The following is a 113,832-nucleotide window of genomic DNA, read 5'->3' as shown; positions in this document are numbered from 1 at the left end:
GAGAACTTCGGCGACACCCCCCTGCGGATCACGCTCGAGCTGGACTTCCACGGCCACGGCCGGTTCGGCGCGGTGGAGCAGTTCACGGTCGAGCCGGGCCGGATCGTCACGCACGTCTTCCCGCCCGGGTTCAGCGCGCACTGGGTCCGGCTGGTCAGCGACACCGACGGTGTGGCGAGCGCCCAGTTCGTCTATACGTGATGATCGCCGGATGGGAGACGAGATGGACAGTACCGAGTCGAGGGCCGGCAGCCCGAGCCCGTTGCAGCTGGTCAAGCGGGCCCTGCCCGACCTGAACGGCGCGATGCAACGGGTCGCCGAACACGTCCTCGCCCACCCGGACGAGGTCGCCCGCGGCTCGATCACCAAGCTGGCCGAGGCCGCGGGCACGTCCGCGGCCACGGTCACCCGGTTGTCCGCGCACCTCGGCTTCGCCGGGTACCCGGCGTTGCGGGCCGCGGTGGCGATGGAGATCGGCCGCGGCCTGGAGGCCGGCTGGGCCGGCGACATCGGTCTGGCGATCGGGCCCGCGGATCCGCCCGACCAGGTGCTGAACGTCCTCGCCAGCACCCAGGCGAACGCGCTCCGGAACGCGCTCGCGTCGATCGACCTGGCCGCCGCCACCCGGGTCGCGGACGCGATCGCGGGAGCCCGGCGGACCCACATCTACGGCGAGTGGGGCGACGCGATCCCGGCCCGGGAGCTGTACATCCGGTTGCTCCGGATCGGCATCCCGGTCTGGTTCTTCGACGGCCCGCAGTCGTCGCAGATCGCGGGCGGCCTGCTCGGACCGGGCGACGTCGCCCTGCTGGTCACCCGGTCCGGGATCGACCAGACCGGGCTGGAGTTCGTCCGCCGGTCGCACGACGAGGGCGCGCTGACGGTCGCGATCACCGGCGTCCCGAGCTCGCCGATCGGGGAACTCGCCGACATCTCGCTGGACACCGGGACCCAGGTCGGCGGCACCTGGACCGAGTTCTTCGCCGGCCGGGCCAGCGACACGCTCACGGCCGGCCTGCTGTTCGTCCTGGTCGCGCAGCGCGTCCCGGACCACCTGACCGCGAACCACCCGAACGGACCCGGCCAACCGGTCGTCCGGCACCCCGACACCTGACCACACCTCTGAAAGGTGCCTGCATGCAGCAGCTCGACGTCCACTCCGATCTGACCGTCGTCGGCGGCGGCCTGGCCGGGATCTGCGCCGCGATCGGCGCCGCCCGGCAAGGCAGTACGGTCGCCCTGGTGCAGAACCGCCCGGTGCTCGGCGGCAACTCCTCCAGCGAGGTCCGGGTCTGGGTGTGCGGCGCCACCGCGCACGGGGTCCAGCACTTCGCCCGGGAGACCGGCATCATGGGCGAGCTGTTCGTCGAGAACCAGTACCGCAACCCGGAGGGCAACCCGTACTACTGGGACCTGGTACTGCTCGAAGCGGTCCGCGCCGAGCCGAACATCACCCTGTTCCTCAACACCGACGTCCGCACCCTCGCCACCGCCGACGGCGAGATCACCTCGGTCACCGGCTGGCAGATGGGGTCGGAGAAGGAGATCACCTTCCACAGCCCGGTCTTCGCCGACTGCAGCGGCGACGGCCTGGTCGGCCACCTCGCCGGCGCGGAGTACCGGACCGGGCGGGAACCGCGCTCGGAGTACGACGAGTCGTGGGCGCCGGAGATCCCGGACCAGAACACCCTCGGCAGCACGATCCTCTTCTACACCAAGGACGCCGGCGAGCCGGTCCGGTTCGTGCCGCCGTCGTTCGCCAAGGACATCACCGAGACCGCGATCCCGGACCGCCGGGTGATCCGGACCGAGGCGAACGGGTGCTCGTACTGGTGGATCGAGTGGGGCGGCGAGCTCGACGTCGTCGGCGACAACGAGCGGATCCGGGACGAGCTGCAGGCCGTCGTCTACGGGATCTGGGACTACCTGAAGAACTCCGGCCGCTTCGACGCCGACAACCTGACGCTGGAGTGGATCGGCGCGGTCCCGGGCAAGCGCGAGTACCGGCGGTTCGTCGGGGACCACGTGCTCACCCAGCACGACGTGCTCGGGCAGGCCGAGTTCGAGGACCGGGTCGCGTTCGGCGGCTGGTCGATCGACCTGCACCCGCCCGGCGGGGTGTACGCGAGCGAGCGCGGTTCGAAGCACTGGCACCCGGACGGGAACTACCACATCCCGTTGCGCTCGCTGTACTCGCGGAACGTGCCGAACCTGTGGGTGGCCGGCCGGAACATCAGCGCGAGCCACGTGGCGTTCGGGACGACCCGGGTGATGGCGACCTGCGCGGTTCTCGGCGAGGCGGTCGGGATCGCGTCGGCGGTTGCCGCACGCAACGGACTCACGCCGCGCCAGCTGGCCACCGAGCGGTTCGAGCTGATGCGGAACGCGCTGCGCCGGGCCGACGCGTCGGTGCTCGGCGTGGTCGACGACGATCCGGACAACCTGGCCCTGGCGGCGACGGTCACCGCGTCCTCGACGTACCGGCGGCCGGCCGTCGAGGTGTCGGCGGGAACGATGCCGCTGGCAACGGACCTGGCGATGGTGCTGCCGGTGGACCCGGCGCTCGACGGTCTGGAATTCCTGGTGGACGTGAGGGAGGCGACGTCGCTGACGGTGGAGTTGCACGATCCGCTGAAGCCGCAGAACTACCTGCCGGTGGAGCTGGTGGACTCGTGCTCCGTGGACGTGCCGGCCGGGGAGAAGCGCTGGATCCAGGTGCCGCTCAGCTGGCGTCCGGAGGTCCCGGCGAACGCGGTGATCGTGCTGAAGGCAAACCCCTCGGTTTCCGTCCACACGGCGGAGACGGCGCTGCCCGGCATGATCTACCTGGCCCATCGTGACCCGGCCCCGGACGAGCAGTACACCGAACAGTTTCGCGAGTGGAAGCACGTCCTGCGGCGCGCCGGCCTGTGCGTGCGCGTCACCGGTGAATCGTCGGTGTACTCCGCGGAGAAGGCGATCGGCGGCCATGCGCGCCCGTACGGCGGACCGCAGATGTGGATGTCCGAGGACCTGGCCTGGGATCCCGAGCCGACCCTCGACCTGACCTGGCCGGACCCGGTCGAGCTCGGCGAGGTCGTGGTGATCCTCGACGACGACGTGGAGGAGGACCTGATCAACCTGCACCACCACCGGTCGCCGAACGAGATCCTCCCGACCCTGCTTCGCGACTACGACCTGGAGGCGCGTGATGCGTCCGGGAACTGGGCGCCGGTCGGGTCGGTCCGGGCGAATCGGCGGCGGCGGATCAACCACGTCCTCGACGAGCCGCGATCGGTCAGCGCTCTGCGGCTGACCGCTCGCGCCACGAACGGAGCGCCGCGGGCCCACGTGGTCTCCGTCCGCGCCTATCGGCCCTGAGGTCTGGCCGGTCGGCGGCCCGCGACCCACACTGAGGGGAGAGCGGGCATTCCGCGCCAGGGGAGGGCGGCTGGATGGCTGGGCGACGCACGGCGTTGATCGTTGCCAACGACGTCTACGAGCACGAGGGGCTGGGGCAGCTCCGGGCGCCCGCGGCCGACGCGCGGGCGCTGGCCGAGGTCCTCGGCGATCCCGCGATCGGTGGGTTCGACGTGCACGTGGTGCGGAACGAGGCGGCGCACGTGATCGAGGGCCGGATCGAGGATCTGTTCTCCGACAGCCGGCCGGACGACGTGTTGCTGCTGCACTTCTCCTGCCACGGGCTGAAGAGCGAGTCCGGCGAGTTGTTCTTCGCCGCCACCAACACCCGGCCGAACCGGCTCGGCTCCACCGCGGTACCGGCCGAGTTCGTCCAGCGGTGCCTGCGGATGAGCCGGTCGCGGAGCGTCGTGCTGCTGCTCGACTGTTGCTACGGAGGCGCTTTCAGCAAAGGCGTTACCGTCCGCGCTGCTGGAGACGCGCATGTGCTGGACAGCTTCGGCGGTGGGCGGTTGGGCGGTGGTCGCGGCCGGGCGGTCATCACGGCGTCGAGTGCGACGGAATACGCGTTCGAGGGGGACCGGCTCGCGGACGACCACACCTCGCCGTCGGTGTTCACCGCGGCGTTGGTGGACGGCCTGGCGAGTGGAGACGCGGACCTCGACCAGGACGGCTGGGTGTCGCTGAACGAGCTCTACGAGTACGTCTTCGACCGGGTCCGGGAGCAGAATCCGCAACAGACCCCGAGCCGGGACGTGGAGATGCAGGGCGAGCTCTACCTCGCCCGCCGAAGCCACCCGGTCACCGATCCCGCGCCGCTGCCGGCCGAGTTGTTGCAGATGATCGACAGCCCGCTCGCCACTCTCAGGGTCGGCGCGGTCGCCGAACTCACCGGCCTCCTCCAAGGCCGCAACGCCGGCCTCCGCCTGGCAGCAAAAGCAACCCTCCAACGCCTCACCGAAGACGACAGCCGCTCAGTAGCCGCCGCAGCCACCGCCGCCCTCACCACCGTCACGCCCGAGCCGCCCGCCGTCCCGAGCGCTGCTCCTGAGGCACCCGCTGTCGCGATTGCTGAAGCTGAGGCGCCTTCGGGTAGGAGTGCTGCGCCTTCAGGTACCGCGTCCTCAGGTACCGCGTCTGCCGAAGCAGCGCCGTCACGTACGGCGTCCTCAGACCAAGCGCCGTCAGGCACCGCGTCTGCGGACCTGCCTGAGTCTGCAGCGCGCGAACAGGACAGCGCGGAGGCGAGTGCGGACTCGGAGCAGGCTGAACCCCCGGGGGAGCCGCCGGGGAGTGAGGCTTGGCGTCGTGGTTGGTGGGGGTGGTCTCCGCGTCGGCGGATCGCGTCCATCGTCGGCGCCATGGTGGTGGTTGCGGCGGGGGTGATTGCCGTTGTGCTGCTGACGAACGGGGACGGGCGCTCGTCGACAGGCAACTCGGTGGCCGGGGAGTTCAGCGAGTCGGGGCCCTGGCGGGTCCAACTGCGCGGAACCAACGCCGTCGACGGTGGTTGCACGTTCACCGTGACGGACGTGGAGACGGGCGCGAAGACGAAGGAGTACCAGCAGGTCTTCGAGGAGCGGACCTTCCAGATCGCCCAGTCCGGGACCTTCCGCGTGGACACCAGCGCCTCGGTCTGCGCGGCGACGCACACGTCCGGCAGCGGTCAGAAGGCGCTGCCGTTCGCCCAGCATCCCGGCACCGGCGACACCGAGGCGTTCACGCTGCCGAACGACAAGGGCGCCCTCGTCGAGGTCACCGACTTCCACAGCTACGGCCGCTGCGAGTTCGTCCTCCGCGATGCCGCCGACGGCCGCGACCTCGCCTTCGGTACCGCCCAACCGGCGAATCGCGTGGTCCGCCTGGCCGCGCAAGGCAGCAAGCAGGTGTACCTCGGTGAGTTCTACGGCTGCGACGTCACCGTCAAAGCCGGCTGAACCTCAGCGCGGGAGCAGCCGACGAGGCCGGGTGGGCCGGTTGAGGTAATCGCGGAGGGTCGTGTGCAGATCGAGCGCGGCCGGGTCGGTGAGTGAGTGGTGCGTACGCAGCTGGGCCGCCAGCTCGCTGATGCGGTGCAGCAGCGGGCGGACCCTGTACTCCAACGGGACGGCGAGGAGTGGGGCGATGGAAGCACGAGCGCCGTCGAGCTGGCCCAGTTCCAGTCTCGCCTTGGCTTGCTGCAGGTGGACCATGCGCTCGGAGCCGTGGTTGCGCTGGGCCGGGGGATCGGCGGCGTACAAGGCCAGACTGTGGTCCGCGTGGTCCAAGGTGTACCGCGCTTCGCCGAGAGCCAGGTGCGCGTCGGACCACAGCCCCTCGGCGCGTTCCGGCGGGCAGAGGAACGGGCCGCCCACCTCGGCGACACCCGGCGACGTCCTGGTGCGCTTGGCGACGGCGAGCGCCTCGCGGGCCTCGGACTCGCGGCCGGTCCGGGCCAGGTCGACCGCGAGCACTCCGGCGAGGAAGACGGCGGACGTGCCGCCGGCGTACCGCAGGCCGTCGCGGGCGTACTCCGCGGCGCGGGCGAAGTCGTCCTGCCAGAAGGCGGCCGTGTGCTGGGTGGCACGGATCCAGGCGCGGAGTTCGTCGTGGTCGGCCGCTTCGGCGCACGCCCAGGCCGTCCGGGTGTGGCTCTCGGCAACGTCCGGGCGACCGAGGTCCACCGACATCCAGGCGAGCGTGGTCAGCGCCCAGCCGGCCGCGGCGTACAACTCGCGGCTCTGCCGGGGTGGCTGGCGGCCGGCCAGCAGCTTGAACGCCCGGTCACGGATCGCCCGGCTGCGCAGGAACAACGGCTTCGTCGGCACCTTGAGATAGCTCTGCGCGATCCGCTGGATGTCGGCGTGCAACTGCTCGACGGTCAGGCCGCCGACGTTCGACTCCTCGGCGAGGGCGAGCAGCGCGACCGACTCGTCACCGGCGTCGACCAGGTCGTCGGCCAGCCCGTGCGTCAGTACCGGCGTGATGTCCGGCTCGGCCGGGGCGAGCGGCTCGCCGCTCACGCCGAAACCGAGTTCGTTGTCTGTGGCAACGTTCAGGACGTGCCGCAGACCGGACCGGTACGCCGGGCCCGGCCAGCGGACCGCGCCGCGTTCGAGCTTGGCGACGTAGTGGCCGTCCAGGTCGTAGCGGACCTCGGTGGTCTCCCAGAGCCAGGCGCAGACGGCCTCCGCCAGCTCGCTGCGGGACATGTGCTCGCCCGGTGCGCGCAGGGACGGCGTCCGCTCCCGCGCCGCACGCAGCAACTCGTTGGGCACTGGCATGGCGGTAACTGTAGGTGTCCGGACACCCTCCGCGACCACGAAAACCCCGCCTGTGGACGACCTGCCCCACGATGCCCCGAGATGCCCCGGGATGCCCCGGATCCGCGCGCGGTCCGGGCCGGTTTTGGCCGCTCCCGCTAGGGTCCACGGCAACGGCGGCTGGCGAGGAGGGTCCGGGTGGCGGAGGAAGCGATCACGACGTTGCGGGCGGAGCTCGGCCGGTTCGAGCGGGCCGAGGTCGGGTTCGCGCTGCTGGAGACGTTCCTCGACGTCGTCGGGCCGTGGCTGGGTGAGGCGATCATCGACCCGCGCCGGTTGTTGCTGCCGGATCGGATGACCGACGACCGGGCCGTCGTGCAGGGGCTGATCGAGGAGCTCGGCACGGAGCCGGTCCGCAAGCAGGGGCCGTTCACGCTGCACGAGCGCCCGTTCGACCTGGCCGACGACCAGGCCCGCTGGGACTACACCCGGTTGGCCTACTGCTCGACGCACGCGGCCGTCTGGAGCCGGGGGAGGCGGACGACGTACTTCGAGGTGGCCGACCGCGAGCGGGCGACGTACTGGTTGCCGGACAGCCTCAAGGCGCAGTACTTCGACCGGCTCGCGGCACACGGGTGGATGATCCCCGAGGACTGGCTGGCCGCGGTGCCGAAGAAGCCGAAGCCGTGGTGGAAGCGCGGGCGGATGTGAAGCCGCCCGCGGTTCCTCAGTCGACCGCGGGCAGTCGCTCCAGCGCCTGCGCGACGGCGGCCTGGATGTCGGCGTCGTCCCAGGACCGGTCGGTCATCTTGTCGGACAGGTAGGCGTCGTACGCGGCCAGGTCGAGGTGGCCGTGGCCGCAGAGCGCGGTGAGGATGACCTTCTCCTCGCCGGACTCCTTGCAACGTTGGGCTTCCTCGATCGCGGCGGCGAGCGCGTGCGTCGGTTCGGGAGCCGGCACGATGCCCTCGGTCCGGGCGAACAGCACCCCGGCCGCGAAGCACTCGGACTGCGGTTTCGCGATCGCCTCGAGCTCACCGGTCTCGTACAGGTGGCTGATCAGCGGGCTCATCCCGTGGTACCGCAGGCCGCCGGCGTGGATCGGGTCCGGCACGAAGTCGTGGCCGAGGGTGTGCATCTTCATCAGCGGCGTCATCCCGAGGGTGTCGCCGAAGTCGTACGCGTACGTGCCCTGGGTCAGCGACGGACACGCGGCCGGCTCGACCGCGCGGATCACCGGTGCCTGCCGGCCGGCCCACTTCTCCCGCAGGAACGGGAACGCGAGACCGCCGAAGTTCGACCCGCCGCCGGTACAGCCGACGATCAGGTCCGCCTGCTCCCCGGCCATCGCGAGCTGCAGCAGGGCTTCCTCGCCGATGATCGTCTGGTGCAGCAGGACGTGGTTCAGCACGCTGCCGAGCGCGTAGTGCACGTCGGGATCCTGGACCGCCATCTCGACGGCCTCGCTGATCGCGATCCCCAGCGACCCGCTGGAGTCGGGGTCCTGGGCGAGGATCTTGCGGCCCGCCTCGGTCAGCTCCGACGGGCTCGGGTGCACGGTCGCGCCGAAGACCTCCATCATCGTCCGCCGGTACGGCTTCTGGTCGTACGACGCCCGCACCTGCCAGACCTCGCACTCCAGCCCGTACTGCGCACACGCGAACGCCAGCGCGGTACCCCACTGGCCGGCGCCGGTCTCGGTGGTGAGCTTCCGGACGCCCGCCTTCGCGTTGTAGAACGCCTGCGGGACGGCGGTGTTCGGCTTGTGCGACCCGGCCGGCGAGACCCCCTCGTACTTGTAGTAGATCCGCGCCGGCGTATCGAGCGCCCGCTCCAGCCGATGCGCCCGGTACAGCGGACTCGGCCGCCACAACCGGTACACGTCGAGCACTTCGCCGGGGATGTCGACGTACTGCTCCTGCGAGACCTCCTGCAGGATCAGGTCCATCGGGAACAGCGGCGCCAGGTCGTCCGGCCCCACCGGCTGCCCGGTCCCCGGATGCAGCACCGGCGGCGGCGGGGTGGGCAGATCGTGCAACACGTTGTACCACCGCGTGGGCAGCTCATCCTCTGGCAGAAGGATCTTCGTCGGCGTCCTCATGCCCGCAACGTAAGCCCGGAGCCCCGCTCCCGCAACGGTCCCTGATCGGTGAGGAAACGGTCGCCGTCAGTAGGTCGCCGCAGGCGCCGGCGCGGCGGTGGTCTGGTCGGCGCCGAGCCAGTCGTCGATGTCGGTCAGCAGGGTCTTGCGGACCTCGTCCGGGGCGGTGGACGCGAGCACCGAACCGCGGGCCAGGTCGGCCAGTTCCTCGTCGGTGAAGTGGTGCACCGCGCGAGCCGTCTCGTACTGCTCCGCGAGGCGGGATCCGAACAGCAGCGGGTCATCGGCGCCGAGGGCGATGCGCGCACCGGCCTCGTACAACTGGCGGAGCGGCACGTCCTCGGGACGGCGGTAGACACCGAGCGACACGTTGGAGGCGGGGCAGACCTCGAGCGCGACCTGGGCGTCGACGACGCGCTTGAGCAGGTCGGGGTCCTCGATCGTGCGAACCCCGTGACCGACCCGGCCGGCGCCGAGCTCGTCGAGACACGTCCGCACCGTGGCCGGACCGCAGAGCTCGCCGCCGTGCGGAGCCGCGAGCAGACCCGCGTTCCGCGCGATCCGGAACGCGGGCGCGAACTCCGACGTGGTGCCGCGCCGCTCGTCGTTGGACAGCCCGAACCCGACGACGCCACGGCCGACGTACTGCGCGGCCAGCCGGGCCAGGGTCCGGGCGTCGAGGGGATGCCGGGTGCGGTTCGCCGCGATGATCACCTGGACCGCGATCCCGGTACCGGCTGCGGCGTCCCGGGCGGCGTCCAGGACCAGGTCGGTGAACGCGGTGATGCCGTGGAAGCGATTCGCGTACCCGGACGGGTCGACCTGGATCTCCAGCCAGCGGGACCCGTCGGCCTTGTCGTCCTCGGCGGCCTCGCGGACCAGCCGGCGGACGTCGTCCTCGGTCCGCAGCACCGAGCGGGCGATGTCGTACAGCCGCTGGAACCGGAACCAGCCGCGCTCGTCGGCCGCCGACAGCTCCGGCGGCCAGTCGGTCCGCAGCGCGTCCGGCAACCGGACCCCGTGCGTGTCGGCCAACTCGACCAGGGTGAGATGCCGCATCGACCCGGAGAAGTGCAGATGCAGGTGCGTCTTCGGCAACAGCCGCAGGTCGCGAGGCGCCATTACCGAAGGTTACCGACGGCCTGCCCAGAGAAAGAAATCGGGGCCGCACATGTGCATTTCGACAGGACCTGGTCCACGATCACGCCCGCCGGCCCGGTCACGTGCGCCGGAGCGTGAGGCGGAACGAGCACCACCTCCTGTCGAAACGCACGAACCGGGCCGCCCACCGGTGGGTGGACGGCCCGGAAGAGGGGTGCGGGGTCAGCTGAGGAGCTTGGCGATGCGGGAGACGCCCTCGGCCAGGTCGTCGTCGCCGAGCGCGTACGACAGCCGCAGGTACCCCGGGGCGCCGAACGCCTCACCCGGGACCACGGCGACCTCGGCGTCGTCGAGGATGATCTCGGCCAGCTCCGCGGACGTGGTCGGGGTGCGGCCGTTGATCTCCTTGCCGAGCACGCCCTTGACCGACGGGTACGCGTAGAACGCGCCGGTCGGCTCGGGGCACTCGACGCCGGGGATCTCGTTCAGCATCGACACCATCGTGCGGCGGCGCCGGTCGAACGCGGCCTTCATCTCGTCCACGGCGCTCAGGTCACCCTCGAGCGCGGCGATCGCGGCCCGCTGGGCGATGTTGCAGACGTTCGAGGTCTGGTGCGACTGCAGGTTGGTGGCCGCCTTGACGACGTCCTTCGGGCCGATCATCCAGCCGACCCGCCAGCCGGTCATCGCGTACGTCTTGGCGACGCCGTTCAGCACGATGGTGGTGTCGGCGAGCTCCGGCACCGCGACCGGCAGCGACGTCGCCTTGGTGTCGCCGTAGGTGAGGTGCTCGTAGATCTCGTCGGTGATCACCCAGATGCCGTGCTCGAGCGCCCAGCGGCCGATCGCCTCGACGGCCTCGGGGCTGTCCACCGCGCCGGTCGGGTTCGACGGCGAGCAGAACAGCAGTGCCTTCGTCTTCTCGGTCCGGGCCGCCTCCAGCTGCTCGACGGTGACCAGGTAGTTCTGCGTCTCGTCGGCGAGCACCTCGACCGGAACCCCGCCGGCCAGCTGGATCGCCTCCGGGTACGTGGTCCAGAACGGTGCCGGCAGCAGCACCTCGTCGCCCGGGTCGAGCAGGGTGGCGAACGCGTTGTACACCGCGTGCTTGCCGCCGTTGGTGACCAGTACCTGCGCGGCCTCGATCTCGTACCCGGAGTCCCGCTTGGTCTTCGCGACGATCGCCTGCTTCAGCTCCGGCAGACCACCGGCCGGGCTGTAGCGGTGGTTCTTCGGATCGCGGGCGGCCTCGACGGCGGCCTCGACGATGTAGTCCGGGGTCGGGAAGTCCGGTTCGCCGGCGCCGAAGCCGATCACCGGGCGCCCGGCCGCCTTGAGCGCCTTCGCCTTGGCGTCGACCGCGAGCGTGGCCGATTCACTGATAGCACCGATACGTGCGGAGATGCGGGAAGCCATGGCCCCATCCTGGCACCACCCGATACCGGCCCACATCCCGGTATCACCGACTGACCCCCACCCCACCCCCGCCCCCTGCCCCAGCCCCGCCCACCTGTCCCCACCCCCGGCTTTGGCGGGGGTTGGTGGGGCTTGTCGGGTGGTGGGGACGAACACTGGGCCCGGGGTTGGGAACGAAGTGGGGGGTGTGTGGCGTTCTTGGGCTGTGGGGACGGTATGGTTCTGCTCGCGGTACGGCGCCCGGTGGGAGTCGTGGAACGGGTAGGGCCTCAGTTCGACCAGGAAGCTCCGACCCCGTACACTCTTCTAGTCCGGGCGTAGATGGCCCTGATCCGGCATGCCCGAGATCAGGATCAGCGGCGTCCGGGATGTTGCAGAGGGCACTAGCTCAACTGGCAGAGCATCGGTCTCCAAAACCGAAGGTTGGGGGTTCAAGTCCCTCGTGCCCTGCAAATCCTGACCGGCGCAGGGCTGGTCAGGCCGCCGCTAGCGAAAGAGGTAGGTCGTGACGGAGACGCGCACCCCGGCACCCTCCGGCGCCGGCAAGCCTGCGGAAGGCAAGTCGGGCAACCGCCTGCTGCGCTTCTACCGCCAGGTGGTCGCCGAGCTTCGCAAGGTCGTCTGGCCGACCCGGAAGCAGCTCTCCACCTACTTCGTGGTCGTGCTGACCTTCGTGGTGTTCGTCATCGCGATCGTGTCGGTCCTCGACCTGGCCTTCGGCTGGGCGATGTTCAAGATCTTCGGCTGAGCCCCCCGACCGCGCCGGCGTACCGGTCGCGGTCTCCCGGGACGGCCCGGCCCGACCCGCTGTAGACAACACCCGATGCAGAGATGACGGAGTACAACGTGTCCGAGCGTGACGACGAGGTCCTCGAGTTCGAGGACGACTTCGACATGTCCGCTGACTCCGACGACGACCTCGACTACGACGGCAACGACGACGACCTGTTCGACGACGGTGACGACGACGGCGACGACCCGTTCGCGGATCTCGACTCCGAGAACGACGACGAGTACGCCGCCGACGACGAGGCCGAGGACGGCGACGAGGACGACGACGACTCCGACGCCGAGCCGGTCGTCGTGGTCGCCACCGACTCCGGCGACGACGCCGAAGGTGACGAGGACGGCGACGACGCGGGCGACTCCGAGGACGACGCCGCGACCGTGACGGCCGCCGCCGACGCGGACGACGACTCCGACGACGAGCCCGTCGCCGCGACCGCCGAGGCCGCTGACGAGGACGACGCCGACGAGGACGAGGACGACGAGGCGGACGACGACGCCGACGAGGACGCCCTGGCGGTGGCGGCGGCCGCCGTCGGTGCCGCCGGTGCCGCTGCCGCGGTGGCCGCCGCCGCCGACGAGGACGAGGCCGAGCCGGAGGAGCCGGGCGACCCGCTCGAGGAGCTGCGCAGCCGGCTGCGGTCCCAGATCGGCGACTGGTACGTGGTGCACACGTACTCAGGGATGGAGAACCGGGTCAAGGGCAACCTGGAGAACCGGATCAACTCCCTGAACATGGAGGACTACATCTTCGAGATCGTCGTGCCGACCGAAGAGGTCGCCGAGATCAAGAACGGGCAGCGCCGGATGGTGAAGCGCACCGTGCTCCCCGGCTACGTGCTGGTCCGGATGGACCTCACGGACGAGTCCTGGTCGACCGTGCGGCACACGCCGTCGGTGACCGGCTTCGTCGGGAACAGCCAGAAGCCCGTCCCGCTCAGCCTCGAAGAGGTGGAGAAGATGCTCGCACCGGCCGTCGTGGCGGCGGCCGAGGCGGCGGCTGCCGAGACCGGTGGCGCACCCGCGAAGGCCCCGGCCAAGAAGAAGGTCGAGGTCGCCGACTTCGGCGTGGGTGACTCGGTCATGGTGGTCGACGGGCCGTTCGCGACCCTGCACGCCACGATCACGGAGATCAACGCCGACGCCCAGCGGATCAAGGCGCTGGTGGAGATCTTCGGCCGGGAGACCCCGGTCGAACTCAGCTTCAACCAGATCCAGAAAGTCTAAGGACCCGAAAGAATGCCTCCGAAGAAGAAGATCGCTGCCCTGGTCAAGGTGCAGCTGCAGGCCGGCGCCGCGACGCCGGCACCGCCTGTCGGTACCGCGCTCGGTCCGCACGGCGTCAACATCATGGAGTTCTGCAAGGCGTACAACGCCCAGACGGAGTCCATGCGTGGAAACGTCGTCCCGGTCGAGATCACCATCTACGAAGACCGCTCCTTCACCTTCATCACCAAGACGCCGCCGGCGCCGGAGATGATCAAGAAGGCCGCCGGTCTGCAGAAGGGCTCGTCGGTCCCGCACAAGGACAAGGTCGGCAAGATCACCAAGGACCAGGTCCGCGAGATCGCCACCACCAAGATGCCGGACCTGAACGCCCGCGACATCGACGCCGCGATGAAGATCATCGAGGGCACCGCCCGTTCGATGGGTGTCACCGTCGAGGCCTGACCGGCTCTCGCAGTACCCGCAGGACAGCAGTTGTGGCAGGGCGAAGCGCCGCCCGGAGACCACACCCCAGAGAGGAACAGCAATGGCACAGCGCAGCAAGGCCTACCGCACGATCGCGGAGAAGATCGACTTCGACAAGCTGTACAGCCCGCTCGAGGCGATCAAGCTCGCCAAGGAAGCGGCCGGCGGCAAGAAGTTCAACTCCACGGTCGACGTGGCGATGCGGCTCGGGGTCGACCCCCGCAAGGCCGACCAGATGGTGCGCGGCACCGTCAACCTTCCGCACGGTACCGGCAAGACGGCACGGGTCCTCGTCTTCGCCACCGGTGAGAAGGCCGAGGCCGCCAAGGCCGCCGGCGCCGACTTCGTCGGCGACGACGACCTGATCAAGAAGGTCACCGACGGCTGGCTCGACTTCGACGCCGTCGTCGCCACCCCCGACCTGATGGGCAAGGTCGGCCGGCTGGGTCGCGTGCTCGGCCCGCGTGGTCTGATGCCGAACCCGAAGACCGGCACCGTCACCCCCGACGTGACCAAGGCCGTGAACGACATCAAGGGCGGCAAGATCGAGTTCCGGGTCGACCGGCACGCGAACCTGCACTTCATCATCGGCAAGGCCTCGTTCGACGAGCAGCAGCTGGTGGAGAACTACAGCGCCGCGCTCGAGGAGATCCTCCGGCTCAAGCCGGCCAGCTCCAAGGGCCGCTACATCAAGAAGACCGTCTTCTCGACCACGATGGGTCCGGGTGTCCAGGTGGACCCCAACGCGACCCGCAACCTGCTCGAGGAGAACGCCGACGCCTGAGGCTCGGTCACTCTGGTCAACCACAAGGCCCCGGTCGGCAGACCGGGGCCTTGTGCGTTGTCAGGGCGGCGTCGTCAGCGCCGGCCGCGGCCGGATCACGGTACGAGCAGGTCGGGCGTCAGGTCCTCGGCACGGGGGACACCGACGAGGCGGAGGGCGTGGTCGAGCTCGTCGCCGAGGTCGGTGAGCATCCGGGTCACCCCGGCGCTCCCGCCGACGGTGAGCGCCCACAACGCCGGCCGCCCGACGAAGACGGCCCGCGCACCCAGCGCCAACGCGGCCAGCACGTGTTCGCCACGTCGGATGCCGCCGTCGACGTACACCTCGGTGCCGGTCCCGGTGAGGGCCTCGGCGACCTCGGGAAGGGCCCGGGCGGTCGCGATCGAGCCGTCCAGCTGCCGGCCGCCGTGGTTCGACACGATCACGCCGGCCGCCCCCGCGTCCGCGCAGCGCTTCGCGTCGTCGCCGCGGAGTACGCCCTTCACCACGACCGGCAGCCCGGTCCGCTCGGCCAGCCAGCCGATCACGTCCGGCCCGAGGTCGTCGGCCTTGCCGAGGTCGTCGTCGGTGTAGTCGTCCTCGTTCACGTTGGCCAGGCCGTGGGTCGCCTGGACCGTCTCCCAGACCGTCGGCCCGTCGTCCTCCTTGCGGCCGACCACCGGGGTGTCCGCGGTGAGGACGATCGCCCGCGCTCCGGCTTCCACGGCCGCGTCGAGCATCCGTACCGTCACCTCGCGGTTGCGGACGACGTAGATCTGCAGCCACCACGGCGCCCCGGCCGCGGCGATGTCGGCGAACGTACTGCCCGCGTTGCTCGACACCCCGACGACCGACCCGGCCGCCGCGACGCCGGCCGCCATCGCCACCTCGCCGCCCGGATCGGCCTGCAGCTGGAGCGTCGACGGAGCCACCAGGACCGGGACGTCGACCGGTGTACCGAGCACCGTGGTCCGCAGGTCGACGGTGCTCACGTCGGTGAGGATGTGCGGCCGGAAGCGGTACGCGTTCCACGCCGCCACCGCCTCGCTCACGCTGACTCCGCCCGCCGAGCCCTGCCGGAAGTACCGGTGCACCGGCTCGGGCAGCTTCTCGGCCGCGGCCGCTTCCAGGCTGTCGATCCATCGCATGCCGTCGATCCTCGCATCCGAAAAGGGCGGGCGGGAGATTGGCGCGTCCCGGTAGAGTGGAGACCGTGAAGCAGCACGGGCAGCGATTTCCGCGCCCCGGCCGGCACAGTGGTGCCGACGGGGTGAGCCGTAGCTGCGCTCTCTCCTGAGGTGACCGCGGCCGGTCGGGGTGTCTTCGTCCCTCGTACCGCTCACCGCTTGGAGAACACCTCATGGCTGTCCTGTCCTTGGAAGAACTGTACGCCGCCCTGGGTCTGCGCGACCTCGCCGATCCGGCCGGGGGTCCGCACGCGATCCAGCTGATCGTCGACTCGCTCCGGACCGCGCTCGGCCAGGCCTGGCCGTACACGGAGATCTGGACCCGGCGCGATCACCCGGTCGTCCCGCTGGCCGACAACTACGACAACCTCGGGTACGCCGCGGGCGCGGTGACCCGGGAGGCGCGGTACACCCGGTACGCGTCGGACGGCGAGGTGCTGCGGTCGCACACGTCCGCGATGATCCCGCCGGCGCTGCGCGAACTCGCGAGCTCCGACGCGACCGACGTGCTGATGATCTGCGCCGGTATCTGTTACCGGCGGGACTCGGTGGACTGGCAGCACACCGGGACCCCGCACCAGCTTGACCTGTGGCGACTCAGCCGCAACGTCGAGCTGGGGGAGCCCGAGTTGGAAGAGATGATCGCCCGGTTGGTCGAGACCGTCCTGCCCGGCCGGACGTACCGCACGGTCCCCGCGGTGCACCCGTACACGATCCACGGCCGGCAGATCGACGTCCGGCTCGACGGCGAGTGGATCGAGATCGGCGAATGCGGGGTCGCCGCACCCCAGGTCCTGCGCCGCGCCGGCCTGGACGAGTCGTGGACCGGCCTCGCGATGGGACCGGGGCTCGACCGGTTGCTCATGCTGCGCAAGGGGATCCCGGACATCCGGTTGCTCCGGTCGACGGATCCCCGGATCGCCGGGCAGATGCTCGACCTGCTGCCGTACCAGCCGGTGTCCGCGATGCCGCCGGTCCGCCGGGATCTGTCCGTCGTGGTGGGACCGGACGCGGACCTGTCCCTGGAGGTCCTCGGCGACCGGGTCCGCCGGGCCCTGGGACCCGACGCGGACGCCGCCGAGACGGTCGAGCTGATCAGCGAGACGGCGTACGACGAGTTGCCCGAGCCGGCCAGGAAGAGGCTCCAGCTGGTCCCGGGACAGCGGAACGCGCTGATCCGGTTGATCCTCCGCCCGCTGGACCGGACGCTCACCGACACCGAGGCCAACGTGCTCCGCGACCAGGTCTACCGCGAACTGCACGAGGGCCTCGTCCAGGAGCTCATCGGTCAGGCGGTGTAGCTCGCGATCACCACGCCGGACGGTGACGTCGTCGTCCCGGTCAGGGTCAGCGGCAGCGGTGCCGGCAAGTCACCGAACATCTTCTTGCCGGCACCGAGCACCACCGGGAACGTCAGCAGGTGCAGCTCGTCGACCAGGCCGTGCTCGAGCAGGGTCCGCAGGAGGACGCTGCTGCCGAACACGACGAGGTCCTCCGGCAGGGCGCCGATCTCCGTGGGGAGGTCGGCGCCGAGGACGGTGGTGTTCACCCATGAGCCTTCGGTCAGCGTGGTCGAGGCGACGTACTTGGGGATCCGGTTCATCGCGGCGACGGCCGGCTCCGCCTGGTCGGCGTACGGCCAGGTCGCGGCGAACGCCTCGTACGTCCGGCGGCCGAGCAGCAACCCACCGGCGGCGGTCGTGTGCCGCTGCATGAACGCGGCCACGACCTCGTCGGTGTACGGCAGCACCCAGCCGCCGTGCGCGAACCCGCCGTCACGGTCCTCGTCCGCCGACAGCACGGACTGGATCACCCCGTCGAGGGACTGGAAGTTGACCACGCTCACTCTGCCCATGGCCGACAGCTTGTCAGCTCAGGGTGGCGCAGAAGGCCTTGGCCTTGCTGGTGATGGTGGACCAGTTCGCGGCGGCCACGTCGGCGGGGGAGACGACGTCGGTCCCGGCGCTGACGGCCAGGGCGCCGGCGTCCAGGAACTGCTTGGCGTTGCCCGCGTTCACCCCACCGGACGGCACCAGCGGGACCCCGGGGAACGGGCCGTTCAGGTCCTTGAAGTACTTCGGGCCGAACTGGTGGGCCGGGAAGATCTTCACCGCCTCGGCGCCGAGCGCGACCGCGGTCATCACCTCCGACGGGGTGAGCGCGCCGAGCACGATCGGTACCCCGGCGGCGTGCGCGGCGGCGACCACCTCGGCCGCCTCCGGACCCTGGCCGGGCGTGACCAGGAACTGCGCGCCGGCGTCGACCGCGGTCTTGGCCTGCGCCGCGGTCTGGACCGTGCCGGCGCCGACCACGGCCCCGGTGTCACCGGACGCGGCCCGCTCCAGGTGCCGGGGCAGGTCCGGGGTGGTGAAGGTCAGCTCGATCACGCGGATGCCGCCGGCCACGAGGGCGGCGCACAGGTCGCGCGCGTCGTCGATCGCCGGCGCGCGGACGACGCTCAGCACCTTGTCTTCGCGGAGCAGGTCCAGGGTGGTCATCGGGTCGGTCCTTTCCCAGGGGGACGACGGATCGCGCGGCCCGGCAGGGCGTCGGTCCGGCGTCCGTTCTCGATCACGGCGGTCCCGCCGACCAGGACCCAGGGAATGCCCTCGGCCGGCCGGCAGGGATCGTCGAAGGTGGCGGTGTCCCGCACCGTTGCGGGGTCGAACAGCACGAGGTCCGCGTGGTACCCGGTCCGGACCAGGCCGCGGTCGGTCAGTCCCAGCCGGGCCGCGGGCCGCCCGGTCAGGTGGTGCACGCAGTCGGCCAGCTCCAGCACCCCGAGGTCGCGGGTGTAGTGGCCGAGGTACCGCGGGAAGGTGCCCCAGGCACGCGGGTGCGGTTTGCCGCCGACCAGGATCCCGTCCGAGCCGCCGGTGTGGGTCGGGTGCCGCATGATCGCGCGCACGTTCTCCTCGTGGCCGACGTGCTGCAGGATCGTGGTGCCCAGCTCGTCGCGGACCAGCAGGTCGAAGAACACCCAGGCCGGCGGCTTGCCGATCCCGGCCGCGATCTCGGCCACCGTGTTGCCGACGGCCCCTTCCAGCGCGGGATTCCGGACGCCGCCGATCTCGATCGTGGCCCAGTCGGTGACGCAGCCGTGGCACCCGTCGCTGCCGACCTGCTCGAGCTCGTACGTGATCCGCTCCCGGTCGGCCGGGTCCCGGAGCCGGGCCAGTTGCGCGTCCGGGCCACCCTCGGCGGTCCAGCTGGGCAGGATCGCCGCCAAGGTGGTTGCCCCCGGCAAGTACGGGTAGGTGTCGGTGGTCAGGTCCACCCCGGCCGCGAGGGCCGCGTCCATCAGCGCGACCAGGTCCCCGCCGCGGCCGCGGTTCGGCTCGAAGTTCATCGTCGCGTGGGTCAGGTGCAACGCACACCCGGACCGGCGGGCCACCTCGACCATCTCCTCGTACGCGGCCAGCGCGCCCAGCCCGTACGAGCGCTGGTGCGGGCTGTAGTACCCGCCGTACGCGGCCACCACGTCGCACAACGCGACCAGCTCGTCGGTGTCGGCGAACATGCCCGGGGTGTACGTGAGCCCGCTGCTCATCCCGACGGCCCCTTGGTCCAGGCCCTCGGCGAGCAGCCGCTTCATCTCGGCCAGCTCGGCCGGGGTGGCTCGCCGGTTCTCGGTGCCGACCACCAGCATCCGCAGCGTGCCCTGCGGGACCAGGTACGCCGCGTGGCAGGCGATGCCCTGGTCGAGCCGGTCCAGGTACCCCGCGACGGTGGACCAGGTGAACTCGAAGTCGGCGGGCTCGCCGTTCCAGCCCGCGATCTGCCGGCGCAGGACGGACCGGGTGGTGTCGTCGACCGGCGCGAACGACAGCCCGTCCTGGCCGAGGACCTCGAGGGTGACGCCCTGGCTGACCTTGGCGGTGTGGTCCGGGTTCGCCAGGATCTGCAGGTCGGAGTGCGCGTGCATGTCGATGAAGCCGGGACACAGGGTCAGCCCGGTCGCGTCGATCACCTGGCCGGCTTCGACCGGGCGACCCGGTGGATCGACGGCGGTGATGCGGCCGGCGTCGACCGTCACGTCGGCCCGGAACGCGGGCGCGCCGGTCCCGTCCAGCACGGTCGCGCCGGAGATCAGCAGGTCGGTCATCGCGGCCGCCGGGTCAGAAGAAGGTCCGGACGAGGTCGACCACGACCGGGTCCTCGGCGTCGGGATCGTCGACCACCGGGATCAGGCCCCACTTGTCGAACGCCGTACACGGGTGCGAGAGCCCGACCCGCAGTTCGTCGCCGATCACCAGCGGAGCCGGCCCGGCCTCGTCGAACCGGAGGAACCCGTGCTGGTCGTTCACCTTCACCACGGTCATCCCGTCCAGTCGCGCGGGCGCCTCGCCGGGACTGCGGGGCCGGAGCAGCTGGGGTTCGGGCAGGCCCTCGTCGAAGGGCAGGTCCCGCTTGCCGGCGTCGAAGATCGCGAGTCCCGGTTCGGGCTGCGAGGTGATCCGGACCCAGCCGTGCATCGCCGGGACGAGCCGGTCGCCGTCGGTCCGCGGATGCGAGCCGAGCGGGGAGATCTCCCGGTAGTACCCGTCGTCGTGGGCGATGTACGCGCCGGACCGCAGGACCACGCGCGCACCCGTCTCGCCGAGTGGGGCAAGCACCTTCGCGACCTGCTCGAAGTACGCGCTGCCGCCCGCGCTGACGACGGGGACCACGCCCTCGTCGTACAGGCCGTCCTCCTGGGCACGGAGGTGGATCGCGGCCAGGTCCCGCAGGTACGCGCGGACGTGTTCGAGCCCGGCCTCGTCGGCACCCCGGGCGATCGCGCCTTCGTACCCGGCGACCCCGGCGAGCCGAAGCGTCGACGAATCCGCGATCGCCTTCGCCACGGCCACCCCGGTCCCGGTGTCGCGGACCCCGGTCCGGCCGTTCGCGCCGCCGACCTCCACCAGCACGTCCAACGGACGAGCGTCCGGCCCCACGTACGCCGAGCGGGCGGCCTCCATCAGCTCGACGGTGCGGACCGAGTCGGCCCAGACGAACACCTCGAACGCCGGATCCGCGGCCAGCTCGTCGGCGATCCAGCGCAGCTGCAGCGGCGAGATCACTTCGTTCGCGACGATCACCCGGGCCACGCCGTACGCCCGGGCGACGCCGAGCTGGAATCCGTTGGCCAGCGTGATCGCCCAGCAACCAGCGTCGAGCTGAGCGGCCCAGAGCGCGGGCGCCATCGTCGTCTTGCCGTGCGGCGCGAGCTCGACCCCGTGCTCGGCGCACCAGCCGGCCATGGTCGTGAGGTTGTGCCGCATCCCGGTCGCGGAGAGGGTGAGCAGCGGGGTCGGCAGGGCGGACAACCGCGGCTTCTCGGCGAGGATGTCGGTGATCCGGCGACCCCACCAGGCCGGCGGTACCGCCTTGTCCTGCCAGCTCACCGACTGCTCGGCCAACGCGGCGACGGCGGCGGCATCGTAGGTGGTCCGCGCGGCTGCCGACGTGATCCCTGGCTCGGTCGCTGACCCGTTGGCTGACTCGGCTGCTGACATGGCGGCGGTCCTCCCGAGGGGCCGGTGGGCGGCTTGATTGCATGTAACGCAACGTCCGTTGCGCATTCTGGCACACGCTTGTAGCATCGCGCCAGAATTCCCGTCGACGGTCTCCGAGAGGACCCCCTCATGGTCGAGCTGCTGCCCCGTGCGGTCTGTCTGGGGGAGGCCATGGTGGTGCTGTCCGGCGACACCGGGGCTCCGCTCGAGGACGTGGAGTCGTTCCGCCGATCGGTCGGTGGCGCCGAGTGCAACGTGGCCGGTGGCCTGGCCGGGCTGGGCATCCCGACGGGCTGGATCTCGCGGGTGGGCGACGACGGGTTCGGCCGGCACGTCCGGCGCGATCTGCTTGCCCGCGGCGTCGAGGTCGGCGCGGTCGAGGACGACCCGGACCGGCCGACCGGGCTCTACGTGAAGCACACGATGAACGGCCGCAGCCGGATGCACTACTACCGGTCCGGGTCCGCCGCCGCCGCGATGGACCCGTCGTTCCTCGACCGGCCCGCGGTCCGCGATCGGCTGGCCGCGGCGGACGTCGTGCACACCACCGGGATCACGGCGGCCATCTCGGCGACCTCGGCGGCGATGCTGGACCGGCTGGCCGAGCTGCGCGACACGTACGGCTTCGCTCTGAGCGTCGACCTGAACTGGCGGCCGGTGCTCTGGCGGGACCAGGACCCGGCGCCGTTGTGGCGGTTGCTGCGGGCGGCCGACTTCGTGCTGATCGGGGCCGACGAGGCCGAGGTGTTCGCCGGCACCGGCGAGCCGGCCGCGCTGCGTGAACTGTTGGGGCCCAGGGCAACGATTGTGGTGAAGTCCGACGCCCACGTCGCCGTCTCGCTCGAGCCGGACGGCCGCAGTACCGCGGTGCCGGCGTTGACCGTCGACGTGGTGGAGCCGGTCGGTGCCGGGGATGCGTTCGCCGCCGGCTTCCTCGCCGGGACGTTGCAGGGGTTGCCGATGGAGCAGCGGTTGCGGCTCGGGCACCTCAACGCGGCCACGGTGCTCGCCGTACCGAACGACCACGCGACTCCGCTCGAGTCCACGCTGCGCGAGGCGCTGCTGGCCTGCGACGACGGTCAGTGGGCGGCGACCCGAGTCGGTCCCGAGGGGGTCACCTCCCCGGCACTGGTCGGCGGTGCGGTGTGAGCCAGAGCCTCGGCCGGGCGCTGCAGATCCTGGTCAGCCTGGGTGAGGGAGACCGGTCGCTGGACCAGCTCGCGACCGAGCTGGACGTGCACAAGACGACGGTGCTGCGGTTGCTGCGCACGATGGAGGCGGAGCGCTTCGTCCGCCGCGACGAGGCCCACCGGTACCGGCTGGGCTCGCGGTTGTTCGCCCTGGCCGACACGGCCCGCGAGCAACACGTCGTACGGGCGGTGGCCGCGCCCCACTTGCAGCGGTTGAACCAGCGGACCGGACAGACGGTGCACCTGGCGACGTACGAGAACGGGCAGGTCGTCTACATCGACAAGCTCGACAGCGTGCAGTCGGTACGGATGTACTCGCAGGTCGGCGTCCCGGCCGCGTTGCACTGCACCGCGGTCGGCAAGGTCCTGCTGGCCGCGCAGCCCGAGCGGCAGCGGGAAGCGTTGCTCGCGTCGATCGAGTACCGGCGGTTCACGCCGAACACGATCGCCGGGCCGGACGAACTGCGCGCCGAGCTGGACCGGGTCCGCGCTCAGGGCTGGGCGCAGGACCGGGCCGAGCACGAGTCGTTCATCAACTGCATCGGCGCCCCGATCACCGAACGCTCCGGCCGGGTCCTCGGCGCCGTCTCGGTCTCCGTCCCCGACCTCCTGCTCAGCTACGACCAGGTCCTCGACCTGCTCCCCGAGCTCCTCGCCACCACCGCCGCGATCGCCGTCGACTACAACTAGTACGTCAGCACCTTCGATCGAGAGGCTCGTACCGATGTCCGACAAGACCGTCGTCTCCACCCCCGACGCGCCCCCGCCGATGCCCGTCTTCTCGCAGGGCGTCCGCAAGGGCAACATCCTGCAGGTGTCCGGCCAGGGCTCGGTCGATCCGGCCGGCGGCTCGTTCGTCTTCGAGGGCGACGTGAAGGCGCAGACCACCCGGGTCCTGCAGAACATCGAGGCGATCCTCACCGCCGGCGGCGCGACCTTCGACGACGTGGTGATGCTGCGCGTCTACCTGACCACCCGGGACGACTTCGGCCCGATGAACGAGGCGTACGCGGAGTTCGTCGGCGCCCGGACCCCGAGCGGCGTGCTGCCGTCCCGGACGACGGTGTTCACCGGGCTGCCGCTGGAGCAGATGCTGGTCGAGATCGACGCGCTCGCGGTGCTCTCCTGACCCTGACGGCACCTTTCCACGGAGTGGAACCGATTTCCACGATGTAGGACGCGGGGTTAGCCTGCTGCGGCTGATCCCCTTCGTCCTGGAGGTCCTGCCGTCGACGCCGGTGAGCACTCGCTGAGTCTGTGGAAGATCGCTCCCTCGGTCTATCTGCCGGCCCTGCTGTACGGCATCGGCCAGGGGGCGATCGCTCCGGTCGTCGCGTTGTCCGCCCGCGATCTCGGCGCCTCGGTGGCGCTGGCGAGCCTGGTGGTCGCGGCGGCCGGACTCGGCCAGGTGATCGGCGACATCCCGGCCGGCACGCTCACCACCCGGATCGGCGAACGCCGCGCGATGCTGCTCGCCACCGGTCTGGTCGCCGTCGCCCTCGCCGCCTGTCTGGTGGTGCCGAACGTCTGGGGACTCGCCCTCGCGATCGGCGCGACCGGGGTCGCCGGCGCGGTCTGGGGGCTGGCCCGGCAGGCGTACCTGAGTGAGGCCATCCCGCTGCAGCTGCGGGCCCGGGCGCTGTCCACGCTCGGCGGCGTGCAGCGGATCGGCTCGTTCATCGGCCCGTTCATCGGCGCGCTGGCGATGCGCTTCCTCGGCACCGACGGGGCGTACTGGGTGCACCTCGTCGCCGCGGTGCTCGCCTGCTTGGCGCTGCTGAGCCTGCCCGACCTCGAGTCCGTCCGGCGCAAGCGGCTCGGCCGGCCGGTCGAGCTCCAGTCCACCCGGGCCGTCATCCGCGACCACCTCCCGGTCCTGCGGACGCTGGGCGTCGGCGCCCTGCTCGTCGGTGCGGTCCGCGCGTCCCGGCAGGTCGTGGTCCCGCTCTGGGCCGAACACCTCGGCCTGGATGCGCAGACCACCAGCCTGATCTTCGGGTTGTCCGGGGCCGTGGACATGCTGCTGTTCTATCCGGCCGGTTCGGTGATGGACCGCTTCGGCCGGAAGTGGGTCGCCGTCCCGTCGATGCTGGTCCTCGCGGCCGCGCACCTGCTGCTCCCGCTGACCCACTCGGCCCCGGCGCTCACCGCGGTCGCGCTGTTGATGGGACTCGGCAACGGCCTGGGCGCGGGCATCATCATGACGCTCGGCGCGGACGCTTCCCCACCGGTCGGCCGGGCCCAGTTCCTCGGGGCGTTCCGGTTGTTCGCCGACACCGGCAACGCCGGCGGGCCGTTCCTGGTGGCCGCGGTCACCGCGCTGTCCGGACTCGGGCCGGCGATCCTGTTCATGGGCCTCACCGGCTGCCTCGCCGCGACCGCCATGCAGCGCTGGATCCCGCCCCGGCCCGAGCCCGAACCGGCCCCGGGCTGACCCGTCGGCGGAACCGATTTGGTTCCGGGTTGCTCCGGATGCAACAATCGACTCTGCCGAAGACCGCTGGTCGTCGCTCCCTGAGTGACTGAAGGTCCCATTCTCGAATGGGCGGCCCGCGTAGGTGACTTGGAAGTGTGACTGTACTTATGTTCACGCCCTTGCGCCTGCGCAGGGGCGTTTTTTCGTGACTGGGGTCCGGCGAGCGGTGGCAGTCAAGTCCAACCCTGCCGGGAGGCGGGGCGGAAGGAGAACCATGGCGAGGCCGGACAAGGCAGCCGCCGTCGCAGAGCTCTCGGACGAGTTCAAGAGCTCCAACGGCGCCGTGCTGACCGAGTACCGCGGACTCACCGTGGCGCAGCTGCGCCAACTGCGCACTACGCTCGGTGACGACGTGAACTACGCCGTGGTGAAGAACACGCTGACCAAGATCGCGGCCAAGGACGCGGGAGTGGAGTCGTTCGACTCGCTGCTGCAGGGTCCGTCGGCCATCGCCTTCATCAAGGGCGACCCGGTGGTCGCGGCCAAGGGGCTGCGTGACTTCGCCAAGGCCAACCCGATGCTCGTCATCAAGGGTGGTGTGCTGGACGGTAAGGCACTCGACTCTGACGAGATCAACAAGCTCGCTGACCTGGAGTCGCGTGAGGTCCTCCTCGCGAAGCTCGCAGGTGCGATGAAGGCGGCGCCGCAGCAGGCGGTGTCGCTGTTCGCTGCTCCGCTGTCGCAGGCCGCGCGCCTGTTCGCGGCGCTGCAGGAGAAGCTGCCGGCCGACGGGGCTGCCCCCGAGGCCGCGGCGGAGGAGACCGTGCAGGACACGGTCGACGCACCTGCCGAGGCGAGCACCGAGGAGACCGCTTCGGCCGAGAGCTGAAGCGCATCTCACCCGCAACACCCCATCAGTGATCATCAAGCACCACAGTTAGGAAGGACCGCCAAAATGGCGAAGCTCAGCACCGAAGAGCTGCTCGGCCAGTTCAAGGAACTGACCCTGCTGGAGCTCTCCGAGTTCGTGAAGGCGTTCGAGGAGGAGTTCGGCGTGACCGCCGCCGCTCCCGTCGCCGTCGCCGCTGCCCCGGGCGCCCCGGCGGCCGGTGGCGGCGAGGAGGCCGTCGAGCAGGACGAGTTCGACGTCGTCCTCGAGTCGGCCGGCGACAAGAAGATCCAGGTCATCAAGGAGGTGCGCGGTCTCACCTCCCTCGGCCTGAAGGAGGCGAAGGACCTCGTCGAGTCGGCCCCGAAGCCGATCCTGGAGAAGGTCGACAAGGCTGCCGCGGAGAAGGCCAAGGAGGCCCTCGAGGGCGCCGGCGCCACCGTCTCGCTGAAGTGACCTGTGCGGCGTGAGCCGCACACCAGCAGTACGCCGAAGGGCGGTCCCGTCAGGGGCCGCCCTTCGTCACGTCTGCCGACGATCCGGTGCTCAGCTCTCCACGGGAGCGGACCGCCGGTCGACCCGGCGGGCGAGGTCCATCAGCCGGCGCCGGGCCGGTACGCCGAGATAGCGGTGCGCGCCTTCGGCCACCAGGACGGCCAGCGCGATCCAGCCGAGGGCGAGCAACGCGCTCGCGAGCGTGCCGGCGCGAACCGGGCCGAAGCCGTGGACCACCACCGCGTGCACGAGAAACAGGGCGTACCCGATCACACCGAGCCGGACGAGCAGCGGCGACGCCAACCACCGTGGTGCGGACGTCGCGGCAGCCAGGACGACCAACGCGAGCGGGACGGACCAGACGAGCCCGTACCTGACCTCGTCGCGCGACCCGAGCAACAGCACCACCGCCACCGTGTACGCCGCGACGACGGGCACGATCGCGAACGGCACCCGGGTCCCGAGGAACCCGACCAGGGCCATCCCGAGCACGAACGACGGCAACCACACCAGCGGTACCCGGTGGAGCCCCGCGTCCGTGGCCAGGTGCACCGCCAGCACGATCGCGTCGAGCCCGAACGCGCAGGCCGCGGCCACCAACGGCGCCGAGCTGACCACGCGAGCCAGTAAGGGATAAGCCGCGTAACAGAGCGCGATCGTCCCGACGAACCAGGCCTGATCGGTGAAAACCGTGCGGACCCAGTCGGTACCGTTCAGCGCGCCCTCCAGGAGGACGCACACCCCGACGACCGCGAACAACGGCGCGAGCCGGGCGAACCGGGCCATCGCGTACCGACCGAGGGCGCGCCGGCCGGAGGAGTACCCGAGTCCTGGGTAGTTGTAGGCCAGGACGAACCCGGAGAGCAGTAAGAACAGTGGGACCGCGAGTGCCCCGGCCTCGACCAGGTCGCGCAGTTCCGTCGGGGCGGTCCGCCAGACCCCGACGGTCGACGCGGTGACGCCTAGCGCGGCCAGGCCCCGTAGCCCGGTCAGGGACAGCAGCTCCGGCCGCGGGTGGGAGAGTGCGGCACCCTCGTCGACCGATGTGAGTCCGCTCACGCCGAGACCTCCGTCGGTGCACGCTCCGTCACCGGCGGCCGTCGTTTCGGCTGGCCGGCGTACCGCAGGATCGCGCGGCGGGCGGGGACCTCGATCAGCCGGTGCGCGCCCTCACCGATCAGCAGGCACACCCCGACGACGACCACGATCCCGGCGTACGGTGCCCAGCCGGACGGGTCGGTGATCATGCTGCCGCGATCCTTGACCAGGAAGGGCAGCAACGGCCGGTGCGTGAGGTACACGGCGTAGCTGGCCGTGCCGAGGGTGACCAGGATCCGGGTCGCGAAGAACCGCGACAACCAGGCCGACGGGCAGGCCGCCAACGACAGCAGCAACACCGCGAACGGCACCGTCCACATCGCGCCGTAGAACGCGGGCAGCTCCCAGCGGGCCAGGGTCGGACCGGTGGCCGCGATCGCGAGCACCACGACCACACAGGCCGCCTGGATCCACCCGGCGACCCGGGCCCGCAACTGGAACCCGCGGAGCAGGAAGAACGCGAGCGAGATCCCGATGACGAACTCGGCCAGCCGGGGCAACGGATTCCGGTAGAGCCAGCGATGCCCCGAGCCCGGGTCCTTCACCGAGATGAACGCCCAGCCCTCGACCGTGAACCACGCGACCAGCGCGACCTGGACGGCGAACGCGACCGCGATCACGGCCACCAGCCCGGCGCCGCCGTACCGCTTGGCCAGCCAGGCGATCACCGGCACCGCCAGCGGGAACACGGCGTACAGGAAGATCTCGACGCAGATCGACCAGCCGGGTGGGTTGTAGCTGCCCTGGCCGATCGAGTAGTCGCCCGACCAGGTCTGGATCGCGAGCACGTGCCGCCACAACGCCTCCTGCGGTACACCGTTCGCCGCGCGTTGCAGGACCAGGAAGAACAGCACCACCCAGTACAGCGGCATCACCCGCGCGATCCGGGCCAGGTAGAACCGCCACAGCCGGCGGCCCTCGACCGCGGTCAGGGTGGAGTAGTTCCAGGCCAGCACGAGCCCGGACAACATGAAGAACAGCGGCACCCCGATGTATCCGGATGCGACCAGGTTGCGCAGTGGCACCGGCGCCGAGTCCGGCAGGCCGATGTGGTGCAGCACCACGGCGAGTGCCGCGGCGGCCCTGACACCGGTCAGGGCTAGGATCTCCGAACGCGGGTGCGGCAGCTGGTCCCCGTGCTGCGGCGAGGCGATACCCTGCGGCGGCCGGGTGCGCAGCCGGTGCAACCAGGTAGCTGACCGCGGCACTGTTCCTCCGGCGACTGGGGCTCTTCGCCACCCTCGAAGGGCGACTCGCAGGACTGTACCCGACCAGGGTGGTCCGGCCGGTACGGGCCGTGGTCGCCGCTCAGCGTGACGACCGCACCGGGCGTGATCAGAGCGTGACTCTTCGGTCATCACTACTTGACACGCAGGGGTTACGGAATAAGTGACTCGTGCGTAACCTAGGGCACCGCGCCCTCGTTGGACTGATGACGTGTCGTCGGTCGGGGCTGTACGACAAGACCCGTGAGGCAGGCCGATGAGGAGGGCCAGGTGGGCGTAGAAGTCCGCGTCGAGGGACTCACCAAGTCCTTCGGCAAGCAGCTCATCTGGGGTGACGTGTCCCTGACGCTGCCGGCCGGCGAGATCTGCGTGATGCTCGGCCCGTCCGGTACCGGCAAGTCCGTCTTCCTCAAGACGCTGATCGGGCTGCTCAAACCGGACCGCGGTCACGTCCACATCGAGGGCACCGACATCGCCACCTGTTCGGAGCGGCAGCTCTACGAGGTGCGCAAGCTGTTCGGTGTGCTGTTCCAGGACGGCGCGATGTTCGGCTCGATGAACCTCTACGACAACGTCGCCTTCCCGCTCCGCGAGCACACCCGCAAGTCCGAGTCCGAGATCCGCTCCATCGTGATGGAGAAGATGGAGATGGTCGGTCTCGTCGGTGCGGAGAAGAAGCTGCCGGGCGAGATCTCCGGCGGGATGCGGAAGCGGGCCGGGCTGGCCCGCGCGCTGGTACTGGAACCGGAGATCCTGCTCTTCGACGAGCCCGACTCCGGTCTCGACCCGGTCCGGACCGCGTTCCTGAACCAGCTCATCATCGACCTGAACGAGATGACCCAGGCGACCTGCCTGATCGTCACCCACGACATCAACACCGCGCGCACCGTGCCGGACAACATCGGCCTGCTGTACCACCGGCACCTGGCGATGTTCGGCCCGCGGGAGATGCTGCTGTCCAGCGAGGAGCCGGTGGTCCGGCAGTTCCTGAACGCGCAGCGGGTCGGCCCGATCGGCATGTCCGAGGAGAAGGACGCCGACGAGCTGGCCCGGGAGGCCGACCAGGAGCTGCCGCCGCTGCCGCCGATCCCGCTCCAGCAATTGCCGAGCAGCGGGATGATCCGGCCGACCCAGCGCGACCCCGGCGCCTGGTGCCGGGACAACGGCGTCACCCCGCCCCCCGGTTCGTTCGCCTCCGACGTCGTGGGGGCCACGTGACGGTTTCCGCGACCGCCCCGCTGAAACACGCCGGCTCTCTGTTCTCCTTCGCCCTCGACACCGCCCGCGCCTCCGTGCGGCGGCCGTTCCAGCTGCGCGAGTTCCTCCAGCAGGCCTGGTTCGTGGCCAGCGTGACGATCATCCCGACCGCGCTGGTCGCGATCCCGTTCGGCGCCGTCATCGCGCTCCAGGTCGGCGGCCTGATCAAGCAGTTCGGCGCGCAGGCGTTCACCGGGTCGGCGGCCGTGCTGGCCGTGGTCCGGGAGGCGTCGCCGATCGCGACCGCGCTGCTGATCGCCGGGGCCGGCGGCTCCGCCATCTGCGCGGACCTCGGCGCCCGGAAGATCCGCGAGGAACTGGACGCGATGATGGTGCTCGGCATCGACCCGATCCAGCGCCTGGTGGTCCCGCGGGTGCTGGCCACGATGCTGGTCGCGTTCTTCCTGAACGGCTTCGTCAGCGTCGTCGGCGTGATGGGCGGCTACGTCTTCAACGTGGTCCTGCAGGACGGCACCCCGGGCAGTTACCTGGCCTCGTTCACCGCGCTCGCGCACCTGCCCGACCTGTGGCAGGGCCAGGCGAAGGCGCTCGTCTTCGGGTTCATCGCCGCCGTGGTCGCGTCGTACAAGGGTGTCAACGCCGGTGGCGGGCCGAAGGGCGTCGGCGACGCGGTGAACCAGTCCGTGGTGATCACCTTCATGCTGCTGTTCGTCGCGAACTTCGCGATGACGGCGATCTACTTCCAGCTCGTCCCGCCGAAGGGGGCCTGACGTGTCGGCCCTGATGGACACCCTGGTGAAGAAGCCGCTGAACTCGCTGGACCGGCTCGGCGAGCAGCTGACCTTCTACCTGAAGGCGCTGGCCTGGTCGGGCAAGTCGGTCACCCGGTACCGCAAGGAGATCCTCCGGCTGCTCGCCGAGGTCACCCTGGGCACCGGCGCGCTCGCGGTGATCGGCGGCACCGTCGGCGTGATCACCTTCCTGGCCTTCTTCACCGGCACCGAGGTCGGCCTGCAGGGGTACTCGGCGCTGAACCAGATCGGTACCTCCGCGTTCGCCGGCTTCGTCAGCGCGTACATCAACACCCGCGAGATCGGCCCGCTGATCGCCGGGATCGCGCTCGCCGCGACGGTCGGCTGCGGCTTCACCGCCCAGCTCGGCGCGATGCGGATCAGCGAGGAGATCGACGCCCTCGAGGTGATGGCGATCCCGTCGCTGCCGTTCCTGGTCACCACCCGGATCATCGCCGGCCTGATCGCGGTGGTCCCGTTGTACGTCGTCGGCCTGCTCTCGTCGTACTTCGCCACCCGGCTGACCGTGACCACGTTCTACGGCCAGAGCACCGGGACGTACGACCATTACTTCCATCTGTTCCTGCCACCGGGGGACGTGCTGTGGTCCTTCGGCAAGGTGCTGGTGTTCGCGGTGCTGGTGATCCTCGTGCACTGCTACCACGGCTACCACGCGACCGGTGGTCCGGCGGGGGTCGGCGTCGCCGTCGGCCGCGCGGTCCGGACCTCGATCGTGGTGATCAACGTCGTCGACCTGCTGCTGTCGATGGCGATCTGGGGTACGACCACGACCGTCCGGCTGGCGGGATGAGCTGATGACCAGACGTGTGCTCGGAGTCGCCTTCATCGGCGTGCTGTGTTTCCTGCTCTGGCTGACCTACGCGTTCTACGCCAAGGTCTTCACCGAGACGGTGACGGTCCAGCTGAAGACCAGCCACATCGGCCTGCAGCTGAACCGGCACGCCGACGTGAAGCTGCGCGGCATCATCGTCGGCGAGGTCCGCGAGGTGAGTACCGACGGCGACGAGGCGACGGTCGAGCTGGCGCTGAAGCCGGACCAGGTCAGCCAGATCGCCAGTACGGTCAGCGCCCGGATCCTGCCGAAGACGCTGTTCGGCGAGAAGTACGTCGCGCTGGTGCCGCCGACGGGTCAGGCCGGCCGGCACATCAAGGGCGGCGACGTGATCTCGCGCGACAAGACGGCCGTCGGGATCGAGATCGAGAAGGTCCTGAACGACGCGCTGCCGTTGCTGCAGGCGGTCGACCCGGCCGACCTGAACGCGACCCTGAACACGCTGGCCACCGCGCTCGAGGGCCGCGGCACCGAGATCGCCCAGACACTGACCCAGCTGGACGCGTATCTGAAGAAGCTGAACCCGAGCGTGCCGAAGCTGGTCGCCGCGCTGACCAAGCTGACCCAGGTCTCCCAGTTGTACGGCGACGTCACGCCCGACCTGGCCCGCGCGCTGCGCAACCTGACCGTCACCGGCAACACGGTGGTGGAGAAGGAGCAGCAGCTGCAGAAGTTCTTCACCGACGTGTCGGCGCTGTCGGGCACGGCGGACGGGTTCCTCCGCGAGAACGAGGACCGGGTGATCCGGCTCGGCGAGGTGACCCGGCCGATCCTGGACCTGCTGGAGCGGTACTCGCCGGAGTTCCCCTGCTTCCTCAAGGTGCTCACCGACACCGCGCCGATCCTGAACGACACCTTCCGCGGCGGCGCCCTGAACATCAACCTCGAGCTGATCACCAACCAGCCGACGCCGTACCAGCCGAACGAGCTGCCCAAGTACCTGGACAAGCGCGGCCCCACCTGTGTCGGCAAGAACTACAGCCACCCGGGCGCGAAGCCGGGTCCGTACACCCAGGACAACCCGGCCCCGTACATCACCGGCGAGGACGGCGTGATCGGCGACCACAACAAGAACGAGCGCTTCCCGCTGAACCTGCAGCTCAACCGCGTCGCCCCGGGTGCCGGTGTCGACGCGGGCAGCGCCGGCGGCCCGGCCGAGCAGCAGGTGGTCGACTCGGTCGTCGGCCCCGTAATGGGTGTCGCGGCCGGTGAAGTCCCCGACCTGACCACCCTGATGGTGGGCCCCCTGCTCCGCGGAGGCCAGGTGAATCTTCGATGAAGCTGCTGGACCGGAAGACCTCGTTCGACACCGTGCGGCTGGCGATCTTCGTCGTCGTGACCACGGTCGCGACCGCGTTGCTGGCGGTCACGATCGGGAACCTGAGCTTCACGCCGACCACCAAGTACAAGGCCGTCTTCACCGACGCGGTCGGGCTGAACCAGGGCGACGACATCCGGATCGCCGGGGTCCGGGTCGGCCAGGTGGACAAGATCGAGCTGTACCAGGACACGCTGGCGCTGGTGACCTTCAAGGTCGACTCCGACCAGGTGCTCGACACCTCGACCCGCGCCACCCTGCGGTACCGCAACCTGGTCGGCAACCGGTACATCGCGCTCACCGAGGGCGTCGGCGGCGGCGAGCGGATGCAGAAGAACGACGTCATCGACAAGGACCGGACCCAGCCGGCCCTGGACCTGTCGGTGCTGTTCAACGGGTTCAAGCCGTTGTTCACCGCGCTCACCCCGGCCGACGTGAACCAGTTCGCCTTCGAGGTGATCAAGGTGCTGCAGGGCGAGGGCGGCACGATCGAGAGCCTGCTGGCCCGGACCGCGTCGCTGACCACCACACTGGCCGACGCCGACCAGGTGATCGGCGACCTGATCACCAACCTGACCTCGACGCTGCAGATCGTCTCGCAACGCCAGCAGAACTTCTCCACCCTGCTGGTGAACCTGCAGAGGTTCATCACCGGACTGAGCAAGGACATCAACCCGATCCTCGGCTCGCTCGGCTCGATCAACTCGCTGAACACCAAGACGGCCGGCCTGCTGCAGCAGACCCGGGTCCCGCTGAAGGCGGACCTGGACCGGCTCCGCCAGGTGGCCACCACGCTGGACGAGACCCAGGGGATCTGGGTGAAGACCCTGCAGAACATGCCCGGCAAGCTCAACACGATGACCCGGACCGCGTCGTACGGCTCCTGGTTCAACTTCTACCTGTGCGGCTTCGACGGCAACGTCACCCTCCCGCTCGGTACGAGGGTGCCGGTGAGTTACGACAACAACTCGGCGAGGTGCAAGGAACGGTGAAGCCCTTCCGGGAGCAGAACCAGCTGACCATCGGGGTGGTCGGGCTGACGGTGCTGGGGTTGATCATGCTGGCCGCGTTCAAGGCGCAGGACCTGCCGTTGATCGGCGGCGGCACGAAGTACTCGGCGCAGTTCTCCGAGGCCGGCGGGCTGAAGCCGAACGACGAGATCCGGATCGCCGGCGTCCGGGTCGGCCAGGTCCGCGCGGTCGAGCTGGAGGGCACCCACGTCCGGGTGGACTTCGTCGTCGACCGCGGCGTCAAGCTGGGCGACCGGACCGGTGCCGAGATGAAGATCAAGACCCTGCTCGGGCAGAAGTACCTCAAGCTCAACCCGGCCGGCGAGGGATCGCTGAAGGCGGGTTCCGAGATCCCGCTGGACCGCACGGTCTCGGCGTACGACGTGGTCGACGCGTTCACCGATCTCGCCAACACCACCGAGCGGATCGACACCGCCCAGCTGGCCCGCGCCCTGGACACGCTGTCGAGCACGTTCAAGAACACCCCGGACGAGGTGCAGGCGTCGCTCACCGGGCTGTCCCGGTTGTCCCGCAGCGTGGCCAAGCGGGACGAGGAGCTGAAGAAGCTGCTCCAGCACTCCGACACGGTCACCAAGGTCCTCGCCGACCGGAACCAGGAGCTGGTCAAGCTGCTCAAGGACGGCAACACCGTGTTCCAGGCGGTGCAGGCCCGGCGAGCCCTGATCCACCAGCTGCTGGTCTCGACGCAGAAGCTGTCCGCCCAGGTGACCGCGCTGGTCCGGGAGAACCGCAAGGATCTGCAGCCCACCCTGCAGAAGGTGAACGCGGTGCTCGCGGTCCTGCTGAAGAACCAGACCGCCCTGGACGCCAGCATCCGCGGCCTCGCGCCGTACGCGCGGGTGTTCACCAACACGCTCGGGACCGGGCCGTGGTTCGACACCTACGTGCAGAACCTGGTCCCCGTCCCGGAGATCCCGTTGCCGCAGGTCCCGATCCCCGGGCTGCCCCCGCTGCTGGGAGGGACCGGCCGATGAAGCTCGCCTCGGTGTCCCGGCTGATCGCGGTCGGCGTGGTCCTGGTGGTCCTCGCCGTCAGTGTGGTCACGCTCTGGCCCAACCCCGAACGCGTCAGCGCGACCGCGTACTTCCCGCGCGCGGTCAGCGTGTACCCCGGCTCCGACGTCCGGATCCTCGGCATCAAGGTCGGCGAGATCGAGAGCGTCACGCCGGCCGGTCGCGCGGTCCGGGTGAAATTCTGGTGGGAGGCCAAGCACAAGGTGCCGGCCAACGCCAAGGCGGTGATCGCGTCGCCGTCGATCGTCGCCGACCGGTACATCCAGCTGACCCCGGCGTACGCCAAGGGCGACGTGATGGCCGACGGCGCCGAGATCCCGCTGGACCGGACCGCGGTCCCGCTGGAGCTGGACCAGATCTACCAGAGCCTGAACGACCTGTCCGTCGCGCTCGGCCCGAAGGGCGCCAACGACCAGGGCGCGTTGTCGCGGTTGCTGGACGTCTCGGCCGCGAACCTGAACGGCCAGGGCGCCAAGCTGAACCAGACCATCACCGACGTGTCGAAGCTGACCCAGACGTTGTCGGGCAACTCGAAGAGCCTGTTCAGCACGGTCCGGCAGCTGCAGACGTTCGTGTCCGCGCTGGCCGCGAACGACCAGCTGGTCAAGCAGTTCAACAGCAACTTCGCCGCCACCTCGGCGACGCTGGCCGGGGAACGCAAGGACCTGGCCGCCGCACTGAACCTGCTGGCCACCGCGCTCGGCGAGGTCGCCACGTTCGTCAAGGACAACCGCGCGCTGGTCCGGACCACGGTGTCCGGGGCGACCGACATCTCCCAGCTCCTGGTCAAGGAGAAGGCCGCGCTGGCCGAGATCATCGACACCGCGCCGCTCGGCCTGGGCAACCTGGCCCGCGTCTACAACCCGCAGTACGGCACCCTCGACCAGCGGATCAACCTGGCCCAGCTGGACGACCCGGCCGACTTCATCTGCTCGCTGCTGCTGCAGGCGAACCAGCCGCTGTCCACCTGCTCGGCGTTGCGGCCCGTCCTCGACGCCCTGCCGAAGCTGCCGCTGCTGAGCCAGCTCACCGGTTCGCTGACCGGATCGGGCGGCCCGGCCGGTACGCCGTGGGCCCCGGCGCCGGAACCCAAGCTGCCCAGCCCGGATCCCGTCGACGACACCCTCGGCGGCCTGGTCCCCGGAGGTGCCCGATGAACCGCTTCCGCCGGACCGCCGTGGTCGCGGGCGTGGTAGCGACGGCCACCTTCGTGGCCGGCTGCGACTTCAGCGTGTACTCCCTGCCGCTGCCGGGCGGCGCGAAGATCAAGGGCCCGTCGTACACCGTGACGGCCGAGTTCACCGACGTACTCGACCTGGTGCCGAAGTCCTCGGTCAAGGTCGACGACGTCACCGTCGGCACGGTCGAGAAGGTCTGGCTGGAAGGGTTCACCGCCAAGGTCCGGCTCCGGCTGCCGAAGAGCGTGGACCTGCCCGACAACGCCCGGGCGACGATCCGGCAGACCAGCCTGCTCGGCGAGAAGTTCGTCTCGCTGGCACCCCCGACCGGGAGCGAGAAGCCGCACGGCAAGCTGGACAACGGCGAGCTGATCCCGCTCTCGCGGACCACCAGCAACGTCGAGGTCGAGGAAGTGCTGGCGGCGTTGTCGTTGCTGCTCAACGGCGGCGGCGTGGCCCAGTTGCAGATCATCACCCAGGAGCTGAACAAGGCCCTGACCGGCAACGAGCCGGCCATCCGCAGCGTGCTCACCCAGCTGAACACCTTCGTCGGCACGCTGGACGCGAACAAGCAGCGGATCGTCGAGGCGATCAAGGCCGTCGACGCGCTGGCGAAGAAGCTCAACGCGCAGAAGACCACGCTGGCGACCGCGATCGACTCGCTGCCGAAGTCGATCTCCACCCTGGACAAGCAGCGCGCCGCCCTGGTGAAGACGCTGCAGGCGCTGGCCAAGCTCGGCAACACCGCGACCCGGGTGATCACCGCCTCGCAGAAGGACCTGGTGGCCAACCTGCAGTCGCTCTACCCGGTGCTGACCAAGCTGGCCGAGGCGGGGGAGAACCTGCCGAAGTCGCTCGAGTTGCTGCTCACGTACCCGTTCCCGGACGCCGCCGCGGACGCCGTCCAGGGTGACTTCACCAACCTGAACATCACCCTCGACGTGAACACCCAGAAGGCGCTGCAGGGTCTGCTCAAGCTGAACCTGCCGACGGTCGGCCCGACGGCGCTGCCGACCGGGAAGATCAGCCTGCCGCTGCACAACACCCCGCAGTTCCCGCAGAGTTCCGGACTGCCGCCGCTGCCGCTGCCGACGGGGACGGCGACCAGCTGTGTCACCGGGCTCGGCCTGCCCGTCTGTACGCCCACGCTGAACCGGTCCGGCTTCGACCCGGAACTGGCGAAGGTGCTGATGCCGGGGGTGGCCAAGTGATCACCAGAACGGTCCGGATCCAGCTGATGGTGTTCCTGCTGATCACCGTCGTCGGGATCGCCTACGTCGGCGGCAAGTACGCCCAGGTCGACCAGCTGTTCTTCGACGACGACTACACCGTGCGGGCCAGCTTCGCCGAGTCCGGCGGCATCTTCTCCGGCGCCGAGGTGACGTACCGCGGCCAGCCGGTCGGCCGGGTCGGCGAGCTGAAGCTGCTCGACGACGGCGTCGAGGTCGACCTGGACATCGAGAAGAACGTGAAGGTCCCGAACGACCTGGTCGCCGTGGTCGCGAACCGGTCCGCGATCGGCGAGCAGTACGTCGACCTGCAGCCGCGCCGCGACGAGGGGCCGTACCTGAAGGACAACTCCACCATCGCCCGGGCCGACACCGCGGTACCGATCGACACCACCGAGCTGCTGCTCAACCTCGACCAGCTGGTGAACTCGGTCGACAAGGACAGCCTGCGGACCACGGTCAAGGAGCTCGGCGACGCGCTCCGCGGCAAGGGCGGCGACCTGCAGAAGATCATCGACAGCTCCGGTCTGCTGATCAGCGACGCGGACGCCAACGTCGCCCAGACGATCAAGCTGATCAACGACGGCAACACCGTGCTCGCCACCCAGGTGGGCAGCGGCGACGCGATCCGGACCTGGGCGAAGAACCTGGCCCTGCTGTCCGACACGCTGGTCGGCTCGGACGCGGACCTGCGCAAGGTGATCGACCAGGGTTCCGGCGCCTCGGAGCAGCTGTCCGGACTGATCTCGGAGAACCGGGCCGACATCGCGGTGCTGCTCGGTAACCTGCTCACGGTGAACGAGATGACCACGGTCCGGCTGGACGCCGTCGAGCAGCTGATGGTGGTGTACCCGGCGGTCGTGATGGGCGGGTACATCGTCCCGGCCAAGGACAAGGGCACCGGGCACTACGACGCCCACTTCGGCCTCGTCCTCGGCGTCAGCCCGCCCGCCTGCCGGGCCGGGTACAAGGGCACCGACACCCGGGTCCCGCAGGACACCACCGACAAGAATGCGAACACCAAGGCGGCCTGTACGGCGGCGCCCGGGTCGGGCGTGAACGTCCGCGGCGCGCAGAACAAGCCGAGCCCGTCCTCGCGCAGCGACGCGAACCGGGTCGGGTACGGCGTCGGCTACGACCCGGACACCGGCGCGGCCGGCGGCACCGGCGGGATGCCCGAGCTGGTGCTCGGCTCCACCGGCGGCCAGGCCGACTACCTCGGCTCGGACTCCTGGAAAGCCCTCATCCTCGGACCGGTGACCGGCAAGTGACTTCAACCTCCCGACGGGGTCCGCTGATCCTGGCGTGGGCGCTCAGCGTGCTGCTGATCGTCGCGCTCGCGGCCGCCACCGTCTCCGTCCTCGCCCTCCGCCGCCAGCAGGTCCGCGCGGAGGACCGGACCGGCGCGATGCAGGCGGCCCGGCAGCTCGCCCTCGACTTCACCACGTACCAGTACTCCAGCTGGGACGCCGACTCCCAGCGGGTCCTGGACGGCTCCACCGGGCAGTTCAAGGAGGAGTTCTCCGGCGGCGCGAACTCGGTGAAGACCGAGGTGGTGACGAACAAGGCGACCTCCAAGGGTGACGTGAAGGAGGCCGCGGTGGTGTCGAACGACAAGGACTCGGCGCAGGTGCTGGTGATCGTGAACGCGGTGGTGACCAACACGGCCGCCAAGGACGGCGTCGAGCGCCGGTACCGGATCAAGCTGGACCTGGTCCGGGAGAAGGACCGCTGGCTGACCGCCGACCTGCAGGTGGTGGGCTGATGCCGGACCGTTCCAGGAACCGCCCCCGGATCGCCGGCCAGCGCCGGCCGACCGTCGAGCGCCCGGCCGAGGACACCGTCACCGAGGGCGCGATCGTCGAGGACACCGTTGTCGAGGACGAGCCGGACACCGCCGAGCCGGTGCCCGAGGAGGCCCCGGACGAGGTGACTCCCGCCACAGAGCGAACCACCGCCGAGCCGGAAAGCGAAGCGGACGCCGAGGAGTCCGTCACCGAAAGTGACACCGACTCCTCACCGAAGCAGCCTGGCAAGCGACTGAACTTCGTACTCACCGTCACCCTGTCGCTGCTCATCGTGATCGTGCTCGGGCTGGCCGGGATCCTCGGGGTGAAGGCGTGGCGTGGCCAGCAGGCCGAGGACGCCCGCGGCGAGGCGGCCGCCGCCGGGCGGAAGGCGGCCGAGACGGCGCTGAGCTACGACTACCGCTCGCTGGACAAGAGTTTCGGCGCCGCCCGGGAGACGATGACGCCGGATTTCGCGGCCAAGTTCGACGAGACCGCGAAGGTGGCCGGCGAGCTCGCGACCAAGACGAAAGCGACCGTCCGGGCCGAGGTCCGCGAGGTCGGCGTCCGCGACGGCGACGCGAACCGGGTCACCCTGGTCATCTTCGTCAACCAGACCACCACCAGCACGATCACACAGGGTAAGCCCCGGGTCGATCTGAACCGGACCCGGTTCACGATGGTCCGAAACGGTGATCGATGGCTGGTCCAGGAGATCGCCGGACTGTAGTCTCTTGCTGACTCCGGACAGGATGTACCGGGTGGCTCGCGGGCGTTTCCCCGCTTGAGAGCCCGGGTCGGTCCTTGACTGAGTAGGCGGTCCGACGGCATAGTATCGGACCCCATTGGACAGTCTTGCCCTCCTCGGGTAACCTATTGCTTTGCGCTGCCTTTAACCTCCACCCTGGTTCAGGTCAAGACTTGACTAGGGCGGTTCGGCGTGCGCTCCCAGCACCGAAGTGATTTTGCGAGCCCGTGGAAGGACGCCCCTTGGTCGCCTCGCGCAACCCCCAGTCCGACAGCATCACCGACGTTTCCGGCTCCCGCCGCATCTCCTTCGCAAAGATCTCCGAACCGCTCGAGGTTCCGGATCTGCTTGCGCTGCAGGTGGACAGTTTCGACTGGTTGGTAGGAAACGAAACCTGGCAGGCCCGGGTGGCCGCCGCCGAGGCCGAGGGGCGGACCGAGCTGTCCGGCCCGTCCGGCCTGGAAGAGATCTTCGAGGAGATCTCCCCGATCGAGGACTTCAGCGGCACCATGTCGCTGTCGTTCCGCGACCACCGTTTCGAGCCGCCGAAGAACACGGTCGACGAGTGCAAGGAGCGCGACGTCACCTACTCGGCGCCGCTGTTCGTCACCGCCGAGTTCATGAACAACGAGACCGGCGAGATCAAGAGCCAGACCGTCTTCATGGGCGACTTCCCGCTGATGACGCGCAAGGGCACCTTCGTGATCAACGGCACCGAGCGTGTCGTCGTGTCCCAGCTGGTCCGGTCCCCGGGCGTGTACTTCGAGCGCACCCCGGACAAGACCTCCGACAAGGACATCTTCACGGCCAAGGTCATCCCGTCGCGCGGCGCGTGGCTGGAGTTCGAGGTCGACAAGCGCGACATGGTCGGCGTCCGGCTCGACCGCAAGCGCAAGCAGAACGTCACCGTCCTGCTGAAGGCGCTCGGCTGGACCGACGCGCAGATCCTGGAGGAGTTCGGCGAGTACGAGTCGATCCGCCTCACCCTGGAGAAGGACCACACCTCCGGGCAGGACGACGCGCTGCTGGACATCTACCGCAAGCTGCGTCCGGGTGAACCGCCGACCCGCGAGGCCGCGCAGGCGCTGCTGGACAACTACTACTTCAACGGCAAGCGCTACGACCTGGCCAAGGTCGGCCGGTACAAGATCAACAAGAAGCTCGGCCGGGACGAGGCGCACGACACCGCCGTCCTGACGATCGACGACATCGTCGCCACGATCAAGTACCTGGTCGCGCTGCACGAGGGCAAGACCGAGCTGCCGGCGCCGACCGGTGAGATCGTCGTCGAGGAAGACGACATCGACCACTTCGGCAACCGCCGTCTGCGCACGGTCGGCGAGCTGATCCAGAACCAGCTGCGCACCGGCCTGGCCCGGATGGAGCGGGTGGTCCGGGAGCGGATGACGACCCAGGACGTCGAGGCGATCACGCCGCAGACCCTGATCAACATCCGTCCGGTGGTGGCGGCGCTGAAGGAGTTCTTCGGCACCTCCCAGCTGTCCCAGTTCATGGACCAGACGAACCCGATCGCGGGGCTGACGCACAAGCGCCGGCTGAACGCGCTCGGCCCGGGTGGTCTGAGCCGGGAGCGGGCCGGCTTCGAGGTCCGCGACGTGCACCCGTCCCACTACGGCCGGATGTGCCCGATCGAGACCCCGGAAGGCCCGAACATCGGCCTGATCGGCTCGCTCGCGTCGTACGGCCGGGTGAACCCGTTCGGCTTCGTCGAGACCCCGTACCGCAAGGTCAACGACGGCCAGGTCACCGACCAGGTCGACTACCTGACCGCGGACGAGGAGGACCGGTTCGTCATCGCCCAGGCGAACGCGGTGCTGACCGACGACAACCGGCTCGCCGAGGACCGCGTGCTGGTCCGCCGGCGGCACGGTGAGGTCGAGCTCGTGCTGGTCGAGGACGTGGACTACATGGACGTCTCGCCGCGCCAGATGGTGTCGGTCGCGACGGCGATGATCCCGTTCCTCGAGCACGACGACGCCAACCGCGCGCTGATGGGCTCCAACATGCAGCGCCAGGCGGTGCCGCTGATCACCGCCGACGCCCCGCTGGTCGGGACCGGCATGGAGTACCGCGGCGCGGTCGACGCCGGCGACGTGGTCGTGGCCGACAAGGCCGGTGTGGTCAAGGAGGTCTCGGCCGACCTGATCGAGATCGCCGCCGACGACGGCACGTACCAGACGTACCGGCTGGCCAAGTTCCGCCGCTCGAACCAGGGCACCTGCATCAACCAGCGGCCGCTGGTCGACCAGGGCCAGCGGGTCGAGGTGAACAGCCCGCTCGCCGACGGTCCGTGCACCGACGAGGGCGAGATGGCGCTCGGCCGCAACCTGCTGGTCGCGTTCATGCCGTGGGAGGGCCACAACTACGAGGACGCGATCATCCTCAGCCAGCGGGTCGTGCAGCAGGACCTGCTGACCTCGATCCACATCGAGGAGCACGAGGTCGACGCCCGCGACACCAAGCTGGGTCCGGAGGAGATCACCCGGGACATCCCGAACGTCTCCGACGAGATGCTGGCCGACCTGGACGAGCGCGGCATCATCCGGATCGGCGCCGAGGTCACCACCGGTGACATCCTGGTCGGCAAGGTCACCCCGAAGGGCGAGACCGAGCTGACCCCGGAGGAGCGGCTGCTGCGCGCGATCTTCGGTGAGAAGGCGCGCGAGGTCCGCGACACGTCGCTGAAGGTGCCGCACGGCGAGAACGGCACCGTCATCGGTGTCCGCGTCTTCGACCGCGACAACGGCGACGAGCTGCCGCCGGGCGTGAACCAGCTGGTCCGCGTCTACGTGGCGCAGAAGCGCAAGATCTCCGTCGGCGACAAGCTCGCCGGACGCCACGGCAACAAGGGCGTCATCTCGAAGATCCTGCCGGTCGAGGACATGCCGTTCATGGAGGACGGCACCCAGGTCGACATCATCCTGAACCCGCTGGGCGTGCCCGGCCGGATGAACGTCGGTCAGGTCCTCGAGACGCACCTCGGCTGGGTCGCCAGCCGCGGCTGGGAGGTCGACCCGGAGAGCCAGGAGGAGTGGGCCCAGCGGCTGATCAAGATCGGCGCCGGCTCCGCTGCTCCGATGACGAACGTCGCCACCCCGGTGTTCGACGGCGCCAAGGAGGAGGAGGTCACCGGCCTGCTCGGCTCCACGCTGCCGAACCGCGACGGCAACCGGATGGTCGACGGCACCGGCAAGGCCCGGCTGTTCGACGGCCGCTCGGGCGAGCCGTTCCCGGAGCCGGTCGGCGTCGGCTACATGTACATGCTGAAGCTGCACCACCTGGTCGACGACAAGATCCACGCTCGCTCGACCGGTCCGTACTCGATGATCACGCAGCAGCCGCTGGGTGGTAAGGCGCAGTTCGGTGGTCAGCGGTTCGGCGAGATGGAGGTGTGGGCCCTCGAGGCCTACGGTGCCGCCTTCGCGCTGCAGGAGCTGCTGACGATCAAGTCGGACGACGTGGTCGGCCGGGTGAAGGTGTACGAGGCGATCGTCAAGGGCGAGAACATCCCGGAGCCGGGTATCCCGGAGTCCTTCAAGGTTCTGGTCAAGGAAATGCAGTCGCTGTGTCTGAACGTGGAAGTGCTCTCGTCCGACGGAAGCCGGGTCGAGATGCGCGACAGCGAAGAGGACGTCTTCCGCGCCGCGGAGGAGCTGGGCATCGACCTGTCCCGGCGGGAGCCGAACAGCGTCGAGGAGGTCTGAGCGGAGTGCCGCTCGAACTCGACACCACTCAGACCCCTATCTATTTTTTCGGGAGATAACACATCGTGCTCGACGTGAACTTCTTCGACGAGCTTCGGATCGGACTGGCGACCGCGGATGAGATCCGCCAGTGGTCGCACGGCGAGGTCAAGAAGCCCGAGACGATCAACTACCGGACGCTCAAGCCCGAGCGTGACGGCCTCTTCTGCGAGAAGATCTTCGGTCCCACCCGGGACTGGGAGTGCTACTGCGGCAAGTACAAGCGCGTGCGCTTCAAGGGCATCATCTGTGAGCGGTGTGGCGTCGAGGTCACCCGCCAGAAGGTGCGCCGCGAGCGGATGGGCCACATCGAGCTGGCCGCGCCGGTCACCCACATCTGGTACTTCAAGGGTGTCCCGTCGCGGCTCGGCTACCTGCTCGACCTCGCCCCGAAGGACCTGGAGAAGGTCATCTACTTCGCGGCGTACATGATCACCGACGTCGACGACGAGGCCCGGCACCGCGACCTGTCCTCGCTCGAGGGCCGGGTGGACGTGGAGCGCAAGCAGCTCGAGAACCGTCGTGACAACGACATCGAGACGCGGATGAAGAAGCTCGAGGAGGACCTGGCGCAGCTCGAGGCCGAGGGCGCCAAGGCCGACGTCCGCCGCAAGGTGAAGGAAGGCGCCGAGCGTGAGGTCAAGCAGCTGCGTGACCGCGCCCAGCGCGAGATCGACCGCCTCGACGAGGTCTGGACCCGGTTCAAGAACCTCAAGGTCCAGGACCTGGAGGGCGACGAGATCCTGTACCGCGCCATGAAGGAGCGGTTCGGCAAGTACTTCGAGGGCGCGATGGGCGCCGCCGCGATCCAGCGCCGGCTGGAGACCTTCGACCTGAAGGCCGAGGCGGACAACCTGCGCGAGACGATCAAGACCGGCAAGGGCCAGCGCAAGACCCGCGCCCTGAAGCGGCTCAAGGTCGTCACCGCCTTCCTGGCGACGAACAACAGCCCGATGGGCATGGTGCTCGACTGCGTTCCGGTCATCCCGCCGGACCTGCGGCCGATGGTCCAGCTCGACGGTGGCCGGTTCGCCACCTCCGACCTGAACGACCTGTACCGCCGGGTGATCAACCGGAACAACCGGCTCAAGCGACTGCTCGACCTGGGCGCGCCGGAGATCATCGTCAACAACGAGAAGCGGATGCTGCAGGAGGCCGTCGACGCGCTGTTCGACAACGGCCGCCGTGGTCGTCCGGTCACCGGCCCGGGCAACCGGCCGCTGAAGTCGCTGTCCGACATGCTCAAGGGCAAGCAGGGCCGGTTCCGGCAGAACCTGCTCGGCAAGCGCGTCGACTACTCCGGCCGTTCGGTCATCGTGGTCGGCCCGCAGCTCAAGCTGCACCAGTGCGGTCTGCCGAAGGCGATGGCGCTGGAGCTGTTCAAGCCGTTCGTGATGAAGCGGCTGGTGGACCTCAACCACGCGCAGAACATCAAGTCCGCCAAGCGGATGGTCGAGCGTCAGCGCGCCCAGGTCTGGGACGTGCTGGAAGAGGTCATCACCGAGCACCCGGTGCTGCTGAACCGTGCGCCTACGCTGCACCGGCTCGGCATCCAGGCGTTCGAGCCGCAGCTGATCGAGGGCAAGGCGATCCAGATCCACCCGCTCGTCTGCTCCGCGTTCAACGCGGACTTCGACGGTGACCAGATGGCGGTGCACCTGCCGCTGTCGGCCGAGGCCCAGGCCGAGGCGCGGATCCTGATGCTGTCGACGAACAACATCCTGAAGCCGGCCGACGGCCGTCCGGTCACGATGCCGACGCAGGACATGATCATCGGCATCTACTTCCTGACCATGCTGAAGGAAGGCGCCCTCGGTGAGGGTCGCGCGTTCAGCTCGGTGGCCGAGGCGCTGATGGCCTTCGACCGCAACGAGCTGTCGCTGCAGGCGAAGATCACGCTGCGCCTCGACGAGGCCGCCGCGCCGGCCGGGGCCACCGAGCTGGCCGAGGGCGGGTTCTCGCTGGAGACGACGCTGGGTCGCGCCCTGTTCAACGAGGCGCTGCCGGCCGACTACACCTTCGTGGACGCCGAGGTCGGCAAGAAGCAGCTGGGCTCGATCGTCAACGACCTGGCCGAGCGGTACTCGAAGGTCCAGGTGGCGAACTGCCTGGACGCGTTGAAGGACCTCGGTTTCCGCTGGGCCACCCGGTCCGGTGTCACCGTGTCCATCGACGACTTCTCGACGCCGCCGTCCAAGCCGGAGATCATGGCGCGCTACGAGTCGCAGGCCGAGAAGGTCCAGAAGCAGTTCGAGCGGGGTCTGATCACCTCGTCCGAGCGGCGGCAGGAGCTGATCGAGATCTGGACCGGCGCCAACGCCGAGGTCGGCAAGGCGATGGAGGAGAACTTCGAGAAGGCCAACCCGATCTGGATGATGGTGCACTCGGGTGCCCGAGGCAACATGATGCAGATCCGGCAGATCGCCGGTATGCGTGGTCTGGTGGCCAACCCGAAGGGCGAGATCATCGCCCGGCCGATCAAGTCCAACTTCCGCGAGGGCCTGTCGGTGGTCGAGTACTTCATCGCCACCCACGGTGCCCGGAAGGGTCTGGCCGACACCGCGCTGCGGACCGCCGACTCGGGGTACCTGACCCGTCGTCTGGTGGACGTCTCGCAGGACGTCATCATCCGCGAGGAGGACTGCGGTACCGAGCGCGGCCTGCCGAAGAAGATCGGCGAGCCGGGTCCGGACGGCAAGGTCGTGCACGCCGAGAACGTCGAGACCAGTGCGTACGCGCGCACCCTGGCCACCGACGCGATCGGCCCGGAGGGCAACGTCGTACTGGCGGCCGGCAGCGACCTGGGCGACGTGTCCATCGCGCACCTGGTCGAGGCCGGGCTCGAGGAGGTCAAGGTCCGCTCCGTGCTGACCTGTGACGCCAAGACCGGGACCTGCGCGAAGTGCTACGGGCGTTCGCTGGCGACCGGCAAGCCGGTCGACATCGGCGAGGCGGTCGGCATCATCGCGGCCCAGTCCATCGGTGAGCCCGGTACGCAGCTGACGATGCGGACCTTCCACACCGGTGGTGTCGCGGGTGATGACATCACCCACGGTCTGCCGCGTGTGGTCGAGCTCTTCGAGGCCCGCCAGCCCAAGGGCAAGGCGCCGATCTCGGAGGCGGCCGGCCGGATCTCGATCGAGGACACCGACAAGACCCGGAAGCTGGTGCTCACCCCGGACGACGGTTCCGAGGAGGTCGCCTACCCGGTGTCGAAGCGGGGCCGCCTGCTGATCGAGGAGGGTCAGCACGTCGAGGTCGGTCAGCAGCTGACGCAGGGTACGCCGGACCCGCAGGAGGTTCTGCGGATCCTGGGTGTCCGCAAGGCGCAGGAGCACCTGGTGGACGAGGTCCAGGAGGTGTACCGGTCGCAGGGTGTCGCCATCCACGACAAGCACATCGAGATCATCGTCCGGCAGATGCTGCGGCGGGTCACGGTGATCGAGTCCGGCGAGGCGAACCTGCTCCCGGGCGAGCTCGCGGACCGGATCCTGTTCGAGGCGGAGAACCGTCGCGTCGTCGCCGAGGGCGGTACGCCGGCCTCGGGTCGTCCGGTGCTGATGGGGATCACCAAGGCCTCGCTGGCGACCGAGTCGTGGCTGTCGGCCGCCTCCTTCCAGGAGACGACCCGCGTCCTCACCGAGGCCGCGATCCACGGCAAGTCCGACTCGCTGGTCGGTCTGAAGGAGAACGTCATCATCGGCAAGCTGATCCCGGCCGGTACGGGCATGGACCGGTACCGCAACATCCGGGTGGAGCCCACCGAGGAGGCGAAGGCCGCGATGTACTCGATGGTCGGCTACGAGTCGTACGACTACGACTTCGGCCCGTCCGCGGGGCAGTCGGTCCCGCTGGACGACTTCGACCTCGGTTCGTACCAGAACTGACGCGAAGCACCACACCGCCGAGGGCGGCACTCCCACCAGGGGGTGCCGCCCTCGCGGCGTTTCCGGGGTCTGCTGGACGAGGCTCAAACGCTTGTTCACACAGCGTTCCGGGCTCTTCGGGACGGTCCGCGGGGGAGTGACCCGCTGGTACCGGGACACGCACTCGGCGTAGCGGCTGAAAGTGTCCTCCTGATACGCCAAGATGGTCCCCATGACCGACCTCCCGCCCGAGCTGCGGCCCTTCGTCCTACCGGTCGCGGAGCAGGCGGAAGTACGGACCGAACGGGTTGGTGAGGTCGACCTGTACCGTCCCGCGGGCTCCGCGCGCAGGGGAGCGATCCTCTTCGTGCCCGGGGATCCAGGGCCGGCCGGTCCCGGGGTACCGCCACACGAGTGGCCGGTCTACCAGGGCTACGCGACAGCTGTCGCGGAGCGCGGCCTGGTGGGTGCTGTGGCGGCGCACGAGCTGGTCCATGGACTGGACCGGCTCGCTGCCGCTTCCGACGACGTGGAGGGCGCCGTCGGCGTCCTGCGGTCCGATCCGCAGGTCGACCCGAACCGCATCGCCCTGTGGTTCTTCTCCGGTGCCGGGCTGCTCGCTGGTGAGTGGCTCGACAGCCGGCCCGAGTGGCTCCGTTGTGTGCTGCTCAGCTACCCGTTGCTGGCCGCTCCGCCCGGGGTCGGCGAACTGGTTTCCGCCGCCGAGGTGATCGGCAAACCCAAGGATCTGCCGGTGCTGCTGACGAGGGTCGGCCGCGAGCGCGAGGAACTCGCACGTCCGGTGGCGGAGTTCGTCTCCGCCGGGGGCACCGCGCTGGACATCATCGACGTACCGAAAGGGCAACACGGCTTCGACATGCTCGACCACACCGACGAATCCCGCGCCGCGGTGACCAAGGCCCTGGACTGGGCCATCGCCCACCTGGGCGAAGATCCCACCGGCACCCTCCCGGCTGCCGGGACCTCGACCTCCACCCTCCCTCCGACGACCTCCACGACCTCCACGACCTCGCGGCCGGCGACCACGGCGCGTCCGGCGACCGCCCCCGCCCGTCCGGCAACGACAAGCCGGACGACGGCCGCGACCACCACGGCGGCGACCACCACAGCTGCGACCGCTTCGGCTGCGGCCGCTTCGGTCCCGACCACTTCGGTCCCGGCGGCGGCCTCACCGGCCGGGTTCTCCTTCTCCGACGCCGCGGTGCCTCCGGCGACGCTCGCCTTCGACGGCGCCACGCTGACCACTCCGGCCGTTCCCGTGGAGCTGCCGGTGCCTGCCACCGACACCCCGGCGACCCGGGTGGTCGGGCGGGAGCGGGCGGCGTACGCGGCGCACGACCTGGAGGCGTTCCTGGCGCTGTACTCGCCGACCGCGCAGCTCCAGTTCGCCGACGGCTCGCTGCTCAAGGGCCGCCGCTCACTGCGGGAGTACTACCGGCCACGGTTCGAGGCCGGCCGGTGCAAGACCGAGCTGTTGCAGCGGCTGACCGTGGGGGACTGGGTCGTCGACCAGGTCGTCCTGCACGACACGGACCAGTCGCCGGCCCCGGCGATCACCCTGTACCGGGTGGCCGACGGCCTGATCGCCGAGGTCCGCATCCTTGCCTGATCCGGACCTCGCCCCGCGCGGCGAGCGGCCCGTGAACCCTGCAGTACAAGGGCGATCACCGCTCGCCGGGCGTCGTGTGACGGAAGTGAAACCAGTGCATTCACGGACCGCCCTGGCGACCCTGTAGACTGGTCTAGCGGCGGGGCCTCTGGTCCGTGCGGGCTTCTGTTTTGACCGTGCTAGAGGCAGCCGCTAGTCTTAACGATCGTGCCCCGGGCTTCCTGGGCCGTCATGCGTGCCCCTTCGTCGAATGGGCCAGCGCGCGTGGCACGGACTCCTGCCGACAGTCTGAGATTACGGCTTCGGTAATCCGTGCGCACTCGCGACACACCCGACCGCGGGGGTCAGGGCGCGCAGCAACCGACCGGACGACAGAAAGAGACCTACGCGGTGCCCACCATTCAGCAGCTGGTCCGCAAGGGCCGCCAGGACAAGGTGTCGAAGAACAAGACGCCGGCCCTGAAGGGTTCACCTCAGCGTCGTGGTGTGTGCACGCGCGTCTACACGACGACCCCGAAGAAGCCGAACTCGGCGCTTCGTAAGGTGGCTCGTGTCCGCCTCACCAGCGGTATCGAGGTCACGGCCTACATCCCGGGTGTCGGCCACAACCTGCAGGAGCACTCGATCGTGCTGGTCCGCGGCGGTCGTGTGAAGGACCTGCCGGGTGTCCGGTACAAGATCATCCGCGGTTCGCTCGACACCCAGGGTGTGAAGAACCGGAAGCAGGCTCGCAGCCGGTACGGCGCGAAGAAGGAGAAGAGCTAATGCCGCGCAAGGGTCCCGCCCCGAAGCGGCCGGTCATCATCGACCCGGTCTACAGTTCGCCGCTGGTCACCCAGTTGATCTCCAAGATCCTGGTGGACGGCAAGAAGCAGATCGCGCAGAGCATTGTCTACAGCGCGCTCGAGGGCACCCGCACCAAGACCGGCACCGACCCGGTCATCACGCTGAAGCGTGCGCTCGACAACGTGAAGCCCAGCATCGAGGTGAAGAGCCGCCGGGTCGGTGGCGCCACCTACCAGGTGCCGATCGAGGTCAAGCCCGGTCGCTCGACCACGCTCGCCCTGCGCTGGCTCACCACGTACTCCCGCGCGCGTCGCGAGAAGACCATGTCCGAGCGCCTGATGAACGAGATCCTGGACGCGTCCAACGGTCTCGGTGCGTCGGTGAAGCGCCGCGAGGACACGCACAAGATGGCCGAAGCCAACAAGGCTTTCGCCCACTACCGCTGGTGATCCGGGGTCCCATCCGGACCCTGAATTCACTCTTTTTGATGCATCACGGAAGCGAGAGGTAGACCACCGAGGTGGCCGTACAAATCACCACCGACCTGGCCAAGGTCCGCAACATCGGGATCATGGCCCACATCGACGCCGGCAAGACGACGACGACCGAGCGGATCCTCTTCTACACCGGTATCACCTACAAGATCGGTGAGGTCCACGAGGGCGCTGCCACGATGGACTGGATGGAGCAGGAGCAGGAGCGCGGCATCACCATCACGTCCGCCGCGACGACCTGTACCTGGAAAGACCACACCATCAACATCATCGACACCCCGGGTCACGTCGACTTCACCGTCGAGGTGGAGCGGTCGCTGCGCGTCCTGGACGGGGCCGTCGCGGTGTTCGACGGTGTCGCCGGCGTGGAGCCGCAGTCGGAGACCGTCTGGCGTCAGGCCGACCGGTACGGCGTGCCGCGGATCTGCTTCGTGAACAAGCTCGACCGCACCGGCGCCGAGTTCATGCGCTGCGTCGACATGATCCGGGACCGGCTCGCCGCCGTCGCGCTGGTCATGCAGCTGCCGATCGGGTCCGAGTCCGACTTCATCGGGGTCGTCGACCTGGTCGAGATGCGCGCGCTGACCTGGCGTGGCGAGACCAAGATCGGTGAGGACTACACGGTCGAGGAGATCCCGGCCAGCCACACCGAGCTGGCCGCCGAGTGGCGCGACAAGCTGATCGAGACGCTGGCCGAGGCCGACGACGAGATCATGGAGCTCTACCTCGAGGGTGAGCAGCCGACCCTCGAGCAGCTCAAGGCCGCCATCCGGCGGGCCACCCTGGCGAGCAAGCTGACCCCGGTGCTGACCGGTACGGCGTTCAAGAACAAGGGCGTGCAGCCCCTGCTCGACGCGGTCAACGACTACCTGCCGAGCCCGCTCGACGTCCCGGCCATCGAGGGCCACGACGTCAAGGACGCGGAGCAGGTCGTGCTGCGCAAGCCGGACGACGGCGAGCCGTTCTCCGCGCTGGCGTTCAAGATCGCGGCCGACCCGCACCTGGGCAAGCTGACCTTCATCCGGGTCTACTCCGGCAAGCTCGAGGCGGGTTCGCAGGTGCTGAACCCGACCAAGGGCCGCAAGGAGCGGATCGGCAAGATCTACCGCATGCACGCGAACAAGCGTGAGGAGATCGCGTCGATCGGCGCCGGCCACATCGTCGCCGTGATGGGTCTGAAGGACACCACCACCGGTGAGACGCTGGCCGACCCGGCCAAGCCGGTCGTGCTCGAGTCGATGCAGTTCCCGGCTCCGGTCATCTCGGTCGCCATCGAGCCCAAGTCGAAGGGCGACCAGGAGAAGCTGGGCGTCGCGATCCAGCGGCTCGCCGAGGAGGACCCGACCTTCCAGGTCCGGACCGACGAGGACACCGGCCAGACCATCATCGCCGGTATGGGCGAGCTGCACCTCGAGGTGCTGGTCGACCGGATGAAGCGTGAGTTCCGCGTCGAGGCGAACGTCGGCAAGCCGCAGGTGGCCTACCGCGAGACCATCAAGAAGAAGGTCGAGAAGGTCGACTACACGCACAAGAAGCAGACCGGTGGTTCGGGTCAGTTCGCGCGCGTGATCATCGACATCGAGCCCACCAGCGTCGAGGCCGGTGGTGAGGGCGGGTACGAGTTCGTCAACGCCGTCACCGGTGGCCGCGTCCCGCGGGAGTACATCCCGTCGGTGGACGAGGGCGCCCAGGAGGCGATGGAGTTCGGCGTGCTCGCCGGCTACCCGATGGTGGACGTCAAGGTGACGCTGCAGGACGGCGCCTACCACGACGTCGACTCCTCCGAGCTCGCCTTCAAGATCGCCGGTTCGATGGCTTTCAAGGATGCCGCCCGCCGGGCGAATCCGGTCATCCTGGAGCCGATGTTCGCGGTCGAGGTCACCACACCCGAGGACTACATGGGTGAAGTGATCGGCGACCTCAACTCTCGCCGTGGCCAGATCCAGTCGATGGACGAGGGCCCCGGTGGCAGCCGGGTCGTGAAGGCCCTGGTGCCGTTGTCGGAGATGTTCGGGTATGTCGGTGACCTGCGTTCCAAGACGCAGGGCCGCGCGTCGTACTCGATGCAGTTCGATTCCTACGCCGAGGTTCCGAAGAACGTGGCGGAAGAGATCATCAAGAAGGCCCGGGGCGAGTAGTCTCTCGCTCCGGACCAACCACCCACAGCGCGTCGGCGTACGGCGTAGTCAACATTTACTAGGAGGGCCCCAGTGGCGAAGGCGAAGTTCGAGCGGACTAAGCCGCACGTCAACATCGGCACCATCGGTCACATCGACCACGGTAAGACCACTCTTACCGCGGCGATCACCAAGGTGCTGCACGACAAGTACCCGGACCTGAACGAGGCTTCGGCCTTCGATCAGATCGACAAGGCGCCGGAAGAGCGCCAGCGCGGTATCACCATCTCGATCGCGCACGTCGAGTACCAGACCGAGGCCCGGCACTACGCCCACGTCGACTGCCCGGGTCACGCGGACTACATCAAGAACATGATCACCGGTGCGGCCCAGATGGACGGTGCGATCCTGGTCGTCGCCGCCACCGACGGCCCGATGCCGCAGACGCGTGAGCACGTGCTGCTCGCCCGTCAGGTCGGCGTGCCGGCCATGGTCGTTGCCCTGAACAAGTGCGACATGGTCGACGACGAGGAGATCCTGGAGCTCGTCGAGCTCGAGGTCCGCGAGCTGCTCTCGGAGCAGGAGTTCGACGGCGACAACGCGCCGATCGTCCGCGTCGCCGCTCACCCGGCGCTGCAGGGCGACGCCAAGTGGGGCGAGTCGATCCTCGAGCTGATGAACGCGGTCGACTCCTACATCCCGCAGCCGGAGCGCGAGATCGACAAGCCGTTCCTGATGCCGGTGGAGGACGTCTTCACCATCACGGGTCGCGGTACGGTCATCACCGGCCGGATCGAGCGCGGTGTCGTCAAGGTCAACGAGACCGTCGACATCGTCGGCATCCGTCCGGAGAAGCAGACCACCACGGTCACCGGTATCGAGATGTTCCGCAAGCTGCTCGACGAGGGCCAGGCCGGTGAGAACGTCGGTCTGCTCCTGCGTGGCACCAAGCGCGAGGACGTCGAGCGCGGCATGGTCGTCATCAAGCCGGGCACCACGACGCCGCACACGAACTTCGAGGCGTCGGTCTACATCCTGTCCAAGGAGGAGGGCGGCCGTCACACGCCGTTCTTCCAGAACTACCGGCCCCAGTTCTACTTCCGTACCACGGACGTGACCGGTGTCGTGCAGCTCCCCGAGGGCACCGAGATGGTCATGCCGGGCGACAACACCGACATGTCGGTCGAGCTGATCCAGCCGATCGCCATGGAGGACGGCCTGAAGTTCGCGATCCGCGAAGGTGGCCGTACCGTCGGCGCCGGCCGGGTCACCAAGATCCTCAAGTGATCTCACGAGGTCCGCGAGGGCTCGCAGGTTGAGCCCCCGCGGACCTCTGCTTTGCGCCCGGTCCGGGGCCGAGAAGAGCCCGGGCCAGGCGTGAGGCCACCCGATTGGCATTCCGATGCCGATCTCTGGCACAATATTCAGGTTGCTCAGGCGAGGCCGCCGGGGCGCGCCCCAGATCTTCCGGTCTGGCTGGTGTGCCGGACCGGAGACCATGCCGAGGTTCCGGTCCGAGACCGGGCCCCGATCACCATCCCAGGTCGATTTGGTCGTACTGACGCGCGTTCCGCGTCCGCGACACACCCGACCGCGGGGGTCGGAGCAACGAAGACGTTGACGATAGAGAAGGACGAAGCGAAGCGATGGCGGGACAAAAGATCCGCATCCGGCTGAAGGCCTACGACCACGAGGTCATCGACAGCTCGGCGCGCAAGATTGTCGACACGGTGACGCGTACTGGTGCGAAGGTTGCTGGCCCGGTGCCGTTGCCGACGGAAAAGAACGTGTTCTGCGTCATCCGCTCGCCGCACAAGTACAAGGACAGCCGCGAGCACTTCGAGATGCGCACCCACAAGCGGCTCATCGACATCATCGACCCCACGCCGAAGACCGTCGACTCGCTGATGCGTCTCGACCTGCCGGCCGGTGTCGACATCGAGATCAAGCTCTGAGGGAACCACGACACCAATGAGCATTCAGAAGAACACGCGTGGTCTGCTGGGCACCAAGCTCGGTATGACCCAGACCTGGGACGAGAACAACCGAGTCGTCCCCGTCACCGTGATCCAGGCCGGTCCGTGCGTGGTGACCGAGGTGCGTACCTCGGCGAGCCACGGCTACGACGGCGTGCAGATTGCCTACGGCGACATCGACCCGCGCAAGGTGACCAAGCCCATGCGCGGCCACTTCGACAAGGCCGGCGTGACGCCGCGGCGCCACCTACTGGAGCTGCGCACCGCCGACGCCAGTGAGTACACGCTGGGCCAGGAGATCAAGGCCGAGGCGTTCGAAGCGGGCGAGACCGTCGATGTCTCCGCCACCAGCAAGGGCAAGGGCTTCGCCGGTGTGATGAAGCGCCACGGCTTCGGCGGCCTGAAGGCCTCCCACGGTGTGCACAAGAAGCACCGTTCGCCGGGCTCCATCGGCGGCTGCGCCACCCCCGGCCGGGTCTTCAAGGGCCTGCGGATGGCGGGCCGGATGGGCAACGAGCAGGTCACCACGCAGAACATCAGCGTTCACGCGATCGACTCCGAGCGCGGCCTGATTCTGCTCAAGGGTGCGGTTCCCGGTCCGAAGGGCGGCCTCGTGCTGATCCGCAACGCCGCGAAGGGAGCGAGCAAGTGAGCACCGTCGACGTCGTCGTCGTGAAGGGCGACAAGGTCAGCAAGAAGGGCTCTGCCGAGCTCCCCGCCGAGCTGTTCGACGTTCAGGTCAACGTCCCGCTGATCCACCAGGTCGTGGTGGCCCAGCTGGCCGCGGCCCGTCAGGGTACGCACAAGGCGAAGACCCGGGGCGAGGTCTCCGGCGGTGGCGCCAAGCCGTACCGCCAGAAGGGCACCGGCCGTGCGCGCCAGGGTTCGACCCGCGCGCCGCAGTTCGCCGGTGGTGGCGTCGTCCACGGCCCCACGCCGCGCAGCTACGCGCAGCGGACCCCGAAGAAGATGATCGCCGCCGCGCTCCGCGGTGCGCTGTCCGACCGGGCCCGCGACGGCCGCGTGCACGTGGTCGAGAGCTTCGTGGACGGCGACAAGCCCTCCACCAAGGCGGCCCTCAAGGTGCTGGCCGAGCTCACCGAGCACGTCAAGGTGCTGGTCGCCCTCGAGCGCGGGGACGAGCTCACCTGGCTGAGCCTGCGCAACGTGCCGACCGTGCACCTGATCGCCGTCGACCAGCTGAACGCGTACGACGTGCTCTGCAACGACGCGATCGTCTTCACCAAGGGCGCGCTGGACACGTTCGTCGCGGGCGCGCCGAAGGGCAAGTCCGTCAAGGCCGTCGCCACGTCGACTGAGGCTGAGGAGGTAGAGGCATGAGCCACGGAGTCAACAAGGACCCGCGGGACGTGCTGCTCCGGCCGGTCGTGAGCGAGAAGAGCTACGGCCTGCTGGACGAGCAGAAGTACACGTTCGAGGTCGCCCCGGACGCCAACAAGACCGAGATCAAGCTCGCGGTCGAGAAGGTGTTCAAGGTGAAGGTCAAGGACGTCAACACGATCAACCGCAAGGGCAAGCGCCGCCGGACCCGTACCGGCTGGGGCAAGCGCCCGGACACCAAGCGAGCGATCGTCAGCCTGTCCGGCGACGACCGCATCGACATCTTCGGAGGCCAGTCGTAATGGGTATCCGCAAATACAAGCCGACGACGCCGGGCCGCCGTGGCTCGAGCGTGGCCGACTTCGTCGAGCTCACCCGTTCGACCCCCGAGAAGTCCCTGCTCCGTCCGCTGCCCAAGAAGGGCGGCCGGAACAACTCCGGCAAGATCACCACCCGGCACCACGGTGGCGGTCACAAGCGGGCGTACCGGCTGATCGACTTCAAGCGGTACGACAAGGACGGCGTGCCGGCGAAGGTCGCCGAGATCGAGTACGACCCGAACCGCACCGCGCGGATCGCACTGCTGCACTACGTCGACGGCGAGAAGCGCTACATCCTCGCCCCGTCGAACCTGAAGCAGGGCACGGTCGTCGAGAACGGTCCGGCCGCCGACATCAAGGTCGGCAACAACCTGCCGCTGCGCAACATCCCGGTCGGTTCCACCATCCACGCGGTCGAGCTGCGGCCGGGCGGTGGCGCCAAGATGGGCCGCTCCGCCGGTGCCAGCATCCAGCTGGTCGCGAAGGAAGGCCGGATGGCCACCCTGCGGATGCCGTCGGGCGAGGTCCGGATGGTCGACGTGCGCTGCCGCGCCACCCTCGGTGAGGTCGGCAACGGCGAGCAGTCGAACATCAACTGGGGCAAGGCCGGCCGGATGCGCTGGAAGGGCAAGCGCCCGACCGTCCGCGGTGTCGCGATGAACCCGGTCGACCACCCGCACGGTGGTGGTGAGGGCAAGACCTCGGGTGGACGCCACCCGGTGTCCCCGTGGGGCCAGCCGGAAGGCCGGACCCGCACCCGCAAGGAGAGCGACCGCATGATCGTCCGGCGCCGCAAGGCCGGCAAGAAGCGCTGATAGGGGACCGGACAGATGCCACGCAGCCTCAAGAAGGGCCCGTTCGTCGACCACCACCTGATGAAGAAGGTGGAGGTGCAGAACGAAAAGGGCACCAAGAACGTCATCAAGACCTGGTCCCGCCGATCGATGATCGTGCCGGACATGATCGGCCACACGCTCGCGGTGCACGACGGCCGCAAGCACGTGCCGGTGTTCGTGACGGACGCGATGGTCGGGCACAAGCTCGGCGAGTTCGCACCGACCCGCACGTTCAAGGGCCACGAGAAGGACGACCGCAAGTCACGGCGTCGCTGACCCCCGGTCAGAGACGAAGCGCTAGCAAGAGCTACGGAGAGATTCGAACATCATGAGCGTTCAAGAGCGTAGGGCCGTCAGTGCCCGTCGCGAGAGCCTGCTGGGCGACGAGCCCGGGGCCTTCGCGGTCGCGCGCTTCGTCCGCGTGACGCCGATGAAGGCGCGTCGCGTGGTCGACCTGGTGCGCGGCATGGGCGTCGACGACGCACTCGCCACTCTGAAGTTCGCCCCGCAGGCCGCTGCCGCGACCGTGTACAAGGTCGTCGACAGCGCCGCGGCGAACGCCGAGGGCACCGAGCACCTGAGCCGGACCGACCTGGTCGTGGTGAAGGCCTTCGTGGACGAGGGGCCGACGCTGAAGCGTCACCGTCCCCGCGCCCAGGGCCGCGCCACCAGGATCGACAAGCGGACGAGCCACATCACCGTGGTCGTCGGCCCGCGGGTCGAGGAGGAGGCGGCTCCGGCCGCCGACGCCGGCAAGGGCAAGAAGGCCGCTGAGAAGAAGGGCAGGACCCGCTAGTGGGCCAGAAGGTAAACCCGCACGGGTTCCGACTCGGCATCAGCACCGACCACAAGAGCCGTTGGTACGCCGACAAGCTGTACAAGGACTACGTGGGCGAGGACGTCAAGATCCGTCGCCTGCTGAGCAAGGGCATGGAGCGCGCCGGCATCTCCCGCGTGGAGATCGAGCGCACCCGTGACCGGGTCCGCGTCGACATCCACACCGCCCGTCCGGGCATCGTCATCGGTCGCCGCGGCGCCGAGGCGGACCGGATCCGGGGCAGCCTCGAGGAGCTCACCGGCAAGCAGGTGCAGCTGAACATCCTCGAGGTGAAGAACTCCGAGGTCGACGCCCAGCTGGTCGCGCAGGGCGTGGCCGAGCAGCTGTCCGGCCGCGTGGCGTTCCGCCGCGCGATGCGCAAGGCGATGCAGACCACCATGCGTGGCGGCGCCCTGGGCATCCGGATCCAGTGCTCCGGCCGGCTCGGTGGCGCCGAGATGTCGCGGTCGGAGTTCTACCGCGAGGGTCGCGTGCCGCTGCACACCCTCCGGGCGGACATCGACTACGGCTTCTACGAGGCCCGGACGACCTTCGGCCGGATCGGCGTGAAGGTCTGGATCTACAAGGGCGACGTCGCCGGCACCCGCGCTGAGCGCGAGGCGCAGGCCGCGGCCCGGGCTGCCACCCAGCAGCGCCGGCCGGCCCGCCGTGACGACCGCGGTGGCCGTGGTGGCGACCGGGGTGGCCGTCGGGACGACCGCGGTGGCCGTGGTGGCGACCGTCGGGACAACACGAGCAACGACGCGGCCAAGGCCGCCGAGGCGCCGGCTGCCGACAAGCCCGCCGAGACGACCGGAACGGAGAGCTGACCGATGCTCATCCCCCGCAAGGTCAAGCACCGCAAGCAGCACCACCCGAAGCGCTCCGGCGCTGCCAAGGGCGGGACCACGCTGGCCTTCGGTGACTTCGGCATCCAGGCGCTGGAGAGCCACTACGTCACGAACCGGCAGATCGAGTCCGCTCGTATCGCGATGACCCGGCACATCAAGCGTGGCGGCAAGGTGTGGATCAACATCTACCCGGACCGCCCGCTGACCAAGAAGCCGGCCGAGACCCGGATGGGTTCCGGTAAGGGTTCGCCCGAGTGGTGGATCGCCAACGTGAAGGCCGGTCGCGTGATGTTCGAGCTCTCCGGAGTCACCGAGGACGTTGCTCGCGAGGCGATGCGCCGCGCGATTCACAAGTTGCCGATGAAGTGCCGCTTCATCACCCGAGAGGCAGGTGAGAACTGATGGCTACCCTGACCGCCGCCGAGCTGCGGAACCTGGGCCGGGACGAGCTGCTGACGAAGCTCGGCGAAGCCAAGGAGGAGCTGTTCAACCTCCGGTTCCAGGCTGCCACGGGTCAGCTGGAGTCCCACGGCCGGCTGCGCGCCGTCCGCAAGGACATCGCCCGCATCTACACGGTGCTGACCGAGCGTTCGCTCGGCATCACCGAGGACGTGGACGCGCCGGCCGCGTCGGCCGAGGTCGAGGCTGAGGCCGACGAGACCGCGGACGACAGCGAGAAGGCCGGGAGCAAGGCATGACCGAGAACGCAGCGAAGGACGACACCGTGGGCACGACCACCGAGGCGCGAGGCCGCCGCAAGACCCGTGAGGGTCTGGTGCTGAGCGACAAGATGGACAAGACCGTCACCGTCGAGGTGGAGGACCGGGTCAAGCACAAGCTGTACGGCAAGGTCATCCGGCGCACCAGCAAGCTCAAGGCGCACGACGAGCAGAACGCCGCCGGCATCGGCGACCGCGTCCTCCTGATGGAGACCCGGCCGCTGTCGGCGACCAAGCGCTGGCGCGTCGTGGAGATCCTCGAGAAGGCCAAGTAGGCCCCGGCGGCAACGCCCAGCTGTACGACAGACGAAATTATTCGTTCCGCAAGGCTCACGGACGTGAGAACCAGCGAGACAACCAGGAGATCAACAGATGATCCAGCAGGAGTCGCGACTGAAGGTCGCCGACAACACGGGTGCGAAGGAGATTCTCTGCATCCGTGTGCTCGGTGGCTCCGGTCGGCGCTACGCCGGTGTCGGCGACACGATCGTCGCCACCGTCAAGGACGCGATCCCGGGTGGCGGCGTCAAGAAGGGTGACGTCGTCAAGGCCGTCGTCGTCCGGACCGTGAAGGAGCGCCGGCGTCCGGACGGCTCCTACATCCGGTTCGACGAGAACGCCGCCGTCATCCTCAAGGCCGACGGCGAGCCGCGCGGTACCCGTATCTTCGGGCCGGTCGGCCGGGAGCTGCGCGAGAAGCGCTTCATGAAGATCATCTCGCTCGCGCCGGAGGTGCTCTGACCATGACGCAGAAGTCGCAGCGGAAGCTGCACGTGAAGAAGGGCGATCACGTCCGCGTGATCGCCGGCAAGTCCAAGGGCCTCGAGGGCAAGATCATCACGGTCCTGCCGGACGAGGAGCTCGTCATCGTCGAGGGCGTGAACCGGGTCAAGAAGCACACCAAGGTGCAGCAGGCCCAGCGCGGCGGCACCACGGGTGGCATCGTCACCCAGGAAGCCCCGATCCACGTCTCGAACGTGATGCTCCTGGTCGAGGTCGAGAAGGACGGCAAGAAGCAGAAGGTGACCACCCGCGTCGGTTACAACCGCGTCGAGGTGCAGAAGCGCCGTCCCGACGGTTCGACGTACACCGGTTTCCGGAGCGTCCGGATCGCGCGGCGTACCGGCGAGGAGATCTGATGACCACCGCAGTGAGCGAGACCAAGGTCCAGCCGCGGCTGAAGACGAAGTACCGCGAGGAGATCGTCGGCAAGCTGCAGGAGCAGTTCCAGTTCGAGAACGTCATGCAGGTGCCCGGCCTCACCAAGATCGTGGTGAACATGGGCGTCGGCGAGGCGGCGCGCGACTCGAAGCTGATCGATGGCGCGGTCAAGGACCTGGCCGCGATCACCGGCCAGAAGCCGCAGGTGACCAAGGCCCGCAAGTCGATCGCGCAGTTCAAGCTGCGCGAGGGCATGCCGATCGGCGCGCACGTCACGCTGCGCGGGGACCGGATGTGGGAGTTCCTGGACCGGCTGCTGGCGCTCGCGCTGCCCCGGATCCGTGACTTCCGCGGGCTGTCGGCCAAGCAGTTCGACGGCACCGGGAACTACACCTTCGGCCTGACCGAGCAGGTGATGTTCCACGAGATCAACCAGGACCGGATCGACCGGGTCCGCGGCATGGACATCACCGTGGTGACCACCGCCAAGAACGACGACGAGGGCCGGGCCCTGCTGCGGGCGCTCGGCTTCCCGTTCAAGGAGAACTGACGTGGCGAAGACAGCACTCAAGGTCAAGCAGGCCCGGAAGCCCAAGTTCGCGGTCCGCGGCTACACGCGCTGCCAGCGCTGCGGCCGCCCCAAGGCCGTCTTCCGCAAGTTCGGCCTGTGCCGGATCTGCCTGCGTGAGATGGCGCACCGCGGCGAGCTGCCGGGTGTCACCAAGTCCAGCTGGTGACCGTCTCCTCCTCTGATCTTTTCTCCATTCACCACCATCTAGTCACCGTAGGTCGCCGGCCGGCGAAACCACGGCGGGAAAGAGGCCCCAGGCCATGACGATGACCGACCCGATCGCAGACATGCTGACGCGTCTGCGCAACGCCAACCAGGCGTACCACGAGTCGACCTCGATGCCGTACAGCAAGATCAAGCAGGGCATCGCCGACATCCTCCAGCAGGAGGGCTACATCTCCTCCTACAAGGTGGAGGAGCCCAAGGAGGGCGCCGTCGGCAAGACCCTGGTCGTCGACCTCAAGTTCGGCCCGACCCGGGAGCGCTCCATCGCGGGCGTCCGCCGGATCAGCAAGCCGGGTCTGCGGGTCTACGCGAAGTCCACCAACCTGCCGAAGGTACTCGGTGGCCTCGGCGTCGCGATCATCTCGACGTCCCAGGGGCTGCTCACGGACCGGCAGGCCAAGACCAAGGGCGTGGGCGGGGAAGTACTCGCCTACGTCTGGTGACGAAGAAACCGGAAGGAGGACCAGCAACATGTCTCGCATCGGCAAGCTCCCGATCTCGGTCCCGTCCGGCGTCGACGTCACGATCGACGGCCAGACGGTCACCGTGAAGGGTCCCAAGGGTCAGCTCTCGCACACCGTGGCTGAGCCCATCGCGGTCGCCCGGGAGGAGGACGGCACCATCGCCGTCTCCCGTCCCGACGACCAGCGCAAGAGCAAGGAACTGCACGGCCTGTCCCGCACCCTGATCGCCAACCTGGTGACGGGTGTGACGGACGGCTACGAGAAGAAGCTCGAGATCGTCGGCGTGGGGTACCGCGTCATCTCCAAGGGCCCGGCCCAGCTGGAGTTCTCGCTCGGGTACAGCCACACCATCACGGTGGACGCCCCGGACGGCATCACCTTCGCGGTGGAGGCGCCGACCCGGTTCTCGGTGCAGGGCATCGACAAGCAGTCGGTCGGCGAGGTCGCCGCCAACATCCGCAAGCTGCGCAAGCCCGAGCCGTACAAGGGCAAGGGTGTGCGGTACGCGGGCGAGCAGGTGCGCCGCAAGGTCGGAAAGGCTGGTAAGTAACCCATGGCGATCGCATTGCGTGCGAACAAGCACTCCGCCAAGAAGACGGCTTCCCGGCTGCGCCGCCAGATCCGCGTCCGGAAGAAGATCAACGGCACGGCCGACCGGCCGCGGCTGGTGGTCACCAAGTCCTCGAAGCACCTGTTCGCGCAGGTCATCGACGACGTGGCCGGCGTGACGCTGGTGTCGGCCTCCACCATGGAGGCGGACCTGCGCGGCGCGGAGGCGAACAAGACCGACAAGGCCAAGACCGTCGGTGGGCTGATCGCCGACCGCGCCAAGGCCGCCGGCATCGACTCGGTCGTCTTCGACCGGGCCGGGAACAAGTACCACGGTCGCATCGCGGCCCTGGCCGACGCCGCCCGCGAGGGCGGGCTCGGCTTCTGACGGCGACACAACACAGGAAGAGGTAGTTCGACATGAGCGGAGGCCAGCAGCGTCGCGGAGGCGGCGCCGGTGGTGAGCGCCGTGGCCGCGACGGTGGTCGTGGTGCGGCAGCCGACAAGACCGCCTACATCGAGCGCGTGGTAGCCATCAACCGTGTCGCCAAGGTCGTGAAGGGCGGTCGTCGCTTCAGCTTCACCGCCCTCGTGGTCGTCGGCGACGGTGAGGGCACCGTCGGTGTGGGTTACGGCAAGGCCAAGGAGGTGCCCGCGGCGATCGCCAAGGGTGTCGAGGAGGCCAAGAAGGCGTTCTTCAAGGTGCCGAGGATCCAGGGCACCATCCCGCACCCGGTCCAGGGTGAGAAGGCGGCCGGCGTGGTCATGCTGCGCCCGGCGGCTCCTGGTACCGGTGTGATCGCGGGCGGTTCGGCTCGTGCGGTGCTGGAGTGCGCGGGAATCCACGACATCCTCAGCAAGTCGCTGGGTTCGTCCAACGCCATCAACGTGGTTCACGCCACCGTCGAGGCGCTGCGCAGCCTGGAGACTCCGGAGGCCGTGGCCGCGCGTCGCAGCCTGCCGGTGGAGCACGTCGCTCCGGCGGCGCTGCTGAAGGCGCGGGCGGAGGTGGCGTCCTGATGGCTCGCCTGAAGGTGACCCAGACCCGTTCCGGCATCGGTGGCAAGCAGAACCAGCGCGACACGCTGCGCACCCTGGGCGTCAAGCGGATCGGCGACGTCGCCGTCCACGACGACCGCCCGGAGGTCCGCGGCATGGTCCGTGCGGTTCGCCACCTCATCACCGTCGAGGAGGTCGACTGACATGGCGCTCAAGGTCCACCACCTGCGCCCGGCGCCCGGCGCCAAGACCGCCAAGACCCGCGTGGGTCGTGGTGAGGGCAGCAAGGGCAAGACCGCCGGCCGCGGTACCAAGGGATCGAAGGCCCGCAACAACATCCCCGAGTACTTCGAGGGTGGCCAGATGCCGCTGCACATGCGGCTCCCGAAGCTGAAGGGCTTCAAGAGCAGGAACCGAGTGGAGTTCCAGGTCGTTAACCTGGACAAGCTCGGACAGCTGTTCCCCGAGGGCGGCGAGGTCGGCGTGGCCGAGCTCGTCGCGAAGGGCGCGGTCCGGAACGGTCAGCCGGTGAAGGTACTGGGTGACGGCGAACTGACCGTGGCACTGCAGGTTTCGGTGAACAAGTTCTCGAAGTCCGCCAAGGAGAAGATCGAGGCGGCCGGAGGAACGACCACCGAGGTGTGAGTGCCAGGGCTCGTGCGAACCAGCGATTGATAGTCTGCGCTGGAATCGGACGAGCCCTGGTTCGTCTCGTGCCCGGCTGCTTTGCTAGGCCCCTGCCCTGACCCGGGCAGTGGATACTTGTGGGAGGACAGGGTGTTAGGCGCCTTTGCCAACGCGTTCAAGACTCCGGACCTGCGCCGGAAGATCTTGTTCGTGCTCTTCATCATCGTGATCTTCCGGATCGGCTCGGTCGTCCCGGCGCCGGGCGTCAACGTCCAGTCGCTGGACGTCTGCCTGAATCAGGCCACCTCCGGACAGAACGCGAACCTGTACAACCTGATCAACCTGTTCTCCGGCGGTGCGCTGCTGCAGCTCGCGATCTTCGCGCTCGGCATCATGCCGTACATCACCGCCAGCATCATTCTGCAGCTGCTCACCGTGGTGATCCCGCGGCTCGAGTCGCTGAAGAAGGAGGGCCAGGCGGGCCAGGGCAAGATCACCCAGTACACCCGGTTCCTGACCGTCGGTCTGGCGATCCTGCAGGCGACCGCGTTCGTCGCGCTGGCGCGGACCCCGGGCCGGCTGTTCCAGGGCTGTAACGAGCCGCTGCTGCGCGACGACAGCTGGTTCCCGGTCGTCGTCATGGTGCTGACCATGACCGCCGGTACCGGTGTGGTCATGTGGCTGGGCGAGCTGATCACCGACCGTGGTGTCGGTAACGGTATGTCGATCCTGATCTTCACCCAGATCGTGGCGACGTTCCCGTCCCAGCTGTGGGCGATCCGCAAGCAGCGCGGTATCACCACCTTCGTCGTGGTGCTCGCCATCGGGTTGGTGATCATGGCCGCGGTCATCTTCATCGAACAGGCGCAGCGCCGGATCCCGGTGCAGTACGCCAAGCGGATGGTCGGCCGGAAGATGTTCGGCGGCACGTCGACCTACATCCCGCTGAAGGTGAACCAGGCCGGTGTGATCCCGGTCATCTTCGCCTCGAGTCTGCTGTACCTCCCCGTCCTCGTCAGTCAGTTCAGACAGGACGAGAAGTGGGCGCAGTGGATCCAGGGGAACCTGGTCAAGGGAGACCACCCGATCTACATGGTGACGTATGTCGCCCTGATCATCTTCTTCACGTACTTCTATGTCTCGATTACCTTCAATCCGAAGGAAGTTGCGGACAACATGAAGAAGTACGGCGGCTTCATCCCCGGGATCCGGGCGGGCCGGCCGACCGAGGAGTACCTCTCCTACGTCCTGTCCCGCATCACGCTGCCGGGTGCGCTGTACCTAGCGGTGATCTCGATGATCCCGCTGATCGCGCTGGTGTTGCTGAACGCCAGCCAGAACTTCCCGTTCGGTGGTACGTCGATCCTGATCATGGTCGGCGTCGGACTGGACACGGTGAAGCAGATCGAGAGTCAGTTGCAGCAGCGAAACTACGAAGGGTTCCTGCGCTGATGAGAATGTTGCTGATGGGTCCGCCAGGTGCGGGTAAGGGGACGCAGGCAAAGGTGCTTGCGGAGCGTCTCGGTATCCCGGCGGTGTCCACCGGCGACATCTTCCGGCAGAACGTGAAGGACGAGACCCCGCTGGGTCTCGAGGCGAAGCGGTACATGGACGCGGGCAACTACGTCCCCGACGAGGTCACCAACGCGATGGTGCGCGACCGGCTGTCGGAGGCGGACGCGGGCGAGGGCTTCCTGCTCGACGGGTACCCGCGGACGCTGCCGCAGGTCGGCACGCTGGACGGCATCCTGGCCGACCACGGGCACAAGCTGGACGCGGTGGTGGCGCTGGTCGCCGACACCGACGTGCTGGTCGCGCGGATGCTCAAGCGGGCCAGGACCGAGGGCCGGTCGGACGACTCCGAAGAGGTCATCCGGCACCGGCAGGACGTCTACACCGCCGAGACCAAGCCGCTGCTCCAGGTGTACGCCGACCGTGGCCAGCTGGTCGAGGTCGACGGCGTCGGCGAGATCGACGAGGTCAGCGAGCGCGTCCTGGCGGCGTTGAAGTCCGTCGCCGAGTAGTACTCCGGCCCGTCCGGCGACTCGTTCGCCGGGCGGGCCTTTTCCTGTCCGAGGGCGGCCGTGGTGCCGCCGGCAAGCCGAAGCCGGAGCCGATGATCTTCAAGGACCGCGGGATCGAGATCAAGACCCGCGAGCAGATCCTGCTGATGCGCAAGGCCGGCCTGGTCGTCGGCCGGACGCTCGAACTGCTCCGGGCCGCGGTGAAGCCCGGGATCAGTACCGGCGAGCTGGACGCGATCGCGGAGGACCACATCCGCTCCTCCGGCGCGACCCCGTCGTTCAAGGGGTACCACGGGTTCACCGGATCGATCTGCGCGTCGGTGAACGACGAGATCGTGCACGGCATCCCCGGTGACCGGGTGCTGGCCGACGGCGACCTGATCTCGATCGACTGCGGCGCGATCGTCGACGGCTGGCACGGTGACGCCGCCATCACGGTCGGTGTCGGCGAGGTGGCTTCGGAGCTGCTCGAGCTGGCCCGGATCTGCGAGGAGTCGATGTGGCACGGGTTCGCGGCCGCGCGGCTCGGTGGCCGGTTGACGGACATCTCGGCCGGGGTGGAGAAGCACGTCCGCGGCACTTCGTCGTACGGGATCGTCGAGGACTTCGTCGGGCACGGGATCGGGTCGGCGATGCACCAGCCGCCGAACGTCCCGAACTACGGCCGGGCGGGGCGTGGACCGAAGCTGATCGAGGGACTGGCGCTGGCGGTGGAGCCGATGCTCACGCTGGGCAAGCAGGACAACCACACCCTCGACGACGACTGGACCGTGGTGACCGACGACGGTTCGGCCGCGGCGCACACCGAGCACACGTTCACGCTGACCCCGCAGGGTCCGTGGGTGCTCACCGCACTCGACGGCGGCGAGGCGAAGCTGGCCGAGCTCGGGATCAAGACCGGCGCGCTGGCCGACTGACGGCGCCGTCCACCGCGGAGTACCCGGGGGTCCACCCGTCGGGGGACGCCGGGCGCTCCCTCACTGAGGCACACTTGTGACATGCCCCAGTACCAGCCGCATCAACGGTTCACCGAAGCCGACCGCGACAAGATCGCCGGCCGGCTGCGGGACGCGTTCGCGGACGGGCGGCTGGACCAGCCCGAGTTCACCCACCGGCTGGACCAGCTCTACAGCGTGCAGACCTACGGCGAACTCGAGCCGCTGGTCCGCGACCTGCCGCCGGTCCGGACGTACCAGACCCCCGCGGTCGTCCAGGACGCCAAGCCGGCGCCGGCGCCCGGGCAGTTCCCGGAACGCCAGAAGAAGAACCAGCCCCAGCAGCGTGGTGCGCACGGTCTGGCCGGCGGCTTCACCGGCGTCGTGCTGATCAACGTGGTGATCTGGGCGGTCATCGGGATCGCCAACGGCGGTCACTGGCCGCACTTCTGGCCGGTCTGGCTGCTGATTCCGTGGGCGTTCTTCGCGCTCAGCAACCTCGGAAAGCGACGGTGACGGCGGCCCTCGGCCGCAGCGGCCCGGCCGACGGCTCGTCCGGACGACGCCGCGGGCCGCGACTTCCCCCTGCGATCGCCTGGCAGGTCCGGCAGGGTTCCTCGCTGGTCTACGTGCTGTGGTTCGTCGTCGCGATCCCGCTGGTGATCGTGGGTCTGCTGGTCGAGCCGCGCTGGGTCGGCTGGCTCGTCCTCGCCTGGTTCCTGGTCCTGGTCGCCCTCACCGCGGGCAGCAAGATCGCCGAGACGCGGCAGCGCCGGGCCTGGACCGACGTGGTCCGCCAGCTCGGCTGGCAGCTCAGCGCCGGTGACCCGGCCGTTCTGGACCGTTGGCCGTTCCCGCCGTTCGACGCGGATCCGGCGGCCGAGGTGTACGACGTGACGACCGGCCGGCATCGCGGTCGGGAGCTGATCACCGGCCGGTTCCGGCACAAGGTCCGCCGTCGCCAGCTGGGCTTCGACTTCCTCGACCTCGCGGTGGAGCGGCCGTTACCGCCGCTGCAGCTGCTGCCGTCGTCGCTGGCCCCGTTGGCCGCGGCGAGCCTGCTCCCGTTGCCGGTCGCCGTCGACGGGTTGGGCGAGGAGTACAAACTCTTCAACGGGCGTGAGGATCTGGCCCAGGAGGTGCTGCATCCGCGAGCGGTCGAGGTCCTCGCGCAGGTGCCGCCCTTCGGGTTCAGCTGTGAAGGGCGGCGCTTCGTCGCGATCCTGCCGGCCTACCGGGATGCCGATACCGCGCTGGCCCAGCTCGACGCCGCCTGCGACCTGCTCGACCTGATGCCCGAACACGTCTGGCAGGCCGGCGAGCAGTGGGTCGCGGCGAAGTCGTCCTGACCCGCTAGCCCTTGCGCAGCAGGGGAATCGCGGCCGCGATGTCCCGATCGCCATGGCCCTCGGCGACCGCGCGATCCAGCAGAGCGCGAACCGGTAGCAGCAACGCGGGGTCGACGCCCTGGTCCGTGGAGGCGTCGATCAGGTTGCCGAATCCGGCCGCCTGCATCGCCAGGTTCGACCCGGCGGACCCTGGTTCGGCGCCGTTCTCCAGCTCGTCCGCCATCGCGGGCAACGAGCACAGCATCGCGGTGAGCCACGGCACCAGCAGTTCGTTCGTGAACTTCGTCGGCGGGATCTTCTCGGTCGAGGTCAGGGCGAGCGCGTGCACGGCGCCCGCGAACATCCCGTACATCGCGCTCAGCAGGGCCAGGTCGTTCAGCGCGGCCAGGCCCGCGTCACCCCCGACGTACTGCGGTCGCGCGAGCGCGGCGAGGTCGCCCTCGTACCGCTCGAAGGCGACCGGGGAACCGCTGTAGAGGACGAACCCGTCCGGTCCGCCGATCATCGCCGGGACCGCCATGATCCCGCCGTCCAGGTACTCCGCGCCCTGCTGCGCGGCCCAGTCGGCGGTCCGCCGCGCCTGGAGCGGGGTGCCGTTGGTGAGGTTCACCAGGGTCCGGCCGGCGAGTTCGGAGGCGATGGGTTCGAGGGTGGTCCGGACGGAGTCGTCGTCGAGCAGGCAGACCACGACGAGGCGGCTGCTCGTCACGGCGTCGCCGACGGTGGTGGCCCGGCGGACACCGAGCTCGTCGAGTTCGGGGGAGCGGCCGGGGGTGCGATTCCAGACGGTGGTCGGATGGCCGGCGGCCAGGAAGGCCCGGGCGAGGGCGGTTCCCATCGCGCCGAGGCCGAGAACGGTCACGGAGTTCGTCATAGGGACCAGCCTGACCAAGATGCTTTAATGTCGACAAGTACCCACTAAATAGTCAGGTACTGACCAAAAAGTAAGTGAGGACGCCATGCTGCCGTACACCTGTGGACTGGACGCCGCCGCGGACGTGATCGGCGGCAAGTGGAAGCCGCGCATCCTCTGGGCGCTGCACCACGGCCCGCAGCGGTTCGGCGAGCTGCGCAAGGAGATCGAGGGCGTCACCGAGAAGATGCTGATCCAGCAGCTCCGCGACCTGGAGCGCCGCGACATCGTCCATCGCGAGGTGTTCCACCAGGTCCCGCCCAAGGTCGAGTACTCTCTGACCGAGCTCGGTGAGACGCTGAACGCGGCGCTCGCCCCGCTGGACGCCTGGGGTGCCGAGCACCTCGAGGAGCTCGAGCTGACCCGTGGTCGCCGGGCGTGATCGGCCGGTGACGCCGTCCTGGCGCCGAATTGGGTTCTCCCGGCCAACTGCCGTACACTCTTTCCTTGGTCCTTTGTGACCTCTGATCGTGCTGCCCGCGGCTGATCGACGAGTGCGTTTCCGCACCCCGTCGGAAGGGCGGCGACCGGGCAGAGGTGGAGTGGGCCACAGCAGTACCTTCCATTCAGTTGTCGTCTACAGAAGTGCGAGGACATGCCCAAAAAAGAGGGAGTCATCGAACTCGAGGGCACCATCGTCGAGGCCCTGCCGAACGCGATGTTCCGTGTTGAGCTGTCCAACGGGCACAAGGTGCTCGCGCACATCAGCGGCAAGATGAGGCAGCACTACATCCGGATCCTCCCCGAGGACCGGGTCGTCGTGGAGCTGTCGCCGTACGACCTCACCCGGGGTCGCATCGTCTATCGGTACAAGTAACCCAAGCCACCTGTCGAAGAAAGAAGCTCGATGAAGGTCAATCCGAGCGTCAAGAAGATCTGCGACAAGTGCAAGGTGATCCGCCGGCACGGCCGGGTCATGGTGATCTGCGAGAACCCGCGGCACAAGCAGCGGCAGGGCTGATCCAGCCCGTTCTCGCGACACAGCACTCGTCGCACCACAGCGCGCAAGCTCGTCCGGTCCGCAGGATCGGGCGTCGCCCCCGGAACAGAGGCCGGGGCCCTGCCGGTGAAGCAGTACGAATCACCGAGGCGGGCGGGGACGCAGCGCGCCACCACACCTCTGCCGACGAAAGGAACACCGCCACATGGCACGCCTCGTAGGAGTCGACCTGCCGCGCGACAAGCGCATCGAGGTCGCTCTCACCTACATCTTCGGTGTAGGCCGTACTCGCGCCCTGCAGACGCTCGACGCCACCGGGATCTCCGGTGACAAGCGCGTCCACGAGCTGGGCGACGAGGAACTGGTGAAGCTCCGGGACTGGATCGAAGCCAACTACAAGATCGAAGGTGACCTCCGTCGTGAGGTGACCGCGGACATCCGCCGCAAGATCGAGATCGGGTCGTACCAGGGTCGCCGGCACCGCAGCGGCCTGCCGGTGCGGGGTCAGCGCACGCGGACCAACGCCCGCAGCCGCAAGGGTCGTCGCAAGGCGATCGCCGGCAAGAAGAAGAAGTGACCCGGATGACTTTCGACCACCCCAGGAGCAACTGACCTATGCCTCCCAAGAGCCGCAGCGCGGCCGGCGCGAAGAAGGTGCGCCGCAAGGAGAAGAAGAACGTGGCCGCCGGCCACGCGCACATCAAGAGCACGTTCAACAACACGATCGTGACGATCACCGACCCGACCGGCGCGGTCATCTCGTGGGCTTCCGCGGGCACCGTCGGCTTCAAGGGTTCGCGCAAGTCCACCCCGTTCGCCGCGCAGATGGCCGCCGAGGCCGCGGGCCGGCGCGCGATGGAGCACGGCATGCGCAAGATCGACGTGTTCGTGAAGGGTCCCGGCTCCGGCCGTGAGACCGCCATCCGTTCGCTGGGTGCGGTCGGCCTCGAGGTCGGCACCATCCAGGACGTCACCCCTGTCGCCCACAACGGCTGCCGCCCGCCGAAGCGGCGCCGGGTCTGACCCAGAGAGGAGCGAGCTAACCATGGCCCGTTACACCGGACCTATGACCAAGAAGTCGCGCCGTCTCGGGGTCGACCTCGTCGGTGGCGACAAGGCGTTCGAGCGTCGTCCGTACCCGCCGGGTATGCACGGCCGCGGTCGCCCGAAGGAGAGCGAGTACCTGCTCCAGCTGCGGGAGAAGCAGAAGGCCCGCTACGCCTACGGCGTGCTGGAGAAGCAGTTCAGCCTGTACTACAAGGAAGCGTCGCGGCGGGCCGGCAAGACCGGTGACAACCTGCTGATCATCCTCGAGTCCCGGCTGGACAACGTCGTGTACCGGGCCGGTCTGGCCCGCACCCGGCGGCAGGCGCGTCAGCTCGTCGTGCACGGTCACTTCACCGTGAACGGCGTGAAGGTGAACATCCCGTCGTACCGGGTCTCGGCCCACGACGTGATCGACGTCCGGCCGAAGTCGGCCGAGATGACGCCGTTCATCATCGCCCGGGAGACGCACTCCGAGCGGGTCGTCCCGGCGTGGCTCGAGGCCCTGCCGGACCGGCTGCGGATCCTCGTCCACCAGCTGCCCACCCGGGCACAGATCGACACCCAGGTCGCCGAGCACCTGATCGTCGAGCTCTACTCGAAGAACTGATCCGGTACCCGCCGGTGGCTCCGGCCGCCGGCGGGTTCGGTGCGTTCTTCGTCCATCGCGACCTCAAATAGTGGTCGTCGCGACAGCGAAGGAACCAGAAGTGCTTATTGCCCAGCGCCCCACCCTGACCGAAGAGGTCGTCGGCGAGCACCGTTCGCGGTTCGTCATCGAGCCGCTCGAGCCGGGCTTCGGCTACACCCTCGGAAACTCCATCCGCCGCACCCTGCTGTCGTCCATCCCGGGCGCCGCCGTCACCAGCATCAAGATCGACGGTGTGCTGCACGAGTTCTCGACGGTGGCCGGGGTCAAGGAGGACGCGACCCAGCTGATCCTGAACCTCAAGGACCTGGTCGTCTCCTCCGAGCACGACGAGCCGGTCACCATGTACCTGCGCAAGCAGGGCCCCGGTGACGTCACCGCCGCCGACATCGCGCCGCCGGCCGGTGTCGAGGTGCACAACCCGGACCTGAAGATCGCCACCCTGAACGAGAAGGGCCGGCTCGAGATGGAGCTGGTCGTCGAGCGGGGCCGTGGCTACGTGTCCGCGATCCAGAACAAGTCCGCCGACGCCGAGATCGGCCGGATGCCGGTCGACTCGATCTACTCGCCGGTCCTCAAGGTGACCTACAAGGTCGAGGCGACGCGTGTCGAGCAGCGCACCGACTTCGACCGCCTCGTGGTCGACGTCGAGACCAAGCCGTCGATGCTGCCCCGCGACGCCGTCGCGTCGGCCGGTAAGACCCTGGTCGAGCTGTTCGGGCTGGCCCGCGAGCTGAACGTCGAGGCCGAGGGCATCGACATCGGCCCGTCGCCGGTGGACGAGCAGATGGCCGCCGACCTGGCCCTGCCGGTCGAGGACCTGCAGCTCACCGTCCGGTCCTACAACTGCCTCAAGCGTGAGGGCATCCACACCGTGGGTGAGCTGATCTCGCGCAGCGAGCAGGACCTGCTGGACATCCGCAACTTCGGTTCCAAGTCGATCGACGAGGTCAAGCTCAAGCTGGCCGAGATGGGCCTGTCGCTGAAGGACTCGCCCCCCGGCTTCGACCTGCGCGCCGCGTCCGAGGCCTACGGCGGCACCGGCGAGGACGCCGAGGACGAGGACGAGAGCTTCGCCGAGACCGAGCAGTACTGAGCCCACGGCCGACAAGGCCTGTTTCCCGAGGTCCGTCAGCGGGCCGGATAATTCTGGAGTTGGAGAATGCCTACCCCTACCAAGGGTGCCCGCCTCGGCGGCAGCCCGGCGCACGAGAAGCTGATCCTCAGCAACCTCGCGACCTCGCTGTTCGAGCACGGCGCGATCACCACCACCGCGGCCAAGGCCAAGCGCCTGCAGCCGCTGGCCGAGTCGATGATCACCAAGGCCAAGCGCGGTGACCTGAACTCGCGTCGCCAGGTGATGAAGCGGATCCGGGACAAGAGCGTCGTGCACGTGCTCTTCACCGAGATCGGCGAGCGGTACGCCGACCGTCCGGGTGGCTACACCCGGATCACCAAGCTCGGTCCGCGCAAGGGCGACAACGCCCCGATGGTGAAGATCGAGCTGGTCGAGGCGCTGGCCGACTCGCCGAAGGCCAAGAAGGCCCCGGCGAAGAAGGCGGCCGCCAAGAAGGCGCCGGCGAAGAAGGCCGCGGCCGCCGACGAGGCGACGACCGAGGACGTGCAGGACGAGGCCCCGGCCGAGGTCCAGGACGTCGTGGCCGGCCAGTACGAGGGCTCCGCCGCCCCGAACGCCGACGGCTCCGCGCCGGCCGGCTTCGACATCAAGGGCAACGAGAACTCGATGAAGTACCACACCACCGACTCGCCCTGGTACGACAAGACCGAGGCCGAGGTGTGGTTCAACACCGAGGAGGCGGCCCAGGCCGCCGGGTTCGCCAAGGCCGGCGAGTCCGAGGACAAGTAACACCTGCTCTGTCGGCGACGCCCCCTCACCCGTTCGCGGGGGAGGGGGCGTCACTGCGTTAGATTGCCCTGTGCGCTGGCGGATTGACCTGAGGTACGACGGGACCGGTTTTCACGGCTGGGCCCGGCAGAACGGCCTCAGGACCGTGCAGGGGGCGCTGGAGGAGGCGCTGCGCACCGTACTGCGGGTCGCGGAGCCTCCCGTGGTCACCTGTGCCGGCCGGACCGACACGGGAGTGCACGCGCGGGGCCAGGTGACACACGTCGACCTGGCCGCCGAGCTGACCGGCCGGGACCTGCTGCGCCGGCTCAACGGGGTACTCCCCGAGGACGTGGCCGTGACGGCGGTGACCGAGGCGCCGGCCGGGTTCGACGCGCGGTTCGCGGCGCTCGCCCGGCGGTACGTCTATCGGTTGTGCGACGACGCGGCCGGGTGGGACCCGCTGCGGCGGACCGAGGTACTGCGGGTCGGGCGGCCGCTGGACGTGGACCGGATGAATGCGGCGGCGCAGCGGTTGCTGGGGGAGCACGACTTCGCCGCGTTCTGCAAGAAACGTGAGGGCGCGAGTACGGTCCGCGCGTTACTGGAGTTCTCCTGGGAGCGGGTGTCGCCGGGGTTGCTGGAGGGCACGGTGATCGCGGACGCGTTCTGCCACTCGATGGTGCGGGCCCTGGTCGGTTCGATGATCCCGGTCGGTGACGGCCGCCGGGACGTGGACTGGCCGGCGACGGTCCTGGCCGGGAAGGTGCGCGACTCGGCCGTGTCGGTGCTGCCGGCGCACGGGCTCACGCTGGAAGAAGTGCGGTACCCCGCAGACGAGGACCTGGCCGCGCGGGCGTTGCAGGCTCGCCAGGTCAGAGGAGAGGTACACCGTGGCTGACCACTACTTCTCGGCCGAACCCACCTCGGCCGACAACCGCCGGACCGTCGAAGCCCGGATCTGGGGCCGCGACTACACCTTCACCACGGCGACCGGGGTGTTCTCCCGGGATCGGCTGGACATCGGTACCGCGGTCCTCCTCCGCGAGGTGCAAGCCCCGGCCGACGGCGGCACCATCCTCGACCTGGGCACCGGCTACGGCCCGATCGCGTGCGCTCTCGCGGTGGAGTCCCCGAAGGCGGAGGTCTGGGCCGTCGACGTGAACACCCGCGCCCTCGACCTCACCACCGAGAACGCGTCCCGTGCCGGCGTCGGGGACCGGGTCCACCCCGCGTTGCCCGACGGCGTACCGGACGACCTGCGCTTCGACGAGATCTGGTCGAACCCGGCCATCCACATCGGCAAACCCGAACTCCACAAGATGCTGCTCAGCTGGCTCCCCCGCCTCAAACCCGGCGGCCGAGCCTGGCTGGTCGTCGGCAAGAACCTCGGCGCCGACTCGCTGCAGCGCTGGCTCACCGAAAACATCCACCCCACCACCCGCCAAGCCAGCGCCAAAGGCTTCCGAATCCTCAAGCTCCAAGCCCCGTCCTGATCAGTCCCGGCCCCGGCCTGGCCCTGCCCACCTGCGGACGATCATGGCGGGCCGTTGGCGGCTTGCTGGACCACTGGCGTGTTGTCGGACGACTGACGTGCTGCAACTGAGGCAGCGTTCACAAACGGCGCCATCGGGAAACCAACCCACCCGCACCCACTTTGTGCACCCACCAACCACCCGCATCCACTTTGTGCACCCACCAACCACCGCCTCACCGACTTTGTGCGCGGACTGGTCATCACAGCCGACGCAACACGACCAGTCCGCGCACAAAGTCGCGATCCCGGGGCGGGCGACAGCACTCGCACCGCAGCCCACCTAGCCCTGCGCCAACCTCCGCCGCCCCCTGGCCGAGAACCCCGACCACCTCCGGCGCCGCCAGGCGCCTACTCCAGGGACAGCCGACCTGATCCGTCCCGCCAACCCCCGCCCTCACCCCCGGGCTGAGGACCGCCCCGACCACCTCCGGCGCCGCCAGGCGCCTACTCCAGGGACAGCCGACCTGATCCGTCCCGCCAACCCCCGCCCTCACCCCCGGGCTGAGGACCGCCCCGACCACCTCCGGCGCCGCCAGGCGCCTACCCCAGGCACAGCGCGCCTGATCCACCCCGCCCACCCCGTGGCCGAGAACCCCCAACCACCTCCGGCGCCGCCAGGCGCCTACCTCAGGGACAGCGGACCTGATCCGTCCCGCCGAGCCCGGCTCGGCACGGCTCAAACGAGTGTTTCTGACCTGGGTTGCTGGTAGAAACACCTGTCGCCTTCGGGGCGGCTTGAAAAGGATCGGCTGGGGACTGCAACGGATGGGTCGGCTTCGCCGTCCTGCAGGTATGGAGGCGGCTCTGGTGACGACGGCGACGGCTGGGGGTGGCGTGCTCGACTTCGAGGTGTTCGTGGCGGAGCGTGCTGACGCGCTGCTGCGGTTCGCCTACGTGCTGACCGGCGATTCCGCGCTCGCGGAGGACGCCGTCCAGGACGCCCTCACGACCGCCTGCGCCCGCTGGGGCCGGGTGAGTCGCGCCGACGACCCCGAGGCGTACGTGAAGCGGATGGTCGTCAACGCGCACATCTCCTGGTGGCGGCGGTTCCGCCGGCGGGAGGCACCGGCCGCGGAGCCGACCCGGGTCGCCCAGCCGGTACCGGACGGCGCCGCCGCCCGCGCGGACGCCGAGGCGGTGTGGGAGCTGTGCAAGACGCTCCCGGACCGGCAGCGCGCGGCTGTCGTCCTGCGGTTCTACGAGGATCTCTCGTACGCCGAGATCGCCGCGTTGCTGCAGTGTGCCGAAGCCACCGCGAGATCCCACGTCCACCGGGCGCTCGCGGTCCTGAAGGAGACGTTGAGCCGGGAAGGAGCCGACGATGCCTGAGCCCGAGTACGAGCCGGAGCAGGAGTTCGGCCCCCGGATCGCGGACGCGTTCCAGACCAAGGCGGACGCCGCGCGCGGACTCAGGAGCCGTGGTCTCGCGACCGAGGCGCGCCGCCGGGTCCGCAAGCGCCGGCAGGCCCTCGTCGCCGGATCGGCGGCCGTCGTGGTCGCCGTCGCGATCGGCGGGGTGTGGGGCGCGATCGGCGGCCCGAGCCCAGTGTCCACGAGCGCGAGCGACAACTCGGCCGGGTCCGGGCAGAACAAGGAGGCCGCACCGCGGCCCGACCTGGTCTGCCCGGACCGGCACCCGATCCTGACCGCGAACGGCGACCCGGCCCCGCGGACGGGCAACGGCCTCGACCTGGAGACCCCCGTGTACGGCCTGCAGGCGTGCCGGTACCGGCTCACCCCCGGCGCCACCATGCTGCTCGGCAGCGCGTCCTTCAACGCGACCAAGGCGCAGGAGCTCGTCGACGCGATCAAGGTCCTGCCGGAACGCAACCCGGCGCTCCCGGTCTTCAAGTGCGTGCCGGAGAAGGCCCGCCCGGCCGAGGCGATCGTGCTCCGCTTCGCCACGGGCGCCGGTCAGCGCGAGGTCTGGGTCCAGTACGACGGGTGCGCCGGCGCGGGCTTCTTCACCGGCACCCGCACGTACGGCCTGTACGCCGCGCCCCTCAAGCTCCTCCTCCAGGGCACCCTCCGCCCGACCGGCGGCACGTACCTCACCCACCTCAAGGGCTGGTGACGGTCACTCCATCCCCATCCCACGCGAAGGCCGCAACGGCCGCACGTTGTCCGGGGCGGCACTGTCGCTGCTCTGATAACTGGTCGCCTGCCCCGGCTGCCCCCGCCCCCCGAGGAACTTGCGCAGATGCTCGACGTCCGCGTCACCCTGCGGACCACTCTGCCGATCGCCGCCCACGCCGGATCCCTCGACCGCCGCGGAACTCCCGACCGCCGCGGAACTCTCGAACGCCGCGGAACTCTCGAACGCCGCGGAACTCTCGACCGCCGCAGCACCCTCGACCGCCGGGGAACTCCCGGCCGCCGCAGATCCTGCCGCCTGGCTCTGCTGGGTGAGGGCCTGCTCGCGGTACCAGTCGCGGTAGTGGTCCTCGATCCCTGCGGCCGTGGTGCTCAGCGCGGTCGTCGTGCGCTGGGCGATCTGATGAGCGGCGATGGTCTTGCTGACGTCGGTCACGTCCTCCCGGAGCTCCACGCCGACCAGATCCGCGAACTGCGGCCGCATCGCCTGGACGAGCTGGGTCCTGACGTGGTCCCGGTGCTCGGGCGGCATCACGTCGGCGAACCGCTGGTCGATCACCAGGTCGGCGGCCGCGGACCAGCGCTGGGTCCGGTCGGTCGCGTCGAGGTGTTCGCGAACCTGGCCGGGCTCCAGCCCCGCGACGTCGGCGGTGCCCCGGACGAGCTCGTCGGTCGCCGTGGTGTACGCCGGGTAGGCGTCGATGCTCTCGGTCTCGAGCAGCCGTGGGTCGAGCCGGTCCATGCCGATCTCGGCGATCACCACATCGACGTGACGGTGGGTCCAGGTCTCGACCAGCCCTTCCTCGACCGCGTGGGTGTCGGGGGAGTACACCGGGGTCGCACCGGGCGCGCTCTCGTCGCCGAGGCTGTGCTGCAGATGGCGCGCCTCGTGCGTGACGGTGAGTACCGCGTCGCGGGCCGACGTCAGCTCGTCGTCGGTCAGCGGACGGCCCGCGGTGTACGCCTGGGCGGCCGGCCTCAGGGTGTCCTTCACACTGACGGTCATCCCGCCGTCGTCCAGCGCGCGGCCGGCTTTGTTCTCGCGAGGTTCCTCGTACAGCTCGCCGTTCCACCTGGAGGGAGTCCCGGACACCTTCTCCACGGCACGGACCACGCTCGCCACCCAGGCGTACTCCGCGCTGTCGCGGGGGACGGCCGGGCCGATGGGGATCACCGCGACGCCTCCAGGTGGTCGGCCAGCCGGAGCAGGGTGCTGGTCATCCGGCGGATCGCGCCGGCCTCGGCGCCGGGAGCGTCGTCCGCGAGCTGCCCGATCCGGTCCATGCTCGCCTCGACCTCGGCGAGCCGCTGCTGGGGCGTACCGGTGCTGTTGAGGGCCTGATCGAGGAGTTGCTGAGCCTGGCGGAACTGTTCGCTGGTCGCGACCCGTGGTCCGGCGAGGAGGCGGGGGAGCTGGTTCGCGCGGCGGTGGGCTCGTTCGCGGCCGGCTTCGTCCTCGACCTGGTCGGCGAGGGCATGCAGACGGGCCGCCTCGGTCCGGACGGTGGTTTCGTCGGCTTGGTACAGGCGGTCGATCAGGCGTTGCAGCTCCGCCTCGACGGTCTCGTACCGGACCGGCTCGTCGTTCATCAAGCTCCTTAGTGCCTCGCGGAAGACGATAACGGTTCGCGGTGTCCGGGTGCGCCGGTCAGACTGGGGGACATGGGTCACGTGGACGTCGCCGGGATCGGATTCGAGTTGCCGGACGGGCGGGTGTTGCTGGACGACGTCACGTTCCGCGTCGGCGACGGGGCCAAGGTCGCCCTGGTCGGCGCGAACGGGTCGGGCAAGACCACGCTGACCAGGATCATCGCCGGCGACCTGAAACCGCAGGCCGGCAGTATCGGCCGGTCCGGCGGGCTGGGCGTGATGCGGCAGTTCGTCGGGTCCGTCCGCGACTCCTCCACGGTCCGTGACCTGTTGCTCGGGGTCGCGCCGCAGCCGATCCAGGACGCCGCCGCCAAGCTGGACAAGGCCGAGCTGGCGATGATGGAGGCCGACGACGAGAAGACCCAGCTGCGGTACGCCCAGGCCGTCGCCGACTGGGGCGAGGTCGGCGGGTACGACGCGGAGGTGCTCTGGGACGTCTGTACGACGGCCGCCCTCGGCGTACCGTTCGACCGGTGCCGCTGGCGCGAAGTGAAGACGCTGTCCGGTGGTGAGCAGAAGCGGCTCGTCCTGGAGGCGTTGCTGCGTGGACCGGACGAGGTCCTGATGCTGGACGAGCCGGACAACTACCTCGACGTCCCCGGCAAGCGCTGGCTCGAGGAGCAGCTGAACGCGACCCAGAAGACCGTGCTCTACATCAGCCACGACCGCGAACTCCTCGCCAACACCGCGACCCGGATCGTCACCGTCGAACTAGGGGCCGCCGGCAACACCGCGTGGACCCACGGCGGCGGCTTCCGGACGTACCACGAGGCCCGCGAGCACCGGTTCGAGCGGTTCGAGGAGCTGCGCAAACGCTGGGACGAGGAGCACGCCAAGCTCCGCGCGCAGATGCTGATGTACAAGCAGAAGGCGGCCTACAACTCCGACATGGCGTCGCGGTACCGGGCGGCGCAGACCCGGTTGCGCAAGTTCGAGGAGGCCGGTCCGCCGGAGGCGATCCCGCGCGAGCAGAAGGTCAGCATGCGGCTCACCGGCGGCCGGACCGGCAAGCGCGCGGTGGTCTGTACCGAGGTCGAGCTGACCGGTCTGATGAAGCCGTTCGACCTCGAGGTCTGGTACGGCGAACGCGTGGCCGTGCTCGGGTCGAACGGTTCGGGCAAGTCGCACTTCCTCCGGCTGCTCGCGAACGGCGGGTCCGACCCGGACATCGAGCACCAGCCGGTCGGCGAGGTGGAGATCCCGCCGGTCGCGCACACCGGCAACGCCAAGCTGGGCGCCCGGGTCCGGCCGGGCTGGTTCGCGCAGACGCACGAGCACCCGGAGCTGGCCGGCCGGACGTTGCTGGAGATCCTGCATCGCGGCGACGACCACCGGGAGGGGATGGGCCGCGAACTGGCGTCCCGCAAGCTCGACCGGTACGAGCTGGCGCACGCGGCCGAGCAGACCTTCGACAGCCTGTCGGGTGGTCAGCAGGCGCGGTTCCAGATCCTGCTGCTGGAGTTGTCCGGCGCGACCCTGCTGCTGCTCGACGAGCCGACCGACAACCTCGACGTCGAGTCCGCCGAAGCACTGGAGGAAGGCCTGGACGCCTTCGCCGGCACCGTCCTGGCGGTCACCCACGATCGCTGGTTCGCCCGCGGCTTCGACCGCTACCTGGTCTTCGGCGCCGACGGCTCGGTCTACGAGTCGACCGACCCGGTCTGGGACGAGGGCCGGGTCGAACGCGCGCGCTAGGTCCTGATCCCTAGGCTTTCGGCCGTGATGGAGGAGCAGGACCTGGAGCGTTACCGGCACGAGTTGCGGGTGCACTGTTACCGGATGCTCGGTTCGTTCGACGAGGCCGAGGACCTGGTGCAGGAGACGTTCCTGCGGGCCTGGCGGGCTCGGGACGCCTTCGAGGGCCGGTCGAGCGTGCGGACCTGGCTGTACCGGATCGCGACCAACGCCTGCCTGGACGCCCGCCGGCCGCGGCGGATCCTGCCGTTCGATCTCGAGCCGCCGTCACCGTCGATCCCGGACCGTGGACCTCGCCCCGACCTGCCGTGGCTGCAGCCGTTCCCGGACGCGCTGCTCGACCCACCGGCGCCGGCGGCGAACGAACCGGATGCGGTGACGATCGGCCGGGAGACCATCGAGCTGGCCTTCCTGGCCGCGATCCAGCATCTCCCGCCACGGCAACGCGCCGTACTGATCCTGCGGGACGTCCTGGACTGGCCGGCCGCCGAGACCGCGGACCTGTTGGGGCTGTCGGTCGCCGCGGTCAACAGCGCACTCCAGCGAGCCCGCCCGGCGTTGCGAGCGAACCTCCCGGCCCGCCGTTCGGAGTGGAGCGGCACAGCTTCCGAGGAGGAGCGCAAGCTCGTCGACCGGTACATCGACGCGTTCGAGCGGTCGGACGCGGACGCCGTCGCCGCGCTCATGTACACCGACGTCCGGATCACGATGCCGCCGTTCGCGTTCTGGTTGTCCGGCCGGGCCGACGCGCACGCCGTCTACCTGGACAGCTTCGATCCCACCTCGCCCCGGCATCCCGGGCATCAGCGGATGGTGCCGTTCGCGGCGAACCGGCAGCCCGCGGTCGCCTCGTACCTGCGCCGGCCGGGCGAGGCGGAGTACCGGGCGTTCGGGATCGGCGTACTCCGGATCGAGGCCGGGCTGATCGCCGAGCTGACCGTGTTCGGCGAGCCGGAGTTGTTCGAGGCGTTCGGGCTACCGCCGGTGCTGTGACCCAGCTCACAGGGCGCGAGCGATGAGTCGTCGCAGCCGCTGCCGTCTACCTGTCCGCGCATCACGGTGGTGCGCGGAGAAGGAGACGACGTTCATCATGCGCAAGCTCATCGCGTTCCTCGGTGTCAGCCTCGACGGATTCCACGCGGACGCCGCGGGCGGACTCGAGTGGCAGACCTTCGGGCCCGAGTTCACCGACTTCTCGCTCGCACAGCTCGACGAGGTCGACGCGCTGCTGTTCGGCCGGACCACCTACGACGGCATGATCCAGTACTGGCCGCAGCAGGCGGGGACGGAGTTCGATGACCGGATCGCGCAACGGATGAACAGCATCCGCAAGTACGTCGTCTCGCGCACCCTGCCGGCCGCGGACTGGAACAACACCACGCTCCTGCGCGATCCCGATGAGGTCGCGGCCGTCGACGCGGACACCGTGGCGATCTTCGGCAGTTCGTCACTGGTCGCCGGCCTGATCCAGCGCGGGCTGCTCAGCGAACTGCGGCTGATGGTCAATCCGATCGTGCTCGGCTCCGGCGCCAGGATGCTCGACGGCATCGACCTGACCCACTTCGCCTTGCTGGGGACACGACCGTTCGAGGCCGGGAACGTCCTGCTCACGTACCGCCCGGCGGCGGCTTAGCGGTCACCCACGACCGCTGGTTCGCCCGAGGCTTCGACCGCTACCTGGTCTTCGGCGCCGACGGCGCGGTGTACGAGTCGATCGATCCGGTCGGGGACGAGGGCCGGGTCGAACGGGCCCGCTGACCGACGCGGGTCCGAGCCGTCAGCCGTCAGCCGCCGGCCCGGACCCAACCCCGTCGGTACGCGTCCCAGTGCGCCTCGGTCGCGGTGAAGTCGACGTACAGCGCGAGGCCGAAGTTCTCCCGGGCCGAGTCACCGAGGCCGAGCCGGGCACCGCGGACGGCGGCCTCGACGGATTCGGCGTGGCCCCAGTGGCTCGGGTTGCTCTCCCAGTACGCGGGCAGGCCCATCAGCAGGTCCACCTCTGCCGGGGTCACCTCCAGCGCGAGCTTCGTCTGCTTCGCCACATAGCCGCCGTACAGGGACTCGAGCGGCATCGCGGTGTCGTACGACATCACCGCGATCTGCTCGACCCGGCGAGCCACCTCGCCGAAGTACTGCTGGGACCACCACTTGCCCTCGCCGGCCAGCGCGAGCGCCAGGGCGTTCGCGCGGAACAGCGGATCGATCTGCGCGGCCGCGACCGACAGCGGTACGCCGCGTCCGGACGTCAGCGCGTGCACCTGGTCGAGTACGGCGAGGAATCCCGGGGAGCCCGAGTGCACCGGCTCGAAGTCGAAGTGGATGCCTTGGAACCCCTGGTCCAGCACGGCCGCCGACGACGCCGTCACCCGGTCCCGGACGGCGGCGTCGTCCAGGTCCATCCCCGGGTTCTTGGCCGGCTGGACCCGGTCCCCGAGCCACGCCTGCACCCGGACTTCGGGAGCCGCCGCGCGCATCGCCTCGGTGAACCACCTGGCCTTCGGCGAGACCGAGGCCAGGGGCAACGTTCCGTCGTGTTCGAGCGGGCCCGCATGGACGTAGAGGTCGCGGATCCCGGTCTCGTCGAGCCGGCGTGCCAGCGCGGTCACGTCGGCTGCCGTCTTCCGCCCGTCGACCCAGGCGTGACCGAGCCAGAGGGCGTCGTGGTTCCGGGTCTGGGCCGAGGCCGCCGGGTCGCCCGTGTACGCGAGCCGCAGCGACATGGCATACGCGCCGAGCGGGAGTGGTACCAGCAGGACGAAGAACAGCAGGATCACCAGCACGATCCGACGCCGGCGCGACCAGCCGTGCCAGCGCTTCACGGGCGCGGCCGGAGGCCGTCGTACACGAGGGCCAGGAGGCGATCGCGGACGGTTGGTTCGAGGCCGACCGCGGTTGCGCCGCGGGCCGTGCCGATGAGGAGGGCGTAGGTCTCGGGGAAGGCGGCGTCCTTGCGGACCGCGCCGCTGTCCTGGGCGCGGTCGAGCAGCTCGCCGAAGGCCTGCCGCATCCCTTCGCCGGCCTGACGGGCTTCGTCGCCGACCGCTGTCCCGGCAGCGCCGAGCGCGTCCGCGATCGCCAGCTTGGACGCCGCCTCGGCCACCACCTGGCCGAAGAAGTCGTAGAAGGCCCGGCCCGGATCGGCGGAGCCGGCCAGCTCGCGGGCGCGGTCCCGCAGGCGTTCCAGTCGCTGGGTCAGGACGGCTTCCAGCAGCTCGACCTTGGTCGGGAAGTGCCGGAAGACGGTCGCGATCCCCACCCCGGCCCGTTTGGCCACCTCGTCGGTGGAGGCGCCCGGCGTCCGGCCGAAAACCTCCTCCGCCGCGGTCAGGATCCGCTCGCGGTTGTCCCGTGCGTCAGCTCGCACCGACCCCTCCTTCGTCACCCACCAGCCTAGAAGACGCCGGGGAACGGATTCCGGTTGTGAACGAAGTGAGGACTCCATATATTCGGAGTCGTCACTTCGTTTAATGTCGAGAGGGGAACGGGATGACTCCGACCGAGGTCTTCCTGCGGCTGGTCCACGGTGTCGCCGACCGGGAGTACGCCGCGCTGCCCGAGCTCTACGCCGAGCGCACCGACGTCCGGCATCCGATGGCGCCGGGTGGGGATCGGCCGCTGCTCAGCCGGGACGCGTTGCGCGAGCACTTCGGCGCCGTCGGCCCCCAGGTCGCGGACACGATCCGGTTCCGGCCCGAGAACATCCGGATCCACGAGACCGCGGACCCGGAGGTGATCGTCGCCGAGTTCGAGTACGCCGGCACCGAACAGGCGTTCCGGGTCCCGGCCATCTTCGTGCTCCGGGTCCGGGACGGGCTGATCGTCGAGTCCCGGGACTACCTCGACCACGTCGCGATGGCGCGAGCCCGGGGCCGGTTCGACGATCTGGTCGCCGCAGTCCGAGCGGAACCGGCCGGCACCCCGGCCACGTCGTAGTCGGCAGAGGCGCCGAACGTCCCCGGTCCGCGGCAGCAAGCCGGACCGGGGACGTCCCAAGTTCTCCTCAAGCGCGCAGCCTCAGCGGTGCCGCGGCCAGCGCCTTCGCCGCGACCACCAGTCCCGCCGCCGCGAGCACGATGTCCTTCAGCACGTACTGCGCTTCCAGCGTCGGCGTCCCCGGGAACAGGTCCCCGAAGAACAGCACCAGCGGCGACATGATGCCGACCAGCGACATCCCGAGCACCAGCAGCCCGGTCCGCAGCAGCTTGCCGGTCACCAGGGTGAGCCCGATGAAGCATTCCAGCACCGCGGTCAGCACCACCGCGCCCTGTCCGCTGATCACGCCGAGGGTGAGCGTGTCGATCGTACGCATCACCAGCGCCTCGGCCGGGCTGGCGCCGGGGAAGAACTTCAGCACGCCGAAGCCGAGGAAGATCAGTCCGAGGCTGATCCGGAGGATGTCGACGCTGTTGGTGCCCAGCCACTGGGTGGCCCGGTTTCCCCTGACGAGCAAGGCGTTCATGGTGGTTCTCCCTGTCCTGGTCGATGTCCAGAACAGCGTCGTGAAACCACCCCCGGTCCCGCGTCGGGTCGAGGACGGCACTTCGGCTACCGCCTCCGAGGTACCAGCGGACACCGCAGGGTCACCTCCTCGGCGTACGCGTCAGGGTTGCCCTGATACCCAGGGGAGCAGGCTCACTCCAGCATCCGGCCGTCCAGCTTGCGCCGGCGGACCGTGGTCTCGGCGTACCGTTCGCGCTGCCGCTGGTCCGGGTACGGCTCGATCGTGACGGTCCGGTGTTCGACCTGCTCGATCCGGCGGACCAGGCGGGCCCGCAGTTCGGCGGCGATCTCCTGGTGGCCCTGGCTGTCGATCACGTTGTCCAGCTCGTACGGGTCGGCCGCCAGGTCGTACAACGCCCGCTCCACATAGCGATCCGCGGCCGGTTCGTCCCCGGCGTCCGGTGCGAGCACGTGGTACTTCCACCGCTCCGTCCGCAGGGCGCGGCCGACCTCGGTCTCGCTCACCTGGATCAGGACGCCGTCCGACGTGTCCTGCTCGCCCTTGAACCACCGGTTGAGCGGTGCGCCGTCGAGGTGGTCGGGCAGCTCGATGCCGGCCGCGTCCAGCACTGTCGGTACTACGTCGACTGTGCTCACCGGAGTACCGACACGTCGCCCACCGGAGTACCCGGGGCCCTCGACGACCAGCGGGACCCGGATCGAGCCGTCGTGTGGGGACCGCTTGTACTCGTTGTTCCTGGTCTTGAAGTGGGAGCCGTGGTCCGAGGTGTAGAGGAGCACGGTGTCGTCGGTGAGGTCGAGGCTGGTCAGCGCGTCCCGGAGTCGCCCGAGGCACTCGTCGACGCGCTTGATCTGGCCGTAGTACCCGGGCGCGTGCTGGTGCGCCGTGCCGGGGAGCGCGGCGAGGTCGGGCGGCAACCACGCGCCGTTGTACGTGTCCTCGTACACCTCGGGCGCCGGGTAGTTGTCCAGCTCGTTCTGGTGATGCGGCTCGATCAGGGACAGGAACAGCATGAACGGCCGGTCCTCGGTGGAGGCCTTGCTGACGAAGCGGATCGCGGCATCCGTCAACGCGTCCGGGCGGTACCCGGGCAGGAACACGGGCTCGCCGTCCCGGTCGTACACGATCGTCCGGTACGCGTCGGAGGTGAACTCGAGCAGGTTCGCGCCCAGCCAGTACTCGTACCCGGCCTGCTGGTCGCGGGGGACCGGGTCCTGGGTGGCCAGGTGCCACTTGCCGATGTACCCGGTCTGGTACCCGGCCGCGCCGAACAGCCGGCCGAGGGTGGGCGCGTCGGTCGGCAGGACCACGCTGTTGCGGTAGACCCCGGTGTTCGTCGGGTACATCCCCGTCTGCAGCGCTGCCCGGGCCGGGGCGCAGACCGGGTTCGTCGTGCAGGCGGTCTCGAACATCGTGCCGCGCCGGCACATCAGGTCGAGGTTGGGAGTCAGACCGAGCGGGTTGCCGGCCGCGCCGACGGTGTCCCAGCGTTGCTGGTCGGTGAAGAAGACGATCACGTTGGGGCGGTCGGTCATCGGGCGGCTCCTAGCCATGGGACAGACGGGCGGGCGGTCACTTGAGCCCCGACAGGGTGATGCCCTCGACCAGGAACTTCTGCGTGATCACGAAGAACAGCGCGGTCGGCAGGAAGAGGATCAAGGCCCCGGCGGCGGTCAGGTTCCACTGGGTGAAGTACTCCTGGTTGAACAGCGTCAGGCCGATCGGCAGGGTGCGCATCTCGGTCCGGCTGGTGGCGATCAACGGCCAGAGGAACTCGTTCCACTGGAAGACGAAGGTGAACAGGCTGAGCACGGCGAGCGCGGGCTTGAGCTGCGGCAGGATGACCCGCAGGTAGATGCCGAACTCGGAGGCGCCGTCCACCCGGGCCGCCTCGATCAGCTCGTTCGGCAGCGGCCGGATGAACTGCCGCATCAGGAAGATGCCGTAGGCATCCATCAGGAACGGCACGATCAGGCCCTGGTAGGAGTCGATCCAGCCCAGGTTGGAGAAGATCGCGTAGATCGGCAGCATCCGGACGAAGAACGGCACCATCAGTGTCGACAGCACCGCGACGAAGGCGATCCGCTTGCCGGGGAACTCCATCTTGGCGAAGACGTAGCCGATCAGCGGGTCGAAGACCAGGTGCGCGATCGTGATCGCACCGGCCATCACGAAGCTGTTCAGGAAGAACCGGCCGAACGGCGCCGCGTCGAACAATCGGGTGAAGTTGCCCCACTGCGGATCGGCCGGCCACAGCACCGGATCGCCGGACAGCACCTCGGCGTCGCTCTGCAACGCGAGCACGATCATGTAGAGCAACGGCACGACGGTGACCAGCGCGAGGATCACCAGCAGCGCGTACGCCGCGAGGCGGTCGCCGGGGAACAGCCGGTCGCGGTCGATCGAGCTGTCCCGGAGCAGCGAACTAGTGGGCGGCATCGGCACGGTCTCCGATCTTGAGCTGGACCAGGGACAGGACGAGCACCACGAGCAGCAGCAACACCGACAACGCCGACGCGTAGCCGAAGTCGTTGTCGTTGAACGCGACCAGGAACAACCGGTGCGCGTACAACGAGGTCGCGTTGCCCGGGCCGCCACCGGTGACGATGTACGGCAGCGCGAACTGCTGCAGGGTGCTGATCAGCCCGATGATCGAGACGAACAAGGTGGTCGGGGTGAGCAACGGCAACGTGATCGAGAAGAAGCGGCGCCACGGTCCGGCCCCGTCGATCCGCGCGGCCTCGTAGTACAGGCCGGGGATGCCCTGCAGACCGGCCAGGAAGAGCACCATCGTGTACCCGGCGCTGGACCAGACCGTGATCCCGACGATGGTGGCCAGTGGATGGGTACTGAGCCAGGTCTGTCCGGGCAGGCCGAACTGGTCGAGCAGCCGGTTCAGGATCCCCACCTGCGGATCGAGGATGTTGCGCCAGAGCAGGCCGATGATGGACACCGAGGTCAGGTACGGGATCAGCAGCACCGAACGGAACAGGGTCCGGCCGGGGATCGCCTGGTTGAGGATCACCGCGAGCCCCAGCCCGACCGCGGTCCCCACGACGAGCGTGCCCGCGGCGTACCCCAGGGTGATCAGGAACGAGTGCACCACTTCGGGGTCACCGAGGGCGCGGGTGAAGTTGTCCAGGCCGACGAAGTTCACGCCGTCCGCGTCGTACAGGCCGGTGAGCAGCTGGTTGCCGATCGGGAGGAAGAAGAGCAGGACGAAGAAGATCACCGCCGGGCTGAGGAAGAGCCACGCGGTGGCCGCCTGCCGGCGACGGTTCACAGGGCCGCTCCGGCCTGCTTGCGGAAGTCCGCCAGCGTCGCCTCGACCGGCGCGTGCTGGATGATGATCTGCTGGTAGGCCTTCTTGTAGAGCTCGTTGATCTGCGCCGCCTTGCCGCTCGCGGACAGCCCGACGTCCTGCTTGGCCACGATCGCGAGCGCCTTGGCGATCACCCCCATCGCGGGGTCGGACGCCACCGACGGGTCGGCCGCCCAGCTCTTCCGCGGCATCGACATCCCGGCCTCCTTGCTCGCGGCCAGTTCGGTCTGGACCGCGGCGAGCCGGGTGATCAGCTCCCAGGACAGCTTCGGGTCCTTCGCCTTCGCCGGGATCATCAGCCCGCCGCCGGCCATCGAGGCGGACTGCGTCGTCCCGGTCAGCGGAACGGTCAGGCCGAGGTCGATGTCCGGGCTGCCCTGCCGGATCGGGCCGATGTCCCACGGCCCGGACAGGAACATCGCGGCCCGCTGGGCCGAGAAGAGCTTCTGCGGCCCGGAGTAGTCGGTCGTCGCGACCGGCGCGGGCGACACCTTGTGGGTGAAGACCAGGTCCTGCATGTACTGCAGCGCGACCCGGGCCGCCGCGGCCGGCTCCAGGAACTGCTTCGCCGAGACATTGCTAAAGGCAACGTTCTGTTGGTTGTAGAACGGCGCGCTGTAGGAGAAGTCCGAGTTCAGCGAGGTCCCGCTGACCTTGTCCTTGGTGGTCGCCTTCGCCACCTCGAGGAACTCCTCCCAGGTGGCCGGCGGCTGGTCGAACCCGGCGGCCGACAGCATCCCCTTGTTGTAGAACAGCAGCCCGTTCGCGGTCAGGTGCAGCGGGATCGAGTACGTCTTGCCCTCGTACTGCCGCGCGCTCACCGCCGCCGTGATGAAGTCGTCCGGGAACCCGAAGCCGGGATCCGCCTTGGCCAGGTCGTCCAGGGCGAGCACGTTCCTGTCCAGCCCGTACTGGGTGCCGGTGCCGGCCGAGACCTCCTCGACCAGGTCGGGCACGTTGCCGGACCGGAAGTCCGCGGTGAGCTTGGTGGTCAGGTCGGGCCACTGGAACTTCTGCCAGTTCATCACCAGGTCGTGATCCTTGCCGAACTGGTCGATCACCTGCTGGTACGCCTTGTACGCGTGGCCGGCGTTCCAGTAGATCGTGAAGGTACGGGAGTCGGTGCTGCCGGACTTCGGCGTGGCCGGCGCGCAGCCGGTGCCGACGGCGCCCAGGACGGTGACGCCGAGACCGAGGCGCAGGAAGGACCGGCGGTCGAGCGAGCTGAGGGCGGGCATCGGTGAGCCTTTCGGTGAGGGGACGTGCGGGGGCCGCGGACCTCAGGCCGACTGGCGGCGGTTCAGGATCCAGGGCAGGGACAGCTGCCGGGCCGGCAGCGTGGGATCGTCGATCCGCGCGAACAGCGCCTCGACGATCGCGGTGAAGTCCAGCTGGTACATGCCGACGCTGGTCAACGGCGGCGCGGAGTAGCTGGCCTCCCGGGTGTTGCCGGTGCCGATCACGGCCAGGTCGTCGGGCACCTTGACGCCACGGTCGGCGGCGGCCTGCAACGCGGCGAACGCGCCCCGGTCCGACTCGGACACCAGCGCGTCCGGCGGGTCGGGCAGGTCGAGCAGGTCGCGGACGACGAGCACCGCGTCCTCCCGGGCGGCGGCGCCGGCCCGGACCAGCCGCGGGTCGATCGCGACCCCGGCCGCCCCGAGCGCGTCCAGGTAGCCCTGGTACCGGTCGCTGCGCGCCGGGTTCACCGTCTGCGCGTGCGACAGGAACGCGATCCGCCGCCGGCCGGACGCCAGCAGGTACGCGGTCGCCTCGGCCACCGCCTCCCGGACGTTGTTCCGGACGATGTCGATGCCGGGGGCCTCGAGATGCTCGCTGAACGCCAGCAGCGCCCGGGTCGACCGCCGGGCCGCGGTCAGGTCGAGGAAGTCGGCCAGGTCGGGTGCGAAGATCGCACCGTCCACGTGGCCGCGGGTGATCACCCGCAACGACTGCGCGGCCCGGTCGAGCCGCCGGATCGGCACGCCGATCACGGAGTACCCGTGCCCGGCGGCGATGTCCTCGCACTGCAGGGTGAGCCGGTCCAGCCAGGGCCCGACCGGCGGTGCGTACACCAGGGCGATCAGCTCGGAGCGCTGCCGGCGCAGGCTCCGGGCGGCCGTGTTGCCCTTGTACCCGAGCTGCCGCGCCGCCTCCTCGACCCGCCGCCTCGTTGCTTCTGGCAACGGCGTGGTCCGGTCCGCGCGGCCGCTCAGCACGTACGAGCAGGTCGCCACCGAGACCCCGGCCGCCGCCGCCACGTCGCGGAGGGTGATGCGGGCCCGGGTCATGGTGAAAGCATTAACCTGTGGTCAGAAGGCGTCAACGCATCGGTGCTGGTTAATTCGGGCGGCGTTAACCAGGTCAGGTGATGACGCCGCCGTTGGCCCGGCAGGTGTCCCGCAGGTGCCAGAAGTTGCGCAGGTACTCGTCGTGCACGGTCCGGCCCATCACCCGGATATCGATGCCCGGGGCAACGTTGTAGTTGCACCGGGTGGTCTGCACCGACGCCGCCTTGAGCGCGGTGAGGACGTCCCACATCGCCACCCGGACGTCGGTCTGGGCCGGGACGGCGGCCGGTGCGGCCGGGGATACGGCCTCCGGGGGAGTGGCCGGAGCAACAACGGCAGTGGGAGCAGGGCGAAGCGCATGGTGACCTCCTGCGGGGCGTTCAGGAGGATGTCGTCTTCATCACCATGGTGCCGGAAAGATTTCTTCCAGAACGGCGAACGGCCCCTCGACGCTGTCGAGAGGCCGTCCGAGGTCAGGCAGCGGTCAGCGGTCGCCCATCGGGACGTACTGGGTGCCGCGGGCACCGGTGTAGATCTGCTTCGGCCGGGCGATCTTCTGGTCGCCGTCGTTCAGCATCTCCAGCCACTGGGCCAGCCAGCCCGAGGTCCGCGGGATCGCGAACAGCACGGTGAACATCTCCGGCGGGAACTGCAGCGCCTCGTAGATCAGGCCGGAGTAGAAGTCGACGTTCGGGTAGAGCTTGCGGGAGACGAAGTACTCGTCCTCCAGCGCGATCTTCTCCAGCTCGACGGCGATCTTCAGCAACGGGTTGATCCCGGTCACCTCGAACACGTCGTCGGCGGCCTTCTTGATGATCTTCGCGCGCGGGTCGTAGTTCTTGTAGACCCGGTGGCCGAAGCCCATCAGCCGCTCTTCGCCGTTCTTCACGCCCTCGATGAACGACGGCACGTTGTCGACGGTGCCGATCCGGCGCAGCATCTTCAGGACGGCCTCGTTGGCGCCGCCGTGCAGCGGGCCGTAGAGGGCGGCGATGCCACCGGTGACCGCGCTGTACGGGTCGACCTGGGTCGAACCGATCGCCCGGACGGCGTTGGTGGAGGCGTTCTGCTCGTGGTCGGCGTGCAGGATGAACAGGATCTCCAGCGCGCGCACCAGCCGGTCGTCGGCGGCGTACTTGGGCTCGCTCATCTTGAAGAGCATGGAGAGGAAGTTCGCCGCGTAGCTGAGCTCGTTGTCCGGGTAGATGTACGGCTTGCCCTGGGCGTGCCGGTACGAGAACGCGCCGAGCGTCGGCATCTTCGCGATCAGCCGGCGGATCTGCAGTGCCCGCGACTCCTCGTCGAAGATCTCCCGCGACTCGGGGTAGAACGTGGACAGCGCGCCGACCGAGGCGAGCAGCATGCCCATCGGGTGCGCGTCGTACCGGAAGCCCTGCATGAAGGTCTTCAGGTTCTCGTGCACGAACGTGTGATACGTCACGTCGTGCACCCAGGCCTCGTACTCCGCCTTGTTCGGCAGCGAGCCGTTCACCAGCAGGTACGCGACCTCGAGGTAGTTGGACTGCTCGGCGAGCTGCTCGATCGGGTACCCGCGGTACTCCAGGATGCCCTTGTCGCCGTCGATGAAGGTGACGGACGACCGGGTCGAAGCGGTGTTGACGAAGCCGGGGTCGTAGGTTGCGAGCCCGCCGTCGCCGTCGGTTGCGCTGATCTGCTTGAGATCGGCGGCACGGATGGTGCCATCGGTGATGGCAAGGTCGTAGTCCTTGCCGGTCCGGTTGTCCCGGACGGTGAGCGACTGTTCGGTCACAATGCCCTCTTCGGAAGCTGGCGTCATCGCCTGGTGAGTGAGGGTTATCGTCAGCCGGCGGGACGCGGTTCGGACTTCAATCTTCACCGCTAAACTAGTGCGGTCGGACTCGGCTTCCAAGCCGGGGTCCCGGAGGCGGTCACGCTCACTTTGACCCCGACGCGTGACGGCCGGTATTCTGGGCTGCTGTTGTGCGTTCCAGGTCCCTGCCGGTCACGGCGGACCGCGCCCGACGCTCCAGTTTTGTCAACCTCTGAGAAACGAAGGTCAACGACCGTGCGCACGTACAGCCCGAAGCCTGCTGACGTCACTCGTGAGTGGCACGTGATCGACGCCACCGACGTCACGCTCGGTCGGCTCGCCGTCCAGATCGCCACCCTGCTGCGCGGCAAGCACAAGCCGACGTTCGCACCGCATGTGGACGGCGGCGACTTCGTCGTCGTCATCAACGCCTCCAAGGTCGCCCTGTCCGGCAACAAGCGCACGGACAAGCTGGCGTACCGCCACTCGGGTCACCCGGGTGGTCTGACGGCCACGCCGATCGGCGAGATCCTGGCCAAGGACCCTCGCAAGGCCGTCGAGAAGGCTGTCTGGGGCATGCTGCCGAAGAACCGTCTCAGCCGGAAGCTGCTCACCAAGCTGAAGGTGTACGCCGGTCCGGAGCACCCGCACAGCGCCCAGCAGCCGAAGCCGTTCGAGATCACCCAGATCGCCCAGTAGAGCGATCGACGAGCCAGGTAAACGAGGATTTCCAGCGTGAGCGACATCACCACCGAGACCGAAGAGTTCGACACCGAGGTGCCCATCGACAACGAGGGCCCGGTCGCCTACACCTCCGAGACCAACCCCACTCCGGAGCAGCGCGCCGAGTCGGGCCGCGTCGCGGTGATCAACCCGGCCGGTGCGACCGGTCGCCGCAAGGAGGCCGTGGCGCGCGTGCGTCTCGTCCCGGGCACGGGTAACTGGACCGTCAACGGCAAGCCGCTGGACGTGTACTTCCCGAACAAGGTGCACCAGCAGCACGTCAACGAGCCGTTCGTCGTGGCCGGCCTCGAGGGCTCCTACGACGTCATCGCCCGGATCAACGGCGGTGGCATCACCGGCCAGGCCGGTGCGCTGCAGCTGGGTGTCGCCCGCTGCCTGAACGCCGCCGACGAGGAGGCGAACCGGCCGGGTCTGAAGAAGGCCGGTCTGCTCACCCGCGACGCGCGGATCAAGGAGCGCAAGAAGGCTGGTCTGAAGAAGGCCCGCAAGGCGCCTCAGTACAGCAAGCGCTGATCATCTGACATGGCGCGTTTGTTCGGCACGGACGGTGTCCGTGGCCTGGCGAACGTGGACCTGACCGCTGAGCTGGCGCTCGACCTCTCGGTCGCGGCAGCTCACGTACTCGGCGAGGCCGGTGCCTTCGAAGGGCACCGGCCGCGCGCCGTTGTGGGCCGGGATCCGCGGGCCAGTGGAGAGTTCCTGGAAGCTGCCGTGGTGGCCGGTCTGGCCAGCGCCGGCGTCGACGTGTTCAAGCTCGGCGTCCTGCCGACGCCCGCCGTCGCGTACCTGACCGGTTCGACCGGCGCCGACCTCGGTGTGATGCTGTCCGCCAGCCACAACCCGATGCCGGACAACGGCATCAAGTTCCTGGCCCGTGGCGGGATCAAGCTCGACGACGTGATCGAGGACGCGATCGAGGCCCGCGTCGGCGAGGAGTGGCAGCGCCCGACCGGTGCGAAGGTCGGCCGCGTGCTCGACGACGGGCAGGGCTTCGAGACCTATGTCTCGCACCTGGTCCGGTCGTCGCCCAACCGGTTCGACGGCCTCAAGGTCGTGATCGACTGCGCCAACGGCGCCGCCTCCGGGACGGCCCCCGAGGCACTGCGCCGGCTCGGCGCCGAGGTGGTCACGCACGCCGCGGAGCCGGACGGCCTGAACATCAACCTCGACTGCGGTTCCACCCACATGGAGGGACTGCGGCGCGAGGTGATCGGCCACGGCGCCGACCTGGGCATCGCGCTCGACGGTGACGCCGACCGCTGCCTGGCGGTGGACAGCACCGGCGAGTTCGTCGACGGCGACCAGATCCTCGCGATCCTGGCGCTGGCGATGCGCGACGGCGGCCGGCTGTCCAACGACACCGTGGTGGCGACCGTGATGAGCAACCTGGGCTTCGTCCAGGCGATGGTCCGGGAGCAGATCGCGGTCGAGCAGACCAAGGTCGGCGACCGGTACGTGCTGGAGGCGATGAAGGCCGGCGGGCACAAGCTCGGCGGCGAGCAGTCCGGTCACGTCATCCTGTCCGACCACGCCACCACCGGCGACGGCACCCTGACCGCGGTCATGCTGCTGGCCCGGCTGGCCCAGACGGGCAAGAGCCTGCGCGACCTGGCCGGCGTCATGACCCGGCTCCCGCAGGTCCTGGTCAACGTCCCCGACGTCGACAAGTCCCGCGCGGGGACCGACCCGGCCGTCCAGTCCGCGGTGGCAGCGGCCACTGCTCGGCTCGGCGACACCGGGCGCGTCCTGCTCCGCCCGTCCGGGACCGAACCGCTGGTCCGCGTGATGGTCGAGGCGGAGTCCTCCGACGCGGCCACCGAGATCGCTCACTCCCTCGCCGAAACAGTCGCCACCGCCCTCAAGCTCTGACGGCACCACACCCTGAACACCAACCGGGGACCTGAGACAGCGCACAACCTGTCCCAGGTCCCCGGTTCTTGTGTCACGGCAAGTGCGCGACCTGGCGTCAGCGGAGGTCGCGGAAGAAGGTGCGGACCTCGGTGAGCAGGAGTTCGGGTTCTTCCAGGGCGGCGAAGTGGCCGCCGTGGTCGGCATCGGTCCAGCGGGTGATCGTGTTCTCGCGTTCGGCGTACCGGCGGATGCCGACGTCGTGGGCCAGGACCAGGACCCCGGTCGGTACGCCCGAGTTCTCCTTGGCCGGTCCCCACGCCTGGTCCTGCGCGTACCCGACGTACCCCGCGGAGCCGGCCGTCCCGGTCAGCCAGTAGACCATCGCGTTGGTGAGCAGCCGATCCCGGTCGATGATCGCCTCGGGCAGCGTCGGACGCGGGTGCGTCCACTCCCGGAACTTGTCCATCAGCCAGGCCAGTTGCCCGACCGGCGAATCGGTCAGCCCGTACGCCAGCGTCTGCGGCCGCGTCGACTGGATCGCGATGTAGCCGAACTCCTCCTGCATGAACGCCCCGATCCGCGCGATCCGGTCCTGCTCGATCGGGGTCAGCTGGGCCAGTTCCTCGTCCGGCAGCGGGAACGGCGGCAACCCGGGTGCGCCGTTCACGTGGACGCCGACGACGTGCTCGCGCGCCACCCGGCCGACCTCGGGCGAGACGGCCGCACCGATGTCGCCGCCCTGCAGCCCGTACCGGTCGTAGCCGAGCCGCTCCATCAGGGTGGCCCAGGTCTTGGCGATCCGTACCGGGCTCCAGCCGCTCTCGCGGACCGGCCCGGAGAACCCGAAGCCGGGCAACGACGGGACGACCACGTGGAACGCGTCCGCCGCCGACCCGCCGTACGCAACCGGGTCGGTGAGCGGGCCGATCAGGTCGAGGAACTCCACGAAAGACCCCGGCCAGCCGTGCGTGAGGACCAACGGCAGCGCGTCCGGCTCGGCCGACCGGACGTGCAGGAAGTGGATCCGCTGCCCGTCGATCTCGGTCGTGTACTGCGGGAACTCGTTGATCCGCCGTTCCTCGGCCCGCCAGTCGTACTTGGTCCGCCAGTACTCGACCAGCTCGCTCAGCCAGCCGACGGGTACGCCGGTGTCCCAGTCGTCCCCGGGGAGCGGAGCGGGCAGCCGGGCCTGGTCGAGGCGGCGCTGCAGGTCGTCGAGGTCGTGCTGCGGGATGTCGAGGGTGAAAGGAGTGATCATGTCTCCGACTCTGTCAGCTGGTTAGGACGGGTTCGGTCCTAGCTTGCTGGCAGACTTCGGACCATGTTGGAGACCTCGGCTCGTCTGCTCAAACTGCTTTCCCTGCTGCAGTCGCCGCGGGAGTGGAGCGGCGCCGTCCTGGCCGACGAGCTCGGTGTCGGGGTGCGGACCGTCCGCCGTGACATCGACAAGCTGCGCTCGCTCGGCTATCCGGTCGAGGCGGTCCCGGGAGTCGCGGGGTACCGCCTCGGTGCGGGGGCCGCGCTTCCGCCGCTGCTGCTGGACGACGAGGAGGCCGTGGCGGTCGCGATCGGTCTGCGGGCCGCGGCGACCGGGAACGTGACCGGCATCGAGGAATCGTCGCTGCGCGCCCTGACCAAGTTGGAGCAGGTCCTGCCGTCGCGACTACGGCATCGCGTCGACCTGCTGCGCGTCGTCGCCGTGACCCCGGCAACCGGCGCGACCGTCGACCCGGCCGTGCTGATGACGGTCGCCACGGTCTGCCGGAACCACGAGCGACTGCGGTTCGACTACCTGGGCCACGACGGCACGGCGTCCGTCCGTACCACCGAGCCGCACCGCCTCCTGCACACGGGGCGCCGGTGGTACCTGATCGCGTGGGACCTCGATCGCGAGGACTGGCGCACGTTCCGCCTGGACCGCCTGACCCCGCGCATCCCCACGGGTCCCCGCTTCCAGCCCCGCGAAGCTCCCGACCTGGACCGCACCCGCGAAGGCATCGCGTCCGGGGGCTATCGCTACCAAGCCACCTTCCACATCCAAGCCCCAGCCGAAGTCGTCGCCGACCAGCTAGCCGGCACCGTAGCCACCGTCGAACCGATCGACGACCGGACCTGCCAACTCCGAGCCGGCTCCAACTCCCTCGACGAACTCCTCCTCTACCCAGCCCTCCTGGGCCACCCCTTCCACCTCCAAGCGGCCCCACCAGAACTGGAAACCCACCTCAAAACCCTCACCACCAGACTCCACCAAGCCCTCCCCACCACCTGATCTGATCCCACGGGCTGATGGTGAACAGGTCTGGAAAGCGCGAAAGCTGGGGCCCATCATCCGGTGGGAATCCCAGCTTCACTTCTCCCCAGGCAGCGCGTGGGGAGCTGGGTCCATCGTGGCACAGATGCTTCCGCTCGTCCTGGCTCTCCGGGGATCTGCCCCGGGCTGCCCTGAGGTGGCCGGAGTTCAAACAGTTGACCCGGGGTGTTCGGGTGCGGTGGGTTGCTGGTGGTTTGCGCTCGGTGGAGGATGAACACCCGTTTCCCCTTGACCCCCGAGTTTGGGCGTGGGTAACTTTCGCGTGCGGGGGAGACGGTTGTAATTCAATTACCTGAGGGGTCGGTCATGTCCGCATTGCGCCGCTCTGCCATCGCCACGCTCGCCGCCTGCACCGCCACCGCCACGGTGGCCGCGCTGGCGCCCACCGCCGCGGTGAGTGCGCCGCCGCCCGAGCCGAAGGTTCCACCGCAGGCTTTCACCTCCGCGCAGCAGGTCGGGCGGGTCATCCACGGGATGTCGCTCGAGGAGAAGATCGGGCAGATGTTCGTCCTGTTCGCCTACGGGCCGGACGCGTCCAAGCCGGATGCCCGCAACACCAGCCTGTACGGCGTCGCCACGCCGGCCGAGGTGGTCGCGAAGTACAAGCCGGGCGGGTGGATCTACTTCAACGCCCGCGACAACGTGCAGAACCCGACCCAGCTCGCGACGTACTCGAACCAGCTCCAGGCCGAGGCCCTGAAGACCGGCCTCCACGTCCCGCTGACGATCGCCACCGACCAGGAGCAGGGCGTCGTGGTCCGGATCGGCCCGCCCGCCACCCAGTTCGGCGGGAACATGGCGCACGGCGCGGCTCGCAGTACGGCGGACGCGCGGACCGCGGCCGGGATCACCGGGCGCGAGCTGGAGGCGATGGGGATCCGGCAGGACTACGCGCCGGTCGCCGACGTGAACGTGAACGCGCTGAACCCGGTGATCGGGGTCCGGTCGTTCTCCAGCGACCCCAAGCTGGTCTCCGACCTGACGGTCGCGCAGACCCGGGGGTACCAGCAGGACGCCCGGATCATGGCGACCGCGAAGCACTTCCCCGGTCACGGTGACACCCGGGACGACAGCCACACCTCGCTGCCGACGATCAACCACACCCTCGAAGAGTGGAACACGATCGACCGGCCGCCGTTCGAGGCCGCGATCAAGGCCGGCATCGACTCGATCATGACCGCGCACATCGTCGTCCCGTCGCTCGATCCGTCGGGTGACCCGGCGACGTTGAGCAAGCCGATCCTGACCGGCGTGCTGCGCGACCAGCTGAAGTTCCGCGGCCTGATCATCACCGACGCGCTGGAGATGGCGGCGGTGCGGGCCAAGTACGGCGACGCCGAGGTGGCCGTTCGCGCGATCGAGGCCGGGGCGGACCAGCTGCTGCTGCCGCCGGCGCCGGACGTGCAGTTCAAGGCGGTCGTGGACGCGGTGAAGTCGGGCCGGATCAGCGAGCGCCGGATCGACGAGAGCCTGCTGCGGATCCTGTTGTCGAAGGTGAAGAACGGCGTCGCGTTCCAGCCGTTCGTCGACCCGGCCAAGGTCGCCACCACGGTCGGTACGCCGGCCAGCCTCGCCACCGCGCAGCAGATCGTCGACAAGTCGATCACCCTGGTCAAGAACGACGCGAACACGCTGCCGCTGAGCAACGAGGCCCGCAAGGTCCTGGTCACCGGCTGGGGCGTCACCACCACCCAGTCGCTCGCGACCAGCCTGGCCAAGCGCGGCGCCACCACCACGGTCGCGCAGACCGGCGCGGCACCGACCGACGCGGCGATCGCCGACGCGGTCGCGAAGGCGCAGGCCAACGACGTCACCGTGGTGCTGACCCAGAAGGCATGGGACACCACTGTCACCGACAAGCAGGCCAAGCAGCAGAAGCTGGTGAAGGACCTGCTCGCCACCGGCAAGACGGTGATCGTGGTCGCCGTCCGCGACCCGTACGACATCGCGTACTTCGACGCCGCGCCGACGTACGTCGCCACCTACGGCTACCAGGCCGTGTCGATGGAGGCGCTCACCAAGGTCCTGTACGGCGAGATCGCGCCGGCCGGCAAGCTCCCGGTCGACATCCCGGTCGCCGGTCAGCCCGCGACGCCGCTGTACCCGTTCGGCCACGGGCTGAGCTGGTGACGATGGAGCTGACGCGACGTCAGACCCTCGGACTCGCCGCGGCCGCCGTCGCCGGGACGACGCTGGCCGGGACCGGCCAGGCCCAGGCGGCGACCAGCAGATGGGTCCGCGACACCCTCGCCGGGATGTCGCTGGAGCAGAAGGTCGGCCAGCTCTTCGTCTGCTACGCGTACGGCCCGACGGCGGACACGGCCGATGCCCGCAACACCAGCCTGTACGGCGTGGCGACGCCGGCCGAGGTGGTTCGCAAGTACCACCTCGGCGGGGTGATCTACTTCGCCTGGACCGATTCGGTGAAGGACCCGCAGCAGATCGCGCGGCTGTCGAACGGCCTGCAGAGCGCCTCCCTGCAGAACACGGGGATCCCGCTGCAGATCAGCACCGACCAGGAGCACGGCGTCGTGTTCCGGGTCGGGCCGCCGGCCACGCAGTTCCCGGGGGCGATGGCCCTCGGCGCGACCCGCTCGGCGCAGTACGCGCGCCGGGCGGGCGGGATCGGCGGCCGCGAGCTGAAGGCGGTCGGCGTGACCACCGACTTCGCCCCGGTCGCCGACGTGAACGTGAACCCGCTGAACCCGGTCATCGGGGTCCGCTCGTTCTCCTCGGACCCGGCCCTGGTCGCGGAGCTCACCGCCGCCCAGGTCACCGGGTACCAGCGGGACGGCCGGATCGTCTCGACCGCCAAGCACTTCCCGGGCCACGGCGACACCGCGACCGACAGCCACACCGGCATCCCGGTGATCAGCCACACCCGGGACGAGTGGAACGCGATCGACCGGCCGCCGTTCGACGCGGCGATCCGGGCCGGGATCGACTCGATCATGACCGCGCACATCGTGGTGCCGGCGCTCGACCCGTCCGAGGACCCGGCGACGTTGAGCCGGCCGATCCTCACCGGGATCCTGCGCGAGCAGCTCCGGTTCGACGGTGTCGTGATCACCGATTCGCTCGGTATGAAAGGCGTTCGGGACAAGTACGGCGACGCCGAGATCCCGTTGCGCGCGCTCGAGGCGGGCGTCGACCAGCTGCTCATGCCGGTCGACCCGGGCCTGGCGTACAACTCCGTGCTCGACGCGGTCCGCAGCGGCCGGATCAGCGAGCAGCGGATCGACCAGAGCGTCGAGCGGATCCTCAAGCTGAAGGTGAGGACCGGCGTCGTCGACCGCCCGTACGTCGATCTCGCCCAGGTCGCCAAGGTGGTCGGTACCCCGGCCAACTACGCGGTCGCGCAGGAGATCGCGGACCACACCACCACCCTGCTGAGGAACGACGCGGGCCTGCTGCCGTTGTCCCCGGCTTCCCGCAGGATCCTGGTCGCCGGGTACCTGCCGACGGCCCTCGGTACGGCGTTGCAGGGTCGCGGCGCGACCGCGATCGTCAAGGACACCGGGGCGACGCCGACCGACGCGAAGATCGACGACGCCGTGGCGGCCGCGAAGGACGCCGACCTCACCGTCGTGCTCACCATGAAGGCGTGGGACACGGCCGTCACCGACAAGCAGGCCAAGCAGCAGAAGCTCGTGAACGCGCTGCTCGCGACCGGCCGCCCGGTGATCGTGGTCGCGGTCCGGGACCCGTACGACGTCGCGTACTTCGGCTCGGCGCAGACCACGCTCGCGACGTACTCGTACGCGGCCGTCTCGCTGGAGGCGCTCGCGAAGGTGCTGTACGGCGAGATCGCGCCGACCGGCAAGCTCCCGGTCGCGATCCCGGCCCAGCCGGACGCTACTCGGACGCTGTACCCGTTCGGTCACGGGCTCACCTTCGACCCGCGGGTCACCCGGCTGACCGTTGCCTCGTACAACGTTCATGCCGGGGCCGGCCAGGACAACGTGTTCGATCTGGACCGGACCGCGCAGGCGTTGAAGGCGCTCGACGCGGACGTGATCGGCCTGCAGGAGGTCGACGTCCACTGGGACGCCCGGAGCGAGTGGCGGGACACCCTGGCCGAGCTGGCCGGCAAACTCGGGATGTACCACGGGTTCGCGCCGATCTACGACCTGGACCCGCCCGCCGCCGGGCAGCCGCGCCGGCAGTACGGCGTGGGTGTGCTGTCCCGGTTCCCGTTGGTCCGGACCGAGAACCACCCGATCACCAGGCTGTCCACCCAGGACCCGAACCCGGTACCGAAGCCGGCGCCCGGGTTCCTGGAGGCCGAGCTGGAGGTGCGCGGCAAGCGCGTCCACGTCTACGTCACGCATCTGGACTACCGGGCCGACCCGGCCGTCCGGCGCGCGCAGGTGGACGACACGGTGAAGATCCTGGCCCGGGACCCGAAGAAGGACCTGCAGATCATCACCGGCGACTTCAATGCCGAGGCTGGCGCTCCCGAGCTCGCCAAACTGTGGAAGCGCCTGACCGACAGCTGGACCGCGGCGGAGACGACCGTCGGCGGCCCGCTCACCTATCCCGCGGTCGATCCGGTCAAGCGGATCGACTTCGTCACCGTCGGTGCGGGCTTCCGCGTCCGGCGGGCAACCGTTCCCCCCGAGTCTGCGGCCAGTGACCACCGCCCCGTGGTGGCCGACCTGTCCTTCCGCCCGTAAACCCCCTGCCTGGAGGAGAACCCTGATGAAGCGCCGCAGTCTGCTGGCCGGAGCCGGTGCGCTCGCCGCCGCACCGCTGATCGACGTCCCCGCCGCCTCGGCGGCCGAGCCCGCCAAGCACGGCAAGGGGGTGATCACGGGCGCGCAGGCGCTGGCCGACAGCGGCTGGCGGGCGCTGGCCGGCCAGAAGGTCGGGGTGATCAGCAACCCGACCGGCATCCTCGAGGACCTGAACCACATCGTCGACACCATGCACACGTCCGGGCAGGTCAACGTGACCGCCGTGTTCGGTCCCGAGCACGGCTTCCGCGGCAGCGCGCAGGCCGGTGGTTCCGAGGGCGACCACGTCGACCCGCGGACCGGGATCATGGTCTACGACGCGTACGGCGCGAACGCGGACAAGCTGGCGTCGCTGTACACCAAGTCCGGCGTCGAGACCGTGGTGTTCGACATCCAGGACGTCGGGTCCCGGTTCTACACCTACATCTGGACCATGTACGAGGCGATGCTGGCCGCGGTCCGGACCGGCGCGAAGTTCGTCGTGCTCGACCGGCCGAACCCGGTCGGCGGGTACGCGCGCGGCCCGATGCTCAAGCCCGGGTACACCTCCGGCGTGGGCAAGGAGGAGATCATCCAGCAGCATGGGATGACCGTGGGCGAGCTGGCCCGGCTGTTCAACGCGGAGTACCTGCCGCTGGACGCGAACGGGGCCCGGCTGAAGGAGCTTCAGGTGATCCAGCTGAAGGGCTGGAAGCGCGAGCAACTGTTCGGTGAGACCGGCCTGACCTGGGTGATGCCGAGCCCGAACATGCCGACCCCGGACACCGCGCTGCTGTACGCGGGCACCTGTCTGTTCGAGGCGACCAACATGTCCGAGGGCCGTGGTACCACCCGGCCGTTCGAGCTGATCGGCGCCCCGTACGTCGACTACCGCTGGGCCCAGGCGCTGCAGGCGAAGAACATCCCGGGCGTGGACTTCCGGGAGGCGTACTTCACCCCGTTCATCAGCAAGAACGCGAACGTGCTCTGCGGCGGCGTCCAGGTCCAGATCACCGACCCGGGCAAGGTCGAGGCGATCGTCGCGGCCACCCACATGATCGTCGAGGCGAAGAAGCTGTACCCCGAGTTCGCCTGGCGGGCCGAGAACCCGCCCGGCCGCTGGATCGACCTGCTCACCGGGTCGGACCGGTTCCGCACCATGCTGACCGCGGGCGCCTCGGCCGAGGAGATCGTCGCGGCCTGGAAGTCCGAGACCGACGCGTGGACCGCGCGGCGGGCCAAGTACCTGCTGTACAAGGGAGCGCACCGGTGAGGATTAGAGCAGCCGGAATCGCGGTAGTGTCCGTGGTGATGCTCACCATGGCCGGCCCTGCGGTTGCCGCGGGCAACAAATCCGGACGGTTCGACCAGCCCTTCTCGGGCTACGCGCCGAAGTCCACCCTGCTCCGCGACGCCACCCCGGCGAAGGCGGGCCTGGACCCGGCGCCGATCGACGCCGCGCTGGCCCAGGTCGAGGGCTGGACCAAGCCGAACGGCACGGTCAAGCCGCTGTACGCCGGCGCGGTCACGCTGCTCGGCCACGACGGCAAGGTGGTCACCCGCGAGGCGACCGGGATGGCGGTCAAGTACGCCGACGGCAACGGCACCGAGCTGCCGGCCGACCAGCAGATCCCGATGCGCACCGACACGATCTTCGACATGGCCTCGGTGTCCAAGCTGTTCACCTCGATCGTGGTGCTGCAACTGGTCGAGAAGAACAAGGTCGCCCTGGACGCGCCGATCGCGCAGTACGTGCCGGAGTTCGCCGAGAACGGCAAGGAATCGATCACGGTCCGGCAGGCGCTCACCCACACCACCGGGCTGCCGTCCTGGCTGCCGTTGTGGAGCGCCCGGCCCGATCCGGCCTCGCGGCTGCAGATGGCGCTGACCGCGAAGCCGAGCAGTACGCCAGGCTCCACGTACCTCTACAGCGATCTGAACCTGATCTCCCTCGGCGAGGTCGCGCACCGGGTGTCCGGCAAGACGCTGGACAAGCTGGTCGCGGACGGCATCACCAAGCCGCTGCAGATGCGCGACACCGGGTACAACCCGGACCCGAAGAAGAAGCAACGGATCGCGGCCACGGAGTACCAGACCGCACCGGCGCGCGGGATGGTCTGGGGCTCGGTGCACGACGAGAACGCGTGGTCGCTGGACGGTGTCGCCGGGCACGCGGGCGTGTTCAGCACGGCCGACGACCTCGCCGTGCTGGCGCAGGCGTTCCTCAACGGCGGCAGCTACCGGCAGGCGCGGATCCTCAAGGAGAGCTCCGTGACCGCGATGATCACCAACTTCAACCAGGCGTTCCCGGGCAACGACCACGGGCTCGGGTTCGAGCTGAACCAGCGCTGGTACATGTCCGGGCTGTCCGGGCCGCGCACCGCCGGCCACACCGGGTACACCGGCACGTCCTTGGTGATCGACTTCGACTCCCGCTCGTTCGCGATCCTGCTCTCCAACCGGGTCCACCCGAGCCGGAACTGGGGCAGCAACAACCCGGCCCGTCGCGCCGTCGCCCAGGGCCTCGCGCTGTCCCTGGGCGTGGGACCGCGGCACGGCAAGGACGCCTGGTTCTCCGGTACCACCGACGCCAGTACGACGACGCTGGACGCCCGGGTCGCCGTCCCGGCCGCAGGGGCCAAGCTGGCCTTCGACCTGTTCGTGGACACCGAGGACACCGACCTGCTGTACCTGGAGTCCTCGGCCGACGGGACCACTTGGACGAAGGTTCCGTTCACGGTCCGCGACCGGGGCACGGTGATCGACCACGACGGCACCATCAGCGGATCCGGCGATCGGCACTGGCACCAGGTGTCCGCGGAGCTGCCCGGCGGTGACCAGACGGTCCGGTGGCGTTACACCTCCGACCCGCTGTACCAAGGCCGTGGGGTGTACGTGGACGGCGTGAAGATCAGCGCCGGTCACCGGGTGCTCTTCGACGGAGAACGAACGCCTGAGTCATTTACCGCCTCGGGTTGGAGACTTTCGCGTCGGTGACCCCGCTCGGTGCCCGTTCGCCGTACCGTGGCCACATGACTTCCTCGACGTCTCCTGAACCCACGGGGCCGCTGCTGGTCCGGGTCCGCGCGGTGATGCCCGCGTTGGCCCCGGCCGAGCAGCGGGTGGCGAACGCGGTCCTCGCGGACCCGGGCGGAGTCGCGGCCATGACGATCTCGGAACTGGCCGAGGTGGCGTCCACCTCGGAGACCACCGTCATCCGGTTCTGCAAGCAGATCGGCGTGCCGGGCTATCCGCAGCTCCGTCTGCAGCTGGCCGCCCAGTCGGCGCAGGAGAGTGCGAGACCCGAGGTCGGGGGTGAGATCGAGCCGGGCGACTCGCTGGCCGACGTGGTCGGCAAGGTGGCCTTCGCCGACGAACGGGCGGTCCGCGAGACCGCTCAGCAGCTCGACGTGGACGCGCTCGCCAAGGTCGTCGCCGCGGTCGCCAAGGCACCGCGGGTCGACCTGTACGGCTCCGCGGCCAGTTCCTTCGTGGCGCTCGACCTGCAGCAGAAGCTGCACCGCATCCGCCGGGTCGCGTTCGCCTGGTCCGACGTCCATGTGGCGTTGACCAGCGCGGCGCTGCTCGGCGAGGGCGACGTCGCGATCGGCATCTCGCACACCGGGGCGACGGTCGAGGTGATCGAGGCGCTCGAGGAGGCCGGCAAGCGCGGCGCCACCACGGTTGCGCTGACCAACTTCCCCCGCTCGCCGCTCGCCCAGACGGCCGATCTGGTGCTGACCACGGCCGCCCGCGAGACGACGTACCGGTCCGGCGCGATGTCGAGCCGGATCGCTCAGCTGACGGTGATCGACTGCCTGTTCATCGGGGTCGCACAGTCCGTGCTGCCGGACGCGCGGAAGGCGCTGGAGGAGACCGCGAGCGCCGTGCGAGGGCACCGCGTGAAGGGTTCCGTCAACGACCCACAGAATTGAAAATTGTTCAGTAGGAAACTAACCTGGTGGGTGTGATCACACCCACGGAGCAGCGCAACCCGAGGACGCTCGCGATCGATGCGGTGGGCACCACCGAGATCCTCGGGATGGTCAACGCGGAGGACGCCCGGGTGGCGGGTGCCGTCAACGCCGTCCTCCCCGAACTGGCCCGAGCCGTCGACGCCGCCGTCGAGGCGGTCCGCAACGGCGGCCGCGTGCACTACTTCGGCGCCGGGACGTCCGGCCGCCTGGCGGTCCTGGACGCCGCCGAGCTCCTCCCCACCTTCCACGCCCCCGCCGACCTGGTCGTGGCGCACCACGCCGGCGGCATGGAGGCGTTGCTCCGCGCCGTCGAGAACGTCGAGGACTCCGAAACCGGTGGCGCCGCCGACGCGGCCGAGGTGACCGACCGCGACGTGGTGATCGGCCTGGCCGCCTCGGGCAGCACCCCGTACGTCGCGGGTGCCCTCCGCGCGGCCCGGGCAGCCGGCGCCGTCACGGCCCTGGTGACGTCGAACCCGGACGCGCCGCTCGCCCCGCTGGCCGACATCGTGATCGCGGCCGATACCGGTCCCGAGGTGATCGCGGGCTCGACCCGGTTGAAGGCGGGGACGGCGCAGAAGATGATCCTGAACGCCTTCTCCACCACCCTGATGATCAAGCTCGGCCGTACCTGGTCGAACCTGATGGTCGACATGGTTGCCACCAACAACAAACTCCGCGGCCGGATGCTGAGAATCCTCGCCGAAGCCACCGGAGCCACCCCGGAGGCCAGCGCCGAAGCTTTGACAGCAGCCGAAGGCGAGCTGAAGCCGGCCCTGGTCCACCTCCTCACCGGAACCCCCATCCCAGCAGCCCGAGAAGCCCTCGCGGCCGCGGACGGTCGCGTGGCGGTCGCTCTGGGGACCTTGACGGCAACAGCCTGAAGAACCTTTGAGAGTCCTGCGCCGCTTACCCGGGTCGGTCGGCTGACTCGCACCGCGTGGCTGGGCACGCGAGGAAGCTCGCAGCAGGTGCTGGGGCCGGCGGTGCCTAGCGGCTCCTTGTGCGCCTGCCGGGTTGTTGGGCCGCCTGTGGTGTTGCAACACGTCAGCAAGCAAACAAGCCGCCATTGGCAAGCAACTTCACCCCGAGCTGCGAGCATGCACGCGTTCCCGGCCAGGCATCTGGGTCTGGTGGTCGGCTGCGGGTGGGGGCTGTAAATGGGTTCTGTTGGGGTTGGGGCGGTTCTAGAGTTTTGGGGTGCTTACTGCGGAGCGGGTTGAGGTTCGAGGGCCTGGGTTTGGGGAGTGGTATCGGGTTCACCGGGAGGCCCAGGACGAGGGGCGGGCCTATCCGGTGACCTGGAGTCAGGAGGAGATGTTCGTCAGCTTGAGCCGGGTGGACGGGTACTGGGAGCGGGAGATCTGGGCTGTCCGGGACGATGCCGGGGCGATCGCTGGGACCCTCCTGCTCGCCTTTCCGATGTCGGACAACACCTCGCGGGTCGAGGCTGGTATCGGGGTGCGGGCTGATGTTCGGCGGCGGGGGTACGGCGCCGCTCTTGCTCGTACGGCGGAGGAGCGGGCCACCGAGTACGGGCGGACCGTCGTCGTGAGTGCGTTGCCGGTGCCGTTCGACGCGGTGGGTGATACCCCTGGACAGGCTTTCGCACGGCGGTTCGGGTTGTCGGTGGCCAATGTCGAGGTGCATCGGGTGCTCGAGTTGCCGTTGGACGAGGGGTTGCTCGACGAGCTCGCCCAGGAGGCCGCTCGGTACCACGAGGGGTACGAGCTGCGGAGTTGGCAGGACCGGTGTCCCGAGGACCTGATCGATGCTTACGCGGCTTTGCAGGCGACGTTCAACCTGGAGGCGCCGCAGGGGGAGCTCGAGGTCGAGGCGCAGGCGTACGACGCGGCGCGGGTGCGGTCGACGGAGGACCACAGTCTGGAGCAGGGGCGGCACGGGTGGATGACCGTGGCGATCGCGCCGGACGGGACGCTGGCCGGGCACACCGAGCTGTACCACGGGGAGAACGACCCCGGGAACGTCTACCAGTGGGGCACGCTGGTGTCGCCCGCGCATCGGGGGCACCGGCTCGGGCTGGCGTTGAAGGTGCGCAACCATCGCGAGTTGCAGCGCTCCCGGCCGCAGCCGCTGGTCGCGCACACGTTCAACGCCGAGACGAACACGGCGATGAACGCGGTGAACGCGCGGCTCGGGTTCCGCCCGGTGGAGCGGGCCGAGGAGTGGCAGCGGAAGAACTGAGCGAAAGATCTCGTCGGAACCTCGGTTCGGCCGAGGTCCGGGCGCAGGTGCGGGTTCCCCTTCGCGGGAGCCCGCCTTTCTGCATTTCCTAACCTGCATCCCGCGTATCAGCGGTTTGATACGCGCCGGGATATTACCGATCGCAGCTTTTCCGAACGGAGCAGCATCGCTCATTCGGAGATAAAAGAAAAGCCATTCCGGGTGGTTCGCGAAGGGTAGCGGGTTCATCACTATCGGTCCATAGCGCCTCTGTCCGGTGGTGGCGTATGGTCGCGTCATCGCCAGGCCTTGGTGGGGGCTCTGGTCTTCGAATCCTTTGTGTACAAGGCGAACTCGGAGCCCGCATGACCATGGACGGTGCTGTCGTGGTGCCCGGAACCACCATGGGTGCCCAATGGGTCGACGACGTACTGCTGGCCGGACCGGCGAGCGACGTGTGCTTTTCGCTGCCCGCCCCCGTCGATCGTGGAACGCTGCGCCGGCTGGTCCGGGACCGACAGTCGGAGCTCGCGGAATCCGGTTTACGCGCGGGTGGTGCGGCGGCGTTGAGATTGCCACCGTCGATCGCCTTCGTGACGCATTTGCTCGCCGTCTGGCGCAGCGGCGGCCAGGCGATCCTGCTGGACCACCGGCTGACCGACTACGAGGTGCGCCGGGCGATCGAACGGCTGGTACCGCAGGTCGTGGTGTCGCCGCAACGGCCGGTTCCGTCGGGGTTGCGGACGTTCGTCGACATCGACACCGATGTGGCCAGCTACTCCGGTCACCCGGCCGGTACGGCGCACGCGGTGGTGCAGCTGAGTTCGGGATCGATCGGGCCGTCGAAGGTGATCGGCCGGACCAGCGAGGACCTGATCGAGGAGATCCTCCGGTACACCCGGATCGACGGCGTCCCGGTCCGTGGTGAGCGGATCGTCCTGCTGCCGTCGATGGTGCACGTCCTGGGCCTGGTCAGCGGGCTCCTCTACGGTCTGCACGCGGGCGTCGAGCTGGTCCCGCCGACGCGGCTCACCGGCGACGCGATCCTGCAGGCGATCGCGTTGTCCGAACGCCCAGCCACCGTGCTCGGCGTACCGGTCCACCTCGGCCTGCTCACGTCGGTCCAGGAGCCGCCGCGGCTCCCGCAGTTCAAGCGGATGACGACCGGCGGCGAACTGGTACCGGCTTCGGTCGCGCAGGCGTTCGAGGACAAGTACGGGGTCCCGCTCGGCAACATGTACGGGATGACCGAGGTCGGCGTCATCGGGACCGACCTGTTCGGCGAGCACCGGCCCGCGATCCGGCCCGTGCCGGGGATCGAGGTCCGCGCGGTCGACGGGGAGCTGCGGATCCGCCGGCCGGAGTCGCCGTACCTCGGGCCGTCGGATCCGGCGCGCTGGTCGGACGGCTGGCTGCGGACCAAGGACGCCGGCGTGGTCGACGACAAGACCGGGCTGGTGTCGGTCAAGGGCCGGCTGGACTCGCAGGTGTCGGTGGACGGGATGAAGGTCGACCTGACCGAGGTGGAGTACACGCTCGGTACGTTGCGTGGGGTCGAGGCCGCCGTGGTCGTCTACGACGGCGCGATCACCGCGTACCTGCAGCTGAACGAGCAGCGGGACGTGCCGGTCCTGGAGGGTGAGCTGGCCGGCCTGCTCGCGTCGTACAAGCGGCCGCGGAGCGTCCGGCTGCTCGATCAGTTGCCTCGGTCAACCACCGGCAAGCTGGTCCGCGACGCCACGGTCCTGCGCAAGGCGGCGCCCTGATGACCGGATCCCGGACTGCTCTTCACGGACCGAGGGTCACCCGGTCGGAGAGTGCTCGACGGAAGAAGTCTCGGCTGGGCGGTCGCGGGACCCAGTAGAGATTCAGGGTGGTCGTCCTGGCGTCGATGTGCGGGCAGCCGTCGACGCCGGGATCGAGACCCTGCTGGAGGCGGCGGCCGGGTTCGCGGTGGGCAGTGCCCATCCGGACCCGGCGGCCGCGCCGGACTTCCCCCGGCGGATCTTCTCGGCCACGAGAGGCGACGGCCTGGTGCGAACACCGAATCACCAATTGGTCCTCTTCGCGGGGCGAGAACTGGATCTGTAGGGGAGACCGGTCCGGACCTACGTTGACGGTATGACCAGTGCTTGCGACTCCCTGCCAGCCCCTGTCGCGCCGACCGCCGAGCGGCTCGTGACCGGCCGGTTCGGCCAGTTGCTGCTGATGGTGTTCGGGTCCGGGCTGAGCATGTACCTGCTGACCTCGGTCGTTCCGCTGTACCTGGCCGCGCACGGCTCGGGTGGCGTCGGCGCGGGGCTGTCCACCGGCGCGATGATGCTGTCCGCTGTCGCCGCCGAACTCGCGGTGCCCAAGCTGCTCGCCCGTATCGGGTACCGCGCGACCCTCGGGCTCGGGCTGGTCCTGCTGGGTGCGCCCGCACTGGTCCTGCTGACCACCTCCGCCCTGCCACTGGTACTGGCCGTCTGCGTGGTTCGCGGTGCCGGACTGGCGATCCTCGTCGTGGGTGCGGTGGCCCTGGTCGCGGAACTGACGCCGGCGCACCGTCGAGGCGAGGGCCTGGGCGTGTACGGTCTCGCGGTCGGGCTGCCGGCGGTCCTCGGTCTGCCGCTCGGCGTGTACCTGATCGAGGTGATCGGGTACGGCGGGCTGTTCGTCCTCGCCGCCGTTGCCTCGTTGGCCGGACTCGTCACGCTGCCCGCGATCCCTGGACGGGTGACCGACGTCGAGGAGCAGCACGTGAACGTCCTCGGTGGACTGCGCGGCAGCGGGTTGCTGATGCCGACCTTCGTCTTCGCCGCCGTCACCGTCGCCGCTGGGATCAGCGTGACGTTCCTCCCGCTGGCCGTTGCCGGGGACAACCATTCGCTGGTCGCCGCCGCGCTGCTGGTCCAGGCCGCCACCGCTCCCGCCGCGCGCTGGATCGCGGGCCGCTACGGCGACCGTGTCGGCCCGGCCCGGTTGCTCGCCCCGGCGCTGGTCCTGGCCGCCCTCGGTGCCGCCGCTTTGGTCTTCGTGGGCAGCCCGATCGCGATCCTGGCCGGCTCCGCCCTCTTCGGTACCGGCTTCGGCGCCGCCCAGAACCTCACCCTGGCGACCATGTACGACCGCGTTCCCAGGTCCCGCTACAACCAGGTGAGCGCGCTGTGGAACCTCGCGTACGACGGCGGCTGGGGGATCGGCGCGATCGCCTTCGGCGCCGTGGTCGCGGGCACCGGGTACCCCCTCGCCTTCGCCCTCACCGCCACCGTCGTCGCCCTGGCCATCGTCCCGGCGATCCGCGCAACCCGCTGATCCTTGAACTACAGCTTGTCCGAGGTCCCGGCGAACTCTCCGAGTCACGGCGAGGTGGTCAGAGTTTGCGGAGGCGGACCCAGCGGACGGCGTGGTCGGCGCCTTTGCGGAGGACCAGGGTGGCGCGGGAGCGGGTGGGGAGGATGTTCTCGCGCAGGTTGGGGCCGTTGATCGTGTCCCACAGCGACTCCGCCTTCGCGACCGCCTCGGCCTGGCTCAGTTCGCCGTAGCGGACGAAGTACGACTCCGGGTTGCGGAACGCGGTCTCCCACAGCTTGAGGAAGCGGTGCACGTACCAGCTGCGGATGTCGTCGGCGGCCGCGTCCACGTAGACGGAGAAGTCGAAGAAGTCGCTCACCGCCAGGCCGCTCTTGCCGTCCGCGTGCCGGGGCGCCGGTTGCAGGACGTTCAGCCCTTCCAGCAGCAGGATGTCCGGCTGCTCGACCGTGGTCCGGACGCCCTCGAGCCGGTCGTAGTGCAGGTGCGAGTACACCGGCGCCTCGACCGCGTCCATGCCGGACTTCACCTCGACCACGAACCGCAGCAACGCCTTGCGGTCGTACGACTCCGGGAATCCCTTCCGCAGCATCAGGTCACGGCGTTCGAGCTCGGCGTTCGGCCAGAGGAAGCCGTCGGTGGTGACCAGGGCGACCCGCGGGTGCTCGGGCCAGCGGGCGAGTAGTTCGCGGAGCAACCGGGCGGTGGTGGACTTGCCGACGGCAACCGATCCGCCGATGCCGATCACGAACGGGGTCCGGGTGGCGGAGTGGCCGAGGAAGTCCTCGGTGTCGGCGTGCAGCGCGCGGGCGTGCCGGACGTACAGGGACAGGATCCGGGACAGCGGGAGGTACACCTCGCGGACCTCGTCGATGTCGATCTCGTCCCCGAGACCGCGCAGACGCTCGATCTCCTCGGCGGTCAGCGGCGACTCGGTGGTCTCGGCCAGTTGCGCCCAGGCGGCCCGGTCCAGCTCGGTATAGGGAGTCACCTCCCGCGGCGGCTGCAGCATGGCCTCCATTCTTCCCACGCCCGTGCTGCCCTCCCACCCCGGCCCGGCGTGGTCTATGTCTCAGCCGGATCAAGGCCGCTGTGACAGAACGGTCGCTCATTGTGACCGATCGGCCCGGTCGATGGCTGTCGGTGAGCGCCGGCCGGCGGCGGTTAGTCTGGCGGGCATGGGACTTGCGGTGAGTGCGGCCGGATGATCGTTGGCGTAGGCATCGACGTGGTCGACGTCGAACGGTTCATGACCACCCTGGAGCGGACCCCGGGCCTGCGCGACCGGGTGTTCACCCCGGCCGAGGCGGTCCGCCCGCCGGCCTCGCTGGCGGCCCGGTTCGCCGCCAAGGAGGCGCTCGCGAAGGCGCTCGGTGCCCCGGCGGGGATGCAGTGGCACGACGCCGAGGTCCGGACCGACGACACCGGCCGGCCGTGGCTGGAGATCACCGGGACCGTCGCCGCGAAGGCCGCCGACCTCGGCGTCCAGAGCCTGCACCTGTCGCTGAGCCACGACGCCGGCATCGCGTCGGCGGTCGTGGTCCTGGAGGGCTGAGATGCGCCGCGCCCACACCGTCGAGCAGGTCCGGTCCGCCGAGGCCGACCTGATGGCGCGGCTCCCCGAGGGCACCCTGATGCAACGCGCCGCCGGTGGTCTCGCCGTTGCTCTCGGCAACTTCATGGGCGGGGTCTACGGCCGGCGCGTGGTGCTGCTGGTCGGCTCCGGTGACAACGGCGGCGACGCCCTGTACGCCGGGGAGAAGCTCGCGCGTCGGGGCGCGCAGGTCACCGCGGTCCTGCTGTCGGACAAGGCGCATCCGGCCGGTGTCGAGGCGTTGCGCCTGGCCGGCGGACGGATCGGCGATGCGGACGAGCTGGCCCACGCGGACGTCGCGGTGGACGGCATCGTGGGGATCGGCGGCCGCCCGGGTCTCAAACCCGAAGCGCTCGCCGCGGTACGCCGGGCCGAGCAGCACGGGGTACCGATCGTGGCCGTGGACGTCCCGTCGGGAGTGGACGTGGACACCGGTGAGACCCCGGCCGAGCACGTCCGCGCCGCGCTCACCGTCACGTTCGGTACGCACAAGGTCTGCCACCTGATCGACCCGGCCGCGTCGGCCTGCGGACCGGTCCACCTGGTCGACATCGGCCTCGACCTCCCGGACCCGGCGGCGACCGCGCTGCAGGGTCCCGACATCCGCGCGCTGTACCCGGTCCCGCGGGGCGAGTCGGACAAGTACTCGCGCGGCGTCCTCGGTCTGCTGGCCGGATCCGCGCAGTACCCGGGCGCGGCCGTGATCGCGACGTCGGGTGCCCTGGCGGGTCCGGTCGGGATGGTCCGGTACGTCGGGCCGGACGCGGTCGCCGCCGAGGTTCGCGCCGAGCACCCGGAGATCGTCGCGGGCGAAGGACGCGTCCAGGCCTGGGCGATCGGC

The 113,832-nt window shown here is 69.4% G+C and carries 118 protein-coding genes and 1 tRNA gene (2 of these 119 only partly in view); 93 read left to right on the top strand and 26 right to left on the bottom strand.

The window, feature by feature from the left end:
* The 4 genes from FB561_RS03045 to FB561_RS03030 all read left to right on the top strand — a co-directional run.
* Positions 1-201, top strand: the end of a protein-coding gene (locus tag FB561_RS03045; RefSeq protein ID WP_238334623.1) for a hypothetical protein. Its footprint begins 1,173 nt before the window's first position; the window shows 201 of its 1,374 coding nt (coding positions 1,174-1,374); its start codon lies off the left edge, out of view; its stop codon occupies positions 199-201.
* A 10-nt stretch (positions 202-211) separates the two neighbouring features.
* Positions 212-1,114, top strand: coding sequence for a MurR/RpiR family transcriptional regulator (locus tag FB561_RS03040; protein ID WP_145802776.1), 903 nt, complete (start codon positions 212-214; stop codon positions 1,112-1,114).
* Between the two features lie 23 nt (positions 1,115-1,137).
* Positions 1,138-3,360 carry an FAD-dependent oxidoreductase gene (locus FB561_RS03035; RefSeq protein WP_145802774.1) on the top strand — a complete coding sequence of 741 codons (2,223 nt, stop codon included), beginning with the start codon at positions 1,138-1,140 and terminating at the stop codon, positions 3,358-3,360.
* A 74-nt stretch (positions 3,361-3,434) separates the two neighbouring features.
* Entirely contained in the window at positions 3,435-5,336 is a 1,902-nt protein-coding gene (locus FB561_RS03030; protein WP_145802772.1) for a caspase family protein, read from the top strand.
* A 3-nt stretch (positions 5,337-5,339) separates the two neighbouring features.
* Here FB561_RS03030 and FB561_RS03025 read toward each other — a convergent pair whose 3' ends face one another.
* A complete protein-coding gene (locus FB561_RS03025; RefSeq protein WP_145802770.1) occupies positions 5,340-6,662 on the bottom strand; it encodes an NsdA family TPR-like regulatory protein in 1,323 nt (440 codons plus the stop codon).
* A 177-nt stretch (positions 6,663-6,839) separates the two neighbouring features.
* Between FB561_RS03025 and FB561_RS03020 the strand changes: the two genes are divergently transcribed.
* Positions 6,840-7,352, top strand: coding sequence for a hypothetical protein (locus FB561_RS03020; protein ID WP_145802768.1), 513 nt, complete (start codon positions 6,840-6,842; stop codon positions 7,350-7,352).
* Between the two features lie 16 nt (positions 7,353-7,368).
* On the opposite strand, the gene FB561_RS03015 is transcribed toward FB561_RS03020, so the two are convergent.
* The 3 genes from FB561_RS03015 to FB561_RS03005 all read right to left on the bottom strand — a co-directional run bounded on the left by FB561_RS03015 (position 7,369) and on the right by FB561_RS03005 (position 11,259).
* Positions 7,369-8,742, bottom strand: coding sequence for a TrpB-like pyridoxal phosphate-dependent enzyme (locus FB561_RS03015; RefSeq protein ID WP_145802766.1), 1,374 nt, complete (start codon positions 8,740-8,742; stop codon positions 7,369-7,371).
* Positions 8,743-8,808: 66 nt separating this feature from the next.
* Positions 8,809-9,864 (bottom strand): adenosine deaminase, encoded by a 1,056-nt coding sequence (locus tag FB561_RS03010; protein WP_145802764.1) that lies wholly within the window; start codon positions 9,862-9,864, stop codon positions 8,809-8,811.
* 201 nt (positions 9,865-10,065) lie between these two features.
* Positions 10,066-11,259 carry a pyridoxal phosphate-dependent aminotransferase gene (locus FB561_RS03005; RefSeq protein ID WP_145802762.1) on the bottom strand — a complete coding sequence of 398 codons (1,194 nt, stop codon included), beginning with the start codon at positions 11,257-11,259 and terminating at the stop codon, positions 10,066-10,068.
* Between the two features lie 377 nt (positions 11,260-11,636).
* On the opposite strand from FB561_RS03005, the gene FB561_RS03000 reads away from it, so the two are divergent.
* From FB561_RS03000 to rplA, 5 genes are all read left to right on the top strand, one after another.
* Positions 11,637-11,709: transfer RNA gene (locus FB561_RS03000), tRNA-Trp, on the top strand.
* Between the two features lie 55 nt (positions 11,710-11,764).
* Complete coding sequence (gene secE / locus FB561_RS02995) at positions 11,765-12,007, top strand: preprotein translocase subunit SecE (RefSeq protein WP_145802759.1); 243 nt, start codon at positions 11,765-11,767, stop codon at positions 12,005-12,007.
* 335 nt (positions 12,008-12,342) lie between these two features.
* A complete protein-coding gene (gene nusG, locus FB561_RS02990) occupies positions 12,343-13,272 on the top strand; it encodes a transcription termination/antitermination protein NusG (RefSeq protein ID WP_238335140.1) in 930 nt (309 codons plus the stop codon).
* Between the two features lie 12 nt (positions 13,273-13,284).
* Positions 13,285-13,716, top strand: a complete 432-nt coding sequence (gene rplK, locus FB561_RS02985; protein WP_145802757.1) for a 50S ribosomal protein L11 — start codon at positions 13,285-13,287, stop codon at positions 13,714-13,716.
* Between the two features lie 82 nt (positions 13,717-13,798).
* A complete protein-coding gene (gene rplA / locus FB561_RS02980) occupies positions 13,799-14,521 on the top strand; it encodes a 50S ribosomal protein L1 (protein WP_145802755.1) in 723 nt (240 codons plus the stop codon).
* 95 nt (positions 14,522-14,616) lie between these two features.
* On the opposite strand, the gene FB561_RS02975 is transcribed toward rplA, so the two are convergent.
* Positions 14,617-15,648, bottom strand: coding sequence for an alpha-hydroxy acid oxidase (locus tag FB561_RS02975; RefSeq protein WP_145802753.1), 1,032 nt, complete (start codon positions 15,646-15,648; stop codon positions 14,617-14,619).
* 212 nt (positions 15,649-15,860) lie between these two features.
* Between FB561_RS02975 and srmL the strand changes: the two genes are divergently transcribed.
* Positions 15,861-16,988: a PheS-related mystery ligase SrmL gene (gene srmL, locus FB561_RS02970; RefSeq protein ID WP_145802751.1), complete on the top strand. Its 1,128-nt coding sequence runs from the start codon at positions 15,861-15,863 to the stop codon at positions 16,986-16,988.
* Here srmL and FB561_RS02965 read toward each other — a convergent pair.
* From FB561_RS02965 to FB561_RS02950, 4 genes are read right to left on the bottom strand one after another with little or no spacing between them, the layout of a single operon-like run.
* Positions 16,976-17,542: a dihydrofolate reductase family protein gene (locus tag FB561_RS02965; protein ID WP_145802750.1), complete on the bottom strand. Its 567-nt coding sequence runs from the start codon at positions 17,540-17,542 to the stop codon at positions 16,976-16,978. The two genes, srmL and FB561_RS02965, sit on opposite strands and share 13 nt — an antisense overlap.
* 13 nt (positions 17,543-17,555) lie before the next feature.
* Positions 17,556-18,185 (bottom strand): bifunctional 4-hydroxy-2-oxoglutarate aldolase/2-dehydro-3-deoxy-phosphogluconate aldolase, encoded by a 630-nt coding sequence (locus tag FB561_RS02960; protein WP_145802748.1) that lies wholly within the window; start codon positions 18,183-18,185, stop codon positions 17,556-17,558.
* Positions 18,182-19,792: an N-acyl-D-amino-acid deacylase family protein gene (locus FB561_RS02955; RefSeq protein WP_145802746.1), complete on the bottom strand. Its 1,611-nt coding sequence runs from the start codon at positions 19,790-19,792 to the stop codon at positions 18,182-18,184. The genes FB561_RS02960 and FB561_RS02955 overlap by 4 nt, the downstream gene beginning before the upstream one ends.
* A 13-nt stretch (positions 19,793-19,805) precedes the next feature.
* A complete protein-coding gene (locus FB561_RS02950; protein ID WP_145802744.1) occupies positions 19,806-21,185 on the bottom strand; it encodes a type III PLP-dependent enzyme domain-containing protein in 1,380 nt (459 codons plus the stop codon).
* Between the two features lie 129 nt (positions 21,186-21,314).
* Here FB561_RS02950 and FB561_RS02945 point away from each other — a divergent pair, with 129 nt between their 5' ends.
* The 6 genes from FB561_RS02945 (at position 21,315) to rplL (ending at position 26,136) form a co-directional block, all read left to right on the top strand.
* Complete coding sequence (locus FB561_RS02945) at positions 21,315-22,334, top strand: sugar kinase (RefSeq protein WP_145802742.1); 1,020 nt, start codon at positions 21,315-21,317, stop codon at positions 22,332-22,334.
* Positions 22,331-23,065, top strand: a complete 735-nt coding sequence (locus tag FB561_RS02940; protein ID WP_145802740.1) for an IclR family transcriptional regulator — start codon at positions 22,331-22,333, stop codon at positions 23,063-23,065. The genes FB561_RS02945 and FB561_RS02940 overlap by 4 nt, the downstream gene beginning before the upstream one ends.
* A 34-nt stretch (positions 23,066-23,099) precedes the next feature.
* Positions 23,100-23,504 (top strand): RidA family protein, encoded by a 405-nt coding sequence (locus FB561_RS02935; RefSeq protein ID WP_145802738.1) that lies wholly within the window; start codon positions 23,100-23,102, stop codon positions 23,502-23,504.
* A gap of 120 nt (positions 23,505-23,624) precedes the next feature.
* On the top strand, positions 23,625-24,809 hold the full coding sequence (locus tag FB561_RS02930; RefSeq protein ID WP_145802736.1) for an MFS transporter: 1,185 nt from the start codon (positions 23,625-23,627) through the stop codon (positions 24,807-24,809).
* 256 nt (positions 24,810-25,065) lie between these two features.
* A complete protein-coding gene (gene rplJ / locus FB561_RS02925) occupies positions 25,066-25,680 on the top strand; it encodes a 50S ribosomal protein L10 (protein WP_145802733.1) in 615 nt (204 codons plus the stop codon).
* Between the two features lie 66 nt (positions 25,681-25,746).
* A complete protein-coding gene (rplL, locus tag FB561_RS02920; RefSeq protein WP_145802732.1) occupies positions 25,747-26,136 on the top strand; it encodes a 50S ribosomal protein L7/L12 in 390 nt (129 codons plus the stop codon).
* Positions 26,137-26,226: 90 nt separating this feature from the next.
* Here the strand turns inward: rplL and FB561_RS02915 are convergent, their stop codons facing one another.
* Entirely contained in the window at positions 26,227-27,234 is a 1,008-nt protein-coding gene (locus FB561_RS02915) for an acyltransferase family protein (protein ID WP_145802730.1), read from the bottom strand.
* Positions 27,231-28,481, bottom strand: coding sequence for an acyltransferase family protein (locus tag FB561_RS02910; RefSeq protein ID WP_170284562.1), 1,251 nt, complete (start codon positions 28,479-28,481; stop codon positions 27,231-27,233). Before FB561_RS02910 ends, FB561_RS02915 begins: the two co-directional genes overlap by 4 nt.
* A 288-nt stretch (positions 28,482-28,769) precedes the next feature.
* On the opposite strand from FB561_RS02910, the gene FB561_RS02905 reads away from it, so the two are divergent.
* From FB561_RS02905 to FB561_RS02690, 44 genes are all read left to right on the top strand, one after another.
* Complete coding sequence (locus FB561_RS02905) at positions 28,770-29,717, top strand: ABC transporter ATP-binding protein (RefSeq protein ID WP_145802726.1); 948 nt, start codon at positions 28,770-28,772, stop codon at positions 29,715-29,717.
* Entirely contained in the window at positions 29,714-30,487 is a 774-nt protein-coding gene (locus tag FB561_RS02900; RefSeq protein ID WP_145802723.1) for an MlaE family ABC transporter permease, read from the top strand. Before FB561_RS02905 ends, FB561_RS02900 begins: the two co-directional genes overlap by 4 nt.
* Before the next feature lie 13 nt (positions 30,488-30,500).
* On the top strand, positions 30,501-31,319 hold the full coding sequence (locus tag FB561_RS02895; RefSeq protein WP_145812710.1) for an MlaE family ABC transporter permease: 819 nt from the start codon (positions 30,501-30,503) through the stop codon (positions 31,317-31,319).
* Positions 31,320-31,323: 4 nt separating this feature from the next.
* Positions 31,324-32,640 carry an MCE family protein gene (locus tag FB561_RS02890; protein WP_145802721.1) on the top strand — a complete coding sequence of 439 codons (1,317 nt, stop codon included), beginning with the start codon at positions 31,324-31,326 and terminating at the stop codon, positions 32,638-32,640.
* A complete protein-coding gene (locus tag FB561_RS02885) occupies positions 32,637-33,671 on the top strand; it encodes an MCE family protein (protein WP_145802719.1) in 1,035 nt (344 codons plus the stop codon). Before FB561_RS02890 ends, FB561_RS02885 begins: the two co-directional genes overlap by 4 nt.
* The gene (locus FB561_RS02880; RefSeq protein ID WP_145802717.1) at positions 33,668-34,684 is read left to right on the top strand and encodes an MCE family protein; all 1,017 of its coding nucleotides are present in this window, start codon (positions 33,668-33,670) and stop codon (positions 34,682-34,684) included. The genes FB561_RS02885 and FB561_RS02880 overlap by 4 nt, the downstream gene beginning before the upstream one ends.
* Positions 34,681-35,880: an MCE family protein gene (locus FB561_RS02875; protein WP_145802715.1), complete on the top strand. Its 1,200-nt coding sequence runs from the start codon at positions 34,681-34,683 to the stop codon at positions 35,878-35,880. Before FB561_RS02880 ends, FB561_RS02875 begins: the two co-directional genes overlap by 4 nt.
* On the top strand, positions 35,877-37,112 hold the full coding sequence (locus tag FB561_RS02870; RefSeq protein WP_145802713.1) for an MCE family protein: 1,236 nt from the start codon (positions 35,877-35,879) through the stop codon (positions 37,110-37,112). Before FB561_RS02875 ends, FB561_RS02870 begins: the two co-directional genes overlap by 4 nt.
* On the top strand, positions 37,109-38,401 hold the full coding sequence (locus FB561_RS02865; RefSeq protein ID WP_145802711.1) for an MCE family protein: 1,293 nt from the start codon (positions 37,109-37,111) through the stop codon (positions 38,399-38,401). The genes FB561_RS02870 and FB561_RS02865 overlap by 4 nt, the downstream gene beginning before the upstream one ends.
* Positions 38,398-38,895 (top strand): hypothetical protein, encoded by a 498-nt coding sequence (locus tag FB561_RS02860; protein ID WP_145802709.1) that lies wholly within the window; start codon positions 38,398-38,400, stop codon positions 38,893-38,895. Before FB561_RS02865 ends, FB561_RS02860 begins: the two co-directional genes overlap by 4 nt.
* Positions 38,895-39,647 carry a hypothetical protein gene (locus FB561_RS02855; protein WP_145802707.1) on the top strand — a complete coding sequence of 251 codons (753 nt, stop codon included), beginning with the start codon at positions 38,895-38,897 and terminating at the stop codon, positions 39,645-39,647. The genes FB561_RS02860 and FB561_RS02855 overlap by 1 nt, the downstream gene beginning before the upstream one ends.
* Positions 39,648-39,907: 260 nt before the next feature.
* A complete protein-coding gene (gene rpoB, locus FB561_RS02850) occupies positions 39,908-43,390 on the top strand; it encodes a DNA-directed RNA polymerase subunit beta (protein ID WP_145802705.1) in 3,483 nt (1,160 codons plus the stop codon).
* Between the two features lie 65 nt (positions 43,391-43,455).
* Positions 43,456-47,316, top strand: a complete 3,861-nt coding sequence (locus tag FB561_RS02845) for a DNA-directed RNA polymerase subunit beta' (RefSeq protein ID WP_145802703.1) — start codon at positions 43,456-43,458, stop codon at positions 47,314-47,316.
* Between the two features lie 211 nt (positions 47,317-47,527).
* Positions 47,528-48,925, top strand: coding sequence for a nuclear transport factor 2 family protein (locus FB561_RS02840; protein ID WP_145802701.1), 1,398 nt, complete (start codon positions 47,528-47,530; stop codon positions 48,923-48,925).
* A gap of 390 nt (positions 48,926-49,315) precedes the next feature.
* The gene (rpsL, locus tag FB561_RS02835) at positions 49,316-49,690 is read left to right on the top strand and encodes a 30S ribosomal protein S12 (protein WP_012923692.1); all 375 of its coding nucleotides are present in this window, start codon (positions 49,316-49,318) and stop codon (positions 49,688-49,690) included.
* On the top strand, positions 49,690-50,160 hold the full coding sequence (rpsG, locus tag FB561_RS02830; RefSeq protein WP_131286359.1) for a 30S ribosomal protein S7: 471 nt from the start codon (positions 49,690-49,692) through the stop codon (positions 50,158-50,160). The genes rpsL and rpsG overlap by 1 nt, the downstream gene beginning before the upstream one ends.
* 122 nt (positions 50,161-50,282) lie before the next feature.
* Entirely contained in the window at positions 50,283-52,343 is a 2,061-nt protein-coding gene (gene fusA / locus FB561_RS02825; RefSeq protein ID WP_238335139.1) for an elongation factor G, read from the top strand.
* Positions 52,344-52,415: 72 nt separating this feature from the next.
* On the top strand, positions 52,416-53,609 hold the full coding sequence (gene tuf / locus FB561_RS02820; RefSeq protein ID WP_145802696.1) for an elongation factor Tu: 1,194 nt from the start codon (positions 52,416-52,418) through the stop codon (positions 53,607-53,609).
* Positions 53,610-53,968: 359 nt separating this feature from the next.
* Positions 53,969-54,277, top strand: coding sequence for a 30S ribosomal protein S10 (gene rpsJ, locus FB561_RS02815; protein WP_012923688.1), 309 nt, complete (start codon positions 53,969-53,971; stop codon positions 54,275-54,277).
* Positions 54,278-54,293: 16 nt separating this feature from the next.
* Positions 54,294-54,950, top strand: coding sequence for a 50S ribosomal protein L3 (gene rplC / locus FB561_RS02810; protein ID WP_202880527.1), 657 nt, complete (start codon positions 54,294-54,296; stop codon positions 54,948-54,950).
* Positions 54,947-55,639 carry a 50S ribosomal protein L4 gene (gene rplD / locus FB561_RS02805; RefSeq protein ID WP_145802694.1) on the top strand — a complete coding sequence of 231 codons (693 nt, stop codon included), beginning with the start codon at positions 54,947-54,949 and terminating at the stop codon, positions 55,637-55,639. The genes rplC and rplD overlap by 4 nt, the downstream gene beginning before the upstream one ends.
* A complete protein-coding gene (gene rplW / locus FB561_RS02800) occupies positions 55,636-55,941 on the top strand; it encodes a 50S ribosomal protein L23 (protein ID WP_145802692.1) in 306 nt (101 codons plus the stop codon). The genes rplD and rplW overlap by 4 nt, the downstream gene beginning before the upstream one ends.
* On the top strand, positions 55,941-56,774 hold the full coding sequence (gene rplB / locus FB561_RS02795; RefSeq protein WP_145802689.1) for a 50S ribosomal protein L2: 834 nt from the start codon (positions 55,941-55,943) through the stop codon (positions 56,772-56,774). Before rplW ends, rplB begins: the two co-directional genes overlap by 1 nt.
* A gap of 15 nt (positions 56,775-56,789) precedes the next feature.
* Positions 56,790-57,071 carry a 30S ribosomal protein S19 gene (rpsS, locus tag FB561_RS02790; RefSeq protein WP_131361012.1) on the top strand — a complete coding sequence of 94 codons (282 nt, stop codon included), beginning with the start codon at positions 56,790-56,792 and terminating at the stop codon, positions 57,069-57,071.
* Positions 57,072-57,123: 52 nt separating this feature from the next.
* The gene (gene rplV / locus FB561_RS02785; protein ID WP_145802687.1) at positions 57,124-57,591 is read left to right on the top strand and encodes a 50S ribosomal protein L22; all 468 of its coding nucleotides are present in this window, start codon (positions 57,124-57,126) and stop codon (positions 57,589-57,591) included.
* Entirely contained in the window at positions 57,591-58,442 is an 852-nt protein-coding gene (gene rpsC / locus FB561_RS02780; protein ID WP_145802685.1) for a 30S ribosomal protein S3, read from the top strand. The genes rplV and rpsC overlap by 1 nt, the downstream gene beginning before the upstream one ends.
* A gap of 3 nt (positions 58,443-58,445) precedes the next feature.
* On the top strand, positions 58,446-58,865 hold the full coding sequence (gene rplP, locus FB561_RS02775) for a 50S ribosomal protein L16 (RefSeq protein WP_145802683.1): 420 nt from the start codon (positions 58,446-58,448) through the stop codon (positions 58,863-58,865).
* On the top strand, positions 58,865-59,161 hold the full coding sequence (gene rpmC, locus FB561_RS02770) for a 50S ribosomal protein L29 (RefSeq protein ID WP_145802681.1): 297 nt from the start codon (positions 58,865-58,867) through the stop codon (positions 59,159-59,161). Before rplP ends, rpmC begins: the two co-directional genes overlap by 1 nt.
* Positions 59,158-59,457, top strand: coding sequence for a 30S ribosomal protein S17 (gene rpsQ / locus FB561_RS02765; RefSeq protein ID WP_145802679.1), 300 nt, complete (start codon positions 59,158-59,160; stop codon positions 59,455-59,457). Before rpmC ends, rpsQ begins: the two co-directional genes overlap by 4 nt.
* A 97-nt stretch (positions 59,458-59,554) precedes the next feature.
* The gene (rplN, locus tag FB561_RS02760; protein WP_012923677.1) at positions 59,555-59,923 is read left to right on the top strand and encodes a 50S ribosomal protein L14; all 369 of its coding nucleotides are present in this window, start codon (positions 59,555-59,557) and stop codon (positions 59,921-59,923) included.
* Positions 59,924-59,925: 2 nt separating this feature from the next.
* Positions 59,926-60,321 carry a 50S ribosomal protein L24 gene (gene rplX / locus FB561_RS02755; RefSeq protein ID WP_145802677.1) on the top strand — a complete coding sequence of 132 codons (396 nt, stop codon included), beginning with the start codon at positions 59,926-59,928 and terminating at the stop codon, positions 60,319-60,321.
* A complete protein-coding gene (gene rplE, locus FB561_RS02750) occupies positions 60,321-60,893 on the top strand; it encodes a 50S ribosomal protein L5 (RefSeq protein WP_145802675.1) in 573 nt (190 codons plus the stop codon). The genes rplX and rplE overlap by 1 nt, the downstream gene beginning before the upstream one ends.
* 1 nt (position 60,894) lies before the next feature.
* Positions 60,895-61,080 carry a type Z 30S ribosomal protein S14 gene (locus tag FB561_RS02745; protein ID WP_012923674.1) on the top strand — a complete coding sequence of 62 codons (186 nt, stop codon included), beginning with the start codon at positions 60,895-60,897 and terminating at the stop codon, positions 61,078-61,080.
* A 94-nt stretch (positions 61,081-61,174) separates the two neighbouring features.
* The gene (gene rpsH / locus FB561_RS02740) at positions 61,175-61,582 is read left to right on the top strand and encodes a 30S ribosomal protein S8 (protein WP_145802672.1); all 408 of its coding nucleotides are present in this window, start codon (positions 61,175-61,177) and stop codon (positions 61,580-61,582) included.
* A 28-nt stretch (positions 61,583-61,610) separates the two neighbouring features.
* Positions 61,611-62,153, top strand: coding sequence for a 50S ribosomal protein L6 (gene rplF / locus FB561_RS02735; RefSeq protein WP_145802670.1), 543 nt, complete (start codon positions 61,611-61,613; stop codon positions 62,151-62,153).
* Between the two features lie 3 nt (positions 62,154-62,156).
* Entirely contained in the window at positions 62,157-62,540 is a 384-nt protein-coding gene (gene rplR, locus FB561_RS02730) for a 50S ribosomal protein L18 (protein ID WP_145802668.1), read from the top strand.
* A 32-nt stretch (positions 62,541-62,572) separates the two neighbouring features.
* Complete coding sequence (gene rpsE, locus FB561_RS02725) at positions 62,573-63,172, top strand: 30S ribosomal protein S5 (RefSeq protein WP_145802666.1); 600 nt, start codon at positions 62,573-62,575, stop codon at positions 63,170-63,172.
* Entirely contained in the window at positions 63,172-63,354 is a 183-nt protein-coding gene (gene rpmD / locus FB561_RS02720; protein ID WP_145802664.1) for a 50S ribosomal protein L30, read from the top strand. Before rpsE ends, rpmD begins: the two co-directional genes overlap by 1 nt.
* 1 nt (position 63,355) lies before the next feature.
* Positions 63,356-63,796 (top strand): 50S ribosomal protein L15, encoded by a 441-nt coding sequence (gene rplO, locus FB561_RS02715; RefSeq protein ID WP_145802662.1) that lies wholly within the window; start codon positions 63,356-63,358, stop codon positions 63,794-63,796.
* Positions 63,797-63,928: 132 nt separating this feature from the next.
* Entirely contained in the window at positions 63,929-65,230 is a 1,302-nt protein-coding gene (gene secY, locus FB561_RS02710) for a preprotein translocase subunit SecY (RefSeq protein ID WP_145802661.1), read from the top strand.
* On the top strand, positions 65,230-65,802 hold the full coding sequence (locus FB561_RS02705; RefSeq protein ID WP_145802659.1) for an adenylate kinase: 573 nt from the start codon (positions 65,230-65,232) through the stop codon (positions 65,800-65,802). Before secY ends, FB561_RS02705 begins: the two co-directional genes overlap by 1 nt.
* Positions 65,803-65,894: 92 nt before the next feature.
* Positions 65,895-66,719, top strand: a complete 825-nt coding sequence (gene map / locus FB561_RS02700; protein ID WP_145802657.1) for a type I methionyl aminopeptidase — start codon at positions 65,895-65,897, stop codon at positions 66,717-66,719.
* Positions 66,720-66,800: 81 nt separating this feature from the next.
* Positions 66,801-67,253 carry a DUF1707 SHOCT-like domain-containing protein gene (locus tag FB561_RS02695; RefSeq protein WP_145802655.1) on the top strand — a complete coding sequence of 151 codons (453 nt, stop codon included), beginning with the start codon at positions 66,801-66,803 and terminating at the stop codon, positions 67,251-67,253.
* Complete coding sequence (locus FB561_RS02690) at positions 67,250-68,086, top strand: hypothetical protein (RefSeq protein WP_238334621.1); 837 nt, start codon at positions 67,250-67,252, stop codon at positions 68,084-68,086. The genes FB561_RS02695 and FB561_RS02690 overlap by 4 nt, the downstream gene beginning before the upstream one ends.
* A 4-nt stretch (positions 68,087-68,090) precedes the next feature.
* On the opposite strand, the gene FB561_RS02685 is transcribed toward FB561_RS02690, so the two are convergent.
* Positions 68,091-68,960: an NAD(P)-dependent oxidoreductase gene (locus tag FB561_RS02685; protein ID WP_145802653.1), complete on the bottom strand. Its 870-nt coding sequence runs from the start codon at positions 68,958-68,960 to the stop codon at positions 68,091-68,093.
* 85 nt (positions 68,961-69,045) lie between these two features.
* On the opposite strand from FB561_RS02685, the gene FB561_RS02680 reads away from it, so the two are divergent.
* From FB561_RS02680 to FB561_RS02620, 12 genes are all read left to right on the top strand, one after another.
* A complete protein-coding gene (locus tag FB561_RS02680) occupies positions 69,046-69,381 on the top strand; it encodes a winged helix-turn-helix transcriptional regulator (protein WP_145802651.1) in 336 nt (111 codons plus the stop codon).
* Between the two features lie 213 nt (positions 69,382-69,594).
* Positions 69,595-69,816, top strand: coding sequence for a translation initiation factor IF-1 (infA, locus tag FB561_RS02675; protein ID WP_012923661.1), 222 nt, complete (start codon positions 69,595-69,597; stop codon positions 69,814-69,816).
* A gap of 30 nt (positions 69,817-69,846) precedes the next feature.
* Positions 69,847-69,960 (top strand): 50S ribosomal protein L36, encoded by a 114-nt coding sequence (gene rpmJ / locus FB561_RS02670; RefSeq protein WP_008361054.1) that lies wholly within the window; start codon positions 69,847-69,849, stop codon positions 69,958-69,960.
* A 184-nt stretch (positions 69,961-70,144) separates the two neighbouring features.
* Positions 70,145-70,516 carry a 30S ribosomal protein S13 gene (rpsM, locus tag FB561_RS02665; protein WP_145802649.1) on the top strand — a complete coding sequence of 124 codons (372 nt, stop codon included), beginning with the start codon at positions 70,145-70,147 and terminating at the stop codon, positions 70,514-70,516.
* A gap of 38 nt (positions 70,517-70,554) precedes the next feature.
* Entirely contained in the window at positions 70,555-70,962 is a 408-nt protein-coding gene (gene rpsK, locus FB561_RS02660) for a 30S ribosomal protein S11 (RefSeq protein WP_130384622.1), read from the top strand.
* Between the two features lie 22 nt (positions 70,963-70,984).
* Positions 70,985-71,593, top strand: coding sequence for a 30S ribosomal protein S4 (gene rpsD, locus FB561_RS02655; RefSeq protein ID WP_145802647.1), 609 nt, complete (start codon positions 70,985-70,987; stop codon positions 71,591-71,593).
* 100 nt (positions 71,594-71,693) lie between these two features.
* On the top strand, positions 71,694-72,728 hold the full coding sequence (locus FB561_RS02650) for a DNA-directed RNA polymerase subunit alpha (RefSeq protein ID WP_145802645.1): 1,035 nt from the start codon (positions 71,694-71,696) through the stop codon (positions 72,726-72,728).
* 66 nt (positions 72,729-72,794) lie between these two features.
* Entirely contained in the window at positions 72,795-73,499 is a 705-nt protein-coding gene (rplQ, locus tag FB561_RS39150) for a 50S ribosomal protein L17, sunset domain variant (RefSeq protein ID WP_145802643.1), read from the top strand.
* A gap of 70 nt (positions 73,500-73,569) precedes the next feature.
* Complete coding sequence (truA, locus tag FB561_RS02640) at positions 73,570-74,379, top strand: tRNA pseudouridine(38-40) synthase TruA (protein ID WP_145802641.1); 810 nt, start codon at positions 73,570-73,572, stop codon at positions 74,377-74,379.
* Positions 74,372-74,974: a class I SAM-dependent methyltransferase gene (locus FB561_RS02635; protein WP_145802639.1), complete on the top strand. Its 603-nt coding sequence runs from the start codon at positions 74,372-74,374 to the stop codon at positions 74,972-74,974. Before truA ends, FB561_RS02635 begins: the two co-directional genes overlap by 8 nt.
* An 848-nt stretch (positions 74,975-75,822) precedes the next feature.
* Positions 75,823-76,344 carry a SigE family RNA polymerase sigma factor gene (locus FB561_RS02625; protein ID WP_238334620.1) on the top strand — a complete coding sequence of 174 codons (522 nt, stop codon included), beginning with the start codon at positions 75,823-75,825 and terminating at the stop codon, positions 76,342-76,344.
* Positions 76,337-77,089: a hypothetical protein gene (locus FB561_RS02620; RefSeq protein ID WP_145802635.1), complete on the top strand. Its 753-nt coding sequence runs from the start codon at positions 76,337-76,339 to the stop codon at positions 77,087-77,089. The genes FB561_RS02625 and FB561_RS02620 overlap by 8 nt, the downstream gene beginning before the upstream one ends.
* 3 nt (positions 77,090-77,092) lie before the next feature.
* On the opposite strand, the gene FB561_RS02615 is transcribed toward FB561_RS02620, so the two are convergent.
* On the bottom strand, positions 77,093-78,283 hold the full coding sequence (locus tag FB561_RS02615) for a hypothetical protein (protein ID WP_145802633.1): 1,191 nt from the start codon (positions 78,281-78,283) through the stop codon (positions 77,093-77,095).
* Positions 78,280-78,699, bottom strand: coding sequence for a hypothetical protein (locus FB561_RS02610; RefSeq protein WP_145802631.1), 420 nt, complete (start codon positions 78,697-78,699; stop codon positions 78,280-78,282). The genes FB561_RS02615 and FB561_RS02610 overlap by 4 nt, the downstream gene beginning before the upstream one ends.
* 72 nt (positions 78,700-78,771) lie before the next feature.
* Between FB561_RS02610 and FB561_RS02605 the strand changes: the two genes are divergently transcribed.
* From FB561_RS02605 to FB561_RS02595, 3 genes are read left to right on the top strand one after another with little or no spacing between them, the layout of a single operon-like run.
* Positions 78,772-80,454 carry an ABC-F family ATP-binding cassette domain-containing protein gene (locus tag FB561_RS02605; protein ID WP_145802629.1) on the top strand — a complete coding sequence of 561 codons (1,683 nt, stop codon included), beginning with the start codon at positions 78,772-78,774 and terminating at the stop codon, positions 80,452-80,454.
* Positions 80,455-80,481: 27 nt separating this feature from the next.
* Complete coding sequence (locus FB561_RS02600) at positions 80,482-81,447, top strand: sigma-70 family RNA polymerase sigma factor (protein WP_145812704.1); 966 nt, start codon at positions 80,482-80,484, stop codon at positions 81,445-81,447.
* 22 nt (positions 81,448-81,469) lie between these two features.
* Complete coding sequence (locus tag FB561_RS02595) at positions 81,470-82,087, top strand: dihydrofolate reductase family protein (RefSeq protein ID WP_145802627.1); 618 nt, start codon at positions 81,470-81,472, stop codon at positions 82,085-82,087.
* A 151-nt stretch (positions 82,088-82,238) separates the two neighbouring features.
* Here the strand turns inward: FB561_RS02595 and FB561_RS02590 are convergent, their stop codons facing one another.
* Positions 82,239-83,273 (bottom strand): glycoside hydrolase family 18 protein, encoded by a 1,035-nt coding sequence (locus tag FB561_RS02590; protein ID WP_238334619.1) that lies wholly within the window; start codon positions 83,271-83,273, stop codon positions 82,239-82,241.
* A complete protein-coding gene (locus FB561_RS02585; protein ID WP_202880526.1) occupies positions 83,270-83,818 on the bottom strand; it encodes a TetR/AcrR family transcriptional regulator in 549 nt (182 codons plus the stop codon). The genes FB561_RS02590 and FB561_RS02585 overlap by 4 nt, the downstream gene beginning before the upstream one ends.
* Before the next feature lie 122 nt (positions 83,819-83,940).
* Between FB561_RS02585 and FB561_RS02580 the strand changes: the two genes are divergently transcribed.
* Positions 83,941-84,387 (top strand): nuclear transport factor 2 family protein, encoded by a 447-nt coding sequence (locus tag FB561_RS02580; RefSeq protein ID WP_145802623.1) that lies wholly within the window; start codon positions 83,941-83,943, stop codon positions 84,385-84,387.
* 67 nt (positions 84,388-84,454) lie between these two features.
* On the opposite strand, the gene FB561_RS02575 is transcribed toward FB561_RS02580, so the two are convergent.
* The 8 genes from FB561_RS02575 to FB561_RS02540 all read right to left on the bottom strand — a co-directional run bounded on the left by FB561_RS02575 (position 84,455) and on the right by FB561_RS02540 (position 92,300).
* The gene (locus FB561_RS02575; protein ID WP_145802620.1) at positions 84,455-84,913 is read right to left on the bottom strand and encodes a DoxX family protein; all 459 of its coding nucleotides are present in this window, start codon (positions 84,911-84,913) and stop codon (positions 84,455-84,457) included.
* A 173-nt stretch (positions 84,914-85,086) separates the two neighbouring features.
* Positions 85,087-86,451, bottom strand: a complete 1,365-nt coding sequence (locus tag FB561_RS02570) for a sulfatase-like hydrolase/transferase (protein ID WP_145802618.1) — start codon at positions 86,449-86,451, stop codon at positions 85,087-85,089.
* Between the two features lie 37 nt (positions 86,452-86,488).
* On the bottom strand, positions 86,489-87,355 hold the full coding sequence (locus FB561_RS02565) for a carbohydrate ABC transporter permease (protein WP_145802616.1): 867 nt from the start codon (positions 87,353-87,355) through the stop codon (positions 86,489-86,491).
* Positions 87,342-88,199, bottom strand: coding sequence for a carbohydrate ABC transporter permease (locus FB561_RS02560; protein ID WP_145802614.1), 858 nt, complete (start codon positions 88,197-88,199; stop codon positions 87,342-87,344). The genes FB561_RS02565 and FB561_RS02560 overlap by 14 nt, the downstream gene beginning before the upstream one ends.
* Positions 88,196-89,476 carry an ABC transporter substrate-binding protein gene (locus FB561_RS02555; RefSeq protein WP_145802612.1) on the bottom strand — a complete coding sequence of 427 codons (1,281 nt, stop codon included), beginning with the start codon at positions 89,474-89,476 and terminating at the stop codon, positions 88,196-88,198. Before FB561_RS02555 ends, FB561_RS02560 begins: the two co-directional genes overlap by 4 nt.
* A gap of 42 nt (positions 89,477-89,518) precedes the next feature.
* Positions 89,519-90,529, bottom strand: coding sequence for a LacI family DNA-binding transcriptional regulator (locus FB561_RS02550; protein ID WP_145802610.1), 1,011 nt, complete (start codon positions 90,527-90,529; stop codon positions 89,519-89,521).
* Positions 90,530-90,602: 73 nt separating this feature from the next.
* A complete protein-coding gene (locus FB561_RS02545; RefSeq protein ID WP_145802608.1) occupies positions 90,603-90,785 on the bottom strand; it encodes a hypothetical protein in 183 nt (60 codons plus the stop codon).
* Between the two features lie 228 nt (positions 90,786-91,013).
* Complete coding sequence (locus tag FB561_RS02540; RefSeq protein WP_238334618.1) at positions 91,014-92,300, bottom strand: citrate synthase; 1,287 nt, start codon at positions 92,298-92,300, stop codon at positions 91,014-91,016.
* Positions 92,301-92,576: 276 nt separating this feature from the next.
* On the opposite strand from FB561_RS02540, the gene rplM reads away from it, so the two are divergent.
* Genes rplM through glmM form a run of 3 tightly spaced genes read left to right on the top strand, consistent with a single transcriptional unit; the run spans position 92,577 to position 94,934 of the window.
* On the top strand, positions 92,577-93,020 hold the full coding sequence (gene rplM / locus FB561_RS02535) for a 50S ribosomal protein L13 (protein ID WP_145802604.1): 444 nt from the start codon (positions 92,577-92,579) through the stop codon (positions 93,018-93,020).
* Between the two features lie 36 nt (positions 93,021-93,056).
* Positions 93,057-93,578: a 30S ribosomal protein S9 gene (rpsI, locus tag FB561_RS02530; protein ID WP_145802602.1), complete on the top strand. Its 522-nt coding sequence runs from the start codon at positions 93,057-93,059 to the stop codon at positions 93,576-93,578.
* 9 nt (positions 93,579-93,587) lie between these two features.
* Positions 93,588-94,934: a phosphoglucosamine mutase gene (gene glmM, locus FB561_RS02525; protein ID WP_145802600.1), complete on the top strand. Its 1,347-nt coding sequence runs from the start codon at positions 93,588-93,590 to the stop codon at positions 94,932-94,934.
* Positions 94,935-95,031: 97 nt separating this feature from the next.
* Here glmM and FB561_RS02520 read toward each other — a convergent pair whose 3' ends face one another.
* The gene (locus tag FB561_RS02520) at positions 95,032-96,174 is read right to left on the bottom strand and encodes an epoxide hydrolase family protein (RefSeq protein WP_145802598.1); all 1,143 of its coding nucleotides are present in this window, start codon (positions 96,172-96,174) and stop codon (positions 95,032-95,034) included.
* 63 nt (positions 96,175-96,237) lie between these two features.
* On the opposite strand from FB561_RS02520, the gene FB561_RS02515 reads away from it, so the two are divergent.
* The 11 genes from FB561_RS02515 (at position 96,238) to FB561_RS02465 (ending at position 111,400) form a co-directional block, all read left to right on the top strand.
* Entirely contained in the window at positions 96,238-97,185 is a 948-nt protein-coding gene (locus FB561_RS02515) for a helix-turn-helix transcriptional regulator (RefSeq protein WP_145802597.1), read from the top strand.
* A 348-nt stretch (positions 97,186-97,533) separates the two neighbouring features.
* Positions 97,534-99,357 carry a glycoside hydrolase family 3 protein gene (locus FB561_RS02510; RefSeq protein WP_145802595.1) on the top strand — a complete coding sequence of 608 codons (1,824 nt, stop codon included), beginning with the start codon at positions 97,534-97,536 and terminating at the stop codon, positions 99,355-99,357.
* 2 nt (positions 99,358-99,359) lie between these two features.
* Positions 99,360-101,903 (top strand): glycoside hydrolase family 3 N-terminal domain-containing protein, encoded by a 2,544-nt coding sequence (locus FB561_RS02505; RefSeq protein ID WP_145802593.1) that lies wholly within the window; start codon positions 99,360-99,362, stop codon positions 101,901-101,903.
* A gap of 25 nt (positions 101,904-101,928) precedes the next feature.
* The gene (locus FB561_RS02500) at positions 101,929-103,215 is read left to right on the top strand and encodes an exo-beta-N-acetylmuramidase NamZ family protein (RefSeq protein ID WP_145802591.1); all 1,287 of its coding nucleotides are present in this window, start codon (positions 101,929-101,931) and stop codon (positions 103,213-103,215) included.
* Positions 103,212-104,939, top strand: coding sequence for a serine hydrolase domain-containing protein (locus FB561_RS02495; RefSeq protein ID WP_238334617.1), 1,728 nt, complete (start codon positions 103,212-103,214; stop codon positions 104,937-104,939). The genes FB561_RS02500 and FB561_RS02495 overlap by 4 nt, the downstream gene beginning before the upstream one ends.
* 35 nt (positions 104,940-104,974) lie before the next feature.
* Entirely contained in the window at positions 104,975-105,877 is a 903-nt protein-coding gene (locus FB561_RS02490) for a MurR/RpiR family transcriptional regulator (RefSeq protein ID WP_145802589.1), read from the top strand.
* Positions 105,878-105,909: 32 nt separating this feature from the next.
* Complete coding sequence (gene murQ / locus FB561_RS02485; protein ID WP_145802587.1) at positions 105,910-106,803, top strand: N-acetylmuramic acid 6-phosphate etherase; 894 nt, start codon at positions 105,910-105,912, stop codon at positions 106,801-106,803.
* A 316-nt stretch (positions 106,804-107,119) separates the two neighbouring features.
* Positions 107,120-108,124, top strand: coding sequence for a GNAT family N-acetyltransferase (locus FB561_RS02480; RefSeq protein ID WP_272952525.1), 1,005 nt, complete (start codon positions 107,120-107,122; stop codon positions 108,122-108,124).
* A gap of 344 nt (positions 108,125-108,468) precedes the next feature.
* Entirely contained in the window at positions 108,469-109,869 is a 1,401-nt protein-coding gene (locus tag FB561_RS02475; protein ID WP_145802585.1) for a class I adenylate-forming enzyme family protein, read from the top strand.
* A 127-nt stretch (positions 109,870-109,996) separates the two neighbouring features.
* Complete coding sequence (locus tag FB561_RS38165; protein WP_202880525.1) at positions 109,997-110,194, top strand: hypothetical protein; 198 nt, start codon at positions 109,997-109,999, stop codon at positions 110,192-110,194.
* Between the two features lie 30 nt (positions 110,195-110,224).
* Positions 110,225-111,400, top strand: a complete 1,176-nt coding sequence (locus tag FB561_RS02465) for an MFS transporter (RefSeq protein ID WP_145802583.1) — start codon at positions 110,225-110,227, stop codon at positions 111,398-111,400.
* 58 nt (positions 111,401-111,458) lie between these two features.
* Here the strand turns inward: FB561_RS02465 and coaA are convergent, their stop codons facing one another.
* A complete protein-coding gene (gene coaA, locus FB561_RS02460) occupies positions 111,459-112,409 on the bottom strand; it encodes a type I pantothenate kinase (protein WP_420371339.1) in 951 nt (316 codons plus the stop codon).
* Positions 112,410-112,601: 192 nt separating this feature from the next.
* Between coaA and FB561_RS02455 the strand changes: the two genes are divergently transcribed.
* Both FB561_RS02455 and FB561_RS02450 read left to right on the top strand, forming a co-directional pair.
* Positions 112,602-112,952: a holo-ACP synthase gene (locus FB561_RS02455; protein ID WP_145802578.1), complete on the top strand. Its 351-nt coding sequence runs from the start codon at positions 112,602-112,604 to the stop codon at positions 112,950-112,952.
* A 1-nt stretch (position 112,953) separates the two neighbouring features.
* A protein-coding gene (locus tag FB561_RS02450) for an NAD(P)H-hydrate dehydratase (RefSeq protein WP_145802576.1) crosses the window boundary here: on the top strand, positions 112,954-113,832 show its 5' portion. It continues 525 nt past the right edge of the window; only the first 879 of its 1,404 coding nucleotides appear in the window; it begins with the start codon at positions 112,954-112,956; the stop codon falls past the right edge of the window.

The sequence above is a fragment of the Kribbella amoyensis genome (genome assembly GCF_007828865.1).
In the GTDB taxonomy this organism is placed as follows: domain Bacteria; phylum Actinomycetota; class Actinomycetes; order Propionibacteriales; family Kribbellaceae; genus Kribbella; species Kribbella amoyensis.
The sequence above is the reverse complement of the archived record's forward strand: the minus strand, read 5'-3'. Positions and strand labels throughout refer to the sequence as shown.

Coding starts and splice junctions, on each gene's coding strand:
- srmL (WP_145802751.1), top strand. CDS start 15,861: ATGGCTGTCCTGTCCTTGGAAGAACTGTACGCCGCCCTGGGTCTGCGC.
- rpsG (WP_131286359.1), top strand. CDS start 49,690: ATGCCGCGCAAGGGTCCCGCCCCGAAGCGGCCGGTCATCATCGACCCG.
- rpsJ (WP_012923688.1), top strand. CDS start 53,969: ATGGCGGGACAAAAGATCCGCATCCGGCTGAAGGCCTACGACCACGAG.
- FB561_RS02510 (WP_145802595.1), top strand. CDS start 97,534: ATGTCCGCATTGCGCCGCTCTGCCATCGCCACGCTCGCCGCCTGCACC.
- FB561_RS02870 (WP_145802713.1), top strand. CDS start 35,877: ATGAACCGCTTCCGCCGGACCGCCGTGGTCGCGGGCGTGGTAGCGACG.
- FB561_RS02695 (WP_145802655.1), top strand. CDS start 66,801: ATGCCCCAGTACCAGCCGCATCAACGGTTCACCGAAGCCGACCGCGAC.
- rplV (WP_145802687.1), top strand. CDS start 57,124: ATGAGCGTTCAAGAGCGTAGGGCCGTCAGTGCCCGTCGCGAGAGCCTG.
- coaA (WP_420371339.1), bottom strand. CDS start 112,409: ATGCTGCAGCCGCCGCGGGAGGTGACTCCCTATACCGAGCTGGACCGG.
- rplF (WP_145802670.1), top strand. CDS start 61,611: ATGTCTCGCATCGGCAAGCTCCCGATCTCGGTCCCGTCCGGCGTCGAC.
- rplB (WP_145802689.1), top strand. CDS start 55,941: ATGGGTATCCGCAAATACAAGCCGACGACGCCGGGCCGCCGTGGCTCG.
- rplQ (WP_145802643.1), top strand. CDS start 72,795: ATGCCTACCCCTACCAAGGGTGCCCGCCTCGGCGGCAGCCCGGCGCAC.
- rpsE (WP_145802666.1), top strand. CDS start 62,573: ATGAGCGGAGGCCAGCAGCGTCGCGGAGGCGGCGCCGGTGGTGAGCGC.
- FB561_RS03010 (WP_145802764.1), bottom strand. CDS start 9,864: ATGGCGCCTCGCGACCTGCGGCTGTTGCCGAAGACGCACCTGCATCTG.
- rplN (WP_012923677.1), top strand. CDS start 59,555: ATGATCCAGCAGGAGTCGCGACTGAAGGTCGCCGACAACACGGGTGCG.
- FB561_RS02875 (WP_145802715.1), top strand. CDS start 34,681: ATGAAGCTCGCCTCGGTGTCCCGGCTGATCGCGGTCGGCGTGGTCCTG.
- rplC (WP_202880527.1), top strand. CDS start 54,294: ATGAGCATTCAGAAGAACACGCGTGGTCTGCTGGGCACCAAGCTCGGT.
- fusA (WP_238335139.1), top strand. CDS start 50,283: ATGGCCCACATCGACGCCGGCAAGACGACGACGACCGAGCGGATCCTC.
- rplK (WP_145802757.1), top strand. CDS start 13,285: ATGCCTCCGAAGAAGAAGATCGCTGCCCTGGTCAAGGTGCAGCTGCAG.
- FB561_RS02600 (WP_145812704.1), top strand. CDS start 80,482: ATGGAGGAGCAGGACCTGGAGCGTTACCGGCACGAGTTGCGGGTGCAC.
- FB561_RS02935 (WP_145802738.1), top strand. CDS start 23,100: ATGTCCGACAAGACCGTCGTCTCCACCCCCGACGCGCCCCCGCCGATG.
- FB561_RS02855 (WP_145802707.1), top strand. CDS start 38,895: ATGCCGGACCGTTCCAGGAACCGCCCCCGGATCGCCGGCCAGCGCCGG.
- FB561_RS02975 (WP_145802753.1), bottom strand. CDS start 15,648: ATGCGATGGATCGACAGCCTGGAAGCGGCCGCGGCCGAGAAGCTGCCC.
- FB561_RS02955 (WP_145802746.1), bottom strand. CDS start 19,792: ATGACCGACCTGCTGATCTCCGGCGCGACCGTGCTGGACGGGACCGGC.
- FB561_RS02505 (WP_145802593.1), top strand. CDS start 99,360: ATGGAGCTGACGCGACGTCAGACCCTCGGACTCGCCGCGGCCGCCGTC.
- FB561_RS02965 (WP_145802750.1), bottom strand. CDS start 17,542: ATGGGCAGAGTGAGCGTGGTCAACTTCCAGTCCCTCGACGGGGTGATC.
- FB561_RS02680 (WP_145802651.1), top strand. CDS start 69,046: ATGCTGCCGTACACCTGTGGACTGGACGCCGCCGCGGACGTGATCGGC.
- rplP (WP_145802683.1), top strand. CDS start 58,446: ATGCTCATCCCCCGCAAGGTCAAGCACCGCAAGCAGCACCACCCGAAG.
- rplL (WP_145802732.1), top strand. CDS start 25,747: ATGGCGAAGCTCAGCACCGAAGAGCTGCTCGGCCAGTTCAAGGAACTG.
- rpsH (WP_145802672.1), top strand. CDS start 61,175: ATGACGATGACCGACCCGATCGCAGACATGCTGACGCGTCTGCGCAAC.
- FB561_RS03035 (WP_145802774.1), top strand. CDS start 1,138: ATGCAGCAGCTCGACGTCCACTCCGATCTGACCGTCGTCGGCGGCGGC.
- FB561_RS03030 (WP_145802772.1), top strand. CDS start 3,435: ATGGCTGGGCGACGCACGGCGTTGATCGTTGCCAACGACGTCTACGAG.
- rplO (WP_145802662.1), top strand. CDS start 63,356: ATGGCGCTCAAGGTCCACCACCTGCGCCCGGCGCCCGGCGCCAAGACC.
- FB561_RS02950 (WP_145802744.1), bottom strand. CDS start 21,185: ATGTCAGCAGCCGAGTCAGCCAACGGGTCAGCGACCGAGCCAGGGATC.
- rpsQ (WP_145802679.1), top strand. CDS start 59,158: ATGACCGAGAACGCAGCGAAGGACGACACCGTGGGCACGACCACCGAG.
- FB561_RS02575 (WP_145802620.1), bottom strand. CDS start 84,913: ATGAACGCCTTGCTCGTCAGGGGAAACCGGGCCACCCAGTGGCTGGGC.
- FB561_RS03015 (WP_145802766.1), bottom strand. CDS start 8,742: ATGAGGACGCCGACGAAGATCCTTCTGCCAGAGGATGAGCTGCCCACG.
- FB561_RS02595 (WP_145802627.1), top strand. CDS start 81,470: ATGAGTCGTCGCAGCCGCTGCCGTCTACCTGTCCGCGCATCACGGTGG.
- FB561_RS03005 (WP_145802762.1), bottom strand. CDS start 11,259: ATGGCTTCCCGCATCTCCGCACGTATCGGTGCTATCAGTGAATCGGCC.
- rpsM (WP_145802649.1), top strand. CDS start 70,145: ATGGCACGCCTCGTAGGAGTCGACCTGCCGCGCGACAAGCGCATCGAG.
- rplR (WP_145802668.1), top strand. CDS start 62,157: ATGGCGATCGCATTGCGTGCGAACAAGCACTCCGCCAAGAAGACGGCT.
- FB561_RS02890 (WP_145802721.1), top strand. CDS start 31,324: ATGACCAGACGTGTGCTCGGAGTCGCCTTCATCGGCGTGCTGTGTTTC.
- FB561_RS02490 (WP_145802589.1), top strand. CDS start 104,975: ATGACTTCCTCGACGTCTCCTGAACCCACGGGGCCGCTGCTGGTCCGG.
- FB561_RS02520 (WP_145802598.1), bottom strand. CDS start 96,174: ATGATCACTCCTTTCACCCTCGACATCCCGCAGCACGACCTCGACGAC.
- rpmJ (WP_008361054.1), top strand. CDS start 69,847: ATGAAGGTCAATCCGAGCGTCAAGAAGATCTGCGACAAGTGCAAGGTG.
- rpsK (WP_130384622.1), top strand. CDS start 70,555: ATGCCTCCCAAGAGCCGCAGCGCGGCCGGCGCGAAGAAGGTGCGCCGC.
- FB561_RS02605 (WP_145802629.1), top strand. CDS start 78,772: ATGGGTCACGTGGACGTCGCCGGGATCGGATTCGAGTTGCCGGACGGG.
- FB561_RS02610 (WP_145802631.1), bottom strand. CDS start 78,699: ATGAACGACGAGCCGGTCCGGTACGAGACCGTCGAGGCGGAGCTGCAA.
- rpsD (WP_145802647.1), top strand. CDS start 70,985: ATGGCCCGTTACACCGGACCTATGACCAAGAAGTCGCGCCGTCTCGGG.
- FB561_RS02945 (WP_145802742.1), top strand. CDS start 21,315: ATGGTCGAGCTGCTGCCCCGTGCGGTCTGTCTGGGGGAGGCCATGGTG.
- FB561_RS02500 (WP_145802591.1), top strand. CDS start 101,929: ATGAAGCGCCGCAGTCTGCTGGCCGGAGCCGGTGCGCTCGCCGCCGCA.
- FB561_RS03040 (WP_145802776.1), top strand. CDS start 212: ATGGGAGACGAGATGGACAGTACCGAGTCGAGGGCCGGCAGCCCGAGC.
- FB561_RS02455 (WP_145802578.1), top strand. CDS start 112,602: ATGATCGTTGGCGTAGGCATCGACGTGGTCGACGTCGAACGGTTCATG.
- map (WP_145802657.1), top strand. CDS start 65,895: ATGATCTTCAAGGACCGCGGGATCGAGATCAAGACCCGCGAGCAGATC.
- FB561_RS02885 (WP_145802719.1), top strand. CDS start 32,637: ATGAAGCTGCTGGACCGGAAGACCTCGTTCGACACCGTGCGGCTGGCG.
- rplX (WP_145802677.1), top strand. CDS start 59,926: ATGACGCAGAAGTCGCAGCGGAAGCTGCACGTGAAGAAGGGCGATCAC.
- FB561_RS02620 (WP_145802635.1), top strand. CDS start 76,337: ATGCCTGAGCCCGAGTACGAGCCGGAGCAGGAGTTCGGCCCCCGGATC.
- rplJ (WP_145802733.1), top strand. CDS start 25,066: ATGGCGAGGCCGGACAAGGCAGCCGCCGTCGCAGAGCTCTCGGACGAG.
- glmM (WP_145802600.1), top strand. CDS start 93,588: ATGGCGCGTTTGTTCGGCACGGACGGTGTCCGTGGCCTGGCGAACGTG.
- FB561_RS02475 (WP_145802585.1), top strand. CDS start 108,469: ATGACCATGGACGGTGCTGTCGTGGTGCCCGGAACCACCATGGGTGCC.
- rpmD (WP_145802664.1), top strand. CDS start 63,172: ATGGCTCGCCTGAAGGTGACCCAGACCCGTTCCGGCATCGGTGGCAAG.
- rpmC (WP_145802681.1), top strand. CDS start 58,865: ATGGCTACCCTGACCGCCGCCGAGCTGCGGAACCTGGGCCGGGACGAG.
- infA (WP_012923661.1), top strand. CDS start 69,595: ATGCCCAAAAAAGAGGGAGTCATCGAACTCGAGGGCACCATCGTCGAG.
- rplW (WP_145802692.1), top strand. CDS start 55,636: ATGAGCCACGGAGTCAACAAGGACCCGCGGGACGTGCTGCTCCGGCCG.
- FB561_RS02465 (WP_145802583.1), top strand. CDS start 110,225: ATGACCAGTGCTTGCGACTCCCTGCCAGCCCCTGTCGCGCCGACCGCC.
- rpsS (WP_131361012.1), top strand. CDS start 56,790: ATGCCACGCAGCCTCAAGAAGGGCCCGTTCGTCGACCACCACCTGATG.
- rplA (WP_145802755.1), top strand. CDS start 13,799: ATGGCACAGCGCAGCAAGGCCTACCGCACGATCGCGGAGAAGATCGAC.
- FB561_RS02685 (WP_145802653.1), bottom strand. CDS start 68,960: ATGACGAACTCCGTGACCGTTCTCGGCCTCGGCGCGATGGGAACCGCC.
- FB561_RS02555 (WP_145802612.1), bottom strand. CDS start 89,476: ATGCCCGCCCTCAGCTCGCTCGACCGCCGGTCCTTCCTGCGCCTCGGT.
- FB561_RS02565 (WP_145802616.1), bottom strand. CDS start 87,355: ATGCCGCCCACTAGTTCGCTGCTCCGGGACAGCTCGATCGACCGCGAC.
- FB561_RS02705 (WP_145802659.1), top strand. CDS start 65,230: ATGAGAATGTTGCTGATGGGTCCGCCAGGTGCGGGTAAGGGGACGCAG.
- FB561_RS02895 (WP_145812710.1), top strand. CDS start 30,501: ATGGACACCCTGGTGAAGAAGCCGCTGAACTCGCTGGACCGGCTCGGC.
- FB561_RS03025 (WP_145802770.1), bottom strand. CDS start 6,662: ATGCCAGTGCCCAACGAGTTGCTGCGTGCGGCGCGGGAGCGGACGCCG.
- FB561_RS02580 (WP_145802623.1), top strand. CDS start 83,941: ATGACTCCGACCGAGGTCTTCCTGCGGCTGGTCCACGGTGTCGCCGAC.
- FB561_RS02570 (WP_145802618.1), bottom strand. CDS start 86,451: ATGACCGACCGCCCCAACGTGATCGTCTTCTTCACCGACCAGCAACGC.
- rplE (WP_145802675.1), top strand. CDS start 60,321: ATGACCACCGCAGTGAGCGAGACCAAGGTCCAGCCGCGGCTGAAGACG.
- FB561_RS02960 (WP_145802748.1), bottom strand. CDS start 18,185: ATGACCACCCTGGACCTGCTCCGCGAAGACAAGGTGCTGAGCGTCGTC.
- FB561_RS02550 (WP_145802610.1), bottom strand. CDS start 90,529: ATGACCCGGGCCCGCATCACCCTCCGCGACGTGGCGGCGGCGGCCGGG.
- FB561_RS02840 (WP_145802701.1), top strand. CDS start 47,528: ATGACCGACCTCCCGCCCGAGCTGCGGCCCTTCGTCCTACCGGTCGCG.
- FB561_RS02515 (WP_145802597.1), top strand. CDS start 96,238: ATGTTGGAGACCTCGGCTCGTCTGCTCAAACTGCTTTCCCTGCTGCAG.